Source organism: Actinocorallia sp. API 0066 (assembly GCF_020991275.1).
In the GTDB taxonomy this organism is placed as follows: Bacteria; Actinomycetota; Actinomycetes; order Streptosporangiales; family Streptosporangiaceae; genus Actinocorallia.
In genome coordinates this window covers 225551-338104 of sequence record NZ_JAJLQY010000006.1, presented here as the reverse complement: position 1 = coordinate 338104, position 112554 = coordinate 225551, and the positions used below count along the sequence as shown (strand labels likewise).

Below are 112554 nucleotides of genomic sequence, written 5' to 3'. Positions count from 1 at the left end.
ACCCTCCATCGTGTGGTTCGACGCCCACGGCGACGTGCACACGCCCCGCAGCTCCCTGTCCGGCTACCTCGGCGGCATGCCGCTGCGCCTGCTCGTCGGCGCGCACCCCGAGGTGATCGCCGACCTGCTCGGCCTCGCCCCGGTGCCGGAGGCGAGCGTCACCCTCGTGGACGGCAGGGATCTCGACCCGCCGGAAGCGGAGTACCTGGAGACGGCCGAGATCACCCGCTGTTCGGTGGACGAGCTCGTGCTGCCCGACGGCCCGATCTACCTCCACGTCGACTTCGACGTCATCGACTGCGAGGAGCTCCCGGGCCTGCTGTTCCCGGTGCCCGGAGGCCCGTCCCGCAAGAAGGTCGCCAAGGCCATCCGCAAGGTCCTGGAGACCGGCCGCGTCGTCGCCGTGGGCGGCGCGTGCACCTGGCACGCCGGGCACGGCTCGGCCGCCGTCGCCGGACCCGTCCTGGCGCCGGTGTTCGCCACCGAGGCCGTCGTGGAGGCCGTCCCTGAGGCCGTCTCCTGACGGGACTTTGACCCTCGCGGAGGGTGCTCGTCACCCGGAGTGACGGCCAGGTTGACCTACCGTGATGCCATGTCTACCTCCGAGTTGCAGGACCGGAAGCTGGACCGGGTCTTCGACCAGCTCGACGTGAACCGTGACGGCGTCGTCGACCGGGAGGACCTCGCGGGTCTGGGGGCCCGCTTCCTGATCGGGTTCGGCGAGCCGCCGACATCGGCGCCCGGAAGAGCGCTCCTCGAGGCGTTCGACCAGGTGTGGGCCGCCCTGATGTCGCGGCTCGACCTGGACGCCGAGAGCCGGGTGACGCGCGACCAGTTCCGGCGCGGCATGGCCGAGGCGTTCATCACCGGGCCCGACTACGAGCCCGTCCTGCGCCCCGTCGCCCAGGCCGTCGCCCGCATCTGCGACGCCGACGCCGACGGCCTCATCGACCCCGTGGCGTTCCGCACCATGCAGACCGCCTACGGCACCCCCGAGGGCGACATCGTCACCGCGTTCGGCGCCCTGGACGCCGACGGCGACGGCATGGTGACCGTGGTGGAGCTGGAGCGCGCGGCCCGCGAGTTCTACACCGGCGACGACCCCGCGGCCGGCGGCAACTGGCTGTTCGGCCGGATCTGATGGACGTCTCGCTCCTGCTCCCGCTGGCGGACCGCATCCCCGCGATGACCGCCCCCTGCCGCGTCCACGAGCGGCTCTGGCCGATCGGCGAGGAGTCGCTCGCCTGGGCCCGCTCCCACGGCCTCGTCCTCGGCGAGGCCGATTCCACCCGGATCGGCCGCGGCCGCTTCGAGCGGCTCGTCTGCCGGATCCTGCCGGACGTCGCGCCCGCCCGCGCCGTGCTGCTCACCGAGTGGCTCCTCTGGCTGTTCGCGCTCGACGACACCATCGACGACGGCCCGATCCGCCGCTCCGCCACCTCGGTGGACGCCCTCTACGAGCCGCTCGCGCTGACCCTGCGGCGCGGCACGGCCCGGCCGGGCGCCAGCACCCTGGAGACGGCGCTCGCCGACCTGTGGGCCCGCACCGCGCCCGGCATGAGCCAGGACTGGCGGCGCAGGTTCCGCGACCACCTCGCCTGGCACCGCCAGGGCTGCCTGGACGAGGCGGTCGCGCGCCGGACGGGCGAGCTGCCCGCGCCGTCCCGCTACCCGGCCGTCCGGCGCCGCCTGCACGGCCCGTTCCTCCTCGACCTGCTGGAGCCCGCGCTGCGCACGGAGGTCCCCGACGAGGTGCTCGGCCTGAGGGCGTGGCAGATCCTCGTGGACGGCACCGCCGACGTGACGGCGTGGAGCAACGACCTCGTCGCCTACACGCCCGACGCGCACAGCCCGCTCAACCACGTCGCCGTCACCGCACGCCAACTGGACCTGCCTCCGCGCACGGCGGCGGCGGTGCTCGTCCACGAGCGGATCTGGGCGCGCCTGGAGGAGGTCGGTCACGCGGCCCGCGCTCTCGGGCCCGAACTGCGACGGCTGCGGCTCGACCCGCTGCGCGCGCGCGGCGTCGCCCGGGTGGCGTCCGCGCTGCTCGCGGCGCCGCGCGCGCACCTCGACTGGCTGCACGAGTGCGGCAGGTACAGTCCGATGCCCGATCCGTCCGTTCCCTCACCCCGCCGCAAGCCGCGCGTAACCTTGACGTGAGATCTGTAACGTTCCGGAGACCTTGCCGCCCTTGATCCTCTGCGGGAGCGGCGGGGAGGGTTACTTTGATGGGTGTGAGTGAACGCCGTACCTCCCTCGCCGCGAGGCTCGCGCGGTTGGGCTTCACCGACGCGTCGGCGGCGCAGCAGGCCCTCGCCGCCCTCCCGGTCCCGCTGGACGACGCAGTCATCGACGCGCTGGGCGGGACGGCTGATCCCGATCTCGCCCTCAGCGCCCTGCTCCGGCTCACCGAGGCCGATCCGTCGCTGCGGGATCCGCTCCGCGCCGACGACGCCTTCCGCGCCCGGCTCCTGGCCGTGCTCGGGGTCAGCGCGGCCCTCGGAGACCACCTTGTCCGCCATCCCCGACAATGGAACGTTCTCAGGGGCGAACCCGAGGCGCCCGATCCGGGGGAGCTGCGCGCCGCGCTGCTGCGCGCGGTCGGCGCCGACCCCGCCGCCGCGCTGCCGGTCGCCGCGCCCGGCGGCGTGGACGCCCTGCGCGTCGCCTACCGGGAGCGCCTGGTGAACCTCGCGGGCCGCGACCTGTGCGGCGAGTGCGACGTCAAGGAGGTCGCCGCCGAACTGGCCGCGCTCGCCGACGCCGCGCTGGAGGCGGGCCTGGCCATCGCCCGCGCCGAGGTGCCCGACCACGCGCTGGCCCGCCTCGCCGTCATCGGCATGGGCAAGTCCGGCGGCCGGGAGCTCAACTACGTCTCCGACGTCGACGTCATCTTTGTGGCCGAGGCCGTCGGCGATGACGAGGAGGCGGCGCTCAAGGCGGCGGGCAAGGTCGCCGCCGCGATGATCCGCGCCTGCTCGGCCACCACGCCCGAGGGCGCGCTGTGGGAGGTGGACGCCAACCTGCGTCCCGAGGGCAGGTCGGGGCCGCTCGTGCGCACCCTGGCGAGCCACCGCGCCTACTACGAGCGCTGGGCCAAGACGTGGGAGTTCCAGGCCCTCCTCAAGGCGCGCCCGGTCGCCGGGGACACCGACCTGGGCGCCGCCTACCTGGAGATGACCACGCCGCTCGTATGGCGGGCCGCGCAGGGCGAGGACTTCGTCGCCGACGTCCAGGCCATGCGCCGCCGCGTCGAGGAGGACCTCAAGGAGCGGCACGGCGAGGTCGAACGCCAGCTCAAGCTCGGGCCCGGCGGCCTGCGCGACGTCGAGTTCGCCGTCCAGCTCCTCCAGCTCGTGCACGGCAAGGCCGACGAGGAGCTGCACAGCGGCAACACCCTCGACGCGCTGGCCGCGCTGTCGGCGGGCGGCTACGTGGGACGTGAGGACGCCGCGTCGCTCGACGAGGCGTACCGGTTCCTGCGCCGCACCGAGCACCTGCTCCAGCTCCACCACCTGCGCCGCACCCACCTGGTGCCCGCCGGGCACGCCGAGCTGCGCCGCCTCGGCCGCGCCCTCGGCCTCCAGGGCGACCCGGCCGAGGAGTTCACCGAGAAGTGGCGCCGGCACGCCCGCGGCGTCCGCAGGATCCACGAGAAGCTCTTCTACCGGCCGCTGCTGGTCGCGGTGGCCAACCTGCCCGACGAGGCCCGCCTGACGCCCGAGGCGGCCCGCGCGCGCCTCCTGGCGCTCGGCTACAACGACCCGGCGGGCGCGCTCCGGCACATCGAGGCGCTCACCAAGGGCGTCTCGCGCCGCGCCGCCATCCAGCGCACCCTCCTGCCGGTGATGCTCGGCTGGTTCGCCGACGCGCCCGACCCCGACGCCGGGCTGCTCGGCTTCCGCCGGGTCAGCGACGCCCTCGGAAGCACCCCCTGGTACCTGCGCCTGCTCCGCGACGACGTCACCGTGGCCGAACGCATGGCCAGGCTGCTCGCGTCCAGCGCCTACGTCACCGACCTGCTGCTGCGCGCCCCCGACGGGGTGTCCATCCTCGGCAAGGACGGCGAGCTGAAACCGCGCGCGGTCGGCGAGCTGCGGGCGGAGGCGATGGCCGTGGTGTCCCGGCACGAGGACCGCGAGAAGGCCGAGCACGCCGTCGCCGCGGTCCGCGCGATCCGGCGCCGCGAGCTGTTCCGCGTGTCGGTCGCCGACCTGCTCGGGATCGTCTCGGTCCGCGAGGTCAGCGAGGCGCTCACCGATATCGCCTCGGTGACGATCGAAGCCGCGCTGGTCGCCGCGATCAACAAGATCGAGACGGCCAAGCGCACCCCGCTGCCGTGCGAGATGGCCGTCGTGGCGATGGGCCGGTTCGGCGGCCACGAGCTCGGCTACGGCAGCGACGCGGACGTCATGTTCGTCTACGACCCGCACGAGGGCGTCACCGACCGGGAGGCGCACCAGGCGGCGCACGCCGTCGCCGAGGAGCTGCGCAGGCTGCTCGCGCTGCCCGCGCCCGAACCGCCGCTCGGCATCGACCCGAACCTGCGGCCCGAAGGCAAGTCCGGGCCCTTGGTGCGCAGCCTGTCGTCCTACGCCGCGTACTACGGGCGCTGGTCCTCGCCGTGGGAGAGCCAGGCACTGCTGCGCGCCGACCCCCTCATCGGCTCCGAGCGGCTGCGCGCCGCCTTCGCCGACGTCATCAACCCCATCCGCTGGCCCGACGGCGGCATCTCCGACCGCGACGTGCACGAGATCCGCCGCCTCAAGGCGCGGATGGAGGCCGAGCGGCTCCCGCGCGGCGTGGACCGGCGGCTGCACCTCAAGCTCGGCCCCGGCGGCCTGTCCGACGTCGAGTGGGTCGCCCAGCTCCTCCAGCTCAAGTACGCGAGCGAGGTGCCGGGCCTACGCACCACCCGCACCCTCGACGCGCTGGAGTCGGCCGTGGAGTACTCGCTCCTGGACGCGCCCGACGCCACCGTCCTCGCCGAGGCGTGGGAGCTGGCCACCCGCATCCGCGGCGCGGTGATGCTGGTGCGCGGGCGCGCCTCCGACCTCCTGCCCACCGACCACCACCGTGAGCGCACCGCCGTCAGCAGGATGCTCGGCTACCCCGGCACCGGCGACATGCTGGAGGACTGGCGCAAACACGCGCGGCACGCCCGCGAGGTCACCGAGCGGGTGTTCTACGGGAGCGGCCGCTGAGCGGTGCGGGGCCCTTGACGGCCGCGAGCGCCAGGACGACCAGGGCGACCCCGGCCACCGCGTCGAGCACGTAGTGGTTGGCGGTCGCCATGATCACCAGGATCGTCGCCGCCGGGTACAGCACGCCCAGCGCCCGCGTCCACCAGTGCCGGCCCAGCGCGACGAGCGCGATGCCGCACCACACCGCCCAGCCCGCGTGCATCGACGGCATCGCCGCGTACTGGTTGGCCATCGCCGCCGACACGCCCGAGGAGTACAGGCCCGGCGTGTCGAACAGCACGACCGGGTCGGCGAAGCCCTCGCCCGGCAGGAAGCGCGGCGGGGCCAGCGGGAACAGCCAGAACCCGACCAGCGCCAGGCCCGTCGCCGCGACGATCGCCGTGCGCATCCGGGTGTAGTACGCCGGATGAGACCGGTACAGCCACACCAGCACGGCCAGCGTCACCAGAAAGTGCGCGCTCAGGTAGAAGAGGTTCGCCGCCGTCGCCAGGGACTCGCTGGCCAGCAGCGCCCGGTTCAGCGCCAGCTCGACGTCGAGCGAGAGGGCACGTTCCAGGTCGAGGATCCGCGCCGCGTTGGCGAACGCCTTGACGGGCCCGTCCGGGTCGTTCAGCAGCACCCGGACCAGGGAGTAGGCGCCGTAGAAGACGACGACGAGGAGGAGTTCGCGCCAGACGGGCGGCCTGCGCGCGGCGGGGGCGCGCGCCGCCGTCCCGCCGCCGGTCGCGGGGGGACGCGCCCGGGTGGGAGCCAGGGGGGCGAATTGGACCATGCGCCCAATTTTTCATTGAGTGCATGATTTTGTTATCGGCAGTCCGAACGGTCTTGATCTCACCCTTGGGGCGTAGCGTTCCCCGAGGTCAACCCCCGGGAAGTCCCCCGTTCGCGGTGCGTTCACCCCCGTAGGGGTGGGTCCGGGCCGTCAGGGGAGCCGCTGGATGACGGGCGTGGGGTTCTTGATCGCCTTGCCGACCGGGCAGTACCTCTCGTGGACACGCTTGGCGACCGAGCGGAACACCTCCTCAGCCTTCTCATCCTCAGGGGGGAGTTCCACGTCATACGTGATGGTGACCTGCTTCAGCTCCGTGTCGGAGACCTTCTCGCCCTCCACGACGGTGGCGAGCCGGGTCAGGCGGTGGCCGCGTCTGGCCGTCAGGGGCTCGACCGTCGCCAACTCGCAGCCGCCGAGCGCGACGAGGAGGAGTTCCAGCGGGGAGAACACGCCGTCGTCCTTGGTCGAGCCGATCTCGATCCGGCCGCCCCTGTCGTTGGTGGCGACAAAGCCCGTCTCGGTGCGCTCGACCCTGACCGTTGGCATGGTTCCTCCAGGTTCGTCGTGCGGTGTCCGTTCCTTGGGGAACGGCCCGACGTTCCGGATCATCCCCATTCCTCGTCGAGGATGTCCACAGAAACGCGGAAACGCCTTTCCGAGGCTCTCCGTAGTCGTACGGTGACCCTGAAGGGGTTCTTCAACACGCCCTCGGGCCCAAGCGAACATGGACAGGGAGCACAGGTTGAGCACAGACGGACAGCCGCACATCCTCGCCATCGGCGGCGGGACCTTCCTGCCCAACAGCAGGCACGGCCTGGACCCGAGCCCGCTCCTGCGATACGCCTTCGACCTCACCGGCCAGGACCGCCCGCGCGTCTGCTTCCTCGCCACCGCCCTGGGCGACCAGGCCGAGCCCGTCGCCCAGCTGTACGAGGCGTTCGGCCGGCTGGACGCCGAGGTCACCCACCTCGCGCTGTTCCCCATGCCCAACGTCGAGGACATGCGCGGCCACCTGCTCGCCCAGGACCTCGTGTACGTCGTCGGCGGCAGCGTCGTCAACCTGCTCGCGCTGTGGCGGGCGCACGGGCTCGACGAGGTCTTCGCCGAGGTGTGGCGCGCGGGCGTCGTCCTGGCGGGCCAGAGCGCCGGCGCGCTGTGCTGGCACTCCGGAGGCAACACCGACTCCTACGGGCCCGCCCTGCGCCCGCTCAACGACGGCCTGGGGCTGCTCCCGCACGCCTGCGGGGTGCACTACGACAGCGACCCGCAGCGGCGGCCCCTGCTCCAGGCGTCCATCGCCTCCGGTGAACTGCCCGACGGCTACGCCGCCGACGAGGGCGTCGCCCTGCACTACGTCGGCACCGAGTTCGTCCAGGCCGTCGGCTACCGGCCCGAGGGCAGGGCGTGGCGCGTCGAGCGCGACGGCACCACGGTGAAGGAGACGGTCATCGAACCGCGCCAGCTCCGCTGACAGCGCAGCCCCGGGCCCGATCGAACACAGCCCGGGGGGAGTAGGGTCGAAGGCGTGATTTTTGTACACGCGGGCTTCGGTGACCAGGCGGTTCCGTACGAGGAGGGGTGGGCCCTGCAGCGGCGCACCCACGAGCGCCGGGTCGCCGACACCGTCGCTGACACCGTGATCATGCTGGAACACCAGCCGGTCTACACCGCGGGCAAGCGCACCGAGCCGCTCGACCGCCCCCTGGGCGACCCGGGCGCGCCCGTCATCGACGTGGACCGCGGCGGCAAGATCACCTGGCACGGCCCCGGCCAGCTGACGGTCTACCCGATCGTCCGGCTGCCCGACCCGATCGACGTGGTCGCCTTCGTCCGCCGCATGGAGGACGCCATGATCGGCGTGCTCGCCGAGTTCGGCCTGGAGGGCGTGCGCGTCGAGGGCCGCAGCGGGGTCTGGCTCGTCGACGGCAAGGGCCCCGACCGCAAGGTCGGCTCGGTCGGGCTGCGCGTCTCCCAGGGCGTCACCATGCACGGCATCCAGATCAACTGCGACTGCGACCTGACCTGGTTCGACAAGATCGTCCCGTGCGGGATCAGCGACGCGTCGTCCACCTCGCTCACCCGCGAACTGGGCAGGCCGGTGCCCGTCCGGGAGGTGCTGCCGCTGGTCGAGCGGCACATCGCCGAGCAGCTGGGCGCGGCGGAGACGTTCCACCGCACCCTCGCCCAGCTGTAGGGCCCGGCTAGCCCATCGTCTTGAAGACCGACTCGCCACGGTCGGCGGCGTCGGTGAAGAACCGGCCGAGCGCGTCGTAGCACGGCCGGAACAGCTTGTCGCGGGCGTCCTCGCCCCACGCCTGCACGCCCTGGACGTCGGCCTCGGCCATCGCCACCAGGTCGAACCTGCGGCTGGGGAACGGCGTCGCCCGCAGATGGTCGGCCGCCACCTTCACCCGCTCGGGGGCCAGGTAGATGACGTCGAAGCCGAGCGCCTCGGTGCCGTCCTCGGTGAGCAGCCGCCCCCCGCAGACGATGTCGGCCTCCGGGGAGCGGCCCTCCCACGGGTCACCGGTGATCAGATAGTGCAGGCCCTGCCAGTTGCCGCCCAGATCGAGCACCCGCCCGGTGTGGGCCTGCCGCCAGCCGGCGGCCGCCAACACCCGGCGCGCGACGTCGCCGGGGTCGGCGCCCCCCTCCACGGGCAGCCTCAGATAGGTCATGGCCAGCGCCACGGCGGTTCCTCTTTCCCTTGCTCCACGCTTGACAACAGCGAGTCACCCTAGAGAGATCCACGCCGGGCGCGGGCGCGAATCGCGGGATTGCGCCCCCAAGAACCACCCGATTGTTATAGAGGGCGCACTTTCACGGCCGTGCCGTAGGCGCAGATCTCCGTACCCGTGTCGCGCAGGTCGTTCGCCGCATACCGGACGGCCAGGATCGCGTTCGCGCCCTTCGCGGCCGCCGCCTTGATCAGCCGCTCCCGCGCCTGGAGCCGGAAGTCGTGCAACTCCCGCGCCAGGCCCTGCGGCTCGCCGCCCAGGAACGTCTTGATCCCCGCCTCGATGCTGGAGATTCCGCTGCGGACCATCACCGTGAGACCGAACACATCGCCGATCACCTCGGTGACCTCGTAGCCGGGGATGTCGTTCATGGTGGAGACGATCACGGGACCGGGCCTTCCTTGGGGGATCGAGCGGGCCATTCCTGGACGTACTCTAAACGTGTGAGTGCTGTGGCCCCAGAGGGACGGAAGCTGCTGCGGCTCGAAGTCCGCAACGCAGAGGTACCGATCGAGAAGAAGCCGCCGTGGATCAAGACGCGGCTGAAGATGGGCCCCCAATACAAGGAGCTCACCCAGCTCGTCAAGAACGAGGGGCTGCACACGGTCTGCCAGGAGGCGGGCTGCCCCAACATCTTCGAATGCTGGGAGGACCGCGAAGCCACCTTCCTCATCGGCGGCGACCAGTGCACCCGGCGCTGCGACTTCTGCCAGATCGACACCGGCAAACCCGCCGACTACGACACCGGTGAACCCGTCCGGGTCGCCGAGTCCGTCGCGTCCATGGGCCTGAAGTACGCCACCGTCACCGGCGTCGCCCGCGACGACCTGCCCGACCAGGGCGCCTGGCTGTACGCCGAGACCGTCCGGCAGATCCACGCGCACGTGCCCGGCTGCGGCGTCGAACTGCTCGCCCCCGACTTCAACGGCGAACCCGAGCTGCTCGGCCAGGTCTTCGCCGCGGCGCCCGAGGTCTTCGCGCACAACCTGGAGACCGTCCCGCGGCTGTTCAAGCGGATCCGCCCCGCGTTCCGCTACGAGCGGTCCCTGGACGTCATCACGCAGGCCCGCAAGGCGGGGCTCGTCACCAAGTCCAACCTGATCCTCGGCATGGGCGAGACCCGCGAGGAGATCAGCGAGGCGCTCCGCGACCTGCACGGCGCGGGCTGCGAGCTGATCACCATCACCCAGTACCTGCGGCCCACACCGCGCCACCACCCCGTCGAGCGGTGGGTGAAGCCCGAGGAGTTCGTCGAGCTCCAGGACGAGGCCGCCGAGATCGGGTTCGCCGGGGTCATGTCCGGACCCCTGGTACGGTCCAGCTACCGCGCGGGACGCCTGTACCGGCAGGCCGTCGAGGCCCGCGCCGATCACTAGAATGAGCAGCATGGCAGAGAACGAAAAACCCGGGCGGTTCAAGCAGATCCGCATGGTCGCCCAGATGGTGAACCGGGCCGACCGCAAGGCGCTCCCCCTGGTCTTCGCCGCGGCGCTCGGCACGCTCGCGCTCTGCGTCGTGATCGGGATCCTCTGGGCCCCGCTGTGGTTCATGATCCCGCTCGGTGTGATGCTGGCCGTCATCGTCGGCCTCATCGTGTTCGGGCAGTTCGCGCAGCGCACCCAGTACAAGATGCTGGAGGGCCAGATCGGCGCCGCCTACGGCGTGCTGGACACCATGCGCGGCAACTGGGTGATCACCCCCGCCGTCGCGGGCAACCGGAACCTGGACGTGGTGCACCGCGTCGTCGGCAGGCCCGGCGTCATCCTCGTCTCCGAGGGCCCGGCCAGCCGGGTCGGCTCGCTGCTCGGCGCGGAGAAGAAGAAGATCTCCCGGCTCGCCGCGGGCGTCACGATCTACGACGTCCAGGTAGGCGACGAGGAGGGGCAGGTCCCGCTGTCCAAGCTCCAGTCCAAGCTGGCGAAGCTGCCGCGCAACCTCAGCAAGGCGCAGGTCAACGACCTGAACGACAGGATGCGCGCACTGCCCGCGCGGCCCGCCGCCCCCGGCGGCCCGGTGCCCAAGGGCGTCCGGCTGCCCAAGGGGCCCAAGCCGCCCCGGCGCTGACACCCCTCTGCCACGGAAGCCCGCGACCGTCCACCGGTCGCGGGCTTCCGCGTGTGCGCCCCGCGGGCGCTCAGTACTCGATGACGGCGGTGTTGGCCGCCCTGTCGTGCAGGCCGCGGTGGTCGCGGTCCCACAGCAGGGCGGGCACGACCAGGCCCAGCAGCAGCGCGCGGGCCAGGCTCCAGCCGAGGCCGACCGGGCGGCCGTCCAGCCGGATCACGCGCAGGCCCGCGATCCGCTTGCCCAGGGTCGTCCCGGCGACGGCGACCAGCAGCCACGCCTGCAGCACGAACACCACGAGGTTCAGCACCGCGTTCGCCTGGTCCGACCAGCCCAGCACACCGCTGATCCAGCCCGCGACGATCATCGACGCGAACCAGTCGACCAGCAGCGCGACCAGCCGCCGCGCGTAGCTCGCGACCGAGCCTGAACCGTTCTTGGGGAGGCCCAGGCGCTCACCGGGGTAGCCCAGGTCGGCGCCCGCCGTACGGGCCCCGGTCAGCCAGGTTCCGGTCCAGCTCGGGCCCTTCTTGTCACCGCTCACCCCACAAAACTACCGGTACCGGCCAGGCGGACTGTCGCGCCCCGCGTTTGTCGGACCGCGAGCGTAGGCTTGGCGGGCGGTTACGACGGTGTGACCCGCAGGATCGGTAAGCCCCTGAAGGAGGCTGGATTGTTCAGCAGCGCCGAGGAAGTCCTGAACTACATCCGGGAAGAAGGCGTCGAGTTCATCGATGTCCGCTTTGTCGACCTGCCCGGTACGGTGCAGCACTTCACCTTCCCCGCCTCGAACTTCGGGGAGAACGTCTTCTCCGACGGCCTGATGTTCGACGGCTCGTCCATCCGCGGCTTCCAGGAGATCCACGAGTCGGACATGCTCCTGCTGCCCGACCCGACCACCGCGGTCGTCGACCCGTTCCGGCAGCACAAGACCCTGAACATCACGTTCTTCGTGCACGACCCGCTGACGGGCGAGCCCTACAGCCGCGACCCCCGCAACGTCGCCAAGAAGGCCCAGGACTACCTGGTCGGCACCGGCATCGCCGACACCGTCTACTTCGGGCCCGAGGCCGAGTTCTACATCTTCGACGACGTCCGGTTCCACACCGCGGCGAACGAGGGCTTCTACTTCCTCGACTCCATCGAGGGCGCCTGGAACACCGGGCGCAAGGAGGAGGGCGGCAACCTCGGGGCCAAGCCGCCCTACAAGGGCGGGTACTTCCCCGTCCCGCCGATGGACCACTACACCGACCTGCGTTCGGAGATGGTCCAGCAGCTCATCAGGGTCGGCATCGACGTCGAGATGCAGCACCACGAGGTCGGCACCGCCGGCCAGGCCGAGATCGACATCCGGTTCGCGCCGCTGCTGCACTCGGCCGACAACCTGATGCTCTACAAGTACGTGGTGAAGAACGTCGCGCGGGCGGCGGGCAAGGCCGTCACGTTCATGCCGAAGCCCATCTTCGGCGACAACGGCTCCGGCATGCACTGCCACCAGTCCCTCTGGAAGGACGGCAGCCCGCTGTTCTACGACGAGGTCGGCTACGCGGGCCTGTCCGACACGGCACGCTTCTACATCGGCGGCCTGCTCAAGCACGCGCCCGCCCTGCTGGCCTTCACCAACCCGACGGTGAACAGCTACCACCGCCTGGTCCCCGGCTACGAGGCCCCGGTGAACCTCGTCTACAGCCAGCGCAACCGCTCGGCCTGCATCCGCATCCCCATCACGGGCACCAACCCGAAGGCCAAGCGCATCGAGTTCCGCGTCCCGGACCCGTCCTGCAACCCGTACCTGGCCTTCGCCGCCATGCTCATGGCCGGCCTTGACGGCATCCGCAACAAGATCGAACCCGTCGAGCCCGTCGACAAGGACCTCTACGAGCTCCCCCCGGAGGAGGCCCGAGGCATCCCCCAGGTCCCCGCCTCCCTGGAGGCCGTCCTGGAAGCCCTCGAAGCCGACCACGACTTCCTCCTGGAAGGCGGCGTCTTCACCCAGGACCTCATCGAAACCTGGATCACCTACAAACGCGAAAACGAACTCGACCCCATCCGCCTCCGCCCCCACCCCCACGAATTCGAGTTGTACTTCGACGTCTGACGGGCCGCCGACAGCACTATCACGTACCGTAGCGGTCCCTATCCAGACCGAGGATCGCAACGACGTCTGACCTGACCGCCACCCAAAGCCCGTCGGGCCTGCTCCAGTGAGTGGCCCGGCGGGTTCTCTCTTTGTCCACCGGCCGTGCGGCGGGAGGGGCGGGGGGAAAGTTGGGGGAAAGGGTGGCGGGGAAAGTTAGGTTAGGCTAGCCTAAGTTCTGCGCCGGTGGGGTGGCCCGGCGTGGTGTCTCTCTGGGGGGCCGTGCCGGGTGTTCGCAGGCTCTGGGCGGTGCGGCCTCTCAGGGGGACGGGGGGAGGATGATGGGGGCGAGGTGGCGGCGGGCGAAGGCGGCGGTGGTGGTGGGGTCCGTGAGGGGGGTGGTGGGGGTGGTGGGGGTCAGGCAGTAGGAGACGACGGCTCTTGCCAGGACGTCGGTGGCCTGTTCCATGGTGGGGTAGATGACGTCGGCTTCTCTCAGGAGGTTGAGGTAGAAGGCGCGCATGAGGGCGATGAGGGGTTCGCCGTCGACGGTGAAGGAGGGGAGGAAGGGGGCGGGGTCGTTGGTGAGGAGGGGGGCCAGGGCGCCCCGGCGGGCGGCGTCGATGACCAGGGCGAAGCAGGCGGCGATCTTGTCTTCGAGGTGGTGGTGGGTGGCGGCCTCGGCCTGGCAGCGGGCGTAGAGGGCGCGGGCCTCGGCGATGAGGACGGCGGTGACGAGCTCCTGCTTGCTCGCGAAGCGGCGGTGGACGGTGACGCGGGAGACGCCCGCGCGACGGGCTATCTCCTCCATCCGGGCGCGCCGGATGCCGACCTGGAGGAACTCCTCAAGGGCGGCGGCGAGGATCTTCTCGGTGGTGCGGTCGCGGTCGGCGGTCCGGGACGCCGGGCGGGCCAGTTCCTCCAGCATGGCGGGGCTCCCTGCCTAGAATTCGATTCGGGATAAGTCTTCCCTTACTGTTCCTCGATGTTACAGAATGCGGGAAACGTAACACCGCTTCAACGTTGAGGTGCTCATGGATCTGGGAACCATCGCGGCGCGCACCCCGGACAAGCCCGCGGTGATCATGACCGGCTCCGGCCGGGTCGTGACCTTCAGAGAGCTGGACGAGGCGAGCAACCGGCTCGCGCGGGTGTTCCACGCCGCCGGCATCGGCCCCGGCGAACACGTCGCCGTCATGATGGAGAACCGCTGGGAGCTGCTCGCCGTCGCCTGGGCGGCGCAGCGCTCCGGGCTCTACTACACGGCGGTCAGCAACCGCCTCACGGCCGACGAGGCCGCTTACATCGTCGACAACTGCGGGGCGAAGGCGTTCGTCGCCTCACCCGCCGTCGCGGAGGTCGCCTCCCGGATCTCGGCCGCCAACGACAGGCTCGTCGTCAGGCTGATGCCCGAAGAGCGGGCGCCCGGCTTCGACTCCTACGAGGACGCCCTCGCGGCCGCCTCGCCGGAGCCGCTGGCCGAGCAGTTCGAGGGCGTGGACATGCTCTACTCCTCGGGCACCACGGGACGTCCCAAGGGCGTCAAGCCGAAGCTGGAGAAGGTGGCGTTCGGAAGCCAGCCCGGCATCCTCTACACGCTCATCCAGATGCTGTTCGCGCCCGACGAGGACTCCGTCTACCTGTGCCCGGCGCCGCTCTACCACGCGGCCCCGCTGCGGTACTCGATCGCGTTCCACAGGTTCGGCGCGACGGTCGTCGTCATGGAGAAGTTCGACCCCGAGGAGGCGCTCAGGGCGATCGAGCGGTACGGGGTGACGCACGGGCAGTGGGTGCCGACGATGTTCATCCGCCTGCTCAAGCTCCCGCAGGACGTCCGCGCCGCCTACGACCTCTCGACGATGAGGTTCGCCGTGCACGCGGCGGCGCCCTGCCCCGTCCCGGTGAAGCAGCAGATGATCGAGTGGTGGGGGCCGATCCTGCACGAGTACTACGCGGGCACGGAAGGCAACTGCTTCGTCTACACCGACTCGGCGGGCTGGCTGGAGCATCCGGGCAGCGTCGGCAAGGTGCTGCTGGGGGAGGTGCACGTGCTCGGCCCGGACGGCGAGGAGCTGCCGGTGGGGGAGACGGGCGCGCTCTACTTCGGCAACGGGCCCCAGTTCGAGTACCACGGCGACCCGGAGAAGACCCGCTCCGCGCAGGACCCCAACGGCCGTGGTTGGACGACGCTGGGCGACATCGGCCACGTCGACGCCGACGGTTTCCTGTACCTGACCGACCGCCAGTCCCACATGATCATCAGCGGCGGCGTCAACATCTATCCGCAGGAGGCCGAGAACCTGCTCGCGGTGCATCCGAAGGTCGTGGACGTCGCCGTGTTCGGTGTGCCGGACCCGGAGATGGGCGAGCAGGTCAAGGCGGTCGTGCAGGCAGCCGACCCGGACGAGGCGGGCGACGCGCTCGCGGCCGAGCTCATCGCGTACTGCCGGGACAACCTCGCGCACTACAAGTGCCCGAAGAGTGTGGACTTCCGGTCCGAGTTGCCGCGGCACCCGACGGGCAAACTACTCAAGCGCGTCCTGCGCGACGAATACGCAAAGTCGTAACCGAATCCGGAAGGACCGATATGTCCACACCGATCCCGGAGCTCGTGGCCCGCCTCCGCGCGACCCACGCCTCGGGCAGGACCAAGCCCGCGGCGTGGCGGATCCGCCAGCTCGACGCGCTCGGCCGCCTCCTCGCCGAACGCGAGGACGACATCGTGACGGCCCTGGAGTCCGACCTCGGGCGTGAGTCGTTCGAGGCGTGGTTCGCCGACATCGCCTCCAGCCGCATCGAGGTCCAGGACGCGAAGAAGAACGTGCGCAAGTGGATGCGCGCCAAGCGGGTCGCGACCCCGCTGGCGATGCAGCCGGGAAGGTCCTGGATCCAGTACGAGCCGCTCGGCGTCGTCCTGGTCATCAGCCCCTGGAACTACCCGTTCTACCTCGCCGTGGGCCCGCTGGTGGCCGCGCTGGCGGCGGGCAACTGCGTCATCGTCAAGCCGTCCGAGCACGCGCCCGCGACGTCGGCGCTGCTGGCCGAGCTGCTGCCCGCCTACCTCGACCAGGACGCCGTCGCGGTCGTGGAGGGCGCGGCGGAGGCGACCCGCGACCTCATCGACCAGGGACTCGACCACATCCTGTTCACCGGCGGCCCCGAGATCGCCAGGGCGGTCATGGCGGACGCCGCCAAGCACCTGACCCCGGTGACGCTGGAGCTGGGCGGCAAGAGCCCCGTCGTCGTCACGGCGGCCACCGACCTGCCGGTCGCGGCGCGCCGTGTCGTCTACGGCAAGCACCTCAACGCGGGCCAGACGTGCATCGCGCCCGACTACGTGCTCGCCGAGCGGAGCGTGGCCGAGGAGTTCGCGCGCGAGGTCGTCAAGGCGATCGACGTGATGACCGAGGGCACCGAGGGACGCGCGCGGCCGATCGTCAACGAGCGGCACGCGGCCCGGCTCGCGGGGCTGCTGGAGAAGCACGGCGGCAAGGTCGTGCACGGCGGCGGCAGCGACCCGGCGAACAAGCGTGTCGACTTCACCGTGGTCGCCGACCCCGAGCTCGACTCCCCGCTCATGACCGAGGAGATCTTCGGCCCGATCCTGCCGATCGTGTCCGTCGCGAACCTGGGCGAGGCCGTCGAGTTCGTGACGTCGCGGCCGAAGCCGCTGGCCGCGTACCTGTTCAGCCCGTCCAAGGCCGACGAGCGCAGGTTCCTGGCCGACGTGTCGGCGGGCGGCGTCGTCATCAACAACGTCGGCTACCACGTGCTCAACCCGCACCTGCCGTTCGGCGGCGTGGGCAACAGCGGCATGGGCGCCTACCACGGCGAGTTCGGCTTCCAGACGTTCAGCCACCGCAAGGCCGTCATGCGCAAGTCCACGACCCCCGACCCCAAGCTCGTCTACCCGCCCTACACCGAGGCCACCAAGCGCCTCCTCCGCCGCCTCCTCTGACCCGCACCCCCGCACCCCCGGCAAAGACCTTTTGACGGCCCGGACCGCTCACACCCGGGCCGTCAGAAGCCGTCAGTGCTCCCGCGCAACCAGCCCCCGATGACGGGCCGCCGACCAAGGCAAGAGCGACCCACCCAAGAGCCGAACGAGTCCGCCCCGGCCCCTACCGCCCCAACGCCGCCCGAAGCCCCGTCACCAGCTCCGGATCCTCAAAAGCGAACCCGTCCGCCAACAACCGCGTAGGCAGCACTCGCTGCGACACCAGCGGCCCCTCGTCCGCGAACTCCCGCAACACAAGCCGCAGAACCGGCGCCGGAACGACGAGGAACGAAGGCCGCCCCAACACCCCCGCGAGCCCTTTGGTGAACTCCGCGTTCGTCACCGGCGCAGGCGAAGTCAGGTTGACCGGCCCCGAAAGCTGAGAACCCCCCACCAGGTGGGAGAGCGCCCGCACCTCGTCCCGCAGCGTGATCCAGCTCATCCACTGCCGCCCGGACCCCAGCCGAGCCCCCAGCCCAAGCCGGAACAACGGCAGCAGCGGCTTCAGCATCCCTCCGCGGCCCGCCAGCACGATCCCCGTCCGAGGATGCACCACCCGGATCCCGGCCCGTGCCGCGGGTGCCGCGGCCGCCTCCCAGTCCGCGACGACCTGCGCGAGGAACCCGCCCCCCTGCGGGTCCTCCTCGTCCCGTGGCGCGTCCCCGGAAGGCCCGTAGAACCCCACGGCCGACCCGCTCACGAAGACCCGAGGCGGCGTGTCCAGCCCCGCCAGCGCGTTCGCGAGCAGCGCGGTGCCCTTGACCCGGCTGTCCCGGATCTCCTTCTTGTACGCGGCCGTCCACGGCCGGTCGCCGACGCCCGCGCCCGCCAGGTGCACGACGGCGTCGAAGCCCTCCAGCGCGGGCGTGTCGATCCGTCCGCCCGCCGGGTCCCAGAACACCTCGTCGGGGCCGGAGGGGGCGCGCCGCACCAGCCGGGAGACGGCGAAGCCCTCGCCGCGCAGCCGCGTGGCGAGGGCTTTACCGATCAGGCCAGAGGCACCCGAGATGATCGCTCGCATGCCCGAAGACTAGCCCTAGAGGCCGAGGTCCGACTCGAAGTGGCCCTCCTCCAGCCGGTTCTTGACCGTGGTGAGGAACCGGGCGGCGTCGGCGCCGTCCACGATCCGGTGGTCGTAGGTCAGCGCGAGGTAGACCATCGAGCGGATCGCGATGACCTCGCCCAGCGACGGGTCGTTCACCACGACCGGGCGCTTGACGACCGAGCCGGTGCCGAGGATGCCGACCTGCGGCTGGTTGATGATCGGCGTGTCGAACAGGGCGCCCCGGCTGCCGGTGTTGGTCAGCGTGAAGGTGCCGCCGCCCAGCTCGTCCGGGCTGACCCGGTTGGTCCGGGTGCGCTCGGCGAGGTCGGCGATCTTGCGCGCGATCCCGGCCAGGTTCAGTTCGCCCGCGTCCTTGATGACGGGGACGATCAGGCCCTTGTCGGTGTCCACCGCGAAGCCGAGGTGTTCGGCGTCGTGGTAGGTGACGGTGTTCTCCTGCGAGTCGATGACCGCGTTGACGTTCGGGTGCACCTTGAGCGCCTCGATGGTGGCGAGGGCGAAGAAGGGCATGAACGACAGCTTGACGCCCTCGCGCGCGAGGAAGTCGCCCTTGGCCCTGTCGCGCAGGCGGGCGATCTTGGTGACGTCGACCTCGACGACCGTCGTGAGCTGTGCGGAGACCTGGAGGGACTCCACCATGCGGCGGGCGATCGTCTGGCGCAGCCGCGACAGCTTCTCGGTCGTGCCGCGCTTGGCGGCGGCGGCCTCGGAGATGACGACGGGCGCGGGGGCGGGGGCCGGGACGGGCGTCGCGGCGGCGGCCGGGGCGGCGACGGGCGCGGCGGCCTTGGCCTTGGCGGCGTCCTGGACGTCCTGCTTGCGGATGCGGCCGCCGACGCCGGTGCCCTTGACCGTCGCGAGGTCCACGCCGAGCTCGGACGCCATCTTGCGGACGAGCGGCGTCACGTACGCGCCCTCGGCCTCGACGGCGGGAGCGGGCACGGACGCGGCGGGCGCGGCCGGCGCGGCGGGCGGCCACGCGGCGGGGGCGGGCGCCGGAGCGGGCGCGGGGACGGACGGCACGGGCGCCGGAGCCGCGACCGGCGGCGCGGGCGGGCCGGGCGGAGCAGGTGGCGCGGGCGGCGCCGGGGCGGGCTCAGGCTCCGGCGCGGGCGCCGGAGCGGCGGCGGGCGGAGCCGCGGGGGCCGCCGCCTCGCCCGCCTCGGCGATGGTCGCCAGCAGGGCGCCGACCTCGACCGTCTCGTCCTCGGCGACGGCGATGCTGGTCAGCACGCCGGCGGCGGGCGAGGGGATCTCGGTGTCGACCTTGTCGGTCGACACTTCGAGCAGCGGCTCGTCGACCTCGACGGTCTCCCCCTCTTTTTTGAGCCAGCGGGTGACGGTGCCCTCGGTGACGCTCTCACCGAGCTGCGGCATGGTGACGGAGACCGGCATGGTTCTCAGCGACTCCTCTATCGAACTGCTTCGTGGGCTGGGTTCAGCCGTGGACGTGCAGGGGCTTGCCGGCGAGCGCGAGCGCCGCCTCGCCGACGGCCTCGGACTGGGTCGGGTGCGCGTGGATGAGCTGCGCGACCTCGGAGGGCAGGGCTTCCCAGTTGTAGAGCAACTGGCCCTCGGTGACCAGCTCCCCGATTCTCGCACCGACCATGTGCACGCCCAGGATCGGGCCGTCCACCTCGGCGATCATCTTGACCTCGCCCTGGGTGCCCAGGATCTTGCTCTTGGGGTTGCCCGCGAGGTCGTAGGTGATCTCCTTGATCTCCAGCCCGAGTTCGCGCGCCTTGGCGGAGGTGATGCCGACGGAGGCCACCTCGGGGTTGGAGTAGGTGATGCGGGGGACGCCGTCGTAGTCGATGGGTGTCGGGTTGAGGCCGGCCAGCCGCTCGGCGACGAGGATGCCCTCGGCGAAGCCGACGTGCGCGAGCTGGAGGGTCGGGATGAGGTCGCCGACGGCGGAGATGGTCGGGACCGAGGTGCGGCAGTACTCGTCGACGACGACGAAGCCGCGGTCCAGCCGGACGCCCGTCTCCTCGAAGCCCAGGCCGTCCGAGACCGGCCCGCGGCCCACGGCGACGAGCAGCAGCTCGGCGTCGATGGTCTTGCCGTTCTCCAGGCTGACGGTGACGCCGGTGTCGGTGGTCTTGGCGCCCGCGAAGCGCACGCCGATCTCGAACTTGATGCCGCGCTTGCGGAAGGCCCGCTCCAGGCGCTTGGAGGAGGTCTCCTCCTCCAGCGGCAGCAGGTGCGGGAGCGCCTCGACGATGGTGACCTCGGCGCCGAACGAGCGCCACACCGAGGCGAACTCGACGCCGATGACGCCGCCGCCCAGGATGACGACGGACGACGGCACCCGGTCGAGTTCCAGGGCGTGGTCGCTGGAGATGACGCGGTCGCCGTCGATCTCCAGGCCGGGCAGCGACTTGGGGTACGAGCCGGTGGCGAGCAGGAGGTGCGCGCCCTCGTAGAGGTCGTCGCCGACCGCGACGGTGGTCGGCGAGGCCAGGCGGCCGAGCCCGTTGACGATCTCGATGCCCTTGGACTTGATCAGCCCGGTGAGGCCCTTGACCGTGGTGGAGACGATCTTGTTCTTGTAGCCCTGGACGCCTTCGACGTCGATGCCCTCGAACGTCGCCTTGATGCCGTAGTTCTTCGCCTCGTTGATCTCGTCGGCGACCTCGGCGGCGTGCAGCAGCGCCTTGGTGGGGATGCAACCCCGGTTCAGGCAGGTGCCTCCGAGGACGGAGTCCTTCTCGATCAAGGCGACGCGCATGCCCAGCTCGGACGCGCGTAGCGCCGCGGCGTAGCCCCCGCTCCCGCCTCCGAGTACGACGAGGTCGTACGGGCCCTTGTTCGCCACTGGATGCTCCTTATTCCGATCCACACTGATCACCCGGCGGGGTGTAGCCGAGCCGAGAAGTGCCAGGTAGGACAATCTTTTCACTTGTACTGACCGGTAGGTCCCGGCGGTGCATGAGACGGGTCACAGGTTCCCGTCCGCCACCTCCCGGGCGAGGCGGACGAGGGTCCGGGTCGCGGCCCCCGTGCCGCCCTTGGGCGTGTAGCCGTAGGGCTCGCCCTTGTTGAAGGCGGGCCCGGCGATGTCCAGATGGGCCCAACGCACCCCGTCGGGCACGAATTCCTTGAGGAAGATCCCGGCGGTGAGCATGCCGCCCCAGCGGTCGCCGGAGATGTTGGCGATGTCGGCGACGGGCGAGTCCAGGCCCTTGCGCAGCTCGTCGGGCAGCGGCATGCCCCAGGACTGCTCGCCGACGGACTCGGCGGCCGCGACGACCTTCTCGCGCACCTCGTCGTCGTTGGCCATGACGCCGGTGGTGCGCACGCCGAGCGCGACGAGGGCCGCGCCGGTGAGGGTGGCGACGTCCACGAGCAGGTGGGGGGAGTCCTCGGCGGAGCGGGCGAGCGCGTCGGCCATGACGAGGCGGCCTTCGGCGTCGGTGTTGAGGACCTCGACGGTCTTGCCGCCGTAGATGGTGATGACGTCGGAGGGCCGCTGCGCGGTGCCGGACGGCATGTTCTCCGCGATGGTCAGGTAGCCGATGACGTTGACCTTGGGCTTGAGCGTGGCGATGGCCTGGAGCGCCCCGAGGACGGCGCCCGCGCCGCCCATGTCGGACTTCATCCAGTCCATGCCCTCGGCGGGCTTGATGGAGATGCCGCCGGTGTCGAAGGTGATGCCCTTGCCGACGAACACGACGTTCTTGTCGGCCTCGGGGTGGGTGTAGGAGAGCCGGACCAGCCGGGGCGGGTTCACCGAGCCCTGCCCGACGCCCGCGATGCCGCCGTAGCCGCCGTCCACGAGCGCCTTCTCGTCGAGGATCTCGACGTCCAGGCCGGTGGCCTTGGCGACCCGGTCGGCGACGTCGGCGAGGTCCTCGGGGGACAGGTGCGACGGCGGCGTGTTCACCAGGTCGCGGACGAGGGTGACGGCCTCGGCGACGACGGCCTCCTCCGCCACCCGCGCCTGCGTCTCGGCGGGCGCGGCGACGAGGAGTTCGCCGACGGTCTCGGGCTGCTCGCCCGTCCGGTAGCGGCCGAAAGCGTAGTTGCCCAGCAGGGCGCCGGTGGCCACCGCGGCGGCCGCGTCGGCGTCGGCGGCGGGCAGTGCCAGCGCCGCGGTGCCCTTGCCCGCCAGCGCGCGCACGGCGGCTCCGGCGGCGCGGCGCAGCGTCTCGGCGGTGGGGTCCGCGCCCAGGCCGGCCGCGACGACGACGGGCGCGGGCAGCGCGCCCAGTGTCGGCAGCTTGTGCACCTCACCGGCCTTGCCGGTGGCGCCGACGGCCTTGAGCGCCTCGACCAGACGCCCGCCGAGCGCCGTGTCCACAGCCTCGGCGCCGGGCGCGAGGGAGGGACCTGGCAGGACGCCGACGACGACGGCGTCGACGTCGAGGGAGGCGGGATCGTTCTGGGTGAGCTTGAGATTCGTCGTCACGCCTCTCGACCTTACTCGCCCCCCGCACCTGTTTTCCCCGTTTCGATCAAGCGCCGCGCCCACCTCAGCGACCCAGCGTGAGGGCCACGAGGCACACCGCGACCGTGCCCTCGCACAGCGCGCCGAGCACGTCGCCGGTGATCCCGCCGAACCTGCGGACGAGGTGGCGCCGGAACAGCCCGGCGAGGAGGAGTCCCGCGAGCGGCGCGAGCGCGTAGGGCAGCGCCGCGCGCGGCGATCCGGTCCAGGCGAGCGCGGCGAGTCCGGCGCCGCCGAGCAGCAGGGCGGTCAGCACGGTGCCCGGACCGCGCGGGACGGTCCCGGCGACCATCGAGCCGAGCCCGTCGGGCCGGGCCGCGGGCACGTCGAGCGCGCAGGCCCGCACGATCGCGACGCGCCCGGCGACGGCGGCGACGACGAGCGCGAGCGCCGGTTCGGCGAGCGAGGCGACCGCCGCCACCTGGACGAGCGCCGTGAACACCAGGGCGAGCACCCCGAACGGCCCGATGTCGGACTTCTTCATGATCTCCAGGGCGGTCTCGGCGGGCCGTCCGCTGCCGAGCCCGTCGGCGACGTCGGCGAGCCCGTCCCAGTGCAGCCCGCGCGTCAGCGCCGCGCCCAGCCCGACCGCGAGCACCGCCGCGACCAGACCGCCCGCCCCCAACGCGTCCAGCCCCCAGAACACCGCGCCCTGGACGACCCCGACCGCGAGCCCGACGACGGGCGCCCACCGCATCGCCGCGCCGAACTCCGCCCGCCCGGCCCGCGAGTACCGCACCGGGACCACGCTGAGCAGCCCGAACGAAAGCCGCAACCCTCCAGGAATCCCCACGTCGGCCGACCCTACTCCTCCCGCCGCCCGCCCGCCGGGGTCAGAGCGGCAGGACGCGGCCCGCGACGACGAGGGCGACGGACTCGGAGGCGTCGGCCAGCCGCTGGTTGAGCGCGCCGAGCAGATCGCGGAACAGGCGCCCGGAGCGGGTCTCGGGGACGAGCGAGAGGCCGACCTCGTCGGTGACGGCCACGACGGTCGCCCGCGTGGCCCGCCAGGCGGAGACGAGCGCGTCCAGGTGGGGGAGCGCCGCCTCGGGCGAGTCCCAGGCCCCCGCCGTGTCCATCGTGGCGGCGAGCCAGGTTCCCAGGCCGTCGATCAGAAGCGCGTCACGCTCCTTCGAGAGCAGCGAGACGAGATCCGTAGTCTCCAGCGTCCCCCAGTGCGCGGGACGCCGCTCACGGTGCGCCCCCACCCGGCGCGCCCAGTCCGGATCGGAGTCCGCGACGGGCCCCGTCGCCACGTACGTCACCCGTGGATGCCCGGAAAGCCGCAGCTCCGCCTCCGCCGACTTGCCCGACCGTGAGCCGCCCAGCAGAAGGGTCCGCCCGGTAGGCGGACGACGCCAGAACTCCAGCCGCCGCGCCAGCTCCGCCTCGTTCCGCACCCGGTGGTCCACGTGCACCGCGTAGACGGCCGTCCCCGCTCCGACGGCCCCCCGCGCGCGCAGGGCCCCGAGATGGAACGGATCGGCGAGCAGGTCCAGCAGGACCGCCGCGAAAGTACTGTCTGAGACGGGCTCGGGCAGGCCGCCGGGCGCCGCGCACAGCAGCAGCGCCCCCGACGGCGCCCGCACCTCGCACCCGCCCGGAACCGGCGCCGCCTCCAGCCGGTCCAGCGGCACCCCGTCCACCCGGACCCGGAACGCGGCGTGCGGCGCGGCGGCGGCCGACCCGCACGACGCGCACCCGCAGTCCGGCACGGGCCAGCCCCCGGCGGAGGCGTCTCCCTCGATCTCGATGCGCACCCGACTATGATCGCGGGGCGGCCGTCCGCCGGGCTCACCGAACCCGGCGCGGGGCCGTGGCAGGGGCGGTAGTCGGTCGAGGGGAGCGCGGTGCAGATGGCGTGGAGCTGGCGGTACGAGAAGGCCGACGGAACGGTGGTCCCGACCACCGGGCTCCCTGACGTGCAGGAGCAGCCCGAATACCAGAGCACGCAGAGCGACGCCGAGAGCTGGCTCGGCGAGCACTGGCGGGTCCTCGCCGAGGCGGGCGTCGCCCAGGTCTGGCTGCTGGACGACGACCGCACGGTGTACGGCCCGCTGAGACTGGCGCTCGACTAGGGCCGCGGCTTCGGCGACTGGGTGAGGGCCGGGTCCCGTACGACGGCGTCGCCCAGCACCGCGTCGATCTCGGCGAGCAGCTCGGGCGCCAGCTTGACGCCCGCGGCCTTGACGTTGTCGTGGACCTGCTCGGGCCGGGACGCCCCGATGATCGCGGCGGACACGTTCGGGTTCTGCAGCACCCACGCGACGGCGAGCTGAGCCATGGACAGCCCCGCCTTGTCCGCGATCGGCCGCAGCCGCCGCACCCGCTCCAGCACCTCGTCGCGCATCCAGGCGCGGACCATGTCGGCGCCGCCCTTGTCGTCGGTCGCGCGTGATCCGGCGGGCGGCGCCTGCCCCGGCAGGTACTTGCCGGTGAGGACGCCCTGGGCGATCGGCGACCAGACGATCTGGCCGATTCCCTCGCGCTCGGACAGAGGCACGACCTCGGCCTCGATGACGCGGTGCAGCATCGAGTACTGCGGCTGGTTGGAGATGATCCGGTCGAAGCCGCGCTCGTCGGCGATCCGCAGCGCCGCCTCGATCTCCTCGGCGCGCCACTCCGAGACCCCGACGTACAGCGCCTTGCCCTGCCGGACGACGTCCTCGAAGGCGCGCACGGTCTCTTCCAGCGGCGTCTCGTGGTCGAACCTGTGCGCCTGGTACAGGTCCACGTAGTCGGTGCCCAGACGGCGCAGGGAGCCGTTGATCGACTCCATGACGTGCTTGCGGGACAGGCCCCTGTCGTTCGGTCCTGAACCGGTCGGCCAGTAGACCTTGGTGAAGATCTCCAGCGACTCACGCCGGACGCCCTTCAGCGCCCGGCCGAGCACCTCCTCCGCGCGGGTCCCGGCGTAGACGTCGGCGGTGTCGAACGTGGTGATCCCCGCGTCGAGGGCGGCGGCGACGCAGGCGCGCGCCGCGTCCTCCTCGACCTGGGAGCCGTGTGTGATCCAGTTGCCGTAGGCGATCTCGGAGATCTTCAGGCCGCTGTGGCCCAGGTTGCGGAATTCCATGATCCCGATCCTAGGACGCCCGAAACCCGCTCAGACCAGGTGCTTCTCGCCCGGCTTGCGGCGCGGGTTCGGCAGCCGCAGCCGCCGGATCTGCAGCGACCTGGACGCCGCGTACAGGCCGACGCCCTTGACGGCCTCGTCCGGGAACCGCTCCCTGGCGATCCGCTTGACCGACTGGGACAGCAGCAGGCTCTCGGTGAGCACCACGGCCAGCAGGACCGGCGGAACCAGCACAAAGAACACCTGGGTGGCGGGGTGCGGCACAAAGCTCGCCATGACCACCACGAACATGATCAGCATGAGGTAGGAGCCGACCGTGCGGCGCGAGTCCACGTAGTCGCGGGCGAACGCCCGGACGGGGCCCTGGTCGCGCTTGGGCAGGTACTTCTCGTCGCCCCTGGCCATGCCCTCGCGGACCTTGGCGCGGTCGCGGGCCTGCCGTTCGCGCACCTGCTTGTACGCCTCTTTACGGTCCTTGGGCGCCACCACGCGCTGGTTGCGGCGGCTCTTCTCGGCCTCCGCGCGCTTGGGCGTGGGACGGCCCTTGCCGCCCTCCTTCGTAGGGAGGTCTTCGGCCGTCTCGGGGGTCTGCGGGGTTGCACCGCCACGTCGGAACACAGAACGAAGGATATTTGATGTCGATACCGGTGAGGAACCTCGTAGATCCCCCGAGCGTCGAAAGCGTAGGGTGAAGAGGGAGCCCGACCCGTATCACGAAGGGACGTCCGCGCGCGATGAGCGTGATGAAGCGAATGTCGATGATCTTCAGATCCAAGGCCAACAGGGCGTTGGACCAACTGGAGGATCCGCGGGAGACCCTGGACTACTCCTACCAGCGCCAGGTGGAGATGCTCCAGAAGGTGAGGCGGGGCGTGGCCGACGTGGCGACCTCCCGCAAGCGCCTGGAGCTCCAGATCTCGCGGATCGAAGGAGAGCACAACAAACTGACCGAGCAGGGCCGCAAGGCGCTGCAACTGGGCCGTGAGGACCTCGCGCGGTCGGCGCTGGAGCGCCGTGCGGGCCTCGACTCCCAGCTGAGCGACCTGCGGGTGCAGTACCAGCAGTTGCAGGGCGAGGAGGAGAAGCTGGTCCTGGCGGCCCAGCGGCTCCAGGCCAAGGTCGACGCCTTCCGCACCCGGAAGGAGACGATCAAGGCCACCTACACCGCCGCCGAGGCGCAGACCAGGATCAACGAGGCGTTCAGCGGCATCTCCGAGGAGATGGGCGACGTGGGCCTCGCGGTCCAGCGCGCCGAGGACCGCACCGCGCAGCTCCAGGCCCGCGCCGGGGCGATCGACGAGCTGCTGGCGTCGGGCGCGCTCGACGACTTCAGCGGCCCGCGCGACGACATCCAGGCCGAACTCGACAGGGTCGGGTCCAGCACCGGTGTGGAGTTGGAGCTGGAGCGGCTCAAGGCCGAGCTGGGCCAGGGCGGTGCGCCCAAGCAGCTCGACCCGGGCGCCCAGCAGGCGCCGCAGGGGCAGCAGCAGCCGCACGACCAGAGGCCGCAGCAGGGGGGCTGAGCGATGATCGTCCGGATCATGGGCGAGGGGCAGATCGAGCTCGACGAGAGCGCGCTGCCCGAGCTGAACAAACTGGACGACGCCCTGGAGGCGACGATCGAGCGGGCGGACGACGCGGCCTTCCGGGACGCGCTGGCCGCCCTGCTCGAAAGCGTCCGCGAGGCGGGCAGCCCGCTGCCCGACGACAGCCTTGAGCCGTCGGACTTCATCCTGCCGCCCGCCGACGCGCACATCGACGACGTCAGGAACATGCTCGGCGACTCCGGCCTCATCCCGGACTGACCCGGGAGACCGGCGTCGTCCGGGAGGGGGACACGGGCGTCATACGCGTGATCCCCGGCGCACCCGATCCGGGACCGCACGGTCCCGGATCAAAGGTGCGTGTTACTACGGCAGGGCTAGCATCTGGTCGAGGGCGACGCGGGCGTAGTGGGCGGTGTCGGCGTCCACCGTGATCTGGTTGGGCACCTCGCCCCGGACCAGCGACTCCAGCGCCCACACCAGGTGGGGCAGGTCGATCCGGTTCATGGTCGAGCAGAAGCACACGGCCTTGTCCAGGAACATCACGTTCTTGTCCGGGTGTGCGTTCGCCAGCCGCTTGACGAGGTTCAGTTCGGTCCCGATGGCCCAGGCGCTGCCGGGCTCGGCGGCCTCCAGCGCCCTGATGATGTACTCGGTCGAGCCGACGTAGTCCGCGCCCGTCACGACGTCGTGGCGGCACTCGGGGTGCACCAGCACGTTGACGCCCGGCACCCGCGCGCGGACCTCCTCCACCGACGCCCGGGTGAACCGCCCGTGCACCGAGCAGTGCCCCTGCCAAAGGATCATCTTCGCGTTCCGGAGCTGCTCGACGGTCAGCCCGCCGTTCGGGCGGCGCGGGTTGTAGACGACGCAGTCCTCCAGCGTCATGCCCATCTCCAGCACCGCGGTGTTGCGGCCGAGGTGCTGGTCGGGCAGGAACAGGACCTGCTCGCCCCGCGCGAAGGCCCAGTCCAGGGCCCGCTTGGCGTTCGAGGAGGTGCACACCACACCGCCGCGCCTGCCCACGAACCCCTTGATGTCGGCCGAGGAGTTCATGTAGGTGACCGGCACGACCCGGTCGGCGATCCCGGCGTCGGCGAGGGCGTCCCAGCAGTCCTCGACCTGGTCGAACGTCGCCATGTCGGCCATCGAGCAGCCCGCCGCGAGGTCGGGAAGGATGACCTTCTGCTCGGCGGTGGTGAGGATGTCGGCGGACTCGGCCATGAAGTGCACGCCGCAGAAGACGATGTGGGGCGCGTCGGGCCGGGCCGCGGCGTCGCGGGCCAGCTTGAAGGAGTCGCCCGTGACGTCGGCGAACTGGATGACCTCGTCACGCTGGTAGTGGTGGCCGAGGATGAAGACGCTGTCGCCGAGCGCGGCCTTGGCGGCGCGGGCACGTTCCACCAGCGCCGGGTCGGAGGCCGCCGGCAGGTCGCCGGGGCAGTCCACGCCCCGCTCGCTCGCGGGGTCGGCGCCCTGGCCGAGGAAGAGCAGTGGCAGATCGGTGGTGGTCGTCACGGGGGCTCCCTTCCCGCGAACGGGGGACTTATCGTCGTTCTGACGACACCCATGTAACCACAAGGCCGGACATGTGGGTGAATCCGGGGTGCCCCTGGGCTTCGGGGAGGCACCCGTGGCACCATGAAAAAATCCCGCCGTGTGGGGAAGAACCCCGCGGGCAGGTACGTTGTCATTCGAAGCAGTCCCACTGCCAAGCACACTCGCCCCGCACCGGGAGTACATGAACATGACGGAGATCAGCACTCAGCAGGGGATCGTCCTCACCGACGCCGCCGCGCAGAAGATCAAGGCTCTGCTGGAGCAGGAGGGCAGGGACGACCTCGCGCTGCGCGTCGCCGTGCAGCCCGGCGGCTGCTCCGGCCTGATCTACCAGCTGTTCTTCGACGAGCGTTCGCTGGACGGCGACGTCGTCGCCGACTTCGACGGCGTCAGCGTGGTCACCGACCGGATGAGCGCCCCCTACCTGGGCGGCGCCACCGTGGACTTCGTCGACACCATCGAGAAGCAGGGCTTCACGATCGACAACCCGAACGCCACCGGTTCCTGCGCCTGCGGCGACAGCTTCTCCTGAGCTGGCGGCGTTTCGGGGCGTCCACTGCCGGACGGCGGTCGCGCGCGGCCGGAGGGTGTTCAGCCCTCCCGGGGCCTGGCACAGTACGCTGTGCAGGCCCTTTTTCTTTCCCCGCATGAGGAGAGCACAGCCGTGCGCATCGCCGTGACAGGCTCCATCGCGACCGACCATCTGATGACCTTCCCGGGGCGGTTCTCCGACCAGCTGCTGCCGGACCAGCTCGCGCAGGTCTCGCTCTCCTTCCTGGTCGACGAACTGGAGATCCGCAGGGGCGGCATCGCCGCCAACATCTCCTTCGGCCTCGGTTCGCTCGGCCTGAACCCGTTGCTCGTCGGCTCGGTCGGCGCCGACTTCGCCGACTACCGCGCCTGGCTGGAGCGGCACGGCGTGGACTGCTCCGGCGTGCACACCTCCGAGCTGCGGCACACCGCCCGGTTCATGTGCACCACCGACACCGACCACAACCAGATCGCCTCGTTCTACGCGGGCGCGATGGCCGAGGCCCGCAACATCGAGCTGTCCCCGCTCGGCGACCTCGACCTCGTCCTGGTCAGCCCGAACGACCCCGAGGCGATGGTCCGGCACACCGACGAGTGCCGCGAGCGCGGCATCCCGTTCGCCGCCGACCCGTCCCAGCAGCTCGCCCGGATGGACGGCGCGGAGGTGCGGCGGCTGCTCGGCGGCGCCCGCTACCTGTTCACCAACGAGTACGAGAAGGCGCTCTGCGAGCAGAAGTCCGGCTGGACCGACGGCGACGTGCTGGACCGGGTCGAGATCCGGGTGACCACGATGGGCGCCAAGGGCGTCGTCATCGACCGCAAGGGCGAGCCCGGCCTGCACGTGCCCGCCGCGCCGGACGTCAACAAGGTCGAGCCGACCGGGGTCGGCGACGCGTTCCGCGCGGGTTTCCTCGCCGCCGTCGCCTGGGGCCTGGGCCTGGAGCGGGCCGCCCAGCTCGGCAACCTCGTGGCGGCGCACGCGCTGGAGACGGCGGGCGCCCAGGAGTACCAGCTCGACCGGGCCACCCTGGTCGAGCGGATGGCCGCCGCCTACGGCGCCGACGCGTCCGCCGAGGTCGCCGCGCACCTGTTGTAAGGGGCGCCTCGTCAGGGGCGGGCGCGCGGCCCGGTTCAGTAGTCGCGTTTGATGTGGAAGGCCCAGCCGCCCTGCGGCAGGGCCTCCTCCCGGACGAACGTCTGCGACTTCATCCGGCACCAGGCCGGGATGTCGGTGCGGGCCGCCGCGTCGTCGGCCTGCACCGCGACGACCTGGCCGAGCGGCACCTCACGGATCCGCTCGGCGAGCATGATGATCGGGATGGGGCACTTGCGGCCCAGCGCGTCGAGCACGAGGTAGGCGGGGGGCCCGGCGGGCACCGGGACGGGCTCGGGTACTGCCTGCTCGGCCTCGGCGGCGCGGCGGCGGCGGAAGCGCATGGTCTGCTTCCCTTCTGGCGGTGCGGTCAGGAGGTCACGCCCGCACTACGGCGCAACCGGACCACCGCCTCGGGCAGGACGGCGAGGAACCGGTCGACGTCCGCGGCGGTCGCTCCCCGGGGCAGCGATACCCGGACGTTGCCATGGGTAATCACTCCCATGGCCTCCAGTACATGGCTAGGACGAAGGCTATCCGCAGTACAGGAACTTCCTGAGGAAACCTCAAAACCAAGCCTGTCCAGTTCGGTGACGATCGCCTCACCTTCCACATAGAGGACGGAGAACGTCACCAGGTGGGGCAGGCGTCGTACGGGATCGCCGACGATCTCGACGTCCGCGACGAGCCGGGGCACCTCGGCCCTGATCCGCTCGACGAGTTCCCGGTGCAGGGCGCCCGCCGCGCCGGACTCGGCCGTCGCCGCCTCCAGGGTCGCCGCCGTCGCCGCGGCCGCCGGCACGTTCTCGAACCCCGGCACCCGCCTGCCCTCGCGCTCGTCCTCGGGCAGCGGCGAGCGCCACCGGGTGCCCTTGCGCACGACGAGCAGGCCCAGGCCCGGCGGCCCGCCGAACTTGTGCGCGCTGCCCGCCAGCAGCGACCAGCCGTCCGGGACGGCGACGCGCCCGAGCGACTGCGCCGCGTCGACAAAAAGGGGAACACCCGCCGCCCGGCACGCCGCCGCCACCTCCGCGACGGGCTGGACCGTGCCCACCTCGTGGTTGGCCGACTGAAGGCAGGTTAGCGCGGTGTCGGGCCGCAGCGCCGCGGCGAACGCGGCGGGATCGACCCGCCCGTACAGGTCCACCGGGACCGTCGTCACCGCGCCGCCGTCCCGCTCGTGCGCCTCGGCCGCGTGCAACACGCTGGAGTGCTCGACCGCGCTCACCACCAGGTGCCTTCCGACCCGCCGCCTGCCCGCGAGCGCGCCCAGCACCGCCAGGTGGACGGCCTGCGTGCCCGACGTGGTGAAGCTCAGCTCGTCCGGGCGCACCGACAGCAGCGACGCGATCCGCGACCGTGCCTGATCCAGTAGCATTCTGGCCCGTCGTCCCGATCCGTACAGACGCGCCGGATCGGCCCAGCCGGTCGCGTACGCGTCGAGCAGCGCGGAACGTGCGGCGGGATGCAGCGGTTCGGTCGAGGCGGCGTCGAAAAAAGGCACACCACGACACTAACGGGGGTCCCGGCGGGGACTCTCCGGACACCCGCGCTAATGTGTCCACCACAACGAGGGAACTAGTGAATTGCAGCCGCCCGGGGGAAGCTCCCGGGCTTCATCTGTGGGGAAGGCAATCCGTGAGTCCGACCCGCTCTAGGGAGCGGCGTACGCCAGTGAGTGGCCGCCGCCGAGCGCTGAGCAGCGCGTCCGCGCTGGCTCTGCTGGCGATGGCGGCCACCGCCTGCGACGCCGAAGAATGGAAGCGCGTAGGCTTCCCCGAGCCCTCCAGCGAGCAGGCGCATCGCATGCTGACGCTGTGGCAGGGCACGTGGATCGCCGCGGGCGCCGTCGGCGTCGTCGTCCTGGCCCTGATCATCTGGGCAGTGTTGTTCCACCGCAAGCGGAAGGGCCAGGAGGGCCTTCCCAAGCAGGTGCGCTACAACCTGCCGGTCGAGATGCTCTACACCGCCGTGCCGTTCGTCATCATCGGCGTCCTGTTCTTCTACACCGCGCGTGACCAGAGTTACGTCGAGGACCTGAAGGACAACCCGGACGTCACCGTCGACGTCATCGGCTACCAGTGGAGCTGGCAGTTCGACTACATCGGCGACCAGTTCAAGAAGGCCGACGGCACACCGGTCAGCATCGTCGGAACTCCGACCGCCCCCGACGCCCCCGGCGGCACCGGCAACGGCGAGAAGCCCGTGCTGGTCCTCCCGGTGAACAAGACCGTCCACTTCAACCTCAAGTCGGACAACGTCATTCACTCGTTCTGGGTTCCCGCGTTCCTGTACAAGAAGGACGTCATGCCCGGCTTCGAGAACCAGTTCCAGCTCAAGCCGACCAAGACCGGTACCTATGAGGGCCGGTGCGCCGAGCTGTGCGGTGTCGACCACACGCGGATGCTGTTCCAGGTGAAGGTCGTGACGCAGGGCGAGTTCGACGCCTACATCGCCGAGCAGAAGGGCGGAGGCGCGCAGTGACCGCGATCTCAGAGCAGCCCGCCGCGATCGCGGGCGGCCAGCGCACCAGCAAGGGCCGGCTGGTCGTCAACTGGATCACGTCGACGGACCACAAGGTCATCGGCTACCTGTACATCATCACCTCGTTCTCGTTCTTCCTCATCGGCGGCGTGATGGCGCTGGTGATGCGCGCCGAGCTGTTCGCGCCCGGCCAGGACTACGTGAGCAACGAGCAGTTCAACCAGCTGTTCACCATGCACGGCACGATCATGCTGCTGATGTTCGCGACGCCGCTGTTCGCGGGCTTCGCCAACGTCATCATGCCGCTGCAGATCGGCTCGCCCGACGTGGCGTTCCCGCGCATGAACATGCTGGCGTACTGGTTCTACCTGTTCGGCAGCCTCATCGTCGTCGCCGCGTTCTTCACGCCGGACGGCGCCGCCAGCTTCGGCTGGTTCGCCTACGCGCCGCTGTCGGACTCGGTCCGCTCGCCCGGCATCGGCGGCGACATGTGGGTGGTCGGCCTGACCCTGTCGGGTCTCGGCACCATCCTGGGCGCCGTCAACTTCATCACCACCATCATCGGGATGCGCGCGCCCGGCATGACGATGTTCCGTCTGCCGATCTTCGTGTGGAACGTCCTGCTGACGTCGCTGCTGGTCCTGCTGGCCTTCCCGGTGCTGGCCGCGGCGCTGCTCGCGCTGTACGCCGACCGCAAGTTCGGCGCGCACGTCTTCGACGCCAGCCACGGCGGCGCGATCCTGTGGCAGCACCTGTTCTGGTTCTTCGGGCACCCCGAGGTGTACATCCTCGCGCTGCCGTTCTTCGGCATCGTCACCGAGATCCTGCCGGTGTTCAGCCGCAAGCCCATCTTCGGCTACATCGGCCTGGTCGGCGCGACGATCACCATCGCGGGCCTGTCCATCACCGTGTGGGCGCACCACATGTACGTGACGGGCCAGGTGCTCCTGCCGTTCTTCTCGTTCATGACGTTCCTCATCGCGGTGCCGACCGGTGTGAAGTACTTCAACTGGATCGGCACGATCTGGCGCGGCCACCTGACGTTCGAGACGCCGATGCTGTTCTCGCTCGGCTTCCTCGTGACGTTCCTGTTCGGCGGCCTGACCGGCGTCATCCTCGCCTCGCCGCCGCTGGACTTCCAGCTGTCGGACTCCTACTTCGTCGTGGCGCACTTCCACTACGTCGTCTTCGGCACCGTGGTGTTCGCGATGTTCGCGGGCTTCTACTTCTGGTGGCCGAAGTGGACCGGCAAGATGCTGAACGAGACGTGGGGCAAGATCCACTTCTGGACGCTGTTCGTCGGCTTCCACATGACCTTCCTCGTCCAGCACTGGCTGGGCGCCGAGGGCATGCCGCGCCGCTACGCCGACTACTCGGCGGAGTTCACCGGCCTGAACCAGCTCTCCACGGTCGGCTCGTTCCTGCTGGGCGCCTCGATGCTGCCGTTCTTCTACAACGTGTACATCACGTGGCGGAAGGGCAAGAAGGTCGAGGTCGACGACCCGTGGGGCTACGGCTGCTCGCTGGAGTGGGCGACGTCCTGCCCGCCGCCGCGGCACAACTTCACCTCCATCCCGAAGATCCGCTCCGAGCGTCCCGCGTTCGACCTGCACCACGCGGCCGAGGCCGCGCGGGCGGCCGAGCTGGCGGGTGTCGACCTCGCGGCGATCGAGGGCGGGTCCGAGAAGAAGGGGGGGCACTGATCCATGCGCTTCCAGGCGTTCATGTTCTACGGGTGCGGGGTCTTCTTCCTCATCACCGACATCGTCTACTGGTACTTCTCGGGCGAGTGGACCGGCACGACCGCGATGGCGCTGTCCGTCGGCCTCGCGTTCATGATCGGCGCGTACCTGCACTTCACGATCAACCGTGTCGAGCGGCTGCGCGGCGTCGAGCTGCCCGAGGACGACAAGCTCGGTGAGATCGCCGACTCGGCCGGCGACCAGGGTTTCTACAGCCCGCACAGCTGGTGGCCGCTGTGGGTCGGCCTGTCCGCGGCGACCCTGTGCCTCGGCATGATCTTCGGCGCGTGGCTCATGCTGCTGGGCGGCGCGCTGCTGATCCTGACCTCGATCGGCTTTGTGTTCGAGTACTACCGGGGCCAGTACGTGGCCTGACCCGCCACGGCCGGGCAAAACCTTGCGCCGAAGGCCGGTGTCGTCCCAGGGACGGCACCGGCCTTCGGCATACTTGCGTTCCGTCACCGGACGCGCACCCGTCGATGTTTCCGGGCACGCGCACCACGGGTATCAAGATCGCAGGACGCGGAGGGCCCGCGTCTCTCGCTGTGGTCTTCGCATGGCCCAGGACGGGACGACACACAGGAGGTTGCACGGTGCAGGTCAACCGCGCCGCGAGGAGGGTCGGGGCCGCCGGGCTGCTCCTGGCCCCACTGCTCGCCAGCTGCTCCAGTGAGAAGTCGGCTCCGCCCGAGGCGGCCGTGGTCATCTCCCCGGCCAACGCGGGCACGGTACAGCCCGACACGCCCGTCACCGTGACGGCGAGCCGGGGCTCGCTCCAGGCCGTCACTGTCAGGGACGCGCAGGGCAACGTCGTGGTGGGCGACCTGGCGGCCGACAGGTCGTCGTGGAGGTCCCGCTACCCGCTCCAGCCGGGCGGGCAGTACGCCGTCACCGCCGCGGTGTTCGGCGCCGACAGCCAGGTGCAGACGGCCGAGTCGGCGTTCCGCACGGACAAGCCGCAGACGACGGCGGCCACCAAGATCCTGTTCCCCGACGCCAAGGAGACCGTCGGCGTCGGCATGCCCATCAAGATCGACTTCGACCGCGAGGTCACCAACAAGGAGGCCGTCGAGCGGGCCCTGGAGGTGCGCTCGTCCAAGCCGGTCGAGGGCGCCTGGCGCTGGTTCGACGACAAGAGCGTCATTTTCCGGACCAAGGAGAACTGGCCGGCGCACACCCAGGTGCGGCTCATCGGCCACCTGGCGGGCGTGCAGCTCGCCAAGGGCGTCTACGGGGAGCAGAACCTCGACCGCGCCTTCCGGATCGGCGAGCGGATCGAGAGCGTCGGCAACGCCAGGACGCACAAGGTCGAGGTGAGGATCGCCGGGAAGAAGGCACGTACCATGCCCGCCAGCATGGGCAAGGGCGGGGTCCGCAAGTACATCACCACCAACGGCAACCACCTGACCATGGAGAAGGAGTACATGACCGTCATGACGTCGCCGGACGCCGGCCCCGGAGACGCGGGCTACTACCGGATGAACGTCTACTGGACGGTCCGCATCTCCAACAGCGGCGAGTACCTGCACAGCGCGCCCTGGTCGGTGGGCTCGCAGGGGGCGGCGAACGTCAGCCACGGCTGCATCAACCTGTCGCCGGAGAACGCCAAGTGGTTCCACAAGATCAGCCACCGCGGCGACCCGGTGAAGATCGTCGGCACCGACCGCGAGCTGGAGCCGGAGAACGGCTGGGGCTACTGGCAGCTGAACTGGAAGGACTGGCTGAAGAACAGCCGGGCCAAGGCCGTCACCACCGCCGGGCTCGACGGCACCGCGCACGCCGCCGCGCAGGCCGAGGCCGCCGCCTCGGTGCAGGGCGGCGCGCCCGCCACCCCGGCCGCCGAGACGTCCAAGGCGCCCGCCTCGGCCCCCTGAGGCCCGGCCCGGGGGAGGACCGGAACGCAGAAAAGGGGCCCGCGGGCCCCTTTTCGCGTTGTCCGGAATATCTCAGGAGGGCCTGTGGCGCTGTGAGACGGTCACCCAGCGGTCCAGGAGGTCGCGGGCTGCTCCGGAGTCGATGGCCTCCCCGGCGCGCTCGTAGGCGTCCTTCAGGGCCGGGACGAGGCCGTCGGGGGACGGCGCGCCCTCGGCCGCGACCAGCGCGGCCGCCGCGTTCAGCCTGACCATGTCCCGGATCGGGCCCGGCTCGCCCGCCAGAACCTTGTGCACGACGCCCGCGTTGTAGGTGGCGTCCGCGCCGCGCAGCTCCTCCAGGGTGGAGCGGGGGACGCCCAGCTCGGCCGGGTCGAACACGGCCTCCCCGACGACGCCGTCGCGGACCGTCCACACCCGGGACGGGCCGGTCGTGGACAGCTCGTCCAGGCCGTCCTCGCCGCGGAACACCAGGCCGGTCGAGCCGCGCTCGGCGAACACCCCGGCGATGATCGGGGCCATCCGCTCGTGGAACACCCCGACCGCGAAGGACTTCGGCCGCGCCGGGTTGGTCAGCGGGCCGAGGAAGTTGAACACCGTCGGTGTGCCCAGCTCGCGGCGCGGGCCCGCGGTGTACCGGAACGCCGGGTGGTAGACCGGCGCGAACAGGAACGCCACACCCGCCTCGCGGGCCACCCGCTCGGTCGCCTCCGGCGGCAGGTCGATCACCACGCCGAGCGCCTCCAGCACGTCGGCCGTGCCGCAGGAGGACGACGCCGCGCGGTTGCCGTGCTTGACGACCTTGGCGCCCGCCCCGGCCGCGACGATCGACGCCATCGTGGAGAAGTTCACCGTGTGGTGCTGGTCGCCGCCCGTGCCCACCAGATCCACGAGGTCGCCCTCGATGTCCAGCGGCGTGGCGTTGGCCAGCATGCCCGTCGCGATGCCCGCGACCTCCGCGACCGTCTCGCCCTTGGCCCGCAGCGCCACCGCGAACCCGGCGATCTGCGCGTCCGTCGCGGCGCCGGCCATGATCTGGCTCATCGCCCAGCCGGTCTCCTCCGCGGTCAGGGAGTCCCCGGACAGCAGGGCGTTGAGCAGGGCGGGCCAGGTGGTTCGGGCACTCACGGCGAGGTCTCTTTCGGGCTCGGTGACGGCTGGCGTTCTGACGGACGACGGGCACGGGTGTCTGGGACACCCGGCGCGGACGACGGGACGGGCCCGCCGCCGCTACAGCACGGGCAGGCGGTCGGCGGCCCGGCGGCGCAGCAGCTGGGCGGCCTCCTTGGCCACCTCGAACGGGTCGAGCGGCTGGAGCACAACCGCGTCGGCCCGGGACCAGGTCGCCAGCCAGCCGTCGTCCCTGCGGGCGATCACCGCGAGGACCGGCGGGCAGTCGTAGACCTCGTCCTTGGCCTGGCGGCACACGCCCAGGCCGCCCGCGGGCTGCGCCTCGGCGTCCAGCACCGCGAGGTCGATCCCGCCCGCGTCCAGCAGGCGGACGATGGCGGGCTGGGTCGCGCACTCGACGTACTCCACGCGGGGGAGGTCGGCGGCGGGGCGGCGGCCGATGGCCAGCCGGATCTGCTCACGGGTCGCTGCGTCGTCGCTGTAGACGAGGACCTTGACCGGTGTGGCGTCCGTGGTGCTCATGGCGCAAAGATACTCCCTCAGGCCCAACCCACAAGGGCGGACGCGGCCCTGCGGACCACTCGCGGCGGGCTCGTCCATAACGTGGGGGCGCGCGGTGAAGTTCCAAGTTGTGACCGAAGCTTCGGGCGCAAACGGGGGGTCCTGCGCAGGGTGGCCGCGAGGTGCCGTAATAATGCTGCCCGTGGCAACTGCATCCGCGATAAAGACAACTACGCATGGCGGCCGGGCGAATCGTCCCAACCTCGTCAATGTGGGGACGATCGTTTGGCTGTCGTCCGAGCTCATGTTCTTCGCGGCGTTGTTCGCGATGTACTTCACCATCCGGTCGGTGACCACGGGCGCCGGCGGAGAGTGGCCCCAGGCCCACCTGGACCTTCCGTTCGCGTCGATCAACACGCTGGTCCTCGTCCTCTCCTCCGTGACCTGCCAGATGGGCGTCTTCGCCGTCGAGAAGAAGGGCGGCTCCGACGCCGACCGTCTCCGGAAGATGCGCTTCTGGTACCTGATCTCCTTCCTCATGGGCCTCTACTTCGTCCTGGGCCAGCTCTGGGAGTACCGGGCCCTGATCGAAGAGGGCGTCACCCTGTCCGCGAGTGCCTACGGCTCGGTCTTCTACCTGACCACCGGGTTCCACGGCCTGCACGTGACCGGAGGTCTGATCGCGTTCCTGTTCGTCCTGGGACGCACGTACGCCGCGAAGCGCTGGACCCATGAGCAGGCGACGAGCGCGATCGTCGTTTCGTACTACTGGCACTTCGTGGACGTGGTCTGGATCGGCCTGTTCGCGACCATCTACCTGATCCGATAACGAGGACCATCCGTGACTAGGTTCACCGCATGGCGCCGGCGCTCGTGGGCGGGCTACGCCGTCGTGCTGGCCGCTTTGGTGGCCATCGGCGCCATCTACGCCGGTGTGTCGCCCGCAACCGACCAGGCGCAGGCGTCCGGCTCCCAGGCGCAGGCCGCCGACCTGGCCAAGGGCAAGCAGCTGTTCAACCAGAACTGCGCGAGCTGCCACGGCCTGAACGCCGAGGGCACCAAGGACTCCTACGACAACACGATCGCGCCGAGCCTGATCGGCGTGGGCGCGGCGTCGGTCCACTTCCAGATCACCACCGGCCGCATGCCGGCGATGACGACGGCGGCGCAGGTCCCGGCCAAGAAGGTCGTGGCCCCGTTCGACGACCCCGAGAACGTCACGGCGGTCGCGGAGTACGTCCAGTCGCTGGGCGGCGGTCCGGGTGTCCCGGTCGTGCCCGAGGGCGGCGACGTCGGCCTCGGCGGCAAGCTGTTCCGCACGAACTGCGCGCAGTGCCACAACTTCACCGGCCAGGGCGGCGCCCTCACCGAGGGCAAGTACGCGCCGAACCTGCTGGAGACCACGCCCGTCCAGATGTACGAGGCGATGCTCACCGGCCCCCAGGCGATGCCGATCTTCAACGACACGACGCTCACGCCTGAGGACAAGGCGGCGATCATCGCGTTCATCGAGGCGGTCCGTGGCGAGCCCAACCCGGGCGGCGCCGGACTCGGCCGTATGGGCCCGGTCTCCGAGGGCGTCGTCGGCTGGCTGGTGGGGATCGGCCTGCTCGTCTTCGCCGCCATCTGGATCACCGCCAAGAAGCCGAAGAAGCTGAAGAAGTCATGAGCGACGAAACCAACGAGAATCCCGCGCCCGAGCGCGTGATCGGCACCCCGGCCGCGGCCCCGGCGGGCAAGGTCCTGGTGTCCGACGACGAGGCGGGCCCGGTCGAGGCCGGCTTCGACATCGACGAGAGCAAGGCCAAGAAGGCCGAGCGCATCGTCGCCCTGCTGTTCCTGCTCGCCTTCGCCGCGGGCGTCGGCTTTATGGTCTACTTCATCGGCTGGAGCGGCCGCGACGGCGGCATGCACGGCATCGAGCGGACCCAGGAGTCGAACCTGTGGCTCGGCAGCCTGATGACGCTGTCGTTCCTCGCCATGGCGGCGGGCGTCACCGTCTGGTTCCGCCGGCTGATGACGAGCGTGCCGATCGAGCAGGAGCGGCACGACCTCGCCACCGCCGAGGCGACCCGGGCGTCCTTCGCCAGGGACTTCCAGCAGGGCACGATCGACAGCGGCTTCACCAAGCGGCCGCTGCTGCGCCGCACGCTGCTGCTGGCCGCCGCGCCGCTGGGCCTCGCGCCGCTGTTCCTGCTGCGCGACCTCGGTCCGCTGCCGGAGAAGCGGCTGCGCTCCACCTGGTGGGGCGAGGCCGTGGCGAAGGCCAAGCGCGAGGGCAAGCAGGGCGTCCGGATCATCGTGGACGGCACCAACGTGCCGCTGCGGGCCTCGGACTTCAACTCGCCCGGCGGCATGATCACCGTGCTGCCCGAGGGCATCCACGAGAACGGTGAGGAGACGCTGACGCTCATCGCGAAGGCGACGACGATCCTCATCAACATCGAGCCCGAGCTGATCAAGCCGGTCGAGGGCCGGGAGAACTGGACGGTCAACGGGATCGTCGCGTACTCGAAGGTCTGCACGCACGTCGGCTGCCCCGCCGCCCTGTACGAGCAGACCACGCACCACATCCTGTGCCCGTGCCACCAGTCGACGTTCGACGCCACGGACGGCGCGAAGGTGGTCTTCGGCCCGGCGGCCCGCGCGCTGCCGCAGCTACCGATCGCGGTCGACGACGAGGGCTACCTCATCGCCACCGGCGACTACCCCGAGCCCGTCGGGCCGAGTTTCTGGGAGCGTGGCTGACATGGCCGACGAGCAACTTCCCAAGGCCGTCGCGGGCCCGCTGAACTTCGTGGACGACCGGCTCGGCACGGTCGGCTTCATGAAGCGGAACGTCAAGAAGGTCTTCCCCGACCACTGGTCGTTCCTGCTGGGCGAGATCGCCCTGTACTCGTTCATCGTCCTGCTGCTGAGCGGTGTGTTCCTCACGCTCTGGTTCAAGCCGAGCATGCTGGAAGTGCACTACCACGGCTCCTACGAGCCGCTGCAGGGCGTGCAGATGTCCGAGGCGTTCGCCTCGACCCTGCACATCACGTTCGACGTGCGCGGCGGTCTGCTCATGCGGCAGATCCACCACTGGGCGGCCATCCTGTTCATGGCCTCGCTGATGGTGCACATGCTCCGGGTGTTCTTCACCGGCGCGTACCGCAAGCCGCGTGAGATCAACTGGCTGATCGGCATCGGCCTGTTCACGCTGGGCATGGTCGAGGGCCTCTTCGGCTACTCGCTCCCGGACGACCTGCTTTCCGGCACCGGTCTGCGCATCACCCAGGGTGTGCTGGAGTCGATCCCGCTCGTCGGCACCTACGGGTACATGTTCCTGTTCGGCGGCGAGTTCCCCGGCGTGGACATCATCCCGCGCATGTTCACCCTGCACGTGCTGCTGATCCCGGGCATCATCCTGGCGCTCATCACCGCGCACCTGATGATCATGTGGCACCAGAAGCACACCCAGATGCCGGGCACCGGCGGCACCGAGACCAAGGTGACGGGCTACCCGTTCTACCCGGTCTTCATGGCCAAGGGCGGCGCGTACTTCCTGTACACCTTCGGCGTCATCGCGCTGCTGGCGACGTTCGCCCAGATCAACCCGATCTGGCTGTTCGGCCCGTACGACCCGTCGGCGATCTCGGCGGGTTCGCAGCCCGACTTCTACATGGGTCTGCTCGAAGGCTCGCTGCGGCTCATGCCCGGCTGGGAGATCACCGCCTGGGGCCACACGCTCAGCCTGAACGTGCTGATCCCGGCGCTGCTGCCGCTCGGCATCATCTTCACCGGCGCGGCGATCTTCCCGTGGCTGGAGCGCTGGGTGACCGGCGACCACCGGTACCACCACGTCAACGACCGCCCGCGCAACGCCCCCACCCGCACCGCCCTCGGTGTCGCGATGGTGACGTTCTACGGCGTGCTGTGGCTGGCGGGCGCGAACGACGTCCTCGCGGAGAAGTTCCACCTGTCGCTGTTCGCGACGACGTACTTCTTCCGCGTCACGGTGTTCCTGTTCCCGGTGCTGGCGTTCATCATCACCAAGCGGATCTGCCTGGGCCTCCAGCGCAGCGACGCGGCGACGATGGCGCACGGCTACGAGTCCGGCACCATCCTGATGAGCCCGGAGGGCGAGTTCTCCGAGCTGCACAAGGAGCCGGCCGCCTCGGAGAAGGCCAAGCTGCTGTCCAAGGAGGAGCCGAAGGCCCCGCTGCCCGCGGTCGACGCCAACGGCGTCCCGGCCAAGGGCACCAAGGGCCCGATCGGCCACCTCCGGACCCGGCTGGCGCTCTGGTGGAACGCCGACACCGTGCCCATCCAGGGCGACGGCGACCCGCACCACCACGGCGGCCACGAGACCGAAGAGGGCGACCAGCCCAAGCAGCTGACGCACTGACCACGGTTGCCACACAACCGCAGGAGGGCCCGCTCCCCGCGAGGGGGGCGGGCCTTCCGCCTTTCCGGGGTCTACTCGGGGAGGCCGAGGGAGAAGACGGCTTCCAGGTCGTGCCGGGAGTAGGTGCGGAAGGCGATGTGGGTGTCGGTGTGCACGACGCCGGGGATCTTGTTGAGGCGGGCCGGGATGACGTCGGCGAGGTGGTCGTGGTGGCGGACGCGGACCATGACGAGGAGGTCGTGGTCGCCGGTGATGGAGTAGACCTCGCTGACGCCGTCGAGTTTCACGATGGCCTCGGCGACCTCGTTGATCTTGTCGACTTCGGTCTGGACCAGCACGATTGCCGTGATCACTGGGGCCTCCTCCTTGACGTCCGGCTCTGTCCGGGTCATCCCAGATTACGAGGGGCGTCCCCGGGCCGGGCGGGCGACGCCGTCAGGAGAGGGCGGAGGAGCGGGCCTGGGCGTGCGGGGTACGGGCCAGCAGACCGAGGAGGGCGCCCGCGGCGAAGCCGTAGATGTGCGCGACGTAGGCGACGCCGTCGGCCGAGCCGAGGCTGAGCCACTGCAGCACGAAGAACTGGCCGAGCAGCACCCAGGCGGGCAGCCGGAACGGCAGGAAGCCCGAGACGAGCGCGATCGTCCGGGAGCGGGGGTGCAGCACCAGATGGGAGCCCAGAACCCCCGCGACGGCCCCTGAGGCGCCGACGAGGGGTGTCTCCGAGCCCGGGTGGGTGACCGCGTACCCGTAGGCGGCGGCGAGCCCGCAGACGAGGTAGAAGAGCAGGAACCGGAACCTGCCGAGCCTGTCCTCGGTGGCCTGCCCGAAGACGAACAGGTACAGCATGTTGCCGAGCAGGTGCAGCCATCCGCTGTGCAGGAACATCGAGCTGAAGGCCGACAGCAGCGGCGTCTTGGCGTAGGTGACGTCCCCGCACTCGGCGGCGATCTCGGCGGGCAGCGGCAGCGCCTCGTCCGACGTCAGCTCGCGCGGGATCGCCCCGTACTGGTGCACGAAGACCGACTGCGCGCAGCCCAGCTCCCGCGCGCCCGTGCTGTCGTTGCCGAACACCGCCATCGGGGTGAGCAGGAACACCACGAAGTTGACGGCGATGAGCGCGTAGGTGACGAGCGGTACCCGCCTGGTGGGCTGGTTGTCATACAGGGGAATCGCCACGTCGGCCAGCGTAGGGCTTCGGCTCGCCGTAGGCGGCGTCGATCCACGCGCGCAGGCTCTCCGCGCCGCCCACCGGGCACGTCCACGTGCCCTCCACTTCGACGAGGCGGACACCGGGCGACTCCAGCCAGCGCAGCAGGCAGTCCATCTCCTCGGGCGCGGCGGCGTAGCGCTCGGGGCCGGGCAGGACGGTCTCGGCGGCGGCGGTGCAGGCGTCCACGTAGGGCCGGTAGCGGGGCGCGTCCGGCGGGATGCGGCCCGCGCCGGCGAGCCTGCCGCGGCGCACCACCGCGACGTCCCAGCCGCCCCCCGCGGCCGGGCGCGCCGCGACGAGTTCGGGGCAGGCGGCGAGCGCGGTGAACCGCTGGGCGCGCGCGGCGGCCCGGACGAACGCGGCGAGCCTGTCCCGCAGGACGGCGGCCTCCTCGTAGCGCAGTTCGGCGGCGAGCCTGTCGATCCGGGCGCGGGCGGCCCGCACGACGGGGCCCGCGTCGCGCGTCATCGCCTCGTGCGCGAGCGCGGTGTGCCGCGCGTACTCCTCGCGCGACTCGCTGCCGTCGCAGGGCGCGCCGCACCTGCCGAGCTCGGCGAGCGCGCACGAGTGTGGGGTGCCCGCGGCGATCCGGCGTTCGCTGAGCGGCTGGCGGCACTGCCGGACGGGCGTCGCCTCGTGCAGCGCGGCGCGCGCCTCCTCGGCGGCCCGCGCCGACGGGAACGGCCCGAGGTGCGCGGTGTCGCCCGTGCGGCACTCGCGCACGACCGACAGCCGGGGGAACGCCTCCTCGGTGAGCCGCAGCCACACCGCCCGCTCGGGGAACTTGGACCTGCGGTTGTAGCGCGGCTTGTGCGCGGCGATGAGGCGCAGCTCGCGGATCTCGGCCTCCAGCGGGTGCGCGCACGGAATCGTCCTGACGCGCTCGGCGATGCCGACCATCTCGCGGACGCGTCCGCGCGTCTCGCTGGCGGTGAAGTACGACCGGACGCGGGTGCGCAGGTCGCCGCTCTTGCCGATGTACAGGATCTCGCCGTCGCGCCCTTCGAAGACGTACACGCCGGGCCCGGACGGCACGCCTTCCGCGAGGTGCCTCTTGGCCTGCTGCTCACGGGTGGGCGCCTTGGCGAAGGCCCGCGCCTCCTCCAGCGTGCTGACGCCGAACGCGCCGAGCCGCTCGATGAGGCCGTGCAGCACGTCGACGGTGGCGCGCGCGTCGTCCAGGGCGCGGTGGGTGGGGCTGGTGGCGGCGCGGAAGAAGCGGGCGAGGGTGGCGAGCTTGCGGTTGGGCACCTCGTCGCGGGTGAGCACACGGCGGGCGAGATCGACGGTGTCCAGGACGGGGAAGCCGGGCCAGTCGTAGCCGTGGCGGGCGCACGCGGCCTTCAGGAACCCGACGTCGAAGGGCGCGTTGTGCGCGACGAGCACGGTGCCGCGCGCGAACTCCAGGAACGAGGCGAGCACCTCGGGCACCGGGGGCGCGCCGACGACCATCTGCTGGGTGATGCCGGTGAGCACGCTGATGAAGGGCGGGATCGGAAGCCCGCAGTCGACGAGGGTGCCGAGTTCACCGAGCGTCGCGCCGCCGCGCACCTTGACCGCGCCGATCTCGGTGATGCCGCACTCGGCCGCCGACCCGCCGGTGGTCTCCAGGTCGACGACGGTGAAGGTGACCTCGCTGAGCGGGGTGCCGAGGTCGTCGAGGGTGCCTTGAACGCCGTGCATGCTCGGCACCGTAGGGGCCGCGTGTGACAAAATCCGCTCAGCACGAACGACGGCGGACGAGGAGCGGGACCATCAGTTCGGACGAGAGCCTGCGCGGGCCGCTGCCCGAGGCGGTGCGCCGCCACGTGGTCGAGGCGGCCGCCGAGGTGCTCGCCGCCCTTCCGCCGGACGACGTGCCCGTGCCGCTGCGCCGGATCGCGAAGTTCCGGCCCAAGGCGCGCGCCCGCGAGGGCGGGTCGGTCATCGCCAAGCAGTTGGAGGCCGATCCGGACTTCCGCGGCCGGGTCGCCGAGGCGCTGCGCGCGGCCGAGCCGGATCTGGTCTCGACGCTGGAGCGGGGTGAGGCGCCCGCGGGGGCCGACACTGTCCAGGTGGCCGCCGCCGCCTATCTGCTGCGGTCCGAGGGCTGGCCGGAGCGCGTCGAGACGGCCCGCGCGGAACTGGCCCGCGCCAGGGAGGACGCGCGCGAGGCCCAGGCCGTCCAGGAGGCCGCGCAGCTACGGGCCCGGCTGGAGGAGGCCAGGGCGGCCCGCGCGGCCGAGATGGACAAGCTGAGGGCCGAACTGAAGGGCGCCAAGGCGGAGATCGCGGATCTGCGGCGCAAACTCGGCGAGGAGCGCAGGGTGGCGCGCGAGGCGGTCGAGCGCGCGGCGGAGCTGGACGCGGCGCGCCGTGCCGAGAACGAGGAGGCGATGGGCGCCCTCGGGGCCGTCGAGCGGGAGCTGCGGACGGTCAGGGCGAAGCTCGCGTCGGCCGAGACGGCGCTGGAGGCGCACCGCAAGGCCGCGCGCGAGGGCCGCAGCATCGAGGACGTGCGGCTGCGGCTGCTTCTGGACACGCTCGTGGACGCCGCCCAGGGGGTGCGGCGCGAGCTGAACCTCCCGTCGGTGATCTCCCGCCCGGCCGACCACGTGGCGGCGTCCGGCGAGGCGGGGACGGCGCACGGAAGGTCGCTGTCGGAGAACGACTTCCAGCTCTTCCACGAGCTGCTCACGCTGCCGGGGATGCATCTGATCGTCGACGGCTACAACGTCACCAAGACCGGGTACGGCGACATCCCGCTCGCGGACCAGCGGGCCCGCCTGATCAGCGGGCTGGGCGGCCTGTACTCCCAGACGCGCGCGGAGATCACCGTGGTGTTCGACGGCGCCCAGGTGGAGGGGCACGTCGCGGTGCAGGCGCCGCGCGGGGTGCGGGTGCTGTTCAGCAGGCCCGGCCAGATCGCCGACGAGCTGATCGCCGAGCTGGCGCGGGCGGAGCCGCCCGGCCGGGTGTTCGTCGTCGTCTCCTCCGACCAGGAGGTGGCCGCCTCCGCGCGGCGCGCGGGCGGCCGGACGGCTACGGCGGGCCTGCTCCTGCGGCGGCTCGGCCGGTTCTGAGGCACGTCCTGACACCGTTCCGAAATGCCGTGAAATGTGGCGTTTCGGTGGCGCGGGTACTCCTTCTTCACTAGGGTCACGCCTGACAAAACTGTGCAAGAAGGGGCGTTTCCCAGCGTGGCCGCTGACACCTCGAAGTTCCGGCGTCTCGCCGCCGTCTGTCTGGTCGCCTCCGTGGTCTGGAGCGTCCCCGGCGCCGCCCTCGCCGAGCCGACGCGGGCCCAGGCACAGAAGAAGCTCGACCAGCTCAACGAGCAGGTCGAGAAGCTCGTCGACAAGTTCAACGCGCTGAACCAGGACCTCAAGGTCGCCGAGCGCAAGCTCACCTCCGCCAAGAAGGCGGCGCAGCGCGAGCAGAAGGCGTTCGACGCCGCGCGCCAGGGCATCGTCCAGATGGCCTCCGACGCCTACAAGACCGGCGACATCAGCGACATCACCGCCCTGCTGTCCTCCGGGGACCCCCAGGCCGTCCTCGACCAGGTCTCGATGTTCTCGCACGTCTCCAAGCAGCGCGGCGACAAGATCAAGGACTTCCTCACCTCCACCCAGCGGCTGGAGCGCGAGAAGGGCAACGCGCAGGACGCCTACGACAAGGTCAACGTCAAGGTCAAGGCGATCAAGGACCAGCGCGCCGTCATCGACAGGGCGATCAAGAAGCAGCGCACCCTGGTGCAGCAGCTCGGCGGCGAGCCCGCCACCCCCGCCGGGCCCGTCGGCGGCACCTACGACGGCCCCGCCAGCGGCCCCGCCCGCACCGCCCTGGAGTACGCCTACAAGCAGCTCGGCAAGCCCTACATCTACGGCGGCGCCGGCCCCACCGGCTTCGACTGCTCGGGGCTGACGATGCGCGCCTGGGGCGCCGCCGGAGTGGCGCTCCCGCACAACGCGGCGGCCCAGTTCAACCTCACCGCGAGCAAGCGCGTCTCCTTCGACAACCTCCAGCCGGGCGACCTGATCTTCTTCAGCGGCCTGGGCCACGTCGGCCTGTACGTCGGCGGCGGCAAGATGATCCACGCCCCCCGGACGGGCAGGAGTGTGGAGATCGTCAGCGTTACCTCCGGCTACTACAAAGCACGCTTCGTGGGCGGCGGACGGCCCTAGCCGCGACGTCCCACAAACCCCTCCAGGCCCGGTGAAAGCGGGGGTCGAGGGGTCTCCGCGGGGGTGAGACCTGTGTCACCCCGCAGTCAAAGCCCGCTTCACCTGGGCTTGGTCATCTTTGCGGGGCATTTGCCTTTCGCTGTTTCTTTGGTACCTTCAGGTTGAGCGCGACGTTATCCGAACGTTGCCTCCCGGTGGCTCCCCCCAGGAGTCAGCAGTGGTACGGCCGACCAGCCTGATCCGAGAGCCCGCATCAACAGCCGATGCCGGGGCCGCGCAGTGAAGCGTAGGACAGTGCGATCTGAGCCCATCGAGGCCGTCGGCACACCCCAAAACCAAACCGCAGCCGTGCGGCGGAGCGCGCCCAGCGCCGGGGCCCCATCACGCCCAAGCCGTACGGACTGAACGCCGAGTCCGCGTGCGCGCGGAGCCGGGGACCCACACCCGCGGGCACCTCGAACCACCCCCAAAGGGTTCGAGCCATGCCCACGGAACGGGGTTAATCGGCCGGGCCGTCCCTCGGGGCGGCGGGCCGTAGGGCACTTCTCCACTTCCGCCCGAACCCGACAGCTAACCCGGTAGGCGTCAGGAAGAAGGAGATTCCCCTGTCTCGCATCCCTGGCACCCGCCTGCCTTCCCGGCGTGTGCGGCTGGCCTCCGGCCTGCTCGCCACCTCGGTGCTTGCTCCCGCGGCCCTCATCGCGGTTCCGGCGCAGGCGGTCGCGGCCGAATCCACGGCCCCGACGCAGAAGGCGACCAAGAAGAAACCGAAGAAGAAGACCTGGGCCGAGCGCAAGAAGACCGCGCAGAAGGCCCTGGCCCTGGCGAAGAAGAAGAAGGGCAGGCCGTACGTCTACGGCGCGGCCGGCCCGAACTCCTTCGACTGCTCAGGTCTCGTCGGCTACGTCTACCGTCAGGCGGGCGTGAAACTGCCGCGGACCACCACCGCGATCTACGCCGGTGTCCCGAAGAAGATCAAGTGGAGGGACCTCTACCCGGGGGACCTGGTCTTCTTCTACGGGGGCCGGAGCCACGTAGGCATCGTCTCCAAGGTTTCCGGCGGGAAGGTGTGGATGATCCACTCGCCCCGCACCGGAGACCACGTCCGTCAGGTACTGCTCGACAGCTACCGCAAGAAGAACTTCAACGGAGCCGTGCGCCCCTACTAGGCACACGGACCCCCACGGCGGGGGTGCAGCACCGGAACCCTCCGGTACCCCCGCCGCGCTCACCAGTCAAATGCACGCGGGACTGGCTCTCTCCCTGAGGGAGCCGTCCTCCCGCCGAGTCCGCGCCCAGCGCGGAGCCGGGGACCCACTCGCCGATCACGATCGGCACGGGGTGAATCGGTGGCCCAGCCACCGTAGGGCTATTCCAGGCCCGAATCCGTCAGCTAACCCGGTAGGCGGCATGGAAACCAGGAGTTGAAGCAACATGACCGGTCGTCACGCCAAGCAGACCGCCCTGACCCTCAAGCTCACCGGCGGCTTCCTCGCCACCACCCTCCTCGCCGGCACCTTCACCGCCGCCGCGCACGCGAACACGCTGGAGGAGGACGCCAAGACCTCCGCCGAGGTCACCCAGTCCGCCCTGAACCTCGCGGGCATCGGCGCCGTCAACGAGGGCGGCCTGGCCGCCGTCCAGGTCAAGCTCGACGGTAAGAAGACCGGCGCCGCCGAGGAGGACGCCCGCCAGGCCGACGAGTCCGACCGCGAGGCCGACGAGTCCGAGGCCGCGGCCGCCGTCAGCGCCGAGGACTTCATCAACCAGGCCAAGAGCCAGCTCGGTGAGGCCGAGGACGCGACCGGCCGCACCAAGTTCGGCGAGTGGTACGCCGAGACCGACCGGGCCGGCGAGACCATCGCCCGTGACGGCGGCAGCCGCTCCGCCTACAAGGCCGCCGAGTGGTGCAACATGTTCGTCTCCTGGGTCGCCGAGCAGACCGGCACGGTCAAGACCGTCGGCCAGGACGCCTGGACCATCGCGCACGCCAAGTGGTTCAAGGAGCAGAGCCGCTGGGGCACCACCCCGAAGCCCGGCGCGATCGTCTTCTTCAACTGGAACGGCGCCAAGGGCCTCGACGACATCGTGCACGTCGGCATCGTCACCGGCGTCGGCTCGGACGGCACCGTCCACACCGTCGAGGGCAACACCGGCAACAAGGTGCAGCTCAAGCAGCGCTCCGCCAGCCAGATCGTCGGGTACGGCTACCCCGAGTTCAAGGGCTGACCAGCCCGCACGGACTCATAGCCGATGGCACGAAAGGCCCCGGGACGTCGGGTTTCCGGCGCGGTCATAGGATCGCGACCCATGGAAGCCGACGCACCGGGGCCTTCGCGCGTCCCCGGCCGCCGCGCCGTCCTACTGGGCGGGGCGGCGCTGGGCCTGGCGGGCTGCCGGGCGGGCCCCGCGCCCGCCCCGTCGGCCCGGCAGGCCGACCCGGCGCGGGTGGACGCGCTGCTGGCCGCCCGCTCGGCCGCCGTCCTGGCCGGGGACAAGGCGGGCTTCCTGGCGACGGTCGATCCGGCCGAGCCGGGTTTCCTGGCCCGTCAGGAGGAGCTGTTCGGCTCGCTGGCCGCCCTGCCGCTCGCGGGCTGGGCCGAGACCGTCGCGGAGCTGGACGGCGGCCTGGTGACCGTCAGGGTCGCGCACCGGTACCGGGGCTTCGACACCGCCGACGAGGTCCGCACCGGCCATCTGAGGGTCGGCCCCGCCGGGTTCACCGGGGACGGGGGCGACGGGCGCGCCGACGACGCCCAGATCTGGTCGCGCGGGCCGGTCGAGGCCGTCACGGGGGCGGCGAGCCTGGTGGTCGGCTCGGGGCCGCTGCGGCAGATCGCCGCCCTGCTGGACGCCGCCGCGCCCCGAGTGACGGCGGCCGTTGGACCGGACTGGGCCCGTAAGGCCGTCGCCCTGGTGCCGGTGGACGGCGAGCACGCCAGGGCCCTGGCCGGGGACCGCGACCTGGGCGAGGTCGTGGCGTTGGCGACCGCCCGCCCCAACGCCGACGGGAGCCCCGGCCGTCCCCGGATCCTCGTCTCCCCGGAGACCTGGCCGCGCCTGTCCGCCCTGGGCCGCCGCGTGGTGCTCACCCACGAGCTCACCCACATCGCCCTGGACGCCGGATCGGACACCACGACGCCCATGTGGCTCGTGGAGGGCTTCGCGGACTACGTCGGCTACCTGGGGACGTCCGTGCCCACCCGTAAGGCCGCCGCCGAACTCGCCGCCGAGGTCAAAGCCGGAAAGCTCCCCGACCGCCTCCCGGACGCCGCTGCCTTCGGCACCTCCGCGCCCCGCCTCAGCCAGTCCTACCAGGAGGCCTGGCTCGCCTGCCGCATGATCGCCGAGACCCACGGCCGCGCCAAGCTCCTCGCCCTCTACCGCGCCGCCCGCACCCTCCCGGAGCCCGAGGCGCTCAAGCGGGTGCTCGGCGTCGAAGACCTCACCCCCGCCTGGCGCGCCTACCTCCGCGCCCACCTGGCCTGAACCGCCTCGACGGGCTGGTGGGGCGGTACGGGTGGGTGCGTGGCATTGTGTGGGGTGCGATGAAGAGCCTCATAGTCACCAACGACTTTCCGCCGCGGCCCGGCGGGATCCAGCAGTTCGTGCACCAGCTGGCGCTGCGGCGGCCCGAGGGGTCGGTCGTGGTGTACGCGCCGCAGTGGCGGGGCGCGCGGGAGTTCGACGCGGCGCAGCCGTTCCCGGTGGTCCGGCATCCGACGTCGCTGATGCTGCCCGAGCCGTCGGTGCTGCGCAGGGCGCGGGACCTCGCGCGCGGCGAACGCTGCGACGCGGTGGTCTTCGGCGCGGCGGCCCCGCTGGGGCTGCTGGCGCCCGCGCTGCGCGAGGCCGGGATCGGGCGGGCGGTGGGGATCACCCACGGGCACGAGGCGGCCTGGGCGCAGCTCCCGGCCGCGCGCGGCCTGCTGCGGCGGATCGGCGACGGCCTGGACGTGCTCACCTATCTGGGCGAGTACACCCGGTCAAGGATGGCCCGCGCGCTGTCCCCGCAGGCGGCGGCCCGGATGACGCGGCTCGCGCCCGGCGTCGACGAGGACGTGTTCCGGCCCGGCGCGGGCGGCACGGAGATCAGGAAGCGGCACGGCGTCGACGGCCGGCCGGTGGCGGTGTGCGTCTCGCGGCTCGTGCCCCGCAAGGGCCAGGACACGCTGATCAGGGTGTGGCCCGCCGTGCGCGCGCGGGTGCCGGACGCGGTGCTGCTGCTGGTGGGCGGCGGCCCTTACCGGCGCGAGCTGGAACGGATGGCCGAACGGTCGGGGGTGCGGGACTCGGTGGTGTTCACCGGCTCGGTGCCGTGGAGCGAGCTGCCCGCCCACTACGACGCGGGCGACGTGTTCGTGATGCCCTGCCGGACCCGGCGCGGCGGCCTGGACGTCGAGGGCCTCGGGATCGTCTACCTGGAGGCGTCGGCCACCGGGCTGCCCGTGGTGGCCGGGGACTCCGGCGGCGCCCCCGACGCCGTCCTGGCGGGCGAGACGGGCCTGGTGGCGCCCGGCCGCGATCCGGGTGCCGTCGCGGACGCCGTCGCGGGCCTGCTGGCCGATCCGGCGGCCGCACGGGCCATGGGCGCGCGGGGCAGGGCCTGGGTGGAGGCGGAGTGGACCTGGACCCGCCAGGCCGCCCGCCTGGAAACCCTGCTGACCGGCTGAGCCCGGCCCGGGGGCGCTCCCGGGGCTGCCCCGGAGGCCCCACGGGCCGGAGGGGCGGCCCCGGGCTCGCAAGCGCCCCGGGGCCAATCAAACACAGAACTATCAGCGGCCCTGGCCGCGGCGCAGGGGGAGGGACTTCTTGGCGGCGGCGTGCCTGCCGGTCTTGGCCTGCGCCGAGTGCGGCTGCTGGCGCTGCCGGTTGCGCGCCGAGCGCCGCCTGTCGGACTGGGTGCCCTCTTCGATCTCGTTGCGTGAAAGCCGGGACATCGCTGGTCAACCCCCTTCGGAGATGGTCACGGAAACCATCCTTCGGTTGACACTCAGTATCGAAGAGGGTTGACCAGGGCGGAACCGACAAACGGTAGATCCTGGGTACTGCCTACCGGTAGATGTCCTCGATGACCCCGGTGAAGTCGCGGACCACCAGGTGCCGCTTCACCTTGAGCGACGGCGTCAGGTAGTCGTTCTCGACGGTGAAGTCCTCTTCGAGGATCTGGAACTTCTTGATCTGCTCGGCGTTGGAGACCGAGAGGTTGGCGTTCGCGACGGCCTTGCCGATCTCCGCGAGCACCTTCGGGTCCTCGGCCAGTTCGACGACGGACTTGCCCGCCAGGCCGTTGGTCTCCTGCCAGGGGCCGATCGCCTCGGGGTCGAGCGTCACCAGGGCGGCGATGAACCGCTGGCCCTCGCCGACGACGAGACACTGGCTGACCAGCGGGTGGGCCCGCACGCGGTCCTCCAGCGGGGCGGGCGCGACGTTCTTGCCGCCGGCCGTCACCAGGATCTCCTTCTTGCGGCCGGTGATCGACAGGAAGCCGTCGGCGTCCAGCGAGCCGAGGTCGCCGGTGCGGAACCAGCCGTCCTCCAGGGCCTCCTTGCTCGCCGTCTCGTTGTTCCAGTAGCCGCCCAGCACGCCGACGCCCTTGATGAGGATCTCGCCGTCCTCGGCGATCCGGATCGAGGTGCCCGGCACCGGCTTGCCGACCGTGCCGATGCGGAGGTTGCGCGGGGTGTTGACGGTGGCGGGCGCGGTGGTCTCGGTGAGGCCGTAGCCCTCCAGGATGGTGATCCCGACGCCGCGGAAGAAGTGGCCGAGCCGCTCACCCAGGGCGGCGCCGCCGGACACCGCGTGGGACACGTTGCCGCCGACGGCCTCGCGCAGCTTGCCGTAGACGAGCTTGTCGAAGACGGCGTGCTTGACCTTGAGGCCGAGACCCGGGCCGGACGGGGTGTCCTGGGCCTTGCTGTAGGCGATGGCGGTGTCGGCGGCCTTGGCGAAGATGTTGCCCTTGCCGCCGGTGATCGCCTTCTGCTCGGCGCCGTTGTAGACCTTCTCGAACACGCGCGGGACGGCGAGGAGGAAGGTCGGCTTGAAGGAGCCGAGGTCCTCCAGGAGGTTCTTGATGTCGGGGGAGTGGCCGAGGACCACGCCGGACTCGATCACCAGCACCTGGATGAGCCGCGCGAACACGTGCGCGAGCGGGATGAACAGCAGCGTCGAGGCGTCGGCCCGGCCGGTGAGCACCTCTTTCAGCTCGCCCTCCTTGGCGTTGCGGCACAGCTCCACGAAGTTGGCGTGGGTGAGCTCGCAGCCCTTGGGGCGGCCGGTGGTGCCGGAGGTGTAGATCAGCGTCGCCAGGTCGGTCGACGTGCGGGAGGTGCGGGCCGCCTCGACCTGCTCGTCGGTGACGGACGCGCCCGCCTCCGCCAGCTCGGCCAGGCCGTCGTCCTCGATGACCCAGACCTGGTCGGCACCGGCCTCCTTGGCGGACGCCTTGTGCGTGACGGTCTCGGTGAAGATCCCGACGGCGCCGGAGTCCGACAGGATCCAGGTGATCTGCTCGACCGAGGACGTCTCGTACACCGGGACGGTGACCGCGCCGGCCGTCCAGATGGCGTAGTCGATGACGGTCCACTCGTACCGGTTGCGGGACAGCAGGCCGACCCTGTCGCCGGGCTTGACGCCCTTGGCGATCAGGCCCTTGGCGATGGAGACGACCTCGTCGCGGAACTCGCCGATGGTGACGGGCCGCCAGCCGCCGGGCAAACGGCGCCGGAACGCGGTCTGGCGGGGGTCGCGCGCGGCGCGTTCGAACACGGTGTCCGTCGTCGTCGTCGAGGAGGGCACCTCCACCAGGGCGGGAGCTGTGTATTCACGCACTGAACTGGTCCTTAGCGTCTTCGCGGGATGGGGGCTGGCCCGAACGTACCCTGTTTCCGTGGACTTCGGCTACTAGGCGGTAGCTATGTTTCGAGGATATATCCGCGTGTTCGAACCTTGACTTGATCGCGATGTTGTGTGGGAGGCGTGCGCGTCCACGTGGTGAGCGATGTACAGGGTGGGCCGGAGCGGGTGGCTTCAGGATCGCCGGACGGCCCGTCCGTGCCGTCCCCGGAGGAGTAATCTCCGCGTAGGACCATGACGAAGGGGACGCGATGGCCGACCGGACGAGCTCCAGCATCACGATCAACGCCGACAAGGCCGCGATCATGGAGGTGATCGCGGACTATCCCGCGTATCCGCAGTGGGCGGACGGGATCGTGGCGGCCGAGGTGGTCAGCGCCGACGAGGAGGGCCGTCCCGAGGTCGTCAGGATGACGCTGGCGTCCGGCCCGATCAAGGACACCTACAGCGTGCGCTGCCAGTGGTCGGGCGTGGACGAGCTGCGCTGGGACCTCGCCGAGGCGGGCACCGTGGTCTCGGGCCTGAGCGGCAGGTACGCGCTCGGTGAGGGCAGCGGCGGCACCGAGGTGCTGTACGAGCTGGCGGTGGACGTCAAGATCCCGATGATCGGGATGATCCGCCGCAAGGCCGAGAAGATCATCATCGAGTCGGCGTTGAAGGGGCTGAAGCGGCGCGTGGAGAGCTGATCCCGCCGGGGCGGCCGGTGCCCGACGGACCTCCGCGCGATGGGGCGGCGGGCGGGATGCGTTTAGGTGAAGTCCGGAAAAGTCGGGATAGCGCAGTGGACCGATCGAAACGGACAATGGAGGCGCGGGCTGGCGCTGACCAGTACGCGCGGGTAACCGGTCGCGCACGGTACGGTTACCGGCCGACCATGAGGCGAATGGGAATCGCATGACCGATCAGCCGGGATATGTCCTTGAGGAGGCGTTCAAGCTCCTTGAGGCGGTTCGCCGCCGGATGACCGACGACCGTGGACCGCAGGGCGGTGACGTGTGGAGCGAGGCCGTCCGTGAGGAGCGGGCCGAGGGCACGTGTCCGCACAACTGTCCGGTCTGCCGGGCGATGGAGGCGGCGAAGTCCTCCGGTCCCGATGTCCTGGCCCATGTGGTCGATGCCGGTCAGTCCCTCTTCGCAGCCTTCCAGGATGTTTTGGCCGGGTATGAACGCACTCGCCCAACACGTCCGGAAAGCGGGGGCGGGACCTGGCGGGCGGACCGCGCGCCCCGAGAGGGGGAGCGCGGCGCCGGCGGGGACGACCCGCTGGATGTCGGCTGACGTGGATCACCCGGGCGACGGGAACCGCCCGGGGTGGAAGAGGAGGGTTCGGCGATGTCGCTGACCATCGGTGTGGATGTGGGTGGCACCAAGGTGGCCGCCGGAGTGGTCGACGACCAGGGGCGGATCCTCGAGAAGCTGCGCAGGCCCACACCGTCGACCAACCCCGAGCTGACCGCCGGGGTCATCGCCGAGGTGACGAACCTGCTGAAGGCCAAGTACGACGACGTCTCGGGCGTCGGCCTGGGCGCCGCGGGCTTCGTCGACGAGACGCGGTCGATCGTGCTGTTCGCCCCCAATCTCGCCTGGCGTGACGAGCCCCTGAAGGCCAAGGTCGAGAAGCTGACCGGGCTGCCCGTGGTGGTCGAGAACGACGCCAACGCGATGGCCTGGGGCGAGTACCGGTTCGGCGCGGGACGGGGCGAGGAGCACGTCGTGTGCGTCACGCTCGGCACCGGCATCGGCGGCGGCATCATCGTGGACGGCGCCCTGTACCGCGGCAGGCACGGGATCGGGGCCGAGCTCGGCCACGTCCGGGTCGTCCCGGACGGGCGGCGCTGCGGCTGCGGCAACCGCGGCTGTTGGGAGCAGTACGCCTCCGGCAACGCGCTCTCGCACGAGGCGCGCGACCTGGCCAGGGTCGAGCCCAAGCGCGCGGCCCGGATGATCGAGCTGAGCGGCGGCACCATGGAGATCACCGGCCTCGCCGTCTCCGAGGCCGCCCGCGAGGGCGACCCCGCCGCCCTGGAGTGTTTCCAGACCGTCGCGTGCTGGGTCGGGCAGGGCCTCGCGGACCTCACCGCGATCATGGACCCCGGCCTGTTCATCATCGGCGGCGGCCTGTCTGCCGTGGCCGACCTGCTGCTGGAGCAGATGACCAAGGCGTTCACCGAGGCCGTCACCGGGCACGGCCACCGGCGGCTGCCCGAGGTGCGGATCGCCGAGCTGGGCCCGGACGCGGGCATCGTCGGCGCGGCCGACCTGGCGCGGCTGTAGGAGCGGAGCGGTAGGGCGCGGCGGACGGTCGGCGGGCGCGCGGTGCGGATACTCACCTACAACCTCAGGTCGCTGCGGGACGACCCCCTCGCGGTGGCCCGGGTGGTGCGCGCCTGCGCGCCCGACCTCCTGTGCCTCCAGGAGGTCCCCCGGTACGGGCGTTGGCGGGCCGCGCGGGCGGGGCTCGCCCGCGAGGTCGGGATGACCGTGCTGGCCGGACGCCGTACCGCCGGGCTCGCCGTCCTGGGCCGTCCCGGGGTGCGGCTCCTCGCGAGCGGATTCCACCGGCTGCCCTGGGCGCCGCCCCTGCACCGGCGGGCCTTGGCCGTCGCCGTGGTGTCCGTGGAGGGGCGGGCCCTGGCCGTCGCGTCCACCCATCTGGGGCTCGACCCGCGCGAGCGGCTGCGGCACGCGGACCTCGTGCTGCGGCTGCTCGCCGGACGGCCGGCCCCGGCCGTCCTGGCCGGTGACTTCAACGAGGGCCCCGACGGGCCCGCCTGGCGGCTGCTCGCCTCCCGGCTCCGCGACGCGCACGCCGTCGCGCCCGAGGGCGGCGCCGCGACCTTCCCGGCGGGCGGCCCGCGCCGCCGCATCGACGGGATCTTCACCGACCCCCGGCTCACCGTGCTCGGCTGCGGGGTCCCACCCGACCCCGGCGGGGACTTCGCCCGCGCCACCGACCACCTCCCGGTGCTGGCGCGGCTCGCGCCCGGCGGCGAAGGCTGACAGCCGCCTGACGCCACGGCCCACGGCCCGGTCAGGTCAGACCGGCAGGGCGGGACGGCCCGCATGATGCCCGGCATGCCGCTAGAGTCCCGCTTGGGTAGCCGCTATCGGCCAGGAGGACGGGCGTGGAGATTCTCATCAACGTCGGTATCGGCAAGGCCGCGACGGTCGCGCCGGGCAAGCGCGCCGCGCTGGTCTTCGACGTCGAGTGGAACGACCCGGAGGGGGTGCACGCCAACCCGGCGGCGGCCTGGCTCCCCAAGGAGTCCGGGCTGCACGTGACGACGCTCACGGTGACCGTCAGCGGCCAGACCGCCGGCGAGAAACTCAAGCTCAGCGTCGCCGAGTTCACCAGGGACGGGAAGTCACGGGTGAAGGACCTCGTCGGCGAGGACAAGGTCGGCAACGGCACCAAGGTCGAGTACACCCTGACCGGGCTCGTCTCGCTCTGGAAGGACAAGTCCTACAGGGCCGAGGTGGAGAACTTCGGCACCTCCACCGTCACCGTGGAGAAGGCGTACCTGAAGGTCGCCAAGTAGCGCGTCAGACGACGGCGCCGTCGTCGCCGTCCCTCGGCTCGTCGCCCATCCGCAGCACCAGCGTGACGAACCCGCCGATGAACGCGGCGACCGCCAGGAAGGCCGCCCAGCCGGGGGCCTGGAGGCGCATCACGACCGTGGTGAGGATGTAGGCGGGGCCGCCGACCAGGCAGACCCAGGCCAGCCGCGTCGTCGGGTCCGGGACGGGCAGCGGGGGCGGAGGCGGCGGCTCGTAGTGGCCCTCCTCGTCCGGCTCCTGCTCGCCCGGATCCTTCCGCTCCTTGAGGTCGCCTTCCGCTTCGTCGTCCTCGTCCGTGTCTTTCTCGGACTTCGCGGACTTCTCGGACTCCTCGGCCGTCTCGGGCGGCGCCGTGCCGGAGAAGACGATCCGCGCTGTCGGCAGCCTGCCCGTGCGGTCCTCACCCGGATCCAGATGCTCCTCGTCCGGCCAGGACTGCTCGGCCGGGGTGTCGAAGCCCGCGACGATCTCCGCGAAGATCGCGTCGTCGTCGCGCTGGTCCCGCTCGGGCGCCTCGGGGCGCGCGTCGGCGCCGGGGGCGGCGGGCGCGGCGGCCAGCCTGTCCCGCAGCAGCGGGTGCAGCAGGCGCTCGGCCTCCCGCTTGTGCGCGACGTCGACGTGGACGTGGTCGAGCACGTCGGGGCCCGAGGTGTCGCCCGGCAGCGCGTAGGCGGCGATCCCGGCGGCGCCCAGCAGGGCGAGCAGCTCGTCGGCGAGATCGGGGACGAGGTCGATCAAGGGCGTGTATGCGTCCGCTGACAGCCCGTTCTCGCGGCGGTTCACTTCCCTCAGCTCCTCGGTTCGCCGGCCACCATCATGCGATGAGCCTACGGTGCGAATCGTCCCACGGGGGCGCCCGGGGACGCGATCCCTCCGCCCGGCCGGGTCCGTGCGAAGATGTCTGGCACTTCGAACGGCCTACAAACAATTCGGGAGAGGCGGCGGGATGTTCTGGTGGATCGTCAAGTCCATCTTGGGCCCCATCCTCTGGGTGGTCTGGCGTCCCAGGAACCGCGGGATGGACAACGTCCCCGACGAGGGCCCGGCGATCCTCGCGTGCAACCACCTGTCGTTCGCCGACCACTTCTTCGGCCCGCTGCCGCTGCGCCGCCGCATCGTGTTCCTCGGCAAGCGCGACTACTTCACCGGCAGGGGGATCAAGGGCTGGTTCAGCCGGTTCTTCTTCAGCGGCGTCGGCGTCATCCCGATCGACAGGACGGGCGGCAAGGCGAGCGAGGAGGCACTGGTCACCGGCTTGCGGGTGCTCGGTGAGGGCAGGCTCCTCGGGATCTACCCCGAGGGCACCCGGGTGCCGGACAACCGCCTGTTCAAGGGCAAGACCGGCGTCGCCAGGCTCGCGCTCCAGGGCCGGGTGCCGGTGATCCCGATGGCGATGATCAACACGTTCGAGCTGATGCCCGCCGGGTCCAAGCCGCGCGTCCTCGGGCTGCCGGGACGGCCCGGCGTCCGGTTCGGGCGGCCGCTGGACTTCTCGGAGTACTACGGCCGCGAGGACGACCGCGAGGTGCTGCGGACCGTCACCGACCAGATCATGAAGGCGATCCAGGACCTCTCCGGCCAGGAGTACGTCGACCGGTACGCGGCCGAGGTCAAGGCCGAGCAGCAGGGCCGCGAGGTCCGCCGGGACGAAGACGAGGAATGAGCACGCCCGCCGCCCGCCCCTGGGCCCGGCGCACAGGCCCCGGCGTCGAGGCCGTGCTGTGGCGGGCGACGGCGGTGTTCCGGGCGGTCTCGTGCGCCTACGCGGGCGCGCTGATCGCCAACGGGTACGGCGAGTACCGGTATCCGCTGGGCGGGCTCGCGGTGTTCGCGGTGATGGCCGCCTGGACCGTCGTGGCGGCGCGGGTGCGGGGCGGGCGGCTCTTCGGCGTCGCGGACGTGGCCGTGGCGGTGGCCTGTCTGCTGGCCACCGGGCTTGTGGAGACGCGCGAGCACCTCGCCGACGGACGGCCCAACCTGACCGTCAGCTGGGTGGCGGCGCCCGTCATGGCGTGGGCGCTGCGCGGCGGCGCGCGGCGCGGGGTGGCGGCGGCGCTGGCCGTCGCGGTGCCCGACGTCGCCCTGCGCGCGCTGTACGCGGAGGTGTTCAGCCAGACGACGTTCAACGGCGTCGTGCTGCTGCTCATGGTCGGCGTGATCGTCGGGTACCTCGGGCGGCTCGCTATCGACGCCGAGCTGCGGATGGCGCGGGCCGTCGCGCTGGAGACCGCGACCCGCGAACGCGAACGGCTCGCCCGCGACCTGCACGACTCGGTGCTCCAGGTGCTCGCGCTGGTCCGGCGGCGCGGCGGCGAACTGGGCGGCGAGGCCGCCGAGCTGGGACGGCTCGCGGGGGAGCAGGAGGCGGCGCTGCGCGCCCTGATCTCGGCGGAGGTGCTGGCGGTGGTGCCGGGGCCGCGGCTGCCCGGCTCCGGCGACGACGACGGCGGCACCGCTGATCTGCGGGCGCTGCTGCGGCCTTACGCCTCCGCCTCGGTGCAGCTCGCGACCCCGGCGACGCCCGTGGTGCTGGCCCGTGCCGTCGCGCGGGAGCTCGCGGCGGCGGTGGGGGCGGCGCTGGACAACGTCGCGGCGCACTGCCCGCCCGGGACGCGGGTGTGGGTGCTCCTGGAGGACGACGGCGCGGCCGTCACGGTGAGCGTGCGGGACGACGGGCCGGGGATCGCGCCCGGCCGTCTCGTCGAGGCGGAGCGGGCCGGGCGGCTGGGGCTCGCGCAGTCCGTGCGGGGGCGGGTGCGGGACCTGGGCGGCACCGTGGAGATCGTCTCCGCGCCCGGCCAGGGCACCGAGCTGGAGCTCACCGTCCCGCGCTGACACCGCCCTTAACCCGGCGGGTGCATCATTGCCCCGTTCCGCCCCCGACCCCAACCCGCCAGGCCCGGGAGGCCCCCATGCCCGACCCCCGCGAACCCTACGACAAGCCCGTAGCGGGCCGCCCGCTCCCCACCCCGCCCGCCGCTGTCCCGCCCCCGGCCCCTTCCCCCACCCCCGAACCCACCACCCGAACCGACATCCCCACCCAGGACCCCGAGGGCTCCACCGTAGCCCCGTCGCCCGCTCCCACCGACCCGGACGTCACCGCCGCCGACCCGGCCCCCGGACCCGACGGCGCCGCCACGTCGCCGGTTCAGGGGGCCGAGGGAGCCGTCGCGTCACCGGTTCCGGACGCGGGCCAGGGTTCGTCCGTCGCGTCGCCGCCGCCGCCTCCGGGCGCGCCCGGAGGCGCTGGGTCCGGGCCGGGTGCTGAGGGCGCTGTCGCGTCGCCGGTGCCGCCCGCGCCTCCGTTGGGGGGCGGGGAGGTGCTGGCGGGGCCCGCCGGGGCGCCTCGGCGGCCCTGGGGGCCTCGCGTGAAGCGGGTGGTGGGGTCGGGGGCGGTGTCGCTGCTGGCGGCGGGGCTGCTCGGCGGGCTTGTGGGCGGCGGCGTGGTCGCGCTCGCGGTCGGGGACGGTGACGACGATCCCGAGGTGATCCGTGTCGAGTTCGACCGGCGGTGGGGCGGCGACCGGCCGTGGCACGAGGACCGGCCCTGGTACGGCGACCGCTGGTCCCACCCGGAGCGGCGGATTCCCGACTTTCCGGGGATGCCGGATGAGGGGCCGCGGCCTCCGCTGCCCGAAGGGTCGCCGATGCCCGAGCCGTCCGGGTCGGGCGGCGCGGGGCCGTTCGACCCGCCGACCGTCGTCCCGCCCTCGTCCTGAGCGAACGCCGCCCGCGCGTGGACCGGGGTCGCCCGGCGCGTCACACTGTTAGTCGGTTTGTCGTGATTCGTAAGGTGGGGCCATGGGCGGCGTCAGGGTGATGGTGGTGGACGACCACCCGATGTGGCGGGACGCGGTGGCCCGTGACCTCGCCGAGGCCGGATACGACGTCGTCGCGGCGTGCGGCGAGGGCCGTCAGGCGGTGCGGGTCGCGGCGGCGGTGCGGCCCGAGGTCGCCGTGGTGGACCTGCGGCTGCCCGACATCTCCGGGGTCGAGGTGACACGGGCGCTCGCCGCGCTCGACCCGCCCGCCCGCGTCCTCGTGCTGTCGGCGAGCGGAGAGCAGGAGGACGTCCTGGAGGCGGTGAAGGCGGGCGCCACCGGCTACCTCGTGAAGTCCGCGGCCCGCGCCGAGTTCCTCGACGCGGTGGCCCGCACCGTGCAGGGCGACGCCGTCTTCACGCCGGGCCTGGCCGGGCTCGTCCTCGGCGAGTACCGCAGGCTCGCCGCGGTGCCCGCGCCCGCCCCGGACGCGCCGCGCCTCACCGACCGCGAGACCGAGATCCTCCGCCTCGTCGCCAAGGGCCTCACCTACCGCCAGATCGCCGAACGCCTCGTGCTGTCCCACCGGACCGTGCAGAACCACGTCCAGAACACGCTGGGCAAACTCCACCTCCACAACCGCGTCCAACTGGTCCGCTACGCCATCGAAAAGGGCCTGGACACCCCGTGAACCCCCCGTTCGACGGACAGGGCTCCGGCGGCCGCCGAAAGTCGGGCGGAAATGTCGGCAGCGGACGAAACCGGCGGGTACGGCGGTGCATCCAAGGGTGTGTGGGCCGCGGGCCCGGTGAGGAGGTGGCGCGGTGAACGGTGAGCCGACCTGGGGGATCTCCGGCGGGGACTTCCTGCTGTACTACGGGATCCTCGCGGCCGTGGTCCTGGTCGTCGTGCTCGGACTGCGGCGCTGGCTCAGCAAGGGGCGGGAGAACCCCGAGGGGCTGCCCGCCGAGGAGCTCGCCTTCCTGGTGGGCGGGCCGCGTCAGGCCGTCGCGGCGAGCCTCGCGCGGCTGCGGCTCGCGGGCGCCGTCGGCGCGGAGAAGGGCGGCGGGGTCAGGGCGACGGGCGTCGCGCCCCCGCCCGGCGCGACGCCGCTGGACTACGCGGTGCTGTACGCGGCCGGGTCCGGCGCGCGGACCCGCACCCTGCACCTGAACTCGGGCGTGGCCGGTGCGCTCGGCGCGATCCGCGAGGCGCTGATAGCGCGCGGCCAACTGCTCGGCTCCGACGAGCGCAGGCAGGTGCGGCTCGCCGCGGTGCCGCTGCTCGCCGTCGTCGCGCTCGGCGTGCTGCGGCTCGTCGCCGGGCTCGCCAACGACAGGCCGGTCGGGTTCCTCGTCGCGGTCCTCGCCCTCATCGGTGTGCTCACGGTGGTCCTGCTGATCGCCGCGCCCGTCAAGACGCGCGGGTCCACGCGGACGATCGCACGTTCGGCGGGGCAGCTGCGCGGCCTGCACCCCGCGTCCTCGCCGTCTTATGCGTCCCACGGCCATGAGGCCGCCGCCCTTGCCGTCGCGATGTTCGGCGCCACCGCGCTCATGGCGATGGACCCCGCTTTCGCCGCCGAGGCCGAACTGCACAGGGGGCTCGCCGGGGACAGCGGCGCGGGCGGCTCGGCCGCCACGATGAGTTCGTGCAGCTCGTCCTCCTCGTCCTGCTCCAGCGGCTCCTCCTGCTCCAGTGGCTCGTCCTGCGGCGGCGGCGGAGGCTGTGGCGGATGACGCTCCAGACGACGACGGGGCCGACCGTCGGTATCGGCTGGCGGCCCGAGATCGCGGAGTTCGTCGCCGGGCTGCCGGGGCTCGCCTTCACCGAGGTGATAGCCGAGTCGCTGCACCACCCGGACCCTGAGCTGCTCGCCTTGCGTGACCGGGGGGTGCGGGTCGTCCCGCACGGGGTGAAGCTTTCGCTGGGCGGCGCCGAGGAGGTGGACCCGGCGCGGGTCGCGCACCTCGCGCGCGGCGCCGCGCTGGTGGCGGCGCCGCTGGTCAGCGAGCACGTCGCGTTCGTGCGGGCCGGAGGGTTGGAGGCGGGGCACCTGCTGCCGGTGCCGCGCAGCCGCGCCGCGCTGGCCGCGCTCACCCGCAACATCGCGCTGACGACGGCGGAACTCGACGTGCCGCTGGCCGTCGAGCCGATCGCCGCGCTGTTCGACTGGCCCGACGACGAGTACACCGAGGGCGAGTTCCTCACCGAACTCCTCGACCGGACGGGCGCGCTGCTCCTCCTCGACGTGGCCAACGTCTACGCCAACGCCCGCAACCGGGGGCAGGACCCTGTGAAGGTCCTGGAGTCCTTCCCCCTGGAGCGGGTCGCCTACTGCCATGTCGCGGGCGGCATGGAGGGTGACGGCCTCTACCACGACACGCACACCGACCCCGTGCCGTCGGAGGTGCTCGCGCTGGTCGGGGAGGCCGAGGAGAGGCTTTCCCCTGAAGGCAGGCTCGGCTACCTCCTGGAGCGGGACGGCGGCTACCCGCCCGGCCACGTCCTGGCGGCCGAACTCGACGCGATCGCGGACGCCGCCCGGCTGGAACGGATCACCCGACGTGCCGCGTGAGGAGCCGTCCGGCCTCGCCGCCCGTCAGGAGGCGCTCGTGCGCGCGCTCGTCGAGGGCGCGCCCCTCCCGGACGGCTTCGACGCGCACAGGGTCGGGACCACAGCGCGCGCGCTGGCCCGCAAGCGGTACGGCGACGCCGCACGGCTGTGGCCCGAACTCCTCGCCCACCGGGACGCCTACGTCGCCTGGGCGGCCGACCACCCCACCCGCGGCACCTGGCAGGACGTGTGGGACTTCGCCCGAGCACACCGGGACTCGCTCGACGCCCCCGCCCGCGCGGCACTGGCCGTCCGGGAGGCCCTGTGGCGCTACGGCGACGCGCCCAGGCCCCGGCGGCTTCCGACGCTCCGCCTCTACCCGCGCGGGGTCGTCGTGGCCGCCTTCGGCAGGGCCCGGCTCCTGGGGAGAAGGTAATCACCCAGGGTGACGGGTAGGTCTTCCCCGAGCGACGACGGGGGGACGCCATGCGGATCGGGGTGCTCACCGGCGGGGGCGACTGCCCCGGCCTGAACGCGGTGATCCGCGCGGCGGTGCGCAAGGGCGTCCGCGAGTACGGCCACACCTTCACCGGATTCAAGGACGGCTGGCGCGGGCCGCTGGAGGGGGACTCCGTCGAACTGCCACTCTCGTCCGTCCGGGGGATCCTCGCGCGGGGCGGCACCATCCTCGGCTCGTCCAGGACCAACCCCCTGCACGAGGAGGACGGCCCACGCAAGATCATCGAGAACCTCACGGCGCTCGGCGTGGACGCGCTCATCGTGATGGGCGGGGAGGACACCCTGGGCGTCGCGGCCGCCCTGCACGGGCAGGGACTGCCCGTCGTCGGGGTGCCCAAGACCATCGACAACGACCTCGCCGCCACCGACTACACGTTCGGGTTCGACACGGCCGTCTCGATCGCCACCGACGCGCTCGACCGGCTCAGGACGACGGCCGAGAGCCACCACCGGGCCGTCGTCTGCGAGGTGATGGGCAGGCACGCCGGGTGGATCGCCCTGCACGCGGGCCTCGCGGGCGGCGCCGACGTCATCCTGATCCCGGAGCGGCCCTTCGACCTCGCCAGGGTCGTCGGCTGGGTGGAGGCGCGGTTCCGGCGCGGGCTCGCCGCCGTCCTGTGCGTCTCGGAGGGCGCCGCGCCCGTCGAGGGCGACATGACCCTCCAGGAGGGCGGCACCGACGCGTTCGGGCACGTCCGGCTCGGCGGGGTCGGCTCCTGGCTGGGCGAGCGGCTCCAGGACGCCACCGGGCGCGAGGCCCGCACGACGGTGCTCGGCCACCTCCAGCGCGGCGGCGCCCCCACCGCGTTCGACCGGGTGCTCGCGACGCGGTTCGGCCTGCACGCGGTGGACGCCGTCCAGGACGGGGCGTTCGGCACGATGGTCGCGCTGCGCGGCACCGAGATCGTGCGGGCGCCGCTCAGCGAGGCGGTCGCGACGCTCAAGACCGTCCCGCCCGGCCGCTACGACGAGGTCGAGGTCCTGTTCGGCTGACGGGTGAAGCCGACGGGTGAAACGGTCAGCGCGGGACGGGCCCGGCGAACCCGGAGGTAAGGGCTGTGGATAACCGGTCGAAGTGCTCCTCCGGATGAGCGACACTGAAAGGCAGTGTTCGCAAGCCCCTCTGGAGGTCTGACATGCCCGCGGCGTCCGTCATCGGAGAGCCCTGCGTGCTGCTCAAGCTCGGCGAGATCGTCCTCAAGGGCAAGAACCGGCACCAGTTCGAACAGCGCCTGCAGAACAACATCCGCAAGGCGCTCGCCTCCACCGGCGTCGAGACGGTCCTGTGGCAGCGCGCCGGTGTGATCGTCGTGCGGGCCAAGGGCGGCGCCGTCGCCGACGTCGAGAAGGTCGCCCGGCGCCTTGAGGACGTCATGGGCATCGTGATCGTGCACCGCTGCTGGCGGGTCGACAAGACCGTCGAGGCGATGACCCAGGCGGCGCTCGACATGGTCGGCCAGCATCCGGCCGCGGCGCTCGGCGGCAGCTTCGCGGTCCGGCCGCGCCGCCGCGACAAGCGGTTCCCGATCACCTCCTCGGAGATCGGGATCACCGTCGGCTCGGCCATCAACGTCAAGTTCGGCCTGCCGGTGAACCTGAAGAAGCCGGATCTTTCGGTCTCGATCGAGGTGGACCGGGACGAGGTGTTCGTCTACACCGACGGCACGCCGGGCCAGGGCGGCCTGCCCGTCGGGTCCAGTGGGCGCGGCCTCGTGCTCATGTCCGGCGGCATCGACTCGCCCGTCGCCGCCTACCGGATGATGCGGCGCGGCCTGCGGGTGGACTACCTGCACTTCTCCGGCATGCCCTTCACCGGCCCGGAGTCGATCTACAAGGCGTACGCGCTGGTCCGTGAGCTCGACAAGTTCCAGGGCGACTCGCGGCTCTTCGTCGTCCCGTTCGGCAAGGCGCAGCAGCAGATCAAGTCCGCGGGCGAGGACAGGCTGGCGATCATCGCGCAGCGCCGCCTGATGCTGAAGACCGCCGAGGTGCTCGCCGAGCGCCGCCGCGACGGCGCCCTCATCACCGGCGACTCACTCGGCCAGGTCGCCAGCCAGACCCTCGTCAACATGACGGCCCTGGACGACGCGGTGGACCTGCCGATCCTCCGCCCCCTCGTCGGCATGGACAAAACCGAGATCATGGACGCCGCCCGCCGCATCGGCACCCTGTCGATCTCGGAACTCCCCGACGAGGACTGCTGCACCCTGCTGGCCCCCCGCCGCCCCGAGACCGCCGCCAAGATCGCCGACCTCCGCCAGATCGAGAAGCGCCTGGACGCCGAGGAACTCGCCGAACAACTCGCCGACTCCGTCCAACTCCACACCCCCGCCTACGGCGCCGAATAAGGGCTTCCAGGCCCACCCGATGAACCCGGCCCCCGGGCCAATTAATCGTCGATGATGCCGTCGGCGCGGAGGCGCATGGCCATGATCTCGATTGGGGGGTCGGGGTCGAAGTCGGAGGGGCGGGGGGTTTCCGGGCCGTCTTCGCCGAAGCGGGCGATCTTCTCCAGGCGGACGACGCGGAAGCGGCGGCCGGCGACGGAGATCTCGTCGAGGCGGGCCGTGGTCAGCAGGATCGCCGCCTCGGAGTAGGCGCGGCGGGTGGCCGGGTCGGGCCGCTCGACCGCCGGGATGACCTGCTGGAGGTACTCGGCGAGCGCCTCACGGGCCAGGTGCGGGGTCGCGCACGCGGCGGTCGCCGAGCGCCACCCGTCGTGCAGGAACTCCGCGACGGAGAACGCGGCGGCCATCGGCACCGGGATCGGATGGCTGTCCAGCGCGCGCTGCGCGTCGGCGAGCGCGTCGCCCTCCAGCAGTCCGGGACGGTCGGCGAGGTCGGCGAACTCGGCGGCCAGCGCGAGCCGGTCGGGGGTGCGCGGGCCGTCCGGGGAGAGCAGCTCGGCGGGACGGGGCCGTGACCTGCGGAACTTCGGGTCCGGGTCGGTCGGGCGCGGCCCCTCCGGCGCCGTCGCGTTCATCCTGAGGAGCTGCTCGACCCTGATCACGCGGAAGACCCGGCCGCCGACCGTCAGCTCGTCGTGGCGCTGCCAGTCCAGCAGCCGCGCGGCCGCGAGGTAGGGCTCGGGTTCGGTCGCGCGCTGGGCCTCCTGCCGGAGCTGCCCGGCGAGGTCGTCGCGGGCGCACTGCGGCGTCGCCTCGCCCATGCTGCGCACCCGCCAGCCCGACGCGACCCGCTCGGCGACGCCGAACATCGGCCCGGCGGGCACGAGTACCGGATACACCGTGCGGGCGCGCGCCGCGTCGGCCGCCGCCAGCGCCCGCAGCGGATCGCCCGCCATCAGCTCGCGCAGCCCTCGCTCGGCCGCCTCGTCCTCGTAGGCCATGCGCCCATCGTCCCCTCAGCGCGTGGCCTTTCGCAGCATCTTGCCGACAATGTCCGAGAGATTCCGCCAGCCCGAATCTCCCGGCCGCACCGACCGCCGCGCGCCGGGCGGGCACCCTGTGCGGGGCGCCCGCCCTGCGTCGGCTAGACGGCGGCGGGCTCGGCGGCCGGGGTGAGGGCGCGGCCGACGACGGGCGGCAGGGCGCGCACCAGGGCGGCGAGCTCGGTGAGGTCGTCGTGGACGAGGGCCTGCGGGCCGTCGCACAGGGCGGTCTCCGGGTGCGGGTGGACGTCGATGATGACGCCGTCGGCGCCCACCGCGATCGCCGCGCGGGTGAGCGGCAGCACCAGGTCGCGGCGGCCGCCGGAGTGCGACGGGTCCACGATCACCGGCAGGTGCGCGAGGCGCTGCGCGACCGGAACGGCCGAGATGTCCAGGGTGTTCCGGGTCGCCTTCTCGAAGGTCCGGATGCCGCGCTCGCACAGCACGATGTCGAGGTTGCCGCGCTGAGCGACGTACTCGGCTGACATGAGCCACTCTTCGATCGTGCCGCTCATCCCGCGCTTGATCATCACCGGCTTGCCCGCGTCGCCCACGGCCTGGAGCAGCGCGAAGTTCTGGGTGTTGCGGGTGCCGATCTGGAGCATGTCCGCGTACTGCGCGACCAGCTCGACGTCGCGGGCGTCCACCACCTCGGTGACGACCGGCATGCCCGTCTCCGCGCGCACCTCCGCGAGGATCCGCAGGCCCTCCTCGCCGAGCCCCTGGAACGCGTAGGGCGACGTGCGGGGCTTGAACGCGCCGCCGCGCAGCTTCGCCATGAGCGCCGCCTTGAGGGTCTGGTCGGGCGTCTCGACCGCGCACGGGCCCGCGATGAGCGTCATCGTGTCCGGGCCGATCGGGACGCCGCCGACGCGGACCGTGGAGCGTTCGGGGTGGTTCTCCCGGCTGACGAGCTTGTAGGGGGTGGAGATCCGCACGACGTCGCCGACACCGCGCTGGCCGCGCAGGTTCAGCGCGCCGAACCGCTCGCTGTCGCCGACGAGGCCGACGATGGTCCGGTTGACGCCGCGGCTCACGAACGCCTCGCCGCCCGCCGCGCCGACCAGCGCCACGATGTTGTCGATGTCGGACTCGGTGGCCTCGGGGGCCATCACGACGACCATGGGATCTCCTCGTACGAAGGGTGTCTCGGGAAAACGAAAAAGCCCCGGGCCAGTGGCGGCCCGGGGCTCTTCGGAGTCAGCTTGCGTCAGCGCAGCATCTGGCTGACGAGTGACCCGTGAGATCCGGGCTCGTCATACCAAAAGTAAAAGCGAACGCTACGCATGCCCCACACCCTAAGGCATGATCGCGGGTGCCCGGAACACCGGGGTGCCCGGCCGGGCCGTGTCCGGCGGGTGGCAGGATGGGCCGGAAGATGACCTCCCCAGAGAAATCCCTGCCGCCGGGGCAGTACGTGCCCCGGGGCTTCCCGGTGCTGCACTACGGTCCGGTCCCGCGGTTCCGCCCCGAACGCTGGGACTTCCGCGTCTACGGGCCGACCACCGGCGGCGCGGAGGGCCGCTGGGACTGGGACGCGTTCCAGAAGCTGCCGCGCACGGAGGTCGTCGCCGACTTCCACTGCGTCACCAAGTTCACCATCCCCGACAACCTGTGGTCGGGTGTGAGCGGCCGCACGATCGTCGAGATGGTCCCGCCGCACCCCGACGTCACCCACGTGATGCTGTGGGCCGAGTACGGCTACAGCGCCAACATCAGGCTGTCGGACCTGACGGCCGAGGGCATGGTCTTCGCCACCCACCACAACGGCGAGGAGATCACCCCGGACCACGGCTTCCCCGTCCGGGCTGTGGTGCCGCACCTGTACGCGTGGAAGAGCGTCAAGTGGTCGCGCGGCATCGAGTACCTCGTGGGCGACCGGCGCGGCTTCTGGGAGGAGCGCGGCTACCACACCACGGCCGACCCCTGGCGGGAGCAGAGGTACTCCTACCAGGAGGACTGATAGTCACCTGGCGGAAGTGATTGCGCGCGCAAGGTGATGGAGGCAGGGTCCTGCCATGTCCTCAGCGTCCTTCACCACCCCGTCGCCGGCCGAGCCCGCCGCGCTGCGCGTCCTCGCCGTCGACGACGAGCTGCCCGCCCTGGCGGAGCTGGTCCACCTGCTGCGGGCCGACCCGCGGGTCGAGCGGGTCACCGGGGCGGGCGACCCGGCCGAGGCGCTGCGCGGGCTCGGCCGGATGATGGCGGCGGGGGAGCGGCTGGACGCGGTCTTCCTCGACGTCAGGATGCCGGGCCTGGACGGGCTGGACTTCACCCGGCTGCTGTCCGGCTTCGCCCGTCCCCCTTCCGTCGTGTTCGTGACGGCGCACGACGACTGCGCCGTCACGGCGTTCGAGCTGGGCGCCCTCGACTACCTGCTGAAGCCGCTGCGGCAGGGGCGGCTGGCGGAGGCCGTCGGACGGGTCCAGCGGGCGGCCCGCAGCGAGGCGGCGCCGCCGCCGGACGAGCTGATCCCGGTGGAGCTGGGCGGCCGGACCCGCCTCGTGTGCCGCTCGGCCGTCACCCATGTGGAGGCGCAGGGCGACTACGTCCGCCTGCACACCGAGGGCGGCGACCACCTTGTCCGGATCCCGCTCGCCGCGTTGGCGCGCCGCTGGGCTGACGCGGGGTTCGTGCGGATCCACCGGAGCACCCTGGTGGCCGCCGCGCACATCACCGAGCTGTGCTTCGACTCGGGCCGGGTGGCCGTCCGGGTCGGGGAGACCACGCTGCCCGTCAGCCGTCGGCACGCCCGCGAGGTCCGCGACCTGCTCGTCCGCACCTTCCACGCCTCACCCGCCTCACCCGCCTCGGGCACGGACGCCGGGTGACGGTCCGGGGCGAGCACGGTGCGTAGGCGGGCCCGTGCGGACCGCTCGTCGCGGGGAATCGACCGCTTGTCGGCGGGAGGTGCTCCGTCCGTCGCTGACGGCCCACCGCTGGTCGCTCAGGGTGGCGAGATCACTGCGGAGCGTGGTCACGCGGCGTAGTGTTCTCTTCAGCAAGACGATTCTGGAGGTTCTCTCCCGGGGCCGGTCTGACTCCGGGGTGAGAACCACAGCTGCCGGCTCCCGTACCGGGGGGGTGGGAGACGGCGGTGATGGCTCAGGCGCTGAGCGGACAGTCGGGGGGTTGTCCGTCTCAGCGCCTGAGCGCATTTCCGGGCCGCGCGCGGGGCGCGCCGCCCTTCGGGCCGCTCAGGAGGCGGGTTCGGCGCGCAGGCGCTTGAGGGTGTCGATGTCGGCCTTGTGCGGCTCGGCCGAGCGGCCCGGCGTCTCGATCACGAACGGCACGCCCGCGACGGCCGGATGGCGGAACAGCGCGGCGAACGGCGCCTCGCCGATGTGCCCGGCCCCGATGTTCTCGTGCCTGTCCTTCTTGGAGCCGCAGACGTCCTTGGAGTCGTTGGCGTGGACCAGCTTGAGGCGGCCCTCCCCGACGGTCGCGACGAGCTCGTCGAGGGTCTTCTGGACGCCCTGGTCGGCGGCGAGGTCGTGGCCCGCGGCGAACACGTGGCAGGTGTCCAGGCAGACACCGAGCTTCGGATGGCGGTCGAGGGCGTCGAAGTAGGGGCCGAGCTGGTCGACCGTGGCGCACAGCATCGCGCCCTGCCCGGCCATCGGCTCCAGCAGCAGGTCGGGCGCGTCCTCGGGCAGCGCCTCCAGCAGCGGCAGCACGTGCTCGCGGACCTGGGCCAGCGCCGCCTCCCGCGACTGGCTGACCGCCGAGCCCGTGTGCACGACGACGCCGCGCGCCCCGATCTGCGCCCCGCGCGCCAGCGCGTGCGCCACCGAGGCGACGGACTTCTCCAGCGTGTCCGCCGACGGCGACCCGAAGTTCACCAGGTAGGGCGCGTGCACGAAGACGGGGAGTCCGCCCTCGCGCAACTTGGCGTCCTCGGCGGGCTTGCCGACCGCCTGCGCCCACCCCCGCGGATTGCTCACGAAGACCTGCACGGCCTCCGCGCCGATCTCCGCCGCGTACTTCAACCCCCCGGTGCCGAGGCCCCCGGCCACCGGCACATGCGCCCCGATCGGGCTCACCGTTTCACTCATGGTGGCCCCAGCGTAAAGGACCCATGTGACAGTCCAGGACGCGCCGACTAGTGGGTGATCGTTACGGTGGAGCCTTGGGGGAGGCGGGTGCCGCTGTTGGGGGAGAGGCTGATGACGCGGTCGGTGTTGAGGCGCGGGTTGAAGGCGACGACGAAGCCGCGTCGTTCCAGTTCGCCCTTGGCCTCGTGGATGTTCCGGCCGAAGAGGATCGGGACGAGGACGTTGCCGTTCTCGTCCGGCTGGTCGCAGAACGGGTTGAGGTTCCCGAGGAAGCACCGTTCGTGCTTGTTGATCCCGAGGTTGACCGTTGAGCCGGGGCCGAGCACGGTGCCCTTCGGCGGGTCCTGCCACAGGACGGTGCCGTCCGGCTTGCTCGGGTCGTTCTGCTCCTGCTGGTTGACCGTGAGGTCGCCGCCGAGCTTGTTCTTGATCGTGTCGAGCTGCGCGTAGGCGTCGTCCTTGCCCTTGCCGACGAGATCGGGCATCGCGAGGCCGCTGGAGACGAACAGCGTCAGCGGCTCGTCGGGGGAGTGCGTCTGGCCCGCCTTGGGGTCGGTGCCCGCCGCCATGCCGTCCGGCTCGGACGACGGCCGCTTCTCCTCGGTGATGTTCGTGAACGCCTTGAGCGCGTCCCGCGCCTCGTCCAGGGGCTTGCCCGCCACGGCGGGGATCTTGACCGGGGTGAGGCCCTTGGACAGCACGAGGACGACCGTCTGGCCCGGATCCACCTTGGCGCCCTCGCCGGGCGTCACCTTGGCGACGGTGCCCTTGGGCGCCCGGTCGGAGAACTCGCGCTGGTCGGCGATCTCGTAGCGGATGCCCTCGTCGCTGAGCTTGGCGGTGGCGTCCTCCTGGGACATGCCGATGATCTGCGGGACATGGTCGTACTTGCCGGACACCTGGTACCAGACGGCCCAGCCGATCACCATCGAGGCGATGACGCCGAGCGTCACCAGCACGAACCTGCCGGTGACGAAGTGCATGATCCGGTCGAGCAGGAGGACGTCCTCGCGGCCTCCCGGCTCCTCGCCGGGCCGCAGGACCGCCGTCCGGTTGTCGCCGGGCGGCAGGACGGCCGTGTGGTTGTGCAGCACGGAGGTGGCGTCGCGCGGGCCGCTGTGGTGCTGGGGCAGGACGGACGTGGCGCCCTCGGGGGAGGCGTGCTCGCCCGTCTGGCGGCGCGCGTGCTCGCCGGTCTGCCGCGTCGGGACGCCGGGGACGCCCGGCGCGCCGGGCGCGGGCAGCGGCAGGTTCGGGTCGGCGAGCAGCGCGTAGAAGTGGCCCGCGTCGGTGGGGCGGCCCGCGGGGTCCTTGCTGGTGGCGGCCATGACGAGCGCGTCGATGCGGGGCGGGATGCCCGGGACGAGCTGGGACGGCAGCGGGATGGGGTCGTTCACGTGCGCGTAGGCGACGGCCAGGGGGGTGTCGCCCTGGTGCGGTTGGCGTCCGGTGAGCAGCTCGAACAGCAGGACGCCCGCCGCGTACACGTCCGAGCGGGCGTCGGCGCGGCCGTCGATCACCTGCTCGGGCGCCATGTAGGCGACGGTGCCGATGATCATGCCGGTCTTGGTCTGCTTGCTGTCGGTCTCGGCGCGGGCGAGGCCGAAGTCGGCCACCTTGACCTGGCCGTCGCGGGTCAGGAGGACGTTCTCGGGCTTGACGTCGCGGTGGATCAGCCCGGCCCGGTGCGCGGCCCCCAGCGCGGACAGGATGGGCGCCATGATGCCCAGGGCGTCGCGGACGGGCAGGCGGCCCCGCTCGTCCAGGAGGTCGCGCAGGGTCCTGCCGGGCAGGTACTCCATGCTCAGGTAGGTGCTGGCGCCGTCGGTGCCCTGGTCGTAGACGGCGACCACGTTGGGGTGCGACAGCGCGGCGGCGGCCTTGGCCTCGCCCATGAACCGGCGGACGAACTCCTCGTCCTGCGCCAGGTGCGGGTGCATCACCTTGAGGGCGACGACTCTGTCGAGCTTCTTGTCGCGTCCCACGTAGACCGTGGCCATACCGCCCTTGGCCACTTTCGACTCGATGCGGTAGCGCTCGTCGAGCACACGCCCGACGAGCGGGTCCACAGCTGTCGCGTCCATCTGGGCAGTCTAAGGGCGAATCCGACCGTTACCCATCGGTCTGTGGGACTACCTTTTCGTCCGTTCTGGAACCGTGATCATGAATTGTCCACTTCGCTATCGGTGGTCGCCAGGCCCTCGAACGGGGACGAAGCCCGCGCCAGGCGGCGCATCGGGATCCGTCCGGCGAGCCGGGCCTCCCGCCCCGCCTCGACCGCGTGCCGCATGGCCCGCGCCATCAGCGCCGGCCTGCGCGCGCGCGTGACGGCGGTGGCCAGCAGCACCGCGTCACAGCCCAGCTCCATCGCCAGCGCCGCGTCGCTCGCGGTGCCGATGCCCGCGTCCAGCACGACCGGGACGCCCGCCCGCTCGACGATCAGCTCGATGTTGTGCGGGTTGCGGATGCCGAGGCCCGAGCCGATCGGCGCGCCCAGCGGCATCACCGCCACGCAGCCCGCCTGCTCCAGCCGCTGCGCCAGGACGGGGTCGTCGTTGGTGTAGGGCAGGACCTTGAAGCCGTCGGCGACGAGGCGCTCGGCAGCGTCCAGCAGCTCCACCGGGTCGGGCAGGAGGGTGTGCTCGTCGGCGATCACCTCCAGCTTCACCCAGTCGGTGCCGAGCGCCTCGCGGGCCAGGCGCGCCGTCAGGACCGCCTCCCCGGACGTGAAGCAGCCCGCCGTGTTCGGCAGCACCCGGATGCCGTGCCTGTCGAGCAGCTCCAGCACCGACCCCTTGGCGGCCGGATCCACCCGGCGCATGGCGACGGTCGTCAGCTCCGTCCCCGAGGCCAGCAGGGCCTCTTCCAGGACGTGCATGCTGGGCGCGCCACCCGTGCCCATGATGAGGCGCGAGCCCAGCTTCTCGCCGGCGATCTCCAGCGCGTCTTCCACCTGTGCTCAGCCTCCCTGGACCGCGGTGAGGATCTCCACCCGGTCGCCGTCGCGCACCGGCGTCGCGGGCCACACCGCGCGCCGCACCACCTCGTCGTTCACCGCGACCGCGATGCCCCGGCCCGCGTCGGCCGCCTCCGCCGCGACGACCTGCGCGACGACGTCGGCGACGGTGGCGCCCTCGGGCAGCGCCCTGGCGGCTCCGTTGACCAGCACTCTCATCGGCTCTCCAGGGGGGCGAAGCGGGCGGCGGTGAAGGGGCGGGCCACCTCGGGCAGGTCGCCTCCGGCGAGGACGTCGGCGAGCGCGTCGGCCGTCAGGGGGGCGAGGAGGACGCCGTTGCGGTAGTGGCCCGTCGCGTACAGCAGGCCCCGCACGGCGGAAGGGCCGAGGATCGGGGCGTTGTCGGGGGATCCGGGCCGGAAGGAGGCCGTCACCTCGGTGAACTCCAGCTCCGTCACCCCTGGGAAGAGCGCCCTGGCGTCGCGCAGCAGCTCCCACAGGCCGCCCGCCGTGACGCGGCCGTCGAAGCCCATCTCCTCCTGGGTGGCCCCGATGACGAGCTCTCCGTCGGGCCTGGGCACGAGGTACATCGAGAAGCCCTGGACGAGGCCCCTCGTCGCGCGCGTCAGGAACGGGTAGGGCGAGCGCAGCCGGATGATCTGGCCCTTGACCGGGCGGACCGGCAGGTCGGACAGGCCGCCCGACCAGCTTCCGGCGGCCAGGACGACCTGGTCGGCGCCCAAGGTCTGCCCGTCCTCCAGTAGGACGCCCTTCGCCCGGCCGTCCTCGACGAGGATCTCGCGCGCGCGCTGGCGGACGACGGGGATGCCGGCGCAGGCGGCCGTCAGGGCGCGCAGCACCTTGCGCGGGTCCACGCTGCCGTCGTCGGGCGCGAGGATGCCGCCGCGGACGGACGGCGCCAGCATCGGCTCCAGGCGGCGGCACTCGCGTCCGGTGAGGAGCTCGGTGCGCAGGCCGAGCGACGATTGGAACTCGTGCTGCTCACGCAGGAACGCGAGGTCGTCGCCATCGTAGGCGACCGACAGGTTGCCCTCCGCGCGGTGCCCCACGTCGACGCCCGTCAGCTCGGCCAGCTCGGCCGCGAACGCCGGGTAGCGGTCGCGGGAGTCGATGCCCAGCCTGAGGTGGTCCTCCTCGCCGTACTGGAGCTCGCCGACGGGGGTGAGCATCCCGGCCGCCACGTGGCTCGCGCCGGAGCCGGGGGCGGGGTCCACGAGGGTGACGGGAAGGCCGCGCTGGGAGGCGCGCCAGGCGATGCCGAGGCCGATCACCCCGGCCCCGATGATCACGATCAAGCCAGTTCGCTCCCTTCGCCGGCATGACCCGGATCAGGTTCCTACGGTCGGGAGCCGCGCGCTCCCCTCTCAGCCCCCGCGAGGGGCTCCCGTGCCTTACGGCCCCAGGGTATGCCCTGACCAGCCATCCCGGGTTATCGAGGCATCCGGTGCGGAACGCCGTTCTCGGCCGTGGTTAGGGTGACGGAACCCGTGGTGGGTAAGGGCCGGTGGGCTGGAGGTTCTTGATGGAACGTGTGATCGTGGTGGGCGGCGGGCTGGCCGGGGTGCGGGCCGTCGAGGCGCTCCGGGCCAGGGAGTACACGGGCGCGCTGACCCTCGTGTCGGCCGAGGAGGTGCTGCCCTACGACCGGCCCCCGCTGTCCAAGGGCGTGCTCACCGGCGACATCGAGGACACCACCGTGGACGCCGCCTGGGACGCGCTGGAGTGCGACATCAGGTTCGGCAGCGCCGCCACCGGGCTGCGGCCCGACGAGCGCGTCCTGGAGACGTCAGGGGGCGACCTGCCCTACGACGGCCTGGTGATCGCCACCGGCGCCGAACCCGTCCTGCTGCCGGGGCCCGGCGCCCAGCACGTCGTCAGGACGATGCGGGACGCGCGGGAGTTGCGGCCGCTGCTCGTGCGCGGGGCCCACATCGTCGTCGTGGGGGCCGGGTGGATCGGGGCCGAGGTCGCCACCAGCGCGGCCAAGCTCGGGTGCCGTGTGACGGTCCTGGAGGCCGCCGAGACGCCCGTCGCCGTCGCGCTCGGGACCGAGCTGGGCGCGCTCACCGCCCCGTGGTACGCCGAGGCGGGCGTCGCGCTGCGGTGCGGCGTCAAGGTCGCCTCGATCGAGGACGGCGGTGTGGCTCTCGTCGGCGGGGAGTTCCTCCCGGCCGACGCGGTCGTCGTGGGGATCGGGGTGCGGCCGTCGCTGGAGTGGCTCGGCGGCGCCCTGGAGCTGGACGCGCGGCTCGGCGGGATCGTCGTGGACGGCTCGATGCGCACGTCGCGGCCAGGGATCGTCGCGGTAGGCGACTGCGCGGCCTGGTGGTCGGGCCGCTACGGCCGCCGGATGCGGGTCGAGCACTGGGACGTCGCGCTGAACGCGCCGGAGGTGGCCGTCGCGTCACTGCTCGGGGAGGAGGCCGTCTACGACGAGGCGCCCTACTTCTGGTCCGAGCAGTTCGGGCGCATGGTCCAGTACGCGGGGCACCACGAGGGCGCGGAGCGGCGCTTCTTCCGGGGCGACCCGGGTGAGAGGTCCTGGGCCGTCTGCTGGGTGACGGGCGACCGGCTGGAGGCGATCCTGACCGTGGACAGGCCGCGCGACCTCGTCCAGGCGCGGCGGATCATCGGCGCGGGCACCCCGGTCGACACGGCGAAGCTGGCGGATCCCGCGATAGCCGTGCGAAACGCCGTCCGGACGGTTTCATAGCCGGGCCGGGATGGTAGACACGGAACCGTGACGAAGACGCACGTTGACATCGATCCCGAACTCGACTCCCTCGTGGGGGAATGGCACACCCTGACCGGCGCCGCCTCGATGCTCGGCCTCCCCGCCGGGCGCGTGAAGCAGTGGGTCAAGGAAGGCAAGCTCGTCGCGGCCTACCGCGCCGTCGGCGGCGGCCCCCAGGTGCCCGCCGCGTTCTTCGCGGACGGCGAGATCATCAAGGGGCTGCCCGGCACCCTGACGCTCCTCGCCGACGCGGGCTACGACGACGTGGCGGCCCTGCGCTGGCTGTTCACCGAGGACGACACCCTGCCCGGCAGCCCGGTACAGGCGCTGCGGGAGAACCGCGGCACCGAGGTACGGCGCCGCGCCCAGGCCCTGGCGTTCTGAGGTGGGTTCGAGCGTAAAGGCGGTGGCCGCGCGCGAGCGGCTGGCCACCGCCCGGCTCTACCTGTGCGTCGACACCAGGGCCCGGCAGGGCGACCTGCCCGCGTTCCTCGACGCGGTGCTCTCCGGCGGCGTGGACATCGTGCAGCTCCGCGAGAAGGGCCTTGAGGCACGCCAGGAGCTCGCCGCCCTTGAGGTGGTCAAGGAGGCGTGCGCAAGACACGGCGCGCTGCTCGCGGTGAACGACAGGGCAGACATCGCCTACGCGGCCGGGGCCGACATCCTCCACCTCGGGCAGGACGACCTGCCCGTGCCCGTCGCACGGCGCCTCGTCGGGCCCGACATGATCGTCGGACGGTCCACGCACGCGATCGCCGAGGGGGAGGCCGCCGACGTCGAGGAGGGCGTCGACTACTTCGCGGTCGGGCCCGTCTGGGAGACGGCGACCAAGCCGGGACGGCCCGCCGCCGGGTTCGCGCCCGTCCGGGCCGCCGCCGCGACCGCCACCCGGCCGTGGTTCGCCATCGGCGGGATCAACGCGGACAACCTGGACGAGGTGCTGGCGCTCGGCGCGGGCCGGGTCGTCGTCGTCCGGGCGCTCACCGAGGCCGCCGACCCGCACAAGGCGGCGGCGGAGCTGTCGGCGCGGCTCAGGCCCTGACCGCGCCGGGTGATACTGGAACCCATGAGCACCCCGGAAAAGCGCGCTGAGCGCGTCTCGCCGCCCGCCCGGCCCGTCCTGCCCGACGTGACGTCGGACGAGCGGGCCGAGGGCTGGGGCGACTGGCGCGACGACGAGGGCAACGACGCGCGGCTGCGCGAGGACGTCCCGCCGCACTGGTGATCGGCGGAACGGCCCGCGCGGCGCGCGGGCGGCTGGTATAACTCGGCATCCCGGCCCCCTCCCTCCCCCGTGAAGGTCGCCCCCGTGCCGAGCCAGCCCGACACCCCGCTCCGCCCCGAGGACCCGCGCAGGATCGGGCCCTACACCGTGCTGAACCGGCTCGGCGAGGGCGGGCAGGGCGTCGTCTACCTGGGCCGCGACCGTGAGGGGCAGCCCGTCGCCGTCAAGGTGCTCAGGGGCGGCCCGGCGGCGTCGGCCAAGGCGCGCGGAAGGTTCATCAAGGAGGCGGGCGCGGCGAGCCGGGTCGAGGCCCCGCAGGTCGCCAAGGTGCTCGACGCCAAGGTGACGGCGGAGCGGCCCTACATCGTCAGCGAGTACGTGCCGGGGCCGACGCTCCAGGACGAGGTCGCCGCCTCCGGGCCGCTCAAGGGCCCCGAACTGCACAAGATCGCCCTGCGCACCGCGGTGGGGCTCGCCGCGATCCACCGGGCGCAGGTCGTGCACCGGGACTTCAAGCCCGGCAACGTGGTGCTCGGGCGGCGCGGCGCCAAGGTCATCGACTTCGGCGTGGCGCGGCTGCTGGACGGCCGCACCCCGACGACGTCGCACGCCGTGGGGACGCCCGCCTACATGTCGCCGGAGCAGGTCGAGGACCTCCACGTCGGCCCCAAGTCCGACGTCTTCTCCTGGGGCGCGACCATGGTCTACGCCGCCACCGGCAGGCCGCCCTTCGGCGGCGGGCCTTCGGGCGCCGTCATGCGGCGCATCACCGACCGTGAACCCGACCTGGGAGAGCTGCGCGGCGGCCTGCGCGGGCTCGTCGCGCGCTGCCTGGACAAGGAGCCCGACGCCCGCCCCACGGCGGCGGAGATCGTCAGGTTCCTCCGCGCGGAGGCCCGCCCGGCCGCGCCCGCCCCGCCCAAGCCCGTCCCGCGCTACCGCACCCGCATGATCATCGCCCTGGTCATCGTCACCGCCCTCGGCTTCACCTGCGGCATGCTCCTCTGAGGCGCGGCCCTTGGCGGCCGCGCCGTGGGGGCCGTCGGGGGTCAGCTGGGGAGTTTGTAGACGGCGACGGCGCAGGCGGAGCCCAGGCCGATGTTGTGCTGGAGGGCGACGCGGGCGCCGTCGACCTGGCGGGCGTCGGCCTTGCCGCGGAGCTGCCAGGTGAGTTCGGCGCACTGGGCGATGCCGGTGGCGCCCAGGGGGTGGCCCTTGGAGATCAGGCCGCCGGAGGGGTTGACCACCCACTTGCCGCCGTAGGTGGTGGCTTCGGCGTCGATCAGCTTGTGTGCTTCGCCTATCGGGGCCATTCCTAGGGCCTCGTAGGTGATGAGCTCGTTGGCGCTGAAGCAGTCGTGCAGCTCGATCACGTCCACGTCGTCGATGGAGACCTGGGCCTCTTCCATCGCCTTGGCGGCCGCCCGCTGGGAGCAGCCGAAGCCGACGACGTTGATGGACGACTTGTCCTCGAAGCTGTCGGGGGTGTCGGTAGCGATGTGCTGGCCTGCGATCTCCACCGCCTGCCCCCACAGGTCGTGCTCGTCCACGAACCGCTCGCTGACGACGATCGCGGCGGCGGCGCCGTCGGACGTGGGGGAGCACTGGAGCTTGGTGAGCGGCTCGAAGATCATCGGCGCGTCCTTGATCTGGTCGAGCGTGTACTCGTCCTGGAACTGCGCGTACGGGTTGTTCACGGAGTGCTTGTGGTTCTTCCACCCGATCCAGGCGAAGTGCTCGAGCTGGGAGCCATAGCGCTCCATGTGCTCACGTCCGGCGTTGCCGAACATCTGCGGCATCGGCGCCGCGGCCTCCCAGCCGCCCCGGCCCTCGACCATCGCCTTCAGGTGGTGGTCCACGATCGTCACTTTGGCCTGGCCGACGCCCGCGCCGAGCGAGCCCTTCTGCATCTTCTCCATGCCGAGCGCGAGGACGCAGTCGGCCAGGCCGCCCCGGATCGCGTTCCTGGCGAGGAAGAGCGCGGAGGAGCCGGTGGCACAGGCGTTCGCCACCGTCATGACGGGGATACCGGTCATACCGGTCTCGTACAGGGCGCGCTGCCCCATCGCGCCGTACATGGAGCCCGCGTACGCCTGCTCCACCGTGTCGTAGGAGATCCCCGCGTCTTCCAGGGCCTTCCCGACGGCCTCCTTGGCCATATCCGGGTACTCCCAGTCACGGGAACCCGGCTTCTCGAACTTGGTCATCCCGACCCCGACGACGAAAACCCGACCGGCCATGCCGCCTCCTCCTGCTGTGAGCTTGGGGCGAGCATAGCCAAGTCGGCGAGCGCTTACTTGGTCGGGGTCTGACCGGAGGAAGCGAGAAGCCCCCACACACCGGTGTGGGGGCTCTTTGGTGGAGCGGGGTTGCACGGGCCGTCAAAGGGTGTTTCGGGCGGTGCGGCCTCGGGGCGCCGGGGTCAGACGCGGCGGGCGGTGGCGGCGACGGCGAGGTCGGTGAGGGCGGCGCGGGCCTCGGGGGTCAGCGTGATCTCGCCCAGGGCGCGGTGCGCCTCGGCGGCGAACTCGTCGATCATCCGCTCGCAGCCCGCCAGCGCGCCGGTGTCGGTGAGGATCGCGCGCAGCTCCTGGACGCCGTCCAGATCGAGCTCAGGGTCGCCCAGGCGGCGGTTGAGGGTCGCGCGCTGGGCAGGGGTGCCCCGCTCCATCGCGAGGGCGATGAGGACCGTCCGCTTGCCCTCGCGCAGGTCGTCTCCGGCGGGCTTGCCCGTCTCGGTCGGGTCGCCGAACACACCGAGGACGTCGTCGCGGAGCTGGAAGGCGGCGCCCAGAGGCAGGCCGTAAGCGGACAGGGCGTCCAGGTGGGCGGCGTCCGCACCCGCCATGGCGGCGCCCAGGTGGAGGGGGCGCTCGATCGTGTACTTGGCGCTCTTGTAGCGGACGACCCTGAGGGCGCTCTCCACGTCGCCCGTGCCACGGGCCTGCTCCAGCATGTCCAGGTACTGGCCGCACATCACCTCGGTCCGCATGATGTCGTAGAGCGGACGGCCCGGGGCGAGCGCCTTCTCGGGCAGCCCGGAGCGCTCGTACATCTCCGTGGACCAGGCGAGGGTGACGTCCCCCAGCAGGATCGCGGCGCCCGTCCCGAAGGACTCGGCCGAGCCCGGCCAGCCCTCCCTGGCGTGCATCGCCTCGAACCTCCGGTGCACCGAAGGCTGGCCGCGCCGGGTGTCGCTGCCGTCCATGACGTCGTCGTGGATCAGCGCGCTCGCCTGGAGCAGTTCGAGGGACGCCGCGGCCGTGAAGACCTCGGGGCCGTCCGTGCCGCCCGCGCCGCGCCATCCCCAGTAGCAGAAGGCCGGACGCAGCCGCTTGCCGCCCGACAGGAGCGAGTCCAGAGCAGAGAGCATCGGCTCCAGGTCCTGGGTGATCGCCAGGAGGACGGGGCGCTGACGATCGACGAACGCGTAGAGCGCCTCGTCGACCTCTTTGCGGACACGGCTGGACGTCATGGACGTCAGCCTAATGGTGAGTGGTGGGATTTATGGGCATTTGTGGTATCTGGTGTATCTCTGTTCTCGCCCGCCTCCGTCTCAGCATGCGGATCGGTACCCTGCTGCCATGACGTCTGCGCGCCCCACCATCCGCGAGCTCCTGGCCACCGGAGAGAGGTCCTTCTCCTTCGAGTTCCTGCCCCCGAGAACCGAGCAGGGCGTCGCCAACCTGTGGCGGGCCATCCGCGAGGTCGAGGCGCTGCACCCGACGTTCGTGTCCGTCACCTACGGGGCCGGCGGCTCCACCCGCGACACCACCGTCGACATCGTCGAGCGGGTCGTCACCGACACCACGCTGACGCCCGTCGCCCACTTCACCGCCGTCAACCACTCCCTCGCGGAGCTGAGGCAGCTCGTGGGACGGTTCGCGTCCGTCGGGGTCAAGAACATCCTGGCGCTGCGCGGCGACCCCCCCGGCGACCCCACGGGCGCCTGGGTGCGGCACCCCCAGGGCGTTGAGTACGCGGGCGAACTCGTCGAGCTGATCCGCTCCTGCGGCGACTTCTGCGTCGGCGTCGCCGCCTTCCCCTACAAGCACCCCCGCTCGCCCGACGTCGAGACCGACACCCGCCGCTTCGTCGAGAAGTGCCGCGTCGGCGCCGACTACGCGATCACCCAGATGTTCTTCCGTGCCGAGGACTACTTCCGGCTCCGCGACAGGGTCGCCGCGCAGGGCTGCGACATCCCGATCCTGCCCGGCATCATGCCCGTCACCCAGCTGAGCACGATCGAGCGGTCTGAGAAGCTGTCCGGCGCGCCCTTCCCGGCCGATCTCGCCGAGCGCTTCCACGCCGTCGGCGCCGACCCCGAGGCCGTCCGCGCCCTCGGCATCGAACACTGCGCCGAACTCTGCCAGGAGCTCCTGGACGAGGGCGCCCCCGGCATCCACTTCGTCACCATGAACCGCTCGACGGCCACCCGAGAGGTCTTCGGCCTCCTCGGCGCCACCCGCGCCGCCGCCGTCTGACGGCCCGAGGGCGGGCGCTCCCGACGAAGTCGGGAGTTGCCAGGCGTCCGCTCTCGGGCCCGACCGAACACGGCCCGCGAGCCCGTCAGCGGGAGGCGGGCTCGTTGACGCGGGCCAAGGGGAGCCGGGCCCCCATGACGGCGTAGGGCGGCCCGCCTCCGGGGAACTCGAACGCGCTCAGCAGGTCGTGGAAGCCGACCGACCGGTACAGCTGCTTGGCGGGTGTCTCCGGGTGCCGCTCCAACGTCGACAGCACCACGGTGCGCTCCCCGCGCTCCGCGCACAGCGTCGTCAGGAGGGTGCGCCCCAGCCCGCGCCCCTGGTAGTCCGGGTGGACGTGCAGTTCCGCGACCTCGTAGGCGTCGCCCAGCCAACTCCGCGCGTGCTCGTAGCCCGCCCGCGTGCTCAGCTCCCGGTTCACCACGTCGTGCCACCACTGCCCGACCGCGCCGTGGAACCCATAGATGAACCCCACGGGCGTCGCCCCGAACGCCCGCCGCCGCTCGTACACGAACGCCCGGAACCCCGGATACGACGCGTGCCGGTGCATGATCGCCAACCGCCCCGGCAACTGCGCCTCCGGCGGACTCATCGCCGCCACATAAACCCCGAGCAGCCCGTTCAACCCCCGCTGAAACGCCCTGCCGTCGATCTCCCGCAACACTGGCTCCCTCATCCCCCCGACCCTACGACCCCCTCCCCTCCGAGCAAGCCGATCCCTCAACTAGTGGTAAGACTCCTCGGCGTCGCGGTGACCCGCTCGTAGATCGCCCACAGGATCGTGTCTGCCGCCGTCTGGAGCCGCCGCCTGCTCGACGTGAGGTCCTCGCCCCAGGTGCGCGCCTCGGGCCCCAGCCAGGCGTCGGTGCCCAGGAACGTCCGGTGCGGGGCGTTCAGGCACTCCCGCAGCGTGTCGGCGCTCCCGTAGGCGGCCGCGTACCGCTGGTACAGCTCGCGGTAGGCGGGGTTCGGCACGTCACCCGGAGGCGTCTGGCCCGCCGTGTACGGCGGCGGCACGCTGCTCGGCGGCGGTGGCGCCGCCGGAGGCATCCCCACAGCTCATCACCTCTCTCGCGTCAGTCGGCCTGCGCGCCCGCGCCCGCCGTGGTGAGTCTGGTACCGCTGGCCGACCCCATCGGGGTGGCGCCGAGCACCCGCGCCGCGTCGTCGCCCGCGCCGAGCGCGACCGCCTCGGCCCTGACGTCGGCGACCCACGCGGCGTCGAAGTCCAGTTGCGCGTCGGCGGTGCTCAGCGACTCGGCGATGGCGTCGAGCTTGGCCTGGTCGCCGCCCGCGGCGTCGATGAGCTGGGCCGTCCCCTCGCTGCCGAGCCGCTCGTAGAACGCGGCCGTGTAGTCGCCGTCGTCGGCGTTCGCCTCAAGCCGCTCCCACGTCTGCGCCGCGACGTCGCCGCTTTCCAGCGCCTCGATCGTCGCGTAGGCGTCCGTCACCCCACCCGCGACCCCGCCGGGCGCGTCAGCGGCACCACCGCCCGGCCCGGCGCCGTCGGCCGGGTCGGGCGCTCCCGCACCGTCCTGCGGCTGTGCCCCGGGCTCCTGCTGGCCGCCGGTCCCGCTGTCGTGCGCTCCGGGCTCCTGCGTGCCGCCGTCCTGCGCGGCGGGGTCCTGTGCGCTGCCGTCGTGCGGGTGGTCGCCCGTACTGCCGTCGTGTGCTCCGGGGTCCTGGGTGCCGCTGTCGTGCGGGTGGTCGCCGTGGTCCGCGCCGCTGTGCGACGGGTCGTGCGCGTGCGGGTCCTGGCCGTTGTGGTGCTGGTCGCCGGAGCCGCTGTGGTGGGACGGGTCGTGGGCGCTGCCGTCGTGGCCCGGCTGGTGCTCGCCGGGGGTGCCGGAGTGGCCTCCGGGGCCGCCGTTGTGGCTGGCCGGGGGCTGCTCGCCGTTGTGGCCGGAGCCGTGGTCGCCGGAGCCGTGGTCGCCGGGGGCGGGCGCCGGGGGCTCGGCGGGCTGCTCCGGCGGCGCGGACGGGTTCTGGGCGGGTGAGGTGGGGGAGCCGCCTGAGCCGTGGGTCTGCGGGGGCTGGTCGCCGTCGGTCGTCGGGGTGTCGCCGCCGGTGGGGGTGGCGGGGGCGTCGTCGGTGGTGCCCGTGCCGGAGCCGGGCGCGGCGGTGCCGCCGCCCACGTCGGTGGGGGTGCCGCCGGTGTCGGGGTCGCCGGCGGCGAGGTCCGGGGCCGTGGGCGGCGGGGTGACGTCCTGGGGGCCGTCGCCGGGCGCCGTCGGCGTGACGGTGGGGATGTCCGGGTCAGGCGCGTTGGGCGTTTCGACGGCGATGTCGGGATTGTCCCACTGGGACTGCGCCGTGTTGCGGCGGCGGGTCAGCATGCCGAGCTGGTCGGCGACCCACTGCTGGACGGCGCGGGCGTCGCGGTAGGCGTCGGCGGCGACGCCCAGGGGCGGGGGGTTGGCGGTGAGCCAGGCGTTGATGTCGTCGGCGGCACGTTCCAGCTGGCGGATCAGCTGGGAGAGTGCCGGGACGTCGATTCCGCGGAAATTCGGATCCCGACTTGCCGGACCTGCCCGCATGCTCATCGGCGCTCCCTGCCCCAGGACACCTTCCGTGACCTGTGTACCACAGGAACCCCCGCCCCGTCTGCCGGGAAAACCCGTCTTGTGGAGGGCGTCAGCGGTCCAGCGCCGCGTCGAGCGAAGCCTCGTCGCGGGCGACGTAGGCGCGTCCGTCGTCGGTGATGACGATCGGCCGTTGGATGAGCGCCGGGTGCTCGGCGAGAATCTCCAGCCAGCGGGCCCTGTCGCGCTCCGCCGCGCGCAGGCCGAGCTCCTTGGCGACGGGCTCGCCCAGGCGGGTGATGTCCCACGGCTCCAGGCCGAGCCGCTTCAACACGTCCGCAAGCTCCGCGACGGTGGGCGCGTCCTCCAGGTACCGCCGCTCCTGGAACTCCGCCCCGCTCTCCCGCAACGCCGCGAGCGCCGTCCGACTCTTGGAACACCGCGGGTTGTGCCAGATCTCCATGCGCCCGACTCTACGCCGCGCTCCCCTTCGCCCCGCGCCGAGCCGTGTCGGTTCGGGTCAGGCGACTTCGGTGGGTGTGCCGTTGGTGAGGGTGAGGAGTTCGGCGTAGGTGGTGGGGAAGACGGTGTGCGGGTGGCCGGCGGCGGCCCAGACGGTCTCGTGGCGGTCGAGCCAGACGTCGACGAGGGTGCGGATCGGGGCGGGATGGCCGACCGGGGCCACGCCGCCGATCGGCTGGCCGGTGGCGGCGCGGACGAACTCGGGCGTCGCGCGGCTGACCTTCGCGGCGCCGACGAGCGCGGCGATCCGCTTGACGTCGACGCGGTGGGCGCCGCTCGTGAGCACGAGCAGCGGGGCGCCGTCGGCGTCGAAGACGAGGCTGTTGGCGATCGCGCCGATCTCGCAGCCGAGCAGGTCGGCGGCGGCCTGTGCCGTCGGCGCCGCCTCGGCGAGCTCGACGACGCCGCCCCCGGCGCCGGAGGCGGCGAGGACGGACGCGACGTGGACGGTGTTCGGATGCATGGCCGAAGCCTAGCCGCGGCCGCCGGACGTTCCGGCGTGCGCCGGGCGCCGGTTTCCGCGGTACGCGGGAGGCCCCGTGGGGCGGGGGCTTCGGGAGTTATCCACAGGCGTCGAAGCGTTCTGTCAGTGGTCTGTGTTCTCATCTGAGTACCCGGTGGACCTGGGGATCTTCGGATCGCGAGGCGCGGTAATCGAACGTATTGACGAACGATGACGCGTCGGGTTTACTGGGGGCATGTCGAACCGGTGTTCGACATGGTGCGGGACTCGCGGCCCGCATCCGAGGCAAGGCGAGCCGGTGGCAGCGCAAACCTGTCGGTTCGCTCCGGCCGGGCTGGAGGAGGGGAAGCCTCCGGTCCGGTCGGCGCCGCGGCGCAGGGCGCGAGGAGTTCGTCCCGGAGGGCGCCGTACGGCTCCGTCCGGCCGATAAGGAGGCAATGCCATGACCGTGCATCCGATGCCTCCGGGTCCGCCGATCCGGAAGGCAGCCCCTACCCACGCCAGGCACCTGTTGCGTGACGCCCGTCGCCTTCTCGCGGAAGCGGCGGAGTCCACCCATGCGAACGTCCGCTACGCCACCGCGCACCTCGCCGCGCTCCGCGCCGCCGCCGCCGTCCTGCGGGTGCGCGGCCCCGTCGCCCCGGCCCGTGGCCGCCCCCGCCCGGCCTGGGTGCAGCTCGCCGAGGCCGAGCCCCTGCTCGCCGAGTGGGCCGCCTTCTTCGCCGCGGGCGCCCCCACCCGCGCCGCCGCCGAGGCCGGCCTCCCCGCCGCCACCACCCCCGCCGAGGCCGAAGACCTCCTCCACCACACCGAAACCTTCATCACCCTCGTCGAGGACACCCTGCACATCCCCACCCAGCAGTCCCTCCCTCTGACCGGCTGATCCCCCTGCGGCCAGAGGGAGGGACCTCCCCACCAACCCCAACCCACCCCCGCAGCAAAACCCACCCACCGCCGCCCAGCACAACCCAAACCCCAAGCCACCCCACACCGTAGGCACTCCGACCCCGCAGCCACACTCCGCCGCGACGCGAAACCCGAGACCCGCACCCCAACACCGTCCGGAAGACGCTCAGCGACGGTTCCGGACGCGAGGCCCGTGCCGACCCTGAACCGGGAAGGCGTCGGCCCGACGAGCAAGCCGTGCCCCGAGGCACGAGACCGCCAGCCCCCAGCACCGTCCGGGAGGCGGACGGTCTCGGCTGGAGCGGGTTGTCGAGTGGGGTGGGGGTCAGGGGGAGGGGCGGAGGAGGTCGGTCATGGGGATGAAGTCGGTGAAGTCGTCCTGGGTGCGGGCTTGGGGGAGGGGCGGGGTGGCGTCGGTGGTGGGCGAAGGGGCTGGGGTGGCGAGGGTGGGGGTGGGGTGGAGGATGCGGGTGGCCAGGATGGTGGCGGCTTGGGTGGTGCGGGTGTTGAGGGGGGTGGTGTCGTGGGAGGTGGTGGGGGAGCCGAAGTCCTCGGCGGCGGCGAAGACGGAGAGGGGGACGATGTCGGCCTTCAGGTAGGTGAAGAGGGGGCGGAGGGTGTAGTCGATGGCGAGGGAGTGACGGGCGGTGCCTCCGGTCGCGGCCAGCAGGACGGGGACGCCGGTGAAGGCGCCGGGGTCGACCACGTCGATGAAGGACTTGAACAGGCCCGCGTAGGACAGGTTGAACGTCGGGGTGACGGCGATGACGCCGTCGGCCGTCTTCAGCCTGTCGATCGCGGACTGGAGGCGTTCCCCCGCGAAGTGCGTGAGGGTGGCGTCCACGACGTCGTGGGCGTAGTCCTTCACCTCGATGACGGCGACGTCGACGGGGTGGCCCCGCGCCTCCAGCACGTCGCGGGTCGCGGCGGCCAGCCGGTCGGCGAGCATCCGGGTCGAGGACGGCACGCTCAGCCCCGCGGAGATGACCACGAGGCTGAGCGGGCGGGCGGCTTCACTCATCGGTTCGGTTCCCTTCGAGGACGGGTCGGGCGCTACTCGTCGGACGCGGCGGACGGCGCGTCGTCGGACGAGGAGGACCCGGCGGACCCGGCGAGCTCCTGCCCGGCGGGCGCGTCGGCGAGCCGCTGCTGGGCGCGCCGCTCGCGCAGCATGACCTGGCGCCGCGCCTCCTCGCCGCCCTCGGCGGTCAGGCCGGTCCAGTTGTCGCCGGTGCCGAACCGGTACGCGTCGGAGTGGGGCTTCTCGCCGTCGGCGGCCAGCGCGGCGTCACGGGCGGCGACGAGCGCGGCGTGCGTCGGCCCGTCCGGGACGTGCGCGGGCCGCAGCGCGTCGAGTTCACGGCGCAGCACCGGCACGATCCGGGTCCCGAGGATCTCGATCTGCTCCAGCACCGTCTGGTGGGGCAGCCCCGCGTGGTCGACGAGGAAGAGCTGCCGCTGGTAGTCCCCGACGACGTCGCGCATCCCGAGGTACCGCTCGATCACCTGGTCGGGCGACCCGACGGTCAGCGGCGTCTCCCGCGTGAAGTCCTCAAGGGACGGCCCATGCCCGTACACCGGCGCGTTGTCGAAGTAGGGGCGGAACTCGCGGACGGCGTCCTGGGAGTTGTCCCGCGCGAAGAACTGCCCGCCGAGCCCGACGATCGCCTGGTCGGCGGTGCCGTGCCCGTAGTGCTCGAACCGCTGCCGGTAGAGGTCGACCATCTGCTTGGTGTGCCGGGGCGGCCAGAAGATGTTGTTGTGGAAGAACCCGTCGCCGTAGAAGGCGGCCTGTTCGGCGATCTGCGGGGAGCGGATCGAGCCGTGCCAGACGAACGGCGGCACCCCGTCGAGCGGCCGGGGGGTTGCCGTGAACTGCTGGAGCGGGGTGCGGAACTCGCCCTCCCAGTCGACGACGTCCTCGGTCCACAGCCGGTGCAGCAGGTGGTAGTTCTCGACGGCGAGGTTGATGCCCTGCCTGATGTCCTGCCCGAACCACGGGTAGACGGGCCCGGTGTTGCCGCGGCCCATGACGAGGTCGACGCGCCCCTCGGACAGGTGTTGGAGCATCGCGTAGTCCTCGGCGATCTTCACCGGGTCGTTGGTGGTGATGAGGGTCGTCGCGGTGGACAGCAGCAGCCTGCTCGTCTTGCCGGCGATGAACCCGAGCGTCGTCGTGGGCGAGGACGTGACGAACGGAGGGTTGTGGTGCTCGCCGAGCGCGAACACGTCGAGGCCGACCTGTTCGGCGAGCGTCGCCATCTCGACGACGCGGCGCAGCCGTTCGTGCTCGGTGGCGATCTTCCCGGTGACGGGATCCGGCGTGATGTCGGCGATGCTGAAGATGCCGAACTGCATGGGAGACGGTTCCCTCCGTCAGCGGCGCGGGGCCCTCGCGCCCCGCGCCCAGTGGTTGAAGGTTTAACTATCTCACCTTCCGCCCTATTCCTCGGCGTCCTCAGAGCGACCCGAGGTCGGAGCTCAGCCAGTGCTCGGGCCGCATCCTGATGACGACCTCGGGCCCGTGCTCGCGCTCGGCCGTCTCCACGTAGGGGCCGACCTTGTCCGGCGGCAGGTAGCGGGCGGACATCTCGGTCAGGTCGTCGTGGGTGCCGTCGCGCGTCTCCACCACCGGCCCCTCGACGGAGACATAGCGGATGGTCGGGTCGACCCTGTCGATCATCAGGGTGAAGCGGCCGTTCTCGGCGATGGCCCGCGCCTTGCGGGAGTCCTTGCCGGTGAGGATCCACACGTCGCCGCCGGGCGCGTACTGGTACCAGACCGGGACGGACAGCGGCGCCCGCCCCTCCTCCACGACGGACAGCGCCGCGATGTGCGGTTCGGCGAAGAAGCTCTCGCGCTCTTTCTGGGACAGCGGCATGGCGGATGACTCGCTTTCTCCTCGACGGACGAACGAACGGACCGAACACGGTCCGCGACGTCACCCCTTCCCCGATCGCCGCCCTCCCGCACCCGTGGGTGCCCGCTCGGGCGCCCCGCGCCGGGGCTGCGGACGGTAACGATGAGATTGTTCAGTTTTATGAAAAAGGTTCGGAATGGCCGGGGGCTGGTCGGGGTGCTCGCCCTCCTCGGCGTCGTCGCCTACGCGATGCCGGTCGCGGTGATGACGCCCGCGCTGCCCGTGGTCCAGGCCGAACTGGGCGGCAGCGCGGCCGGGGTGGCCTGGAGCGTCACCGGGATCGTGCTGAGCGCCTCGGTCGCGACACCGGTCATCGGCCGTCTCGGCGACCTCTTCGGCGCCCGCAGGGTGCTGCTGTGGGTGCTGCCGCTGGGCCTCGCGGGCCAGGTCGTGACGGTTCTCGCGCCCACCCTCACGATCCTGCTGGCGGGACGTGCCTTGGCGGGCGTCGGAAGCGGCGTCTTCCCCCTCGCGTACACGCTGATCCGGGCCCACGCGAGAGAACGGGCCGCCTCCGGGATCGGCGTGATGTCCTCGATGCTGGCGGTCGGCGGCGCGCTCGCGTGGGTGCTGGCCGGGCCCGTCATCGACGGCCCCGGATGGCGCTGGCTCGTCGCCGTCCCGGCCGTGCTGCTCCTCGTGGGGACGCTCCTCGCGCTCGGCCTACCGGAGACCGAAGGCGGCGCGGGAAAGAGGATCGACTGGTGGGGCGCCGTCCTGTTCGCCGCGTGGCTGGGCTCCGGCCTCACGGCGCTCACCCAGGGCGTCTCCTGGGGCTGGACGTCTCCCGGCGTGCTCGGCCTCGCCGTGACGGCCGTCGTCGTCTGCGGCGTATGGCTGCGCGTCGAGGCACGGGTCGAAGAGCCCCTGATGGACCCGGCGATGCTCAAGATCCGCGGCGTCTGGACGGCCAATCTGGGCTCGATCCTCGCGGGGTTCTGCCTGATGGCGGCGGGTGTGCTCATGCCGCTGCTCGTCCAGCTCCCGGTCCGCGACGGGTTCGGGTTCGGCGGCTCGGCCACCGACACCGCTCTCGTCGCGCTCCCTTCGAGCCTCGCCATGACGGCCGCCGGGTTCACCGCAGGGCTGCTGGCCCGCCGCGTCGGCGCCCGGACGGTGCTGGCCACGGGCGGTCTCCTGACGGCCGCCGCCTACGCGGTGCTGCTGGTGGCGCACACCGAGATGTGGCACCTCATGGCGGCCAACGCGGTGCGCGGCGTCGGCCTCGGGCTCGCCTACGCGGCGGTGGCGGCCCTCGTCGTCACGGCCGTGCCGTTCGCCCAGACGGGTGTGGCGACGGGCGTCAACACGCTGCTCAGGACCGTTGGCGCGGGACTGGGCACCCAGATCACCGCGGTCATCATCGCCGGTCATGACGGCGCCAGGCAGGGGTTCCTGCTCGCGTTCGCCGTGTGCGCGGTGCTGGCCGTGGGTGTCGTCGCGGCCGCCCTGCTCGCCCCGCGCCGGGCCCGCGCGCGGGAGCACGCCCCGCTCCGCGAGACGCTCCCCGAGCACACATGACGGCACGTGCACACGGGGCAGAAAAATTGGCCCGGTCCAAACTCATGGACCGGGCCAAAGTCGGGGGAATCGGTTAGAAGCCCTCGACGGCGCGCCGCGCCTCGGGGTCCAGCACACCCCAGTTGATGAGTTCCTCGGTCAGTTCGGCCGGGGACTTGTCGTAGATGACGGCCAGGGAACGGAGGTCCTCCTGCCGGATGGACAGGACCTTCCCGTTGTAGTCGCCGCGCTGGGACTGGATCGTCGCCGCGTAGCGGGCGAGGGGACCCGCCTTGTCCTTAGGAAGCTGCGTGAGCCGCTCAAGGTCGATGACGAGCTTCGGCGTCGGGCCCAGCGGGCTCGGCGCGGCGCCGCCGGGGAGCAACTCGTTGACGGGCACGCCGTAGAACTCGGCGAGCTCGTTCAGCTTCTGAACGGTGACGGCGCGGTCGCCCCGCTCGTACGAACCTACGACGACGGCCTTCCAACGGCCGCGCGACTTCTCCTCCACTCCGTGCAGGGACAGGCCCTGCTGGGTCCGGATGGCACGAAGCCGTGCGCCCAGAGCCTTCGCGTATTCAGACGGCATCTTTTGCGGCCCCCAGGCTCACTCTCATAGTCGGTGTTCACTCCAGGGAGGGCCCGGCACGGGGTCGGCTGACCACCCTGAGTATGGTTACGGACAGTGACGGTAAAACGGAGACGGCCAAAGGTCAAGCTGTTCGGAAAAATCCGGTCGAATCTGTCACTGATCTCTGACCCTCCGCGAGCCGCTCAAGCCCACTGTCCAGGAGGCTATCGGCAGGTACGGGAGTGCCCCGTGTGACCACTCTCACCTGGTGTTATGGAGGTACCGCGCGGGACCCCGCAGGGCGACGGTACTGCTACCGTGAAGAGGACATGACGTCCTTTAAGCCCCGTCCCGTGAGGCGGGAAAGGAGGTTGGCGCAGTGACCGCTGCCCAAAGCCAGGACGCGCCCTACAAAGCCGTCCTGGAGGCCCCCGAGATCCGGCGGGCGCTGACCCGGATCGCGCACGAGATCCTGGAGCGCACCAAGGGCGGATCCGACGTCGTCCTGCTCGGCATCCAGACGCGGGGAGTGAACCTCGCGCGCACGCTGGCCGAGCGCTTCCGCGACGTGGAGGGCCTCGACATCCCTTGCGGGTCGCTCGACGTGACGATGTACCGCGACGACCTCCGCATGAAGCCCGCGCGCGCGCTGAACCGCACCGAGCTGCCCCCGAAGGGCATCGACGACAGGATCGTGGTCCTGGTGGACGACGTCCTGTACTCGGGCCGCACGATCCGCGCCGCGCTCGACGCCCTCAACGACCTGGGCAGGCCGCGCGCCGTCCAGCTCGCCGTGCTCGTCGACCGCGGCCACCGGGAGCTGCCGATCCGCGCCGACTACGTGGGCAAGAACCTGCCGACCTCCAGCCAGGAGACCGTCCGGGTGCTCCTGCGCGACGTGGACGGCCGTGACGCGGTCCTGCTGGGGCCGAAGGGGGACGCGAAGTGAAGCGCCATCTGATCTCCGCGGCCGACCTGAGCCGCGACGACGCCCTCCTGGTGCTGGACACCGCCGAGGAGCTGGGCCGGGTCACCGAGCGTTCGGTGAAGAAGCTCCCGACGCTGCGCGGCCTCACCGTGGTGAACCTCTTCTTCGAGGACTCCACCCGCACCCGCATCTCGTTCGAGGCGGCCGCCAAGCGGCTCTCCGCGGACGTCATCAACTTCTCCGCCAAGGGCTCCAGCGTCTCCAAGGGCGAGTCCCTGAAGGACACCGCGCTGACGCTGGAGGCGATGGGCGCCGACGCCGTCGTCATCCGACACGGGGCCTCGGGCGCGCCCTACCGGCTCGCCGACTGGATCAACGGCAACGTCATCAACGCGGGCGACGGCACCCACGAGCACCCCACGCAGGCGCTCCTTGACGCGTTCACGATGCGCCGTCACCTGGGCTCGCTGGACGGCCGCAAGATCACGATCGTGGGCGACGTCCTGCACAGCCGGGTCGCCCGCTCCAACGTCCTGCTGCTGTCCACGCTGGGCGCCGAGGTGACGCTGGTGGCCCCGCCGACCCTGCTGCCGGTGTCGGTGGACACCTGGCCCTGCAGGGTCTCCTACGACCTCGACGCGGCGCTGCCCAAGAGCGACGCGGTGATGATGCTGCGCGTCCAGCGGGAGCGGATGAACGCCGCCTACTTCCCGACCGTCCGTGAGTACAGCCGCCGGTACGGCCTGTCCGCCGAGCGGTACTCGCACCTGCCCGAGCACGCCATCGTCATGCACCCCGGCCCGATGAACCGGGGTGTGGAGATCGCCGCCGAGGTCGCCGACTCGCCCCGCTCGACCATCGTCGAGCAGGTCGGCAACGGCGTCGCGGTGCGGATGGCCGTCCTGTACCTGCTGCTGGGCGGCGCCCAGCCCGCGATCGGAGCCGACAAGTGAGCCTGTACCTCATCCGGAACGCGCGCGTCCTGGGCGGCGAGCCCCGCGACCTCCTGATCCGCGACGGGGAGATCGCCGAGATCGGGGTCGGCCTCGAAGCCCCGGCGGCCGAGGTCGTCGAAGCCGAGGGCCTCGTCGCGCTGCCCGGCCTGGTGGACCTGCACACGCACCTGCGCGAGCCGGGCCGCGAGGACAACGAGACGGTCCTGTCCGGCACCCGCGCGGCCGCCAGGGGCGGTTTCACGGCCGTGCACGCGATGGCCAACACCACGCCCGTCGCGGACACCGCGGGCGTCGTGGAGCAGGTCTGGCGGCTCGGCCGCGAGTTCGGCTACTGCGACGTGCACCCGGTCGGCGCCGTCACCGAGGGCCTGGCGGGCAAGAAGCTCGCCGAGCTCGGCGCGATGGCCGACTCGGCGGCGCGGGTGCGGGTCTTCTCCGACGACGGCCACTGTGTGGACGACGCCGTCATCATGCGCCGCGCGCTGGAGTACGTGAAGGCGTTCGGCGGGGTCGTCGCCCAGCACGCGCAGGAGCCGCGCCTCACCGAGGGCGCCCAGATGAACGAGGGCGAGGTGTCCGACCGGCTGGGCCTGCGCGGCTGGCCCGCGGTCGCCGAGGAGTCGATCATCGCCCGCGACTGCCTGCTGGCCGGGCACGTCGGCTCCCGCCTGCACGTCTGCCACGTCTCGACGGCCGGTTCCGTCGAGATCGTGCGCTGGGCGAAGTCCAAGGGCTGGAACATCACCGCCGAGGTGACCCCGCACCACCTGTTCCTCACGGACGCGTGCTGCGAGGAGTCGCCTGCGGGCCGCTCCTACGACCCGATCTACAAGGTCAACCCTCCGCTGCGCACCCAGCGCGACGTGGACGCGCTGCGCGCGGGCCTGGCCGACGGCACCATCGACTGCGTCGCCACCGACCACGCCCCGCACGCGGTGGAGGACAAGGAGACCGAGTGGGCTGACGCCGCCATGGGCATGATCGGCCTGGAGACGGCCCTGTCGGTCGTGCAGGCCGCCATGGTGGACACCGGCCTGCTGGACTGGGCCGGCGTCGCCGAGCGCATGTCCGCCAAGCCCGCCGAGATCGGCAACCTCCCAGGCCAGGGCCGCCCCCTGGAGCCCGGCTCCCCCGCCAACATCACCCTGTACGACCCGGCCTACCGCGCTCAGGTGGACGCCACCACGTTCGCCTCCAAGAGCCGCAACACCCCGTACGCCGGCCTCGAACTACCCGGAAGGGTCGTAGCCACGTTCCTACGAGGCCGCCCCACCGTGCTGGAAGGAAAGCTTGTATGACACAGGCCATGCTCGTCCTTGAGGACGGACGGGTGTTCTTTGGTGAGGCGTTCGGCGCCGAGGGGGAGACCTTCGGCGAGGTCGTCTTCAACACCGGGATGACCGGGTACCAGGAGACACTTACTGACCCGTCGTACCATCGGCAGATCGTGGCGATGACAGCGCCGCACATCGGGAACACCGGGGTGAACGACCTGGACCCCGAGTCCGGGCGGGTGCAGGTGGCCGGGTACGTCGTGCGGGAGCCCGCGCGGGTGGCGTCGAACTGGCGGGCGCAGCGGTCGCTGGACGCCGAGTTGAAGGCGTACGGGGTGGTCGGCATCGCGATGCCCGGCACCCGCGCGTTGACCCGCCACCTGCGTGACAGGGGGGCGATGCGGGCCGGGATCTCCTCGACCGAGAGCGACCCGCGCGCGCTGCTGGCGCGGGTCCTGGCCAGCCCCGGTATGGCCGGTGCCGACCTTGCGGCTGAGGTAGCCACGCGGGAGCCCTATGTGGTGCCCGCGCGGGGTGAGGCGCGGTTCCGTGTCGCGGCCGTGGACCTCGGCATCAAGGCGATGACCCCGTACCGGATGGCCGAGCGCGGATGCGAGGTGACGGTCCTGCCCGCGACGGCGACGGCCGAGCAGATCCTCGCGCTGAACCCTGACGGCGTGTTCTTCTCCAACGGGCCCGGCGACCCGTCCACGGCCGACCACCAGGTGGCCGCCCTGCGCGGCGTGCTGGCGGCGGGCAAGCCGTTCTTCGGGATCTGCTTCGGCAACCAGATCTTCGGCCGCGCCCTGGGCCTGGGCACCTACAAGCTGCGGTTCGGGCACCGGGGCGTCAACCAGCCCGTCCAGGACCGCAGGACGGGCCGGGTCGAGATCTCCGCGCACAACCACGGGTTCGCCGTGGACGCCCCCCTGGACGGCCCCTTCGACACCCCGTTCGGCCGCGCCGAGGTCTCCCACGTGAACCTCAACGACGGCTGTGTGGAGGGCCTGCGGCTGCTGGAGCGGCCGGGCTTCTCGGTGCAGTACCACCCCGAGGCGGCGGCGGGCCCGCACGACTCCACGATCCTGTTCGACCAGTTCTGCGCCCTGATGCAGCACGCCAAGGAAGGTAACTGAATGCCCCGGCGCGAGGACCTGAAGTCCGTCCTGATCATCGGCTCGGGGCCGATCGTCATCGGGCAGGCGTGCGAGTTCGACTACTCCGGCACCCAGGCGTGCCGGGTCCTGAAGGCCGAGGGCCTCAGGGTCGTCCTGGTCAACAGCAACCCGGCGACGATCATGACGGACCCGGAGTTCGCCGACGCGACGTACGTCGAGCCGATCACCCCCGAGGTCGTCGAGAAGATCATCGCCAAGGAGCGCCCGGACGCGCTGCTCCCGACGCTGGGCGGCCAGACCGCCCTGAACTGCGCCGTCGCCCTGCACGAGGCGGGCGTCCTTGAGCGCTACAACGTCGAGCTGATCGGCGCGGACTTCGACGCGATCCAGCGCGGCGAGAACCGCGAGATCTTCAAGGGCATCGTGGAGGAGCTGGGCGCGGAGGTGGCGCGCTCGGTCATCTGCCACACGATGGACGAGGTGCTGGCCGCGGCCGGGCAGCTCGGCTACCCGCTGGTGGTCCGCCCGTCGTTCACGATGGGCGGCCTGGGCTCGGGCTTCGCTTACACCGAGGACGACCTGCGCCGTATCGCGGGCGCGGGCCTCGCCGCGTCTCCTACCAGCGAGGTGCTCCTTGAGGAGTCGATCCTGGGCTGGAAGGAGTACGAGCTGGAGCTGATGCGCGACCGCAACGACAACGTCGTGGTCGTCTGCTCCATCGAGAACCTCGACCCGATGGGCGTGCACACGGGCGACTCCATCACGGTCGCCCCGGCGCTGACCCTCACTGACCGCGAGTACCAGCACATGCGGGACGTGGCGATCGCGGTGATCCGCAAGGTCGGCGTGGACACCGGCGGCTGCAACATCCAGTTCGCGGTGCACCCGTCCACCGGGCGCATGATCGTCATCGAGATGAACCCGCGGGTGTCGCGCTCGTCGGCGCTGGCGTCCAAGGCGACGGGCTTCCCCATCGCGAAGATCGCGGCGCGGCTCGCCGTCGGGTACACCCTGGACGAGATCCCGAACGACATCACGAAGGTCACCCCGGCGTCGTTCGAGCCGGTGCTCGACTACATCGTGGTGAAGGTGCCGCGGTTCGCGTTCGAGAAGTTCCCCGGCGCCGACCCGACGCTGACGACGCACATGAAGTCCGTCGGCGAGGCGATGGCGATCGGCCGGAGCTTCCCCGAGGCGCTCCAGAAGGCGCTGCGGTCCCTGGAGCAGAAGGGGGCGGCCTTCTCCTGGGCGGAGGCCCCGCCGCCCCTGGAGGAGCTTCTGGCGTCCATCCGGGTGCCGCACGACGGCAGGCTGCGCGAGGTCCAGCAGGCGCTGCTGGCGGGCGCGACGATCGAGCAGGTGTACGCGATCACCGGGATCGACCCGTGGTTCCTGGACCAGATCGCCGGGATCAACGAGATCGCCGCCGAGATCCGGCTCGCCGACGACGCGCTCACCGCGCCGAAGCTGCTGCGCGCCAAGCGGGCGGGTTTCTCCGACGCGCAGATCGCGGGTTTGCGCGGCCTGAACGAGGAGGTCGTCCGGGAGGTCAGGCACGCGCTCGGGGTCCGCCCGGTGTACCTGACCGTGGACACCTGCGCCGCCGAGTTCGCCGCGCAGACGCCCTACCTGTACTCGTCCTACGACGAGGAGACAGAGGTCCCGCAAGGTTCCAAGCCGAAGGTGATCATCCTGGGCTCGGGCCCGAACCGGATCGGGCAGGGCGTGGAGTTCGACTACTCCTGCGTGCACGCGTCCTTCACGCTGGCCGAGGCCGGCTACGAGACGGTCATGGTGAACTGCAACCCCGAGACCGTCTCCACCGACTACGACACCTCCGACCGGCTGTACTTCGAGCCGCTCACCCTGGAGGACGTGCTGGAGGTCGTCCACGCCGAGCAGCAGACGGGCGTGGTGGCGGGCGTCATCGTCCAGCTCGGCGGGCAGACCCCGCTGGGCCTGGCGCAGCGGCTCAAGGACGCGGGCGTGCCCATCGTCGGCACCAGCCCGGAGTCCATCCACCTCGCCGAGGACCGCGGCGCGTTCGGCCAGGTGCTGGCCGAGGCCGACCTGCCCGCGCCCAAGCACGGCACCGCGATCTCCGCCGACGAGGCCGTGGCCATCGCCAACGCGATCGGCTACCCGGTGCTGGTGCGGCCGTCGTACGTGCTCGGCGGACGCGGCATGGAGATCGTCTACGACGACGCCGCCCTGGTGTCGTACATGGCGACCGCCACCGAGGTGAGCGCGGACCGGCCGGTTCTGGTCGACCGCTTCCTCGACGACGCCATCGAGATCGACGTGGACGCCCTGTTCGACGGCGAGGAGCTGTACCTGGGCGGCGTCATGGAGCACATCGAGGAGGCCGGTATCCACTCCGGCGACTCCGCGTGCGCCCTCCCGCCGATCACGCTCGGCCGGGAGAACATCGACCGTATCCGGGAGTCCACCTTGCGGCTCGCGCGGGGCATCGGGGTCCGTGGCCTGATGAACGTGCAGTACGCGCTGTCGGCGGGCGTCCTGTATGTCCTGGAAGCCAATCCGCGTGCTTCCCGGACCGTCCCGTTCGTCTCCAAGGCGACGGCCGTGCCGCTGGCCAAGGCGGCGGCCCGGGTGATGCTCGGCGCCTCGGTCGCCCAGCTACGCGCCGAAGGCGTGCTGCCCGCCGAAGGCGACGGGGGAGACCTGCCCCTGGACGCGCCGATCGCGGTCAAGGAGGCGGTGCTCCCGTTCAACCGCTTCCGCAACGCCGAAGGCCAGGGCGTGGACACGATCCTCGGCCCGGAGATGCGCTCGACGGGCGAGGTCATGGGCATCGACGAGGTGTTCGGCACCGCCTACGCCAAGTCCCAGTCGGCCGCCTACGGCTCGCTGCCCACCAAGGGCCGCGCGTTCGTTTCCGTGGCGAACCGGGACAAGCGGCACATGATCTTTCCGGTGAAGCGGCTCGCGGACCTCGGTTTTGAGATTCTTGCCACCGCGGGCACCGCCGAGGTGCTGCGCCGCAACGGCGTCCGTGCCAAGATCGTCCGTAAGCACAGCGAGGGACCGGGGCCCGACGGCGAACCCACCGTCGTGCGGCGCGTCCTGGACGGCGAGGTCGATCTCATCGTCAACACTCCGTTCGGCGGTCCGGGGCAGTCCGGGCCCCGCCTCGACGGCTACGAGATCCGCACCGCCGCGGTGGTCGCCGGCATCCCGTGCGTCACCACGGTCCAGGGTCTGGCCGCCGCCGTCCAGGGCATCGAGGCCGTCGCGCGCGGCGACGTCGGCGTCCGGTCCCTCCAGGAGCACGCCCAGCACCTGCGCGGGCCCCGCACCGTCTAGCCGGGGGCACCGCCACGACACACGCGAACAGGGAGGCCGCCATCTCCACCGAGGCATCCGGGACGGGGACGGGCCCCGTCCAGTCCCCCGGGACCGTCCTCACGGTCCGGCAGGTGGCGGCCTACCACGCGATGACGGTCGTGGCCCCGGCGGTGGCCGAGAGGTTCCGCCCGGGGCAGTTCGTGGCGGTGGCCGTCGGCGGCGAGCACACCTCGCTGCTGGCGCGCCGCTGCCTGCCCGTCTACGAGGTGAAGTCGGATTACGGCGGCACCGTCGAGTTCGTCTTCGAGGCCGACGACCCCGGCAGCAGGTGGCTCGCCTCCCGCCGCTCCCGCGACGCGCTGGATCTCATCGGCCCGCTCGGCCGCCCCTTCCCGCTGCCGCGCGACCCGGCCTCCTGCCTGCTCGTGGGCGGCGCGCACGGCTCGTCGGGGCTGTTCGCGCTGGCCGACACGCTGCGGCAGCGCGACTGCAAGGTCCACTTCGTGCTCGCCGCCCCGCACGCCCACCAGGTGTACGGGGCGCTCAGCGCGCAGCGGATAGGCGACAGCTCGACCGTCATCACCCGTGACGGGTCGCTGGGCGTCGCCGGGATGGTTCCGGACCTGCTGCCCGGCATCATCGACCAGACCGAGGCCGACGTCGTGTACGCGGCGGGCCCGACGAGCCTGCTCAGCGCGGTCAGCGGGATCGCGTCCGCGCTCGGCATCCCCTGTCAGGTCAGCCTGGGCGAGCTGCTCAGCCGGACCGCCGCCTGCGGCATCGGCGTGTGCGCCTCCTGCGTCCTGCCCGTCGTCGGGGACGACGGCCACACCCGGATGGTCCGGGCCTGCGCCGAGGGGCCCGTGCTGCGCGGGGAGCGCGTGCGCTGGGGCGACCTCGGCACCATCCCCCTTGACGCGCTCGGCGGCCCCCGCGCCCCGCAGACGCCGCTGGAGGCAGCGCCGTGAACCTCACCACCCCGATAGGCGCCGTGACCCTCGCCAACCCCCTGGTGACCGCCTCCGGCTGCGGCGGGACCGGCAGGGAACTCGCCCCCTACACCGACCTGTCACGGCTGGGCGCCTTCACCACCGCCACCGTCATGGCCAGGCCGCGCGCCGGACGCCCCACCCCCCGCATCGCCGAGACGCCCAGCGGCCTGCTCAACGCGATGGGCCTGCCGGGCCCCGGCCTTGAGGCGTTCCTGGCCCGCGAGCTGCCCTGGCTGGCCGCGCAGGACGTCCCGACCGTCGTGTCGGTCGGCGGCAACACCGTCCAGGAGTTCGCCGAGATCGCCACGCGCCTGGCCGCCGCGCCCGCCTTCCGGGTGGCGGCGGGCGGGACGGGCGCGGTCGCCGGCGTCGAGGTGAACGTGGCCTGCCCCAACGCCGAGGACAGGGGCCGGATGTTCGCCGCCGCGCCCGCCGCCGCGGCGGAGGTCGTCCGGGCCGTGCGCGGCGCAATTCATCGGGACATCCCGGTATTGGCCAAACTTTCGCCGGACGTCACAGATATCGCCACCATTGCACTGGCCTGTGCCGATGCCGGGGCGACGGGTTTGTCACTCATCAACACGGTCTCCGGACTCGCCATTGATCCGGCCACATTGCGCCCGGCGCTCAGCGGCGTGTCCGGCGGCCTTTCCGGGCCCGCGGTGCGGCCGGTCGCGCTGCGCTGCGTCTTCCAGGTGCACGCCGCGATCCCGGACCTGCCGATCGTCGGCGGCGGCGGCATCGCCACCGGCTCCGACGCCCTGGAGTTCCTCGTGGCGGGCGCGACGGCCTTCTCGGTCGGCACCACCCTGCTGCACGACCCGTCGGCCCCCCAGCGCATCCTGAGGGAGCTGGAGGAGGCACTGGCGGCCCGGGGCGTCGCCCGGCCCGCGGACGCCGTCGGCATGGCGCACCGGCCCGCGAGCCCGCCCCGCATCGCGCCGCCGCCCCGTCCCCGCATCGAGGAGCTCACATGAAACCCGCGCCCATCGCGGTCGCCCTGGACACCGACGACCTGGCCACCGCCGTGCGCTGGACGCGCCAGGTCGCGCCCTGCGTCAGCACCGTGAAGGTCGGCCTTGAGCTCTACCTGAAGTACGGGCGCGAGGTCGTCACGCGGGTGCGCGAGGCGGGCGGGCAGCGGGTCTTCCTCGACCTGAAGCTGCACGACATCCCGGCGACCGTCGAGAAGGCGGCCCGCGCCGTCGCCGACCTCGCCCCGGCCTACCTGACGGTGCACGCCTCGGGCGGCACCGCGATGGTGAAGGCCGCCGTCGCGGCGGCCCCTGAGACGAAGATCACAGCGGTGACGGTGCTGACGTCCCTGGGGGAGGCCGACCTCGACGCGATCGGGCTCGCCGGGCCGTCCCAGGACGCCGTCCGCAGGCTCGCCGCCCTCGCCGTCGGCGCGGGCGCGCGGGCGCTCGTCTGCTCGCCCCGCGAGGTGGCGCGGGTGCGCGCGGAGGTCGGCCCGGACATCGACCTCATCACGCCCGGAGTGCGTCCGGCGGGCGCCGCGGCCGACGACCAGACGCGGATCTCGACCCCCGCCGAGGCACTCGCAGCGGGAGCCGATCTCCTGGTTATCGGACGGCCGATTACCCGTGATTCGGATCCGGGAAGGGCGGCCGCCGAGATCGCCGCGCGGCTGCGCGCGGAGCGCTGAGCGAAAGCGCAGGCAGGCCGGTGCGCCGACCGTTGTGATCAACACAGCGTGAGTCGCCGATTACTCATAGAGAATTTCGTAGATATCTCACGCTAATAAGCGCGCATCACGTTGCCCTATGGGGTGGAAAGTCGCTAGTTTCCGGGGCGTCCGACTCCGTCGAGTGGAAATCACGAGGTGACCGGCGTGGCTCTTCCGCCCCTTACCCCCGAACAGCGTGCCGCGGCCCTGGAAAAGGCCGCATTGGCCCGCAGGGAGCGCGCAGAGGTCAAGAACAAGCTGAAGAACAAGGGCATCTCCCTTAAGGACGTTCTCGACCAGGGCCAGACCGACGACATCGTCGGGAAGATGAAGGTTTCGGCGCTGCTCGAGTCGCTCCCCGGCGTGGGCAAGGTCCGCGCCAAGCAGATCATGGAGCGCCACGGCATCGCCGAGTCCCGCCGCGTGCGGGGCCTGGGCGCCAACCAGCGGGCCTCGCTGCTCGCCGAGCTGGGTGCCGGCACGGGCGCCAAGTAGCCCGTCCGTCCGCCGGGTCCGGGCCGCCGGTCACACGCACCGGACGGCCCTGACCCGGCAGGACGTTCCCGGCGGGCGCACCCGCCGTGATAGACCTGGGGACGCGATGGAAACCTCCGCGATGGCGACCTCCGAGTCCGCCCAGTCCCCGGCTCCCCGCCTGACCGTCCTGTCCGGGCCGTCGGGCGTCGGCAAGAGCACCGTCGTCGCCCGCCTCCGCCAGGACCACCCCGGGGTCTGGCTCTCGGTCTCGGTGACGACCCGCGGGCCCCGCCCCGGCGAGACCGACGGCGTCGAGTACTTCTTCACCGACGACGCCGGGTTCGACAAGCTCATCGCCGAAGGCAGCCTGCTGGAGTGGGCCGAGTTCGCGGGCAACCGCTACGGCACCCCCCGCGCCCCGGTCGAGGAGCGGCTCGCCGCCGGGGTCCCCACGCTGCTGGAGATCGACCTCCAGGGCGCCAGGCAGGTCCGCGAGACCATGCCGGAGGCCCGCCTGGTCTTCCTCGCCCCGCCCAGCTGGGAGGAGCTGGTCCGCCGGCTGGTGGGCCGCGGCACCGAATCCGACGACGTGATCGAACGGCGCCTGGCGGCCGCCCGCGTCGAACTCGCCGCCGAGAAGGAATTCGACGTGACACTGGTCAACCACTCCGTCGAAGGCGTGTGCGAAGAGCTGCTAGCCTTGATGGCTGACCACTGAACACCTCCCGACCGACCGACCACTTCGAAAGGCGCATCCGTGGCAGCCAACAGCGAGGGCATCACCAACCCGTCGATCGACGAACTCCTGGAGGTCGTCGACACCAAGTACGGCCTGGTGTCCATCGCGGCCAAGCGGGCCCGGCAGATCAACGCCTACTACGCCCAGCTCGGTGAGGGGCTGCTGGAGTACGTGGGGCCGCTGGTCGAGACCCAGGTCCAGGAGAAGCCGCTGTCCATCGCCCTGCGCGAGGTGCGCGAGGGCCTGCTGCACACCGAGCCGATCGAGGCTTGACCGGCCCGAGGGTCGTTCTCGGCGTCGGCGCCGGGATCGCCGCGTACAAGGTGTGCGAGCTGCTCCGGCGGCTCACCGAGTCGGGGCACGGCGTCAAGGTCGTCCCGACGGCCGACGCCCTGCGGTTCGTGGGCGAGCCCACCTGGGCGGCCCTTTCCGGCCAGCCCGTGCGGACGGGCGTCTGGGAGGACATCGCCGAGGTTCCGCACGTGCGGATCGGGCAGACGGCCGACCTCGTGTTCGTCGCGCCCGCGACGGCCAACCTGCTGGCCAAGGCCGCGCACGGCATCGCCGACGACCTGCTCACCAACACCCTGCTCACCGCCCGGTGCCCGGTGGTCTTCGCGCCCGCCATGCACACCGAGATGTGGGAGCACCCCGCGACCCAGGCCAACGTGGCGTTGCTGCGGGAGCGCGGCAACATCGTCATCGAGCCCGCCTCCGGGCGGCTGACGGGCCGGGACACCGGTCCGGGCAGGCTGCCGGATCCGGCCGAGCTGTTCGAGGTGGCCCGGCGCGTCCTGGCGGGCGATCCGCGCGACCTCGCCGGACGGCACGTCGTCGTCTCGGCCGGGGGCACCCGCGAGCCCATCGACCCGGTGCGCTTCATCGGCAACCGCTCCTCCGGCCTCCAGGGCTACGCGCTGGCCCGGGTCGCCGCCGCGCGCGGCGCCAAGGTCACCCTGGTGGCCGCCAACACCGCGTTGCCGGATCCGGCCGGGGTCTCGGTGGTCGGGGTCGGCTCGGCGCTGGAGCTGCGCGAGGCGGTCCACCAGGCCGCGGCCTCGGCTGACGTCGTGGTGATGGCCGCCGCCGTCGCGGACTTCAGGCCGGTGACGGTCCAGGGCTCCAAAATCAAGAAGACCGAGGAATCGGATACTTTGCCTATCGAATTGGTGAAGAATCCCGATATCCTGGCCGAGCTCGTCACCCGACGGGCGCCGGGGCAGGTCATCGTCGGGTTCGCCGCCGAGACCGACGACGTGCTCGCCCACGGCAGGGCCAAACTCGCCCGCAAGGGCTGCGACCTCCTCGTCGTCAACCAGGTCGGCGAGCACCTCACGTTCGGACAACCCGACAACGCCGGAGTGATCCTCGCGGCGACCGGGACCGAGCGGGAGATCCCGCGCGGAAGCAAGGACGCGCTCGCCTCCGCCGTCTGGGACGAGGTCGCCGGACTCCTGGCCTGATGAGGGCCGCGCCACCCATGCCGTCGCGACGGCCGGGCGGCTAGACTGCGCAACGCCTGATCCACATCGGGACCGCCCGCTCAGGTCCCGGCCCGCTAACCTGCTACTGGTTGAAAGTCAGCAGCCGCTGCAAGGAGTTGACCTAGTGTCCCGTCGCCTCTTCACCTCCGAATCGGTCACCGAGGGCCACCCGGACAAGATCGCGGACCAGATCAGTGACGCGATCCTCGACGCCATGCTGAAGGACGACCCGAAGAGCCGGGTCGCCGTCGAGACGATGATCACCACGGGTCAGGTACACGTGGCCGGTGAGGTCACCACCGAGACCTACGTGGACATCCCGGGCGTCATCCGGGAGAAGATCCTGGAGATCGGCTACGACTCCTCGGCCAAGGGCTTCGACGGGCACTCCTGCGGCGTGTCGGTCTCCATCGGCGCCCAGTCCCCGGACATCGCGCAGGGCGTCGACGACGCCTACGAGAGCCGCGAGGGCGAGGCCGGCGACGACCTCGACCGCCAGGGCGCGGGCGACCAGGGCCTCATGTTCGGCTACGCCACCAACGAGACCCCGACCCTGATGCCGCTGCCCATCACCATCGCGCACCGGCTCGCCCAGCGGCTGTCCGAGGTCCGCAAGAACGGCGACGTCGCCTACCTGCGGCCCGACGGCAAGACCCAGGTCACCATCGAGTACGACGGCCAGCGCGCCGTCCGCCTCGACACCGTCGTCGTCTCCTCCCAGCACTCGGCCGACATCTCCCTCAAGGAGCTGCTGACGCCGGACGTCAAGGACCTCGTGGTGGACCCGGTCCTGGCCGAGTTCGACCTCGACACCACCGGCTACCGCCTCCTGGTGAACCCGACCGGCCGCTTCGAGATCGGCGGCCCGATGGGCGACGCGGGCCTCACCGGCCGCAAGATCATCGTGGACACCTACGGCGGCTACGCTCGGCACGGCGGCGGCGCCTTCTCCGGCAAGGACCCGTCCAAGGTGGACCGCTCGGCCGCCTACGCGATGCGCTGGGTCGCCAAGAACATCGTCGCCGCGGGCCTGGCCGACCGGGCCGAGGTCCAGGTCGCCTACGCGATCGGCAAGGCGCAGCCCGTGGGCGTCTTCGTCGAGGGCTTCGGCACGGAGAAGGTGGACATCACCAAGCTCCAGCAGGCCGTCCTGGAGGTCTTCGACCTGCGTCCGGCCGCTATCGTCCGGGACCTCGACCTGCTCCGTCCGATCTACTCCCAGACCGCCGCCTACGGCCACTTCGGCCGTGAGCTGCCGGACTTCTCCTGGGAGCGCACCGACCGCGCCGACGCCCTGCGCGCGGCCGTCGGCCTGTAGTCCCCGGCTCTTCGCGAAGGCCCGTGTCCGGTTCCGGACGCGGGCCTTCGCGCTTTCCTCAGCCCGCCTCGGCGGGTTCCGCGGCCTCGACGGTCCGGGGCAGGGCGGCGACCGTCCTGACGACGGCCGCGCGCCGCCGGGCGAGCGCCGCCTCGTCGTCCTCCTCGTCCAGGATGAGCCTGCGGAGCTGGGGGACGGCGAAGTTCCAGGCGACGAGGCCGAGCAGGGTGAACATGGCGTCCCTGGCGGCCCTGTCGGCGTCCTCGGGGGCGTCGGGGCCGAGCAGCGCGCAGACCGAGTGCCGGTAGGTCGCGCGCCGCTCCTCCTCGCCCTGGACGCGTCCGGGGCCGTTCTCCAGCGCCTCCCACAGGAGGAGTCTGACGAGTTCGGGGTGCTCGCGGTACCAGTCGAAGAGCTGCCCGGCGGAGGTCACCGGATCGGCGAGGTCGAGCACGCCGGAGCCGCACGCCTCGTCGAGCTTGGCGCGCAGCACCGCGCCGAACAGCTCCTCCTTGTTGCCGAAGTACAGGTAGATGGCCTGCTTGTTGGCCTTCGCCGACGCCGCGATGCGCTCGACGCGGGCCCCGGCGAGGCCGTGCGCCGCGAACTCGGCTGTCGCCGCCTGGAAGATCCGGCGACGGGTCGCCTCGGCGTCGTAGTTCATGTTCGTAATTTAAACCATGCGTTTGACTTTCCGGTTCGGGCTGGTCGATGATCTAAACCAACCAGATGGTTTATTTGTGAAGGGGAATCCCATGACCGTCACCGCGCCAGCCCCCGCCCCCGTCCGCTCGCCGCTGCCCGACGGCCTCGCCGGATCGACCGTCGTCATCCTCGGCGGCACCTCGGGCCTCGGCCTCGCCGCCGGACGGCTGCTGCACGGGCTCGGCGCCCGCGTCGTGCTGTCCGGCCGCGACAAGGACCGGCTGGACGGCGCCGTCGCGTCCCTCCAGGGCGGGGAGCGGCCCGAGGACGTGCTCGGCGGCACCGCCGACGCCGCCGACGAGGACGCCGTCCGCGCCGTCTTCGACCTCGTCGACCGGGTGGACCACGTGCTCGTCACCGCCGGCGGCTTCACCGGCGCCGGGCCGCTCGGTGGGCTGACCTCCGCCTCCGTCGCCGCCGCCTACGACACCCGCGTGTGGGGCGCGCTCGCCACCGCCCGGGTCGCCGCCGAGCGGCTGCCCGCCGGCGGCTCGATCACGCTGACCTCGGGCATCCTCACGCTCCGGCCGGTGTCCGGCACGAGCGGCGTCGTCGCCGCCGTGGGCGCGGTGGAGACGCTCGCCCCGGCCCTGGCCGTCGAGTTCGCGCCGCGCCGCCTGCGGGTCAACACGATCCGCTACGGCTCGTTCGACACGCCGCTGCTGCGCGGCGCGCGCGGCCTGGACTCCGACGAGGCGGTGCGCGTCGCGGGGGAGGGCACGCCGCTCGGCCGCTTCGGCACCGCGGAGGAGGCCGCCGCGGCCGCCGTGTTCCTCATCGCGAACCCGTACATCACGGGGCAGGTCATCACGGTGGACGGCGGCCAGTCGCTCGTCTGACGGGGCGGATCCCGGCGGCGGGCCGCCGCCGGGACCTCCACATGGACTCATGAGTCCAGTATGGTAGACGAACTAATCCACTTTGGGGAGGTTCGATGGACGGGCGCGCGCTGACCACACTGGAGATCCTGGAGGCCGAACGGGAGATCCACCGGACCCACTTCCGGTTCTTCCAGCTCGCCGACCGCGGCGACTACGCCCGGCTCGGCGCCGAGTGCTTCGCGCCCGACGTCGACATCGAGTACACGATCATGCCGGGGCCGCCGCAGCGGTTCTCCAGCCGCGACGGCTTCACCTCGTTCATGCTCGCGGGCTCCCCCCGGATCCCGGACGCGCACGGCCCGGCCGTCGCGCACGTCGCGGCGCAGAGCTCGATCACCTGGGACGAGGGACGTCCCCATCTGTCCGGATACGCCACGGTCTGGCACTGGGCGGCCACCCGGACCCCCTCCGGCCGCCACCGGCCCGCCGACTGGACCACCGTCGGGCGCGTCGAGGACGACTACGCGCGGATCGACGGGAAGTGGCTGATCACCCGTCGCCGGGTCTCCCCGGCCGCGGGGCTGGTCGCCACGGGGGCCGCGCCCGGCCTGGGCCGGCCGACCGCGTCCGTCCGCTGACGCCCCCGGATGCGCGGCGGAAGCGCCGGTAGGGTGGGGGCCGTGGTGGAGGTACGGGTCCCGCGCGGGCGCATCGACAAGAGGCAGGCGATCGTGGACGCCGCCTTCCGGGTGTTCGCCCGGCAGGGGTACGAGCAGGCCAGCGTGCAGGACATCGCCGAGGAGGCGGGCGTCTCCAAGCAGACGGTCTACAACCACTTCCAGGACAAGCAGGCGGTCTTCAGCGCCGCCATGGCCGCCACCGCCGACGCCGTCCTCGCGGACAACCTGGCGGCCGTCGAGCGGCTGCGCGATCCGGGTCCGGACCTACGGGCCGCCCTGAACGAGACGGCTTTTGGGCTGCTCAAGATCTGCTGCGACCCTCGGTCCAGCGCGCTGCGGTCCCTCACCTACGCGCAGCTCACCCGGTTCCCGGATCTCCTCGAAGTCGTCCAGGGGCGGCTGGCGAGCGGGCTCGGGCCCGCGATGGCCGACCGGCTGGCCCGGCTCGCCCTGGCGGGCGAACTACGTCCCTGCGACCCCGAGCGTGCCGCGGAACAGTTCCTGGCCCTGCTCACGGCACCGGTGGAGACACGCTCCAGGATGGGCACCCGCAAGCTCCCCGAGGACGACGTCAAGGCCGTGGCCGAGGCCGCCGTCGACACGTTCCTACGCGCCTACGGGACACGCTGAACCAGCCCGGAGCCGGGCGCTCCCGACGAAGTCGGGGCCACGAAGCGGCCGTCCTCCGGGCTGAGTTGAACACAGCCCGGGGCCGGGCGCTCCCGGCGGAGTCGGGGTCGCGAAGCGGCCGTCTTCCGGGTCCATTGAACACAGCCCGGGGGCGGGCCCGACTTTGTCGGGCGGGCCCCCGGGCGTGGCCGGGGTCAGGGGACGAACGGGGCCTCGCCTGCCGCGACCAGGCCGCCCGCGGGGGAGGCGGCGCTCCAGGCGATCAGCCACCTGCCGTCGACGCGGGTGAAGTCGCTCTCCACGAGCCAGACGGCCGTCCAGTCGGCGGGGCGCAGGTCGCCGAGGCGGGTGTTGCCGGTGTGCCAGTACCAGGCCGTGACATAGGAGACGACGCGTGGGCGTTCGCCGTCCCACTCCACGACGCCCTCACCCACGACGTGCGCGGACGTCTGGGTCCAGGGGGCCACGCGGGTGCGCAGATGGGCGGTGACGTCCTCACGGCCGCGTAGGAGACGGCGTTCGGGGACGGGGTGGTCGATCTCGACGTCCGGCGTCAGCAGCTCCGCGACCTCCGGGTAACGCCGGGCGTCGAGAAGGGCGAAGAACTGGAGGAACGTCTCTCGAACCTCCTGCTCGTCGCGCAGACGGCCGATCCGCTCTTCGATCGTGGCCGTGGTGTCGCTTTGGGCGTCCTGCATCGTGTCTCCTCTCATCGGTGCGTCGGGTCGGGCGTGCGGTCGAGGCGGGCGCCGGGGATGGCGGCCAGCAGGGCTCGGGTGTGCTCGTGGCGGGGGTCGTCGAAGACGGCCTGGGCGGTGCCCGTCTCCACGATCCGGCCCGTGCGCATGACGGCGACGCGGTGGGCGATGCGCTTGACCACGGCGAGGTCGTGGGTGATGAACAGGTAGGCGACGCCCGTCTCCTCCTGGAGGGCGGCGAGCAGGTCGAGCACCCGCGCGCGCACGGACACGTCGAGCGCTGAGACCGGTTCGTCGCACACGATCAGCTCGGGGGAGACCGCGAGCGCGCGGGCGATGGCGACGCGCTGGTTCTGCCCGCCGGACAGCTCGGCGGGCCGCCTGCGCAGCGCCGAAGCGGGCAGCGCGACCTGTTCGAGCAGCTCCCGCGCCCGCTCCGCCCTGGCCGCCCGGTCCCCGATCCCGAACGCGCGCAGCGGCTCGGTGACGACGTCGAGGACCGACAGGCGCGGGTCGAACGACGAGGCCGGGTTCTGGTGGATGAGCTGGACGCGTCTGCGCAGCAGCCTGAGCCGCTCGCCGCGGTGCCGGGTGACGTCCTCCCCGTCCAGCACGATCCGGCCCGCCTGCGGCTCGCTCAGCCGCAGCACGAGCCGCGCCGTCGTGGACTTGCCCGACCCGGACTCGCCGACCAGCGCGAGCGTCTCCCCGCGCCGGATCTCGAACCCGACCTCGTCCACCGCCCGCACCGGGGCCTTGCCGAGGCGGAACTCCTTGACGAGCCCCTCGGCGACGAGGAGGGGCGCTCCGCCGCTCGCGGGCGGCGGCTTCGGGGGGCTGTCGGGGACGAGGGTGGCGGCCAGGAGGTCGCGGGTCGCGGGGGCACGCGGATCGGTGAGGACGCGGGCGGTAGGGCCGGTCTCGGCGAGTTCACCCCGGGCCATGACGGCGGTGCGGTGCGCCCGGTCGGCGGCGACGCCGAGGTCGTGCGTGATGAGCAGGACGGCGGTGCCGCTCTCGGCGGCGAGCCGGGTGAAGTGGTCCAGGATGACCTTCTGGACCGTCGGGTCGAGCGCGCTCGTCGGCTCGTCCGCGACGATCAGGTCGGGCCGGGCGGCGATCGCCATCGCGATCAGCACCCTCTGCCGCATGCCTCCGGACAGCTCGTGCGGGTACTGCCGCGCGCGCACGGCCGGATCGGGCAGGCCCGCGCGGTCAAGCAGCGCGACGGCCTCGCCCCGCGCGGTGCGGCGTCCGGCGAGGCCGTGCACGACGAGGGCCTCGGCGACCTGCGCGCCGATCCGCTGCACCGGGTTCAGCGCCACCCCGGGGTCCTGCGGCACAAACCCGATCCGGGCGCCGCGCACCTGCCGGAAGGCGCGCTCCGGGAGCCGGGCGAGGTCGAGCCCGCCGAACGTGATGGCGCCGCCGTCCACGCGCGCGCCCGGAGGGAGCAGCCCGGTGACGGCGTGCGCGATCGTGCTCTTACCCGATCCGGATTCACCGACCAGGGCGACGATCTCACCCGGACGTACATCGAGGTCGACGGAG

Annotated in this window: 115 protein-coding genes, 1 pseudogene and 3 riboswitches (2 of these 119 only partly in view); of the genes and pseudogenes, 70 read left to right on the top strand and 46 right to left on the bottom strand. The window is 72.0% G+C overall.

Annotated elements, in window-relative coordinates; translation table 11 throughout:
* The 4 genes from LO762_RS17775 to LO762_RS17760 all read left to right on the top strand — a co-directional run.
* Window positions 1-523, top strand: the 3' portion of a protein-coding gene (locus LO762_RS17775; RefSeq protein WP_230616467.1) for an arginase family protein. 251 nt of this gene lie to the left of the window's left edge; only the last 523 of its 774 coding nucleotides appear in the window; the start codon falls outside the window, past its left edge; its stop codon occupies window positions 521-523.
* Window positions 524-592: 69 nt separating this feature from the next.
* Window positions 593-1141: an EF-hand domain-containing protein gene (locus LO762_RS17770; RefSeq protein ID WP_230616466.1), complete on the top strand. Its 549-nt coding sequence runs from the start codon at window positions 593-595 to the stop codon at window positions 1139-1141.
* Window positions 1141-2163, top strand: coding sequence for a hypothetical protein (locus tag LO762_RS17765; RefSeq protein WP_230616465.1), 1023 nt, complete (start codon window positions 1141-1143; stop codon window positions 2161-2163). The genes LO762_RS17770 and LO762_RS17765 overlap by 1 nt, the downstream gene beginning before the upstream one ends.
* A 68-nt stretch (window positions 2164-2231) precedes the next feature.
* Window positions 2232-5207 carry a bifunctional [glutamine synthetase] adenylyltransferase/[glutamine synthetase]-adenylyl-L-tyrosine phosphorylase gene (locus tag LO762_RS17760; protein WP_230616464.1) on the top strand — a complete coding sequence of 992 codons (2976 nt, stop codon included), beginning with the start codon at window positions 2232-2234 and terminating at the stop codon, window positions 5205-5207.
* Here LO762_RS17760 and LO762_RS17755 read toward each other — a convergent pair.
* Both LO762_RS17755 and LO762_RS17750 read right to left on the bottom strand, forming a co-directional pair.
* Window positions 5173-5979, bottom strand: a complete 807-nt coding sequence (locus LO762_RS17755; protein ID WP_230616463.1) for a phosphatase PAP2 family protein — start codon at window positions 5977-5979, stop codon at window positions 5173-5175. The two genes, LO762_RS17760 and LO762_RS17755, sit on opposite strands and share 35 nt — an antisense overlap.
* A gap of 150 nt (window positions 5980-6129) precedes the next feature.
* Window positions 6130-6525, bottom strand: coding sequence for an OsmC family protein (locus LO762_RS17750; RefSeq protein ID WP_230616462.1), 396 nt, complete (start codon window positions 6523-6525; stop codon window positions 6130-6132).
* Between the two features lie 196 nt (window positions 6526-6721).
* On the opposite strand from LO762_RS17750, the gene LO762_RS17745 reads away from it, so the two are divergent.
* Window positions 6722-7450 carry a peptidase E gene (locus tag LO762_RS17745; RefSeq protein WP_230616461.1) on the top strand — a complete coding sequence of 243 codons (729 nt, stop codon included), beginning with the start codon at window positions 6722-6724 and terminating at the stop codon, window positions 7448-7450.
* Window positions 7451-7504: 54 nt separating this feature from the next.
* The gene (gene lipB, locus LO762_RS17740; protein ID WP_230616460.1) at window positions 7505-8173 is read left to right on the top strand and encodes a lipoyl(octanoyl) transferase LipB; all 669 of its coding nucleotides are present in this window, start codon (window positions 7505-7507) and stop codon (window positions 8171-8173) included.
* A gap of 7 nt (window positions 8174-8180) precedes the next feature.
* Here the strand turns inward: lipB and LO762_RS17735 are convergent, their stop codons facing one another.
* A complete protein-coding gene (locus tag LO762_RS17735) occupies window positions 8181-8669 on the bottom strand; it encodes a DUF1877 family protein (protein ID WP_230616459.1) in 489 nt (162 codons plus the stop codon).
* Between the two features lie 113 nt (window positions 8670-8782).
* The gene (locus tag LO762_RS17730) at window positions 8783-9103 is read right to left on the bottom strand and encodes a YbjQ family protein (protein ID WP_230616458.1); all 321 of its coding nucleotides are present in this window, start codon (window positions 9101-9103) and stop codon (window positions 8783-8785) included.
* Window positions 9104-9160: 57 nt separating this feature from the next.
* Between LO762_RS17730 and lipA the strand changes: the two genes are divergently transcribed.
* Window positions 9161-10093 carry a lipoyl synthase gene (gene lipA, locus LO762_RS17725; RefSeq protein ID WP_230616457.1) on the top strand — a complete coding sequence of 311 codons (933 nt, stop codon included), beginning with the start codon at window positions 9161-9163 and terminating at the stop codon, window positions 10091-10093.
* A 10-nt stretch (window positions 10094-10103) separates the two neighbouring features.
* A complete protein-coding gene (locus LO762_RS17720; protein ID WP_374201575.1) occupies window positions 10104-10781 on the top strand; it encodes a DUF4191 domain-containing protein in 678 nt (225 codons plus the stop codon).
* A gap of 70 nt (window positions 10782-10851) precedes the next feature.
* Here LO762_RS17720 and LO762_RS17715 read toward each other — a convergent pair whose 3' ends face one another.
* Entirely contained in the window at window positions 10852-11325 is a 474-nt protein-coding gene (locus tag LO762_RS17715; protein ID WP_230616455.1) for an RDD family protein, read from the bottom strand.
* A 129-nt stretch (window positions 11326-11454) separates the two neighbouring features.
* Between LO762_RS17715 and glnA the strand changes: the two genes are divergently transcribed.
* A complete protein-coding gene (gene glnA / locus LO762_RS17710) occupies window positions 11455-12879 on the top strand; it encodes a type I glutamate--ammonia ligase (RefSeq protein ID WP_230616454.1) in 1425 nt (474 codons plus the stop codon).
* A 298-nt stretch (window positions 12880-13177) separates the two neighbouring features.
* On the opposite strand, the gene LO762_RS17705 is transcribed toward glnA, so the two are convergent.
* Entirely contained in the window at window positions 13178-13786 is a 609-nt protein-coding gene (locus LO762_RS17705; RefSeq protein WP_230616453.1) for a TetR/AcrR family transcriptional regulator, read from the bottom strand.
* A gap of 106 nt (window positions 13787-13892) precedes the next feature.
* Between LO762_RS17705 and LO762_RS17700 the strand changes: the two genes are divergently transcribed.
* A complete protein-coding gene (locus LO762_RS17700; protein WP_230616452.1) occupies window positions 13893-15425 on the top strand; it encodes an acyl-CoA synthetase in 1533 nt (510 codons plus the stop codon).
* A gap of 20 nt (window positions 15426-15445) precedes the next feature.
* Window positions 15446-16816 (top strand): aldehyde dehydrogenase family protein, encoded by a 1371-nt coding sequence (locus tag LO762_RS17695; RefSeq protein ID WP_230616451.1) that lies wholly within the window; start codon window positions 15446-15448, stop codon window positions 16814-16816.
* 163 nt (window positions 16817-16979) lie between these two features.
* Here the strand turns inward: LO762_RS17695 and LO762_RS17690 are convergent, their stop codons facing one another.
* The 6 genes from LO762_RS17690 to LO762_RS33555 form a co-directional block, all read right to left on the bottom strand.
* Window positions 16980-17876 (bottom strand): TIGR01777 family oxidoreductase, encoded by an 897-nt coding sequence (locus LO762_RS17690; RefSeq protein ID WP_230616450.1) that lies wholly within the window; start codon window positions 17874-17876, stop codon window positions 16980-16982.
* Between the two features lie 15 nt (window positions 17877-17891).
* A complete protein-coding gene (sucB, locus tag LO762_RS17685; protein WP_230616449.1) occupies window positions 17892-19316 on the bottom strand; it encodes a 2-oxoglutarate dehydrogenase, E2 component, dihydrolipoamide succinyltransferase in 1425 nt (474 codons plus the stop codon).
* A 43-nt stretch (window positions 19317-19359) separates the two neighbouring features.
* Complete coding sequence (lpdA, locus tag LO762_RS17680; protein WP_230616448.1) at window positions 19360-20739, bottom strand: dihydrolipoyl dehydrogenase; 1380 nt, start codon at window positions 20737-20739, stop codon at window positions 19360-19362.
* A 123-nt stretch (window positions 20740-20862) separates the two neighbouring features.
* Complete coding sequence (locus LO762_RS17675) at window positions 20863-22332, bottom strand: leucyl aminopeptidase (protein WP_230616447.1); 1470 nt, start codon at window positions 22330-22332, stop codon at window positions 20863-20865.
* 64 nt (window positions 22333-22396) lie between these two features.
* Complete coding sequence (locus LO762_RS17670; protein ID WP_230616446.1) at window positions 22397-23164, bottom strand: adenosylcobinamide-GDP ribazoletransferase; 768 nt, start codon at window positions 23162-23164, stop codon at window positions 22397-22399.
* Between the two features lie 40 nt (window positions 23165-23204).
* Window positions 23205-24131, bottom strand: a complete 927-nt coding sequence (locus LO762_RS33555) for a bifunctional adenosylcobinamide kinase/adenosylcobinamide-phosphate guanylyltransferase (protein ID WP_230616445.1) — start codon at window positions 24129-24131, stop codon at window positions 23205-23207.
* 96 nt (window positions 24132-24227) lie between these two features.
* Here LO762_RS33555 and LO762_RS17660 point away from each other — a divergent pair, with 96 nt between their 5' ends.
* Complete coding sequence (locus LO762_RS17660) at window positions 24228-24449, top strand: hypothetical protein (RefSeq protein ID WP_230616721.1); 222 nt, start codon at window positions 24228-24230, stop codon at window positions 24447-24449.
* Here LO762_RS17660 and LO762_RS17655 read toward each other — a convergent pair.
* Complete coding sequence (locus LO762_RS17655; protein WP_230616444.1) at window positions 24446-25447, bottom strand: aldo/keto reductase family protein; 1002 nt, start codon at window positions 25445-25447, stop codon at window positions 24446-24448. The two genes, LO762_RS17660 and LO762_RS17655, sit on opposite strands and share 4 nt — an antisense overlap.
* 30 nt (window positions 25448-25477) lie before the next feature.
* A complete protein-coding gene (locus LO762_RS17650) occupies window positions 25478-26065 on the bottom strand; it encodes a DUF3043 domain-containing protein (protein ID WP_230616443.1) in 588 nt (195 codons plus the stop codon).
* Between the two features lie 116 nt (window positions 26066-26181).
* On the opposite strand from LO762_RS17650, the gene LO762_RS17645 reads away from it, so the two are divergent.
* Both LO762_RS17645 and LO762_RS17640 read left to right on the top strand, forming a co-directional pair.
* Window positions 26182-26970: a PspA/IM30 family protein gene (locus LO762_RS17645; protein WP_230616442.1), complete on the top strand. Its 789-nt coding sequence runs from the start codon at window positions 26182-26184 to the stop codon at window positions 26968-26970.
* Window positions 26971-26973: 3 nt separating this feature from the next.
* Complete coding sequence (locus LO762_RS17640) at window positions 26974-27252, top strand: hypothetical protein (RefSeq protein ID WP_230616441.1); 279 nt, start codon at window positions 26974-26976, stop codon at window positions 27250-27252.
* Window positions 27253-27357: 105 nt separating this feature from the next.
* On the opposite strand, the gene nadA is transcribed toward LO762_RS17640, so the two are convergent.
* Window positions 27358-28509: a quinolinate synthase NadA gene (gene nadA / locus LO762_RS17635; protein ID WP_230616440.1), complete on the bottom strand. Its 1152-nt coding sequence runs from the start codon at window positions 28507-28509 to the stop codon at window positions 27358-27360.
* Between the two features lie 229 nt (window positions 28510-28738).
* On the opposite strand from nadA, the gene erpA reads away from it, so the two are divergent.
* On the top strand, window positions 28739-29083 hold the full coding sequence (gene erpA, locus LO762_RS17630; protein WP_255686242.1) for an iron-sulfur cluster insertion protein ErpA: 345 nt from the start codon (window positions 28739-28741) through the stop codon (window positions 29081-29083).
* A 132-nt stretch (window positions 29084-29215) separates the two neighbouring features.
* The gene (locus tag LO762_RS17625; RefSeq protein ID WP_230616438.1) at window positions 29216-30178 is read left to right on the top strand and encodes a carbohydrate kinase family protein; all 963 of its coding nucleotides are present in this window, start codon (window positions 29216-29218) and stop codon (window positions 30176-30178) included.
* Between the two features lie 35 nt (window positions 30179-30213).
* Here LO762_RS17625 and LO762_RS17620 read toward each other — a convergent pair whose 3' ends face one another.
* Entirely contained in the window at window positions 30214-30519 is a 306-nt protein-coding gene (locus LO762_RS17620) for a sulfurtransferase TusA family protein (protein ID WP_230616437.1), read from the bottom strand.
* 26 nt (window positions 30520-30545) lie between these two features.
* Window positions 30546-31679 (bottom strand): aminotransferase class V-fold PLP-dependent enzyme, encoded by a 1134-nt coding sequence (locus LO762_RS17615; protein WP_230616436.1) that lies wholly within the window; start codon window positions 31677-31679, stop codon window positions 30546-30548.
* A 170-nt stretch (window positions 31680-31849) separates the two neighbouring features.
* On the opposite strand from LO762_RS17615, the gene coxB reads away from it, so the two are divergent.
* The 4 genes from coxB to LO762_RS17595 all read left to right on the top strand — a co-directional run bounded on the left by coxB (window position 31850) and on the right by LO762_RS17595 (window position 36275).
* On the top strand, window positions 31850-32659 hold the full coding sequence (coxB, locus tag LO762_RS17610; RefSeq protein WP_230616435.1) for a cytochrome c oxidase subunit II: 810 nt from the start codon (window positions 31850-31852) through the stop codon (window positions 32657-32659).
* Window positions 32656-34362 (top strand): cytochrome c oxidase subunit I, encoded by a 1707-nt coding sequence (gene ctaD, locus LO762_RS17605; protein WP_230616434.1) that lies wholly within the window; start codon window positions 32656-32658, stop codon window positions 34360-34362. Before coxB ends, ctaD begins: the two co-directional genes overlap by 4 nt.
* Window positions 34363-34365: 3 nt before the next feature.
* A complete protein-coding gene (locus LO762_RS17600; protein WP_230616433.1) occupies window positions 34366-34776 on the top strand; it encodes a cytochrome c oxidase subunit 4 in 411 nt (136 codons plus the stop codon).
* Between the two features lie 218 nt (window positions 34777-34994).
* Window positions 34995-36275, top strand: a complete 1281-nt coding sequence (locus LO762_RS17595; RefSeq protein WP_230616432.1) for an Ig-like domain-containing protein — start codon at window positions 34995-34997, stop codon at window positions 36273-36275.
* Between the two features lie 72 nt (window positions 36276-36347).
* Here LO762_RS17595 and trpD read toward each other — a convergent pair whose 3' ends face one another.
* On the bottom strand, window positions 36348-37400 hold the full coding sequence (trpD, locus tag LO762_RS17590) for an anthranilate phosphoribosyltransferase (RefSeq protein WP_230616431.1): 1053 nt from the start codon (window positions 37398-37400) through the stop codon (window positions 36348-36350).
* 102 nt (window positions 37401-37502) lie between these two features.
* Window positions 37503-37925 (bottom strand): hypothetical protein, encoded by a 423-nt coding sequence (locus LO762_RS17585; RefSeq protein WP_230616430.1) that lies wholly within the window; start codon window positions 37923-37925, stop codon window positions 37503-37505.
* A 172-nt stretch (window positions 37926-38097) separates the two neighbouring features.
* Between LO762_RS17585 and LO762_RS17580 the strand changes: the two genes are divergently transcribed.
* Genes LO762_RS17580 through LO762_RS17565 form a run of 4 tightly spaced genes read left to right on the top strand, consistent with a single transcriptional unit; the run spans window position 38098 to window position 42291 of the window.
* Complete coding sequence (locus LO762_RS17580) at window positions 38098-38733, top strand: heme-copper oxidase subunit III (RefSeq protein WP_255686241.1); 636 nt, start codon at window positions 38098-38100, stop codon at window positions 38731-38733.
* Between the two features lie 12 nt (window positions 38734-38745).
* Window positions 38746-39573: a c-type cytochrome gene (locus LO762_RS17575; protein ID WP_230616428.1), complete on the top strand. Its 828-nt coding sequence runs from the start codon at window positions 38746-38748 to the stop codon at window positions 39571-39573.
* Window positions 39570-40652 (top strand): ubiquinol-cytochrome c reductase iron-sulfur subunit, encoded by a 1083-nt coding sequence (locus LO762_RS17570; protein ID WP_230616427.1) that lies wholly within the window; start codon window positions 39570-39572, stop codon window positions 40650-40652. The genes LO762_RS17575 and LO762_RS17570 overlap by 4 nt, the downstream gene beginning before the upstream one ends.
* Window position 40653: 1 nt before the next feature.
* Entirely contained in the window at window positions 40654-42291 is a 1638-nt protein-coding gene (locus LO762_RS17565; protein ID WP_230616426.1) for a ubiquinol-cytochrome c reductase cytochrome b subunit, read from the top strand.
* 71 nt (window positions 42292-42362) lie between these two features.
* Here the strand turns inward: LO762_RS17565 and LO762_RS17560 are convergent, their stop codons facing one another.
* The 3 genes from LO762_RS17560 to LO762_RS17550 all read right to left on the bottom strand — a co-directional run bounded on the left by LO762_RS17560 (window position 42363) and on the right by LO762_RS17550 (window position 45184).
* On the bottom strand, window positions 42363-42644 hold the full coding sequence (locus tag LO762_RS17560; RefSeq protein ID WP_230616425.1) for an Lrp/AsnC family transcriptional regulator: 282 nt from the start codon (window positions 42642-42644) through the stop codon (window positions 42363-42365).
* 82 nt (window positions 42645-42726) lie between these two features.
* The gene (locus LO762_RS17555; RefSeq protein ID WP_230616424.1) at window positions 42727-43467 is read right to left on the bottom strand and encodes a rhomboid family intramembrane serine protease; all 741 of its coding nucleotides are present in this window, start codon (window positions 43465-43467) and stop codon (window positions 42727-42729) included.
* On the bottom strand, window positions 43448-45184 hold the full coding sequence (locus tag LO762_RS17550; protein ID WP_230616423.1) for a DEDD exonuclease domain-containing protein: 1737 nt from the start codon (window positions 45182-45184) through the stop codon (window positions 43448-43450). Before LO762_RS17550 ends, LO762_RS17555 begins: the two co-directional genes overlap by 20 nt.
* Window positions 45185-45207: 23 nt before the next feature.
* Here LO762_RS17550 and LO762_RS17545 point away from each other — a divergent pair, with 23 nt between their 5' ends.
* The 6 genes from LO762_RS17545 (at window position 45208) to LO762_RS17520 (ending at window position 52337) form a co-directional block, all read left to right on the top strand.
* Window positions 45208-46563, top strand: coding sequence for an NYN domain-containing protein (locus LO762_RS17545; protein ID WP_230616422.1), 1356 nt, complete (start codon window positions 45208-45210; stop codon window positions 46561-46563).
* A gap of 117 nt (window positions 46564-46680) precedes the next feature.
* Window positions 46681-47664 (top strand): C40 family peptidase, encoded by a 984-nt coding sequence (locus tag LO762_RS17540; protein ID WP_230616421.1) that lies wholly within the window; start codon window positions 46681-46683, stop codon window positions 47662-47664.
* A gap of 396 nt (window positions 47665-48060) precedes the next feature.
* Window positions 48061-48265: riboswitch (cyclic di-AMP (ydaO/yuaA leader) on the top strand.
* A gap of 43 nt (window positions 48266-48308) precedes the next feature.
* Window positions 48309-48833: a C40 family peptidase gene (locus LO762_RS17535; RefSeq protein WP_230616418.1), complete on the top strand. Its 525-nt coding sequence runs from the start codon at window positions 48309-48311 to the stop codon at window positions 48831-48833.
* A gap of 102 nt (window positions 48834-48935) precedes the next feature.
* Window positions 48936-49087, top strand: a riboswitch (cyclic di-AMP (ydaO/yuaA leader).
* A gap of 11 nt (window positions 49088-49098) precedes the next feature.
* Window positions 49099-49893, top strand: coding sequence for a CHAP domain-containing protein (locus tag LO762_RS17530; protein WP_230616416.1), 795 nt, complete (start codon window positions 49099-49101; stop codon window positions 49891-49893).
* An 81-nt stretch (window positions 49894-49974) separates the two neighbouring features.
* On the top strand, window positions 49975-51153 hold the full coding sequence (locus LO762_RS17525) for a hypothetical protein (RefSeq protein WP_230616413.1): 1179 nt from the start codon (window positions 49975-49977) through the stop codon (window positions 51151-51153).
* A gap of 59 nt (window positions 51154-51212) precedes the next feature.
* Window positions 51213-52337: a glycosyltransferase family 4 protein gene (locus LO762_RS17520; RefSeq protein ID WP_230616412.1), complete on the top strand. Its 1125-nt coding sequence runs from the start codon at window positions 51213-51215 to the stop codon at window positions 52335-52337.
* A gap of 102 nt (window positions 52338-52439) precedes the next feature.
* Here LO762_RS17520 and LO762_RS17515 read toward each other — a convergent pair whose 3' ends face one another.
* Together LO762_RS17515 and LO762_RS17510 are read right to left on the bottom strand one after the other, a co-directional pair.
* Window positions 52440-52604 carry a hypothetical protein gene (locus LO762_RS17515; protein ID WP_230616410.1) on the bottom strand — a complete coding sequence of 55 codons (165 nt, stop codon included), beginning with the start codon at window positions 52602-52604 and terminating at the stop codon, window positions 52440-52442.
* A gap of 112 nt (window positions 52605-52716) precedes the next feature.
* Window positions 52717-54498 carry a long-chain fatty acid--CoA ligase gene (locus tag LO762_RS17510; protein ID WP_230616409.1) on the bottom strand — a complete coding sequence of 594 codons (1782 nt, stop codon included), beginning with the start codon at window positions 54496-54498 and terminating at the stop codon, window positions 52717-52719.
* Between the two features lie 275 nt (window positions 54499-54773).
* Between LO762_RS17510 and LO762_RS17505 the strand changes: the two genes are divergently transcribed.
* The 5 genes from LO762_RS17505 (at window position 54774) to LO762_RS17485 (ending at window position 58061) form a co-directional block, all read left to right on the top strand.
* On the top strand, window positions 54774-55208 hold the full coding sequence (locus LO762_RS17505; RefSeq protein WP_230616408.1) for an SRPBCC family protein: 435 nt from the start codon (window positions 54774-54776) through the stop codon (window positions 55206-55208).
* Window positions 55209-55416: 208 nt separating this feature from the next.
* The gene (locus tag LO762_RS17500; RefSeq protein WP_230616407.1) at window positions 55417-55800 is read left to right on the top strand and encodes a DUF5304 family protein; all 384 of its coding nucleotides are present in this window, start codon (window positions 55417-55419) and stop codon (window positions 55798-55800) included.
* 54 nt (window positions 55801-55854) lie between these two features.
* The gene (locus LO762_RS17495) at window positions 55855-56796 is read left to right on the top strand and encodes an ROK family glucokinase (protein WP_230616406.1); all 942 of its coding nucleotides are present in this window, start codon (window positions 55855-55857) and stop codon (window positions 56794-56796) included.
* 42 nt (window positions 56797-56838) lie between these two features.
* Complete coding sequence (locus LO762_RS17490; protein ID WP_230616405.1) at window positions 56839-57522, top strand: endonuclease/exonuclease/phosphatase family protein; 684 nt, start codon at window positions 56839-56841, stop codon at window positions 57520-57522.
* A 125-nt stretch (window positions 57523-57647) separates the two neighbouring features.
* Complete coding sequence (locus LO762_RS17485; protein WP_230616404.1) at window positions 57648-58061, top strand: hypothetical protein; 414 nt, start codon at window positions 57648-57650, stop codon at window positions 58059-58061.
* 4 nt (window positions 58062-58065) lie between these two features.
* Here LO762_RS17485 and LO762_RS17480 read toward each other — a convergent pair whose 3' ends face one another.
* Complete coding sequence (locus LO762_RS17480; protein WP_230616403.1) at window positions 58066-58863, bottom strand: hypothetical protein; 798 nt, start codon at window positions 58861-58863, stop codon at window positions 58066-58068.
* A 235-nt stretch (window positions 58864-59098) separates the two neighbouring features.
* Between LO762_RS17480 and LO762_RS17475 the strand changes: the two genes are divergently transcribed.
* The 9 genes from LO762_RS17475 to thiI all read left to right on the top strand — a co-directional run bounded on the left by LO762_RS17475 (window position 59099) and on the right by thiI (window position 67265).
* The gene (locus LO762_RS17475) at window positions 59099-59743 is read left to right on the top strand and encodes a lysophospholipid acyltransferase family protein (RefSeq protein WP_374201574.1); all 645 of its coding nucleotides are present in this window, start codon (window positions 59099-59101) and stop codon (window positions 59741-59743) included.
* On the top strand, window positions 59740-60915 hold the full coding sequence (macS, locus tag LO762_RS17470) for a MacS family sensor histidine kinase (protein WP_230616401.1): 1176 nt from the start codon (window positions 59740-59742) through the stop codon (window positions 60913-60915). Before LO762_RS17475 ends, macS begins: the two co-directional genes overlap by 4 nt.
* A gap of 77 nt (window positions 60916-60992) precedes the next feature.
* On the top strand, window positions 60993-61799 hold the full coding sequence (locus LO762_RS17465) for a hypothetical protein (RefSeq protein ID WP_230616723.1): 807 nt from the start codon (window positions 60993-60995) through the stop codon (window positions 61797-61799).
* Window positions 61800-61881: 82 nt separating this feature from the next.
* Entirely contained in the window at window positions 61882-62532 is a 651-nt protein-coding gene (locus LO762_RS17460; RefSeq protein WP_230616400.1) for a response regulator transcription factor, read from the top strand.
* Window positions 62533-62665: 133 nt separating this feature from the next.
* Window positions 62666-63580, top strand: a complete 915-nt coding sequence (locus LO762_RS17455; protein ID WP_230616399.1) for a TIGR04222 domain-containing membrane protein — start codon at window positions 62666-62668, stop codon at window positions 63578-63580.
* Window positions 63493-64419 (top strand): DUF692 domain-containing protein, encoded by a 927-nt coding sequence (locus LO762_RS17450; protein ID WP_230616398.1) that lies wholly within the window; start codon window positions 63493-63495, stop codon window positions 64417-64419. The genes LO762_RS17455 and LO762_RS17450 overlap by 88 nt, the downstream gene beginning before the upstream one ends.
* On the top strand, window positions 64409-64834 hold the full coding sequence (locus LO762_RS17445) for a hypothetical protein (protein WP_230616397.1): 426 nt from the start codon (window positions 64409-64411) through the stop codon (window positions 64832-64834). The genes LO762_RS17450 and LO762_RS17445 overlap by 11 nt, the downstream gene beginning before the upstream one ends.
* A gap of 50 nt (window positions 64835-64884) precedes the next feature.
* Complete coding sequence (locus tag LO762_RS17440; RefSeq protein WP_230616396.1) at window positions 64885-65910, top strand: 6-phosphofructokinase; 1026 nt, start codon at window positions 64885-64887, stop codon at window positions 65908-65910.
* Window positions 65911-66053: 143 nt separating this feature from the next.
* Entirely contained in the window at window positions 66054-67265 is a 1212-nt protein-coding gene (thiI, locus tag LO762_RS17435) for a tRNA uracil 4-sulfurtransferase ThiI (RefSeq protein ID WP_230616395.1), read from the top strand.
* A 41-nt stretch (window positions 67266-67306) separates the two neighbouring features.
* Here thiI and LO762_RS17430 read toward each other — a convergent pair whose 3' ends face one another.
* A complete protein-coding gene (locus LO762_RS17430) occupies window positions 67307-68266 on the bottom strand; it encodes a DUF5954 family protein (RefSeq protein ID WP_230616394.1) in 960 nt (319 codons plus the stop codon).
* Between the two features lie 143 nt (window positions 68267-68409).
* Window positions 68410-69432 carry a 3-deoxy-7-phosphoheptulonate synthase gene (aroF, locus tag LO762_RS17425; protein ID WP_230616393.1) on the bottom strand — a complete coding sequence of 341 codons (1023 nt, stop codon included), beginning with the start codon at window positions 69430-69432 and terminating at the stop codon, window positions 68410-68412.
* Window positions 69433-69686: 254 nt separating this feature from the next.
* Here aroF and LO762_RS17420 point away from each other — a divergent pair, with 254 nt between their 5' ends.
* A complete protein-coding gene (locus tag LO762_RS17420; RefSeq protein ID WP_230616392.1) occupies window positions 69687-70271 on the top strand; it encodes a molybdopterin-dependent oxidoreductase in 585 nt (194 codons plus the stop codon).
* A gap of 55 nt (window positions 70272-70326) precedes the next feature.
* A complete protein-coding gene (locus tag LO762_RS17415; protein ID WP_230616391.1) occupies window positions 70327-71139 on the top strand; it encodes a LytTR family DNA-binding domain-containing protein in 813 nt (270 codons plus the stop codon).
* A 366-nt stretch (window positions 71140-71505) separates the two neighbouring features.
* Here the strand turns inward: LO762_RS17415 and LO762_RS17410 are convergent, their stop codons facing one another.
* The 5 genes from LO762_RS17410 to thiO all read right to left on the bottom strand — a co-directional run bounded on the left by LO762_RS17410 (window position 71506) and on the right by thiO (window position 76635).
* A complete protein-coding gene (locus LO762_RS17410; protein ID WP_230616390.1) occupies window positions 71506-72363 on the bottom strand; it encodes a deoxyribonuclease IV in 858 nt (285 codons plus the stop codon).
* Window positions 72364-72410: 47 nt separating this feature from the next.
* Window positions 72411-74447: a Stk1 family PASTA domain-containing Ser/Thr kinase gene (pknB, locus tag LO762_RS17405; RefSeq protein WP_230616389.1), complete on the bottom strand. Its 2037-nt coding sequence runs from the start codon at window positions 74445-74447 to the stop codon at window positions 72411-72413.
* 77 nt (window positions 74448-74524) lie between these two features.
* Window positions 74525-75316 (bottom strand): thiazole synthase, encoded by a 792-nt coding sequence (locus LO762_RS17400; RefSeq protein ID WP_308104072.1) that lies wholly within the window; start codon window positions 75314-75316, stop codon window positions 74525-74527.
* Between the two features lie 6 nt (window positions 75317-75322).
* Window positions 75323-75538 (bottom strand): sulfur carrier protein ThiS, encoded by a 216-nt coding sequence (gene thiS, locus LO762_RS17395; RefSeq protein WP_230616388.1) that lies wholly within the window; start codon window positions 75536-75538, stop codon window positions 75323-75325.
* Complete coding sequence (gene thiO, locus LO762_RS17390; protein ID WP_230616387.1) at window positions 75535-76635, bottom strand: glycine oxidase ThiO; 1101 nt, start codon at window positions 76633-76635, stop codon at window positions 75535-75537. The genes thiS and thiO overlap by 4 nt, the downstream gene beginning before the upstream one ends.
* Window positions 76629-76738, bottom strand: a riboswitch (TPP riboswitch). Its footprint overlaps the gene before it by 7 nt.
* Window positions 76739-76862: 124 nt before the next feature.
* On the opposite strand from thiO, the gene LO762_RS17385 reads away from it, so the two are divergent.
* The 5 genes from LO762_RS17385 (at window position 76863) to LO762_RS17365 (ending at window position 80307) form a co-directional block, all read left to right on the top strand.
* A complete protein-coding gene (locus LO762_RS17385; RefSeq protein ID WP_230616386.1) occupies window positions 76863-78053 on the top strand; it encodes an NAD(P)/FAD-dependent oxidoreductase in 1191 nt (396 codons plus the stop codon).
* A 27-nt stretch (window positions 78054-78080) separates the two neighbouring features.
* On the top strand, window positions 78081-78458 hold the full coding sequence (locus tag LO762_RS17380; RefSeq protein WP_230616385.1) for an Rv2175c family DNA-binding protein: 378 nt from the start codon (window positions 78081-78083) through the stop codon (window positions 78456-78458).
* Between the two features lie 22 nt (window positions 78459-78480).
* Window positions 78481-79116 (top strand): thiamine phosphate synthase, encoded by a 636-nt coding sequence (gene thiE, locus LO762_RS17375; RefSeq protein WP_230616719.1) that lies wholly within the window; start codon window positions 78481-78483, stop codon window positions 79114-79116.
* Window positions 79117-79140: 24 nt separating this feature from the next.
* Complete coding sequence (locus LO762_RS17370; RefSeq protein ID WP_230616384.1) at window positions 79141-79299, top strand: hypothetical protein; 159 nt, start codon at window positions 79141-79143, stop codon at window positions 79297-79299.
* Between the two features lie 84 nt (window positions 79300-79383).
* Window positions 79384-80307: a serine/threonine-protein kinase gene (locus LO762_RS17365; protein WP_230616383.1), complete on the top strand. Its 924-nt coding sequence runs from the start codon at window positions 79384-79386 to the stop codon at window positions 80305-80307.
* A gap of 41 nt (window positions 80308-80348) precedes the next feature.
* On the opposite strand, the gene LO762_RS17360 is transcribed toward LO762_RS17365, so the two are convergent.
* Together LO762_RS17360 and LO762_RS17355 are read right to left on the bottom strand one after the other, a co-directional pair.
* Complete coding sequence (locus LO762_RS17360) at window positions 80349-81539, bottom strand: lipid-transfer protein (RefSeq protein WP_230616382.1); 1191 nt, start codon at window positions 81537-81539, stop codon at window positions 80349-80351.
* 182 nt (window positions 81540-81721) lie between these two features.
* Window positions 81722-82774 carry a polyprenyl synthetase family protein gene (locus tag LO762_RS17355; protein ID WP_230616381.1) on the bottom strand — a complete coding sequence of 351 codons (1053 nt, stop codon included), beginning with the start codon at window positions 82772-82774 and terminating at the stop codon, window positions 81722-81724.
* Window positions 82775-82883: 109 nt separating this feature from the next.
* Between LO762_RS17355 and metF the strand changes: the two genes are divergently transcribed.
* Complete coding sequence (metF, locus tag LO762_RS17350) at window positions 82884-83783, top strand: methylenetetrahydrofolate reductase [NAD(P)H] (RefSeq protein ID WP_230616380.1); 900 nt, start codon at window positions 82884-82886, stop codon at window positions 83781-83783.
* A gap of 85 nt (window positions 83784-83868) precedes the next feature.
* Here metF and LO762_RS17345 read toward each other — a convergent pair whose 3' ends face one another.
* The 5 genes from LO762_RS17345 to LO762_RS17325 all read right to left on the bottom strand — a co-directional run bounded on the left by LO762_RS17345 (window position 83869) and on the right by LO762_RS17325 (window position 87290).
* Window positions 83869-84459 (bottom strand): GNAT family N-acetyltransferase, encoded by a 591-nt coding sequence (locus tag LO762_RS17345; protein ID WP_230616379.1) that lies wholly within the window; start codon window positions 84457-84459, stop codon window positions 83869-83871.
* 44 nt (window positions 84460-84503) lie between these two features.
* Entirely contained in the window at window positions 84504-84833 is a 330-nt protein-coding gene (locus LO762_RS17340; protein WP_230616718.1) for a hypothetical protein, read from the bottom strand.
* A 26-nt stretch (window positions 84834-84859) separates the two neighbouring features.
* Window positions 84860-86326 (bottom strand): hypothetical protein, encoded by a 1467-nt coding sequence (locus LO762_RS17335; RefSeq protein WP_230616378.1) that lies wholly within the window; start codon window positions 86324-86326, stop codon window positions 84860-84862.
* Between the two features lie 91 nt (window positions 86327-86417).
* Window positions 86418-86768, bottom strand: coding sequence for an arsenate reductase family protein (locus LO762_RS17330; protein WP_230616377.1), 351 nt, complete (start codon window positions 86766-86768; stop codon window positions 86418-86420).
* A 57-nt stretch (window positions 86769-86825) separates the two neighbouring features.
* Window positions 86826-87290: a YbaK/EbsC family protein gene (locus LO762_RS17325; protein ID WP_230616376.1), complete on the bottom strand. Its 465-nt coding sequence runs from the start codon at window positions 87288-87290 to the stop codon at window positions 86826-86828.
* 442 nt (window positions 87291-87732) lie between these two features.
* On the opposite strand from LO762_RS17325, the gene LO762_RS17320 reads away from it, so the two are divergent.
* Window positions 87733-88173 carry an SAV_6107 family HEPN domain-containing protein gene (locus LO762_RS17320; RefSeq protein WP_230616375.1) on the top strand — a complete coding sequence of 147 codons (441 nt, stop codon included), beginning with the start codon at window positions 87733-87735 and terminating at the stop codon, window positions 88171-88173.
* 348 nt (window positions 88174-88521) lie between these two features.
* On the opposite strand, the gene LO762_RS17315 is transcribed toward LO762_RS17320, so the two are convergent.
* From LO762_RS17315 to LO762_RS17305, 3 genes and pseudogenes are all read right to left on the bottom strand, one after another.
* Entirely contained in the window at window positions 88522-89217 is a 696-nt protein-coding gene (locus LO762_RS17315) for a CE1759 family FMN reductase (RefSeq protein WP_230616374.1), read from the bottom strand.
* Between the two features lie 260 nt (window positions 89218-89477).
* Window positions 89478-90554: pseudogene (locus LO762_RS17310) on the bottom strand (LLM class flavin-dependent oxidoreductase); the annotation flags it as partial.
* A 100-nt stretch (window positions 90555-90654) separates the two neighbouring features.
* On the bottom strand, window positions 90655-91077 hold the full coding sequence (locus LO762_RS17305) for a pyridoxamine 5'-phosphate oxidase family protein (RefSeq protein ID WP_230616373.1): 423 nt from the start codon (window positions 91075-91077) through the stop codon (window positions 90655-90657).
* Window positions 91078-91236: 159 nt separating this feature from the next.
* Here LO762_RS17305 and LO762_RS17300 point away from each other — a divergent pair, with 159 nt between their 5' ends.
* Window positions 91237-92637 carry an MFS transporter gene (locus LO762_RS17300; RefSeq protein WP_230616372.1) on the top strand — a complete coding sequence of 467 codons (1401 nt, stop codon included), beginning with the start codon at window positions 91237-91239 and terminating at the stop codon, window positions 92635-92637.
* 73 nt (window positions 92638-92710) lie between these two features.
* Here LO762_RS17300 and LO762_RS17295 read toward each other — a convergent pair whose 3' ends face one another.
* On the bottom strand, window positions 92711-93205 hold the full coding sequence (locus LO762_RS17295) for a transcriptional regulator (protein WP_230616371.1): 495 nt from the start codon (window positions 93203-93205) through the stop codon (window positions 92711-92713).
* A 361-nt stretch (window positions 93206-93566) separates the two neighbouring features.
* Between LO762_RS17295 and pyrR the strand changes: the two genes are divergently transcribed.
* The 13 genes from pyrR to metK all read left to right on the top strand — a co-directional run bounded on the left by pyrR (window position 93567) and on the right by metK (window position 107469).
* Window positions 93567-94136: a bifunctional pyr operon transcriptional regulator/uracil phosphoribosyltransferase PyrR gene (pyrR, locus tag LO762_RS17290; protein ID WP_230616370.1), complete on the top strand. Its 570-nt coding sequence runs from the start codon at window positions 93567-93569 to the stop codon at window positions 94134-94136.
* Window positions 94133-95068, top strand: a complete 936-nt coding sequence (locus LO762_RS17285; RefSeq protein ID WP_230616369.1) for an aspartate carbamoyltransferase catalytic subunit — start codon at window positions 94133-94135, stop codon at window positions 95066-95068. Before pyrR ends, LO762_RS17285 begins: the two co-directional genes overlap by 4 nt.
* Complete coding sequence (locus LO762_RS17280; RefSeq protein ID WP_230616368.1) at window positions 95065-96369, top strand: dihydroorotase; 1305 nt, start codon at window positions 95065-95067, stop codon at window positions 96367-96369. The genes LO762_RS17285 and LO762_RS17280 overlap by 4 nt, the downstream gene beginning before the upstream one ends.
* On the top strand, window positions 96366-97481 hold the full coding sequence (gene carA, locus LO762_RS17275) for a glutamine-hydrolyzing carbamoyl-phosphate synthase small subunit (RefSeq protein ID WP_230616367.1): 1116 nt from the start codon (window positions 96366-96368) through the stop codon (window positions 97479-97481). Before LO762_RS17280 ends, carA begins: the two co-directional genes overlap by 4 nt.
* Window positions 97482-100790 (top strand): carbamoyl-phosphate synthase large subunit, encoded by a 3309-nt coding sequence (gene carB, locus LO762_RS17270; protein ID WP_230616366.1) that lies wholly within the window; start codon window positions 97482-97484, stop codon window positions 100788-100790.
* 131 nt (window positions 100791-100921) lie between these two features.
* On the top strand, window positions 100922-101740 hold the full coding sequence (locus tag LO762_RS17265) for a dihydroorotate dehydrogenase electron transfer subunit (protein WP_230616717.1): 819 nt from the start codon (window positions 100922-100924) through the stop codon (window positions 101738-101740).
* Complete coding sequence (locus LO762_RS17260; protein WP_230616365.1) at window positions 101737-102741, top strand: dihydroorotate dehydrogenase; 1005 nt, start codon at window positions 101737-101739, stop codon at window positions 102739-102741. The genes LO762_RS17265 and LO762_RS17260 overlap by 4 nt, the downstream gene beginning before the upstream one ends.
* Window positions 102738-103430 (top strand): orotidine-5'-phosphate decarboxylase, encoded by a 693-nt coding sequence (gene pyrF / locus LO762_RS17255; protein WP_230616364.1) that lies wholly within the window; start codon window positions 102738-102740, stop codon window positions 103428-103430. The genes LO762_RS17260 and pyrF overlap by 4 nt, the downstream gene beginning before the upstream one ends.
* 186 nt (window positions 103431-103616) lie before the next feature.
* Window positions 103617-103946, top strand: a complete 330-nt coding sequence (gene mihF, locus LO762_RS17250) for an integration host factor, actinobacterial type (protein ID WP_230616363.1) — start codon at window positions 103617-103619, stop codon at window positions 103944-103946.
* A 121-nt stretch (window positions 103947-104067) separates the two neighbouring features.
* Window positions 104068-104646: a guanylate kinase gene (gene gmk / locus LO762_RS17245; RefSeq protein ID WP_230616362.1), complete on the top strand. Its 579-nt coding sequence runs from the start codon at window positions 104068-104070 to the stop codon at window positions 104644-104646.
* Between the two features lie 39 nt (window positions 104647-104685).
* Window positions 104686-104940, top strand: coding sequence for a DNA-directed RNA polymerase subunit omega (gene rpoZ / locus LO762_RS17240; protein ID WP_230616361.1), 255 nt, complete (start codon window positions 104686-104688; stop codon window positions 104938-104940).
* Window positions 104937-106130: a bifunctional phosphopantothenoylcysteine decarboxylase/phosphopantothenate--cysteine ligase CoaBC gene (gene coaBC, locus LO762_RS17235; protein ID WP_230616360.1), complete on the top strand. Its 1194-nt coding sequence runs from the start codon at window positions 104937-104939 to the stop codon at window positions 106128-106130. Before rpoZ ends, coaBC begins: the two co-directional genes overlap by 4 nt.
* Window positions 106131-106275: 145 nt before the next feature.
* On the top strand, window positions 106276-107469 hold the full coding sequence (gene metK, locus LO762_RS17230) for a methionine adenosyltransferase (protein WP_230616359.1): 1194 nt from the start codon (window positions 106276-106278) through the stop codon (window positions 107467-107469).
* A 58-nt stretch (window positions 107470-107527) separates the two neighbouring features.
* Here metK and LO762_RS17225 read toward each other — a convergent pair whose 3' ends face one another.
* Window positions 107528-108133: a TetR/AcrR family transcriptional regulator gene (locus LO762_RS17225; protein WP_230616358.1), complete on the bottom strand. Its 606-nt coding sequence runs from the start codon at window positions 108131-108133 to the stop codon at window positions 107528-107530.
* A 91-nt stretch (window positions 108134-108224) separates the two neighbouring features.
* Here LO762_RS17225 and LO762_RS17220 point away from each other — a divergent pair, with 91 nt between their 5' ends.
* The 3 genes from LO762_RS17220 (at window position 108225) to LO762_RS17210 (ending at window position 110305) form a co-directional block, all read left to right on the top strand.
* A complete protein-coding gene (locus LO762_RS17220) occupies window positions 108225-109013 on the top strand; it encodes an SDR family oxidoreductase (RefSeq protein WP_230616357.1) in 789 nt (262 codons plus the stop codon).
* Window positions 109014-109108: 95 nt separating this feature from the next.
* Window positions 109109-109633, top strand: a complete 525-nt coding sequence (locus LO762_RS17215) for a nuclear transport factor 2 family protein (protein WP_230616356.1) — start codon at window positions 109109-109111, stop codon at window positions 109631-109633.
* Window positions 109634-109675: 42 nt separating this feature from the next.
* Window positions 109676-110305: a TetR/AcrR family transcriptional regulator gene (locus LO762_RS17210; protein WP_230616355.1), complete on the top strand. Its 630-nt coding sequence runs from the start codon at window positions 109676-109678 to the stop codon at window positions 110303-110305.
* A 194-nt stretch (window positions 110306-110499) separates the two neighbouring features.
* Here LO762_RS17210 and LO762_RS17205 read toward each other — a convergent pair whose 3' ends face one another.
* Together LO762_RS17205 and LO762_RS17200 are read right to left on the bottom strand one after the other, a co-directional pair.
* The gene (locus LO762_RS17205) at window positions 110500-111003 is read right to left on the bottom strand and encodes a nuclear transport factor 2 family protein (protein ID WP_230616354.1); all 504 of its coding nucleotides are present in this window, start codon (window positions 111001-111003) and stop codon (window positions 110500-110502) included.
* An 11-nt stretch (window positions 111004-111014) separates the two neighbouring features.
* Window positions 111015-112554: the 3' portion of an ABC transporter ATP-binding protein gene (locus LO762_RS17200; protein ID WP_230616353.1), read on the bottom strand. The gene runs 80 nt beyond the window's last position; only the last 1540 of its 1620 coding nucleotides appear in the window; its start codon lies beyond the right edge, outside the window — the gene reads right to left on this strand; it ends in the stop codon at window positions 111015-111017.

Coding starts and splice junctions, on each gene's coding strand:
- LO762_RS17645 (WP_230616442.1), top strand. CDS start 26,182: ATGAGCGTGATGAAGCGAATGTCGATGATCTTCAGATCCAAGGCCAAC.
- LO762_RS17215 (WP_230616356.1), top strand. CDS start 109,109: ATGGACGGGCGCGCGCTGACCACACTGGAGATCCTGGAGGCCGAACGG.
- LO762_RS17530 (WP_230616416.1), top strand. CDS start 49,099: ATGACCGGTCGTCACGCCAAGCAGACCGCCCTGACCCTCAAGCTCACC.
- LO762_RS17440 (WP_230616396.1), top strand. CDS start 64,885: ATGCGGATCGGGGTGCTCACCGGCGGGGGCGACTGCCCCGGCCTGAAC.
- LO762_RS17500 (WP_230616407.1), top strand. CDS start 55,417: ATGACCGATCAGCCGGGATATGTCCTTGAGGAGGCGTTCAAGCTCCTT.
- LO762_RS17430 (WP_230616394.1), bottom strand. CDS start 68,266: ATGGCCTACGAGGACGAGGCGGCCGAGCGAGGGCTGCGCGAGCTGATG.
- LO762_RS17370 (WP_230616384.1), top strand. CDS start 79,141: ATGAGCACCCCGGAAAAGCGCGCTGAGCGCGTCTCGCCGCCCGCCCGG.
- LO762_RS17720 (WP_374201575.1), top strand. CDS start 10,104: ATGGCAGAGAACGAAAAACCCGGGCGGTTCAAGCAGATCCGCATGGTC.
- LO762_RS17580 (WP_255686241.1), top strand. CDS start 38,098: ATGCTGCCCGTGGCAACTGCATCCGCGATAAAGACAACTACGCATGGC.
- LO762_RS17550 (WP_230616423.1), bottom strand. CDS start 45,184: ATGCACGGCGTTCAAGGCACCCTCGACGACCTCGGCACCCCGCTCAGC.
- erpA (WP_255686242.1), top strand. CDS start 28,739: ATGACGGAGATCAGCACTCAGCAGGGGATCGTCCTCACCGACGCCGCC.
- LO762_RS17225 (WP_230616358.1), bottom strand. CDS start 108,133: ATGAACTACGACGCCGAGGCGACCCGTCGCCGGATCTTCCAGGCGGCG.
- LO762_RS17465 (WP_230616723.1), top strand. CDS start 60,993: ATGCCCGACCCCCGCGAACCCTACGACAAGCCCGTAGCGGGCCGCCCG.
- LO762_RS17315 (WP_230616374.1), bottom strand. CDS start 89,217: ATGAGTGAAGCCGCCCGCCCGCTCAGCCTCGTGGTCATCTCCGCGGGG.
- LO762_RS17570 (WP_230616427.1), top strand. CDS start 39,570: ATGAGCGACGAAACCAACGAGAATCCCGCGCCCGAGCGCGTGATCGGC.
- LO762_RS17420 (WP_230616392.1), top strand. CDS start 69,687: ATGACCTCCCCAGAGAAATCCCTGCCGCCGGGGCAGTACGTGCCCCGG.
- LO762_RS17460 (WP_230616400.1), top strand. CDS start 61,882: ATGGGCGGCGTCAGGGTGATGGTGGTGGACGACCACCCGATGTGGCGG.
- LO762_RS17475 (WP_374201574.1), top strand. CDS start 59,099: ATGGACAACGTCCCCGACGAGGGCCCGGCGATCCTCGCGTGCAACCAC.
- LO762_RS17330 (WP_230616377.1), bottom strand. CDS start 86,768: ATGGAGATCTGGCACAACCCGCGGTGTTCCAAGAGTCGGACGGCGCTC.
- thiI (WP_230616395.1), top strand. CDS start 66,054: ATGCCCGCGGCGTCCGTCATCGGAGAGCCCTGCGTGCTGCTCAAGCTC.
- LO762_RS17765 (WP_230616465.1), top strand. CDS start 1,141: ATGGACGTCTCGCTCCTGCTCCCGCTGGCGGACCGCATCCCCGCGATG.
- LO762_RS17340 (WP_230616718.1), bottom strand. CDS start 84,833: ATGCCTCCGGCGGCGCCACCGCCGCCGAGCAGCGTGCCGCCGCCGTAC.
- LO762_RS17220 (WP_230616357.1), top strand. CDS start 108,225: ATGACCGTCACCGCGCCAGCCCCCGCCCCCGTCCGCTCGCCGCTGCCC.
- LO762_RS17660 (WP_230616721.1), top strand. CDS start 24,228: ATGGCGTGGAGCTGGCGGTACGAGAAGGCCGACGGAACGGTGGTCCCG.
- LO762_RS17760 (WP_230616464.1), top strand. CDS start 2,232: ATGGGTGTGAGTGAACGCCGTACCTCCCTCGCCGCGAGGCTCGCGCGG.
- LO762_RS17700 (WP_230616452.1), top strand. CDS start 13,893: ATGGATCTGGGAACCATCGCGGCGCGCACCCCGGACAAGCCCGCGGTG.
- LO762_RS17770 (WP_230616466.1), top strand. CDS start 593: ATGTCTACCTCCGAGTTGCAGGACCGGAAGCTGGACCGGGTCTTCGAC.
- LO762_RS17600 (WP_230616433.1), top strand. CDS start 34,366: ATGCGCTTCCAGGCGTTCATGTTCTACGGGTGCGGGGTCTTCTTCCTC.
- sucB (WP_230616449.1), bottom strand. CDS start 19,316: ATGCCGGTCTCCGTCACCATGCCGCAGCTCGGTGAGAGCGTCACCGAG.
- LO762_RS17415 (WP_230616391.1), top strand. CDS start 70,327: ATGTCCTCAGCGTCCTTCACCACCCCGTCGCCGGCCGAGCCCGCCGCG.
- LO762_RS17520 (WP_230616412.1), top strand. CDS start 51,213: ATGAAGAGCCTCATAGTCACCAACGACTTTCCGCCGCGGCCCGGCGGG.
- LO762_RS17320 (WP_230616375.1), top strand. CDS start 87,733: ATGACCGTGCATCCGATGCCTCCGGGTCCGCCGATCCGGAAGGCAGCC.
- LO762_RS17690 (WP_230616450.1), bottom strand. CDS start 17,876: ATGCGAGCGATCATCTCGGGTGCCTCTGGCCTGATCGGTAAAGCCCTC.
- thiS (WP_230616388.1), bottom strand. CDS start 75,538: ATGAGAGTGCTGGTCAACGGAGCCGCCAGGGCGCTGCCCGAGGGCGCC.
- LO762_RS17360 (WP_230616382.1), bottom strand. CDS start 81,539: ATGGCCGGTCGGGTTTTCGTCGTCGGGGTCGGGATGACCAAGTTCGAG.
- LO762_RS17305 (WP_230616373.1), bottom strand. CDS start 91,077: ATGCCGCTGTCCCAGAAAGAGCGCGAGAGCTTCTTCGCCGAACCGCAC.
- gmk (WP_230616362.1), top strand. CDS start 104,068: ATGGCGACCTCCGAGTCCGCCCAGTCCCCGGCTCCCCGCCTGACCGTC.
- LO762_RS17705 (WP_230616453.1), bottom strand. CDS start 13,786: ATGCTGGAGGAACTGGCCCGCCCGGCGTCCCGGACCGCCGACCGCGAC.
- LO762_RS17325 (WP_230616376.1), bottom strand. CDS start 87,290: ATGCATCCGAACACCGTCCACGTCGCGTCCGTCCTCGCCGCCTCCGGC.
- LO762_RS17335 (WP_230616378.1), bottom strand. CDS start 86,326: ATGAGCATGCGGGCAGGTCCGGCAAGTCGGGATCCGAATTTCCGCGGA.
- LO762_RS17640 (WP_230616441.1), top strand. CDS start 26,974: ATGATCGTCCGGATCATGGGCGAGGGGCAGATCGAGCTCGACGAGAGC.
- LO762_RS17505 (WP_230616408.1), top strand. CDS start 54,774: ATGGCCGACCGGACGAGCTCCAGCATCACGATCAACGCCGACAAGGCC.
- LO762_RS17695 (WP_230616451.1), top strand. CDS start 15,446: ATGTCCACACCGATCCCGGAGCTCGTGGCCCGCCTCCGCGCGACCCAC.
- LO762_RS17345 (WP_230616379.1), bottom strand. CDS start 84,459: ATGAGGGAGCCAGTGTTGCGGGAGATCGACGGCAGGGCGTTTCAGCGG.
- macS (WP_230616401.1), top strand. CDS start 59,740: ATGAGCACGCCCGCCGCCCGCCCCTGGGCCCGGCGCACAGGCCCCGGC.
- carB (WP_230616366.1), top strand. CDS start 97,482: ATGCCCCGGCGCGAGGACCTGAAGTCCGTCCTGATCATCGGCTCGGGG.
- LO762_RS17385 (WP_230616386.1), top strand. CDS start 76,863: ATGGAACGTGTGATCGTGGTGGGCGGCGGGCTGGCCGGGGTGCGGGCC.
- LO762_RS17585 (WP_230616430.1), bottom strand. CDS start 37,925: ATGAGCACCACGGACGCCACACCGGTCAAGGTCCTCGTCTACAGCGAC.
- LO762_RS17300 (WP_230616372.1), top strand. CDS start 91,237: ATGAAAAAGGTTCGGAATGGCCGGGGGCTGGTCGGGGTGCTCGCCCTC.
- LO762_RS17495 (WP_230616406.1), top strand. CDS start 55,855: ATGTCGCTGACCATCGGTGTGGATGTGGGTGGCACCAAGGTGGCCGCC.
- aroF (WP_230616393.1), bottom strand. CDS start 69,432: ATGGTCGTCGTGATGGCCCCCGAGGCCACCGAGTCCGACATCGACAAC.
- LO762_RS17525 (WP_230616413.1), top strand. CDS start 49,975: ATGGAAGCCGACGCACCGGGGCCTTCGCGCGTCCCCGGCCGCCGCGCC.
- metF (WP_230616380.1), top strand. CDS start 82,884: ATGACGTCTGCGCGCCCCACCATCCGCGAGCTCCTGGCCACCGGAGAG.
- LO762_RS17205 (WP_230616354.1), bottom strand. CDS start 111,003: ATGCAGGACGCCCAAAGCGACACCACGGCCACGATCGAAGAGCGGATC.
- LO762_RS17620 (WP_230616437.1), bottom strand. CDS start 30,519: ATGCGCTTCCGCCGCCGCCGCGCCGCCGAGGCCGAGCAGGCAGTACCC.
- LO762_RS17295 (WP_230616371.1), bottom strand. CDS start 93,205: ATGCCGTCTGAATACGCGAAGGCTCTGGGCGCACGGCTTCGTGCCATC.
- LO762_RS17750 (WP_230616462.1), bottom strand. CDS start 6,525: ATGCCAACGGTCAGGGTCGAGCGCACCGAGACGGGCTTTGTCGCCACC.
- LO762_RS17515 (WP_230616410.1), bottom strand. CDS start 52,604: ATGTCCCGGCTTTCACGCAACGAGATCGAAGAGGGCACCCAGTCCGAC.
- pyrF (WP_230616364.1), top strand. CDS start 102,738: ATGAAACCCGCGCCCATCGCGGTCGCCCTGGACACCGACGACCTGGCC.
- carA (WP_230616367.1), top strand. CDS start 96,366: ATGACACAGGCCATGCTCGTCCTTGAGGACGGACGGGTGTTCTTTGGT.
- LO762_RS17565 (WP_230616426.1), top strand. CDS start 40,654: ATGGCCGACGAGCAACTTCCCAAGGCCGTCGCGGGCCCGCTGAACTTC.
- LO762_RS17355 (WP_230616381.1), bottom strand. CDS start 82,774: ATGACGTCCAGCCGTGTCCGCAAAGAGGTCGACGAGGCGCTCTACGCG.
- pknB (WP_230616389.1), bottom strand. CDS start 74,447: ATGGACGCGACAGCTGTGGACCCGCTCGTCGGGCGTGTGCTCGACGAG.
- LO762_RS17755 (WP_230616463.1), bottom strand. CDS start 5,979: ATGGTCCAATTCGCCCCCCTGGCTCCCACCCGGGCGCGTCCCCCCGCG.
- LO762_RS17655 (WP_230616444.1), bottom strand. CDS start 25,447: ATGGAATTCCGCAACCTGGGCCACAGCGGCCTGAAGATCTCCGAGATC.
- LO762_RS17265 (WP_230616717.1), top strand. CDS start 100,922: ATGACGGTCGTGGCCCCGGCGGTGGCCGAGAGGTTCCGCCCGGGGCAG.
- LO762_RS17410 (WP_230616390.1), bottom strand. CDS start 72,363: ATGAGTGAAACGGTGAGCCCGATCGGGGCGCATGTGCCGGTGGCCGGG.